General features: G+C 62.1%; 108 protein-coding genes, 1 tRNA gene, 1 other RNA gene and 1 riboswitch (2 of these 111 only partly in view). Of the genes, 65 read left to right on the top strand and 45 right to left on the bottom strand.

Annotation, left to right across the window (positions count from 1 at the left end; genetic code table 11):
• Positions 1–1076 carry the 5' portion of an FtsK/SpoIIIE domain-containing protein gene (locus tag LD110_RS05490; RefSeq protein ID WP_225496943.1) on the bottom strand. It extends 3439 nt beyond the left edge of the window, so 1076 of the gene's 4515 nt are visible here — the first part of the coding sequence; the start codon lies at positions 1074–1076; the stop codon falls past the left edge of the window.
• A gap of 282 nt (positions 1077–1358) precedes the next feature.
• Here LD110_RS05490 and glf point away from each other — a divergent pair, with 282 nt between their 5' ends.
• From glf to LD110_RS05470, 4 genes are read left to right on the top strand one after another with little or no spacing between them, the layout of a single operon-like run.
• Positions 1359–2555 carry a UDP-galactopyranose mutase gene (gene glf / locus LD110_RS05485; protein ID WP_225496941.1) on the top strand — a complete coding sequence of 399 codons (1197 nt, stop codon included), beginning with the start codon at positions 1359–1361 and terminating at the stop codon, positions 2553–2555.
• Positions 2552–4534, top strand: coding sequence for a glycosyltransferase (locus tag LD110_RS05480; protein WP_225496939.1), 1983 nt, complete (start codon positions 2552–2554; stop codon positions 4532–4534). The genes glf and LD110_RS05480 overlap by 4 nt, the downstream gene beginning before the upstream one ends.
• Positions 4535–5404 carry an ABC transporter permease gene (locus LD110_RS05475; protein ID WP_225496937.1) on the top strand — a complete coding sequence of 290 codons (870 nt, stop codon included), beginning with the start codon at positions 4535–4537 and terminating at the stop codon, positions 5402–5404. It abuts the gene before it with no gap.
• Between the two features lies 1 nt (position 5405).
• The gene (locus LD110_RS05470) at positions 5406–6167 is read left to right on the top strand and encodes an ABC transporter ATP-binding protein (protein ID WP_225496936.1); all 762 of its coding nucleotides are present in this window, start codon (positions 5406–5408) and stop codon (positions 6165–6167) included.
• Between the two features lie 259 nt (positions 6168–6426).
• On the opposite strand, the gene LD110_RS23840 is transcribed toward LD110_RS05470, so the two are convergent.
• Positions 6427–6687: a hypothetical protein gene (locus LD110_RS23840; RefSeq protein WP_225496934.1), complete on the bottom strand. Its 261-nt coding sequence runs from the start codon at positions 6685–6687 to the stop codon at positions 6427–6429.
• On the opposite strand from LD110_RS23840, the gene LD110_RS05460 reads away from it, so the two are divergent.
• Together LD110_RS05460 and LD110_RS05455 are read left to right on the top strand one after the other, a co-directional pair.
• On the top strand, positions 6680–8314 hold the full coding sequence (locus LD110_RS05460) for a hypothetical protein (RefSeq protein ID WP_225496933.1): 1635 nt from the start codon (positions 6680–6682) through the stop codon (positions 8312–8314). The two genes, LD110_RS23840 and LD110_RS05460, sit on opposite strands and share 8 nt — an antisense overlap.
• On the top strand, positions 8298–9029 hold the full coding sequence (locus LD110_RS05455; protein WP_225496932.1) for a hypothetical protein: 732 nt from the start codon (positions 8298–8300) through the stop codon (positions 9027–9029). Before LD110_RS05460 ends, LD110_RS05455 begins: the two co-directional genes overlap by 17 nt.
• Positions 9030–9053: 24 nt before the next feature.
• Here the strand turns inward: LD110_RS05455 and LD110_RS05450 are convergent, their stop codons facing one another.
• Together LD110_RS05450 and rfbA are read right to left on the bottom strand one after the other, a co-directional pair.
• Positions 9054–11069 (bottom strand): DUF6541 family protein, encoded by a 2016-nt coding sequence (locus tag LD110_RS05450; RefSeq protein WP_225496931.1) that lies wholly within the window; start codon positions 11067–11069, stop codon positions 9054–9056.
• Positions 11070–11130: 61 nt separating this feature from the next.
• A complete protein-coding gene (gene rfbA / locus LD110_RS05445) occupies positions 11131–12000 on the bottom strand; it encodes a glucose-1-phosphate thymidylyltransferase RfbA (RefSeq protein ID WP_225496929.1) in 870 nt (289 codons plus the stop codon).
• A 209-nt stretch (positions 12001–12209) separates the two neighbouring features.
• Here rfbA and LD110_RS05440 point away from each other — a divergent pair, with 209 nt between their 5' ends.
• Positions 12210–13292 carry an acyltransferase gene (locus LD110_RS05440; RefSeq protein WP_225496927.1) on the top strand — a complete coding sequence of 361 codons (1083 nt, stop codon included), beginning with the start codon at positions 12210–12212 and terminating at the stop codon, positions 13290–13292.
• A 78-nt stretch (positions 13293–13370) separates the two neighbouring features.
• Here the strand turns inward: LD110_RS05440 and LD110_RS05435 are convergent, their stop codons facing one another.
• From LD110_RS05435 to LD110_RS05405, 7 genes are all read right to left on the bottom strand, one after another.
• Positions 13371–14267, bottom strand: coding sequence for a glycosyltransferase (locus tag LD110_RS05435; protein ID WP_225496925.1), 897 nt, complete (start codon positions 14265–14267; stop codon positions 13371–13373).
• A gap of 17 nt (positions 14268–14284) precedes the next feature.
• Entirely contained in the window at positions 14285–15382 is a 1098-nt protein-coding gene (locus tag LD110_RS05430; RefSeq protein ID WP_225496923.1) for an NAD(P)-dependent oxidoreductase, read from the bottom strand.
• Positions 15383–15397: 15 nt separating this feature from the next.
• Positions 15398–16285: a glycosyltransferase gene (locus LD110_RS05425; RefSeq protein WP_225496921.1), complete on the bottom strand. Its 888-nt coding sequence runs from the start codon at positions 16283–16285 to the stop codon at positions 15398–15400.
• A gap of 9 nt (positions 16286–16294) precedes the next feature.
• Positions 16295–16723, bottom strand: coding sequence for a DUF2304 domain-containing protein (locus LD110_RS05420; RefSeq protein WP_225496919.1), 429 nt, complete (start codon positions 16721–16723; stop codon positions 16295–16297).
• Complete coding sequence (locus LD110_RS05415) at positions 16723–17475, bottom strand: glycosyltransferase family 2 protein (RefSeq protein ID WP_225496917.1); 753 nt, start codon at positions 17473–17475, stop codon at positions 16723–16725. Before LD110_RS05415 ends, LD110_RS05420 begins: the two co-directional genes overlap by 1 nt.
• Before the next feature lie 79 nt (positions 17476–17554).
• On the bottom strand, positions 17555–18478 hold the full coding sequence (locus tag LD110_RS05410) for a glycosyltransferase (protein WP_225496915.1): 924 nt from the start codon (positions 18476–18478) through the stop codon (positions 17555–17557).
• On the bottom strand, positions 18465–19697 hold the full coding sequence (locus LD110_RS05405) for a polysaccharide biosynthesis protein (protein WP_225496913.1): 1233 nt from the start codon (positions 19695–19697) through the stop codon (positions 18465–18467). Before LD110_RS05405 ends, LD110_RS05410 begins: the two co-directional genes overlap by 14 nt.
• Positions 19698–19889: 192 nt before the next feature.
• Here LD110_RS05405 and LD110_RS05400 point away from each other — a divergent pair, with 192 nt between their 5' ends.
• Entirely contained in the window at positions 19890–20657 is a 768-nt protein-coding gene (locus LD110_RS05400; protein ID WP_225496911.1) for a glycosyltransferase family 2 protein, read from the top strand.
• On the opposite strand, the gene LD110_RS05395 is transcribed toward LD110_RS05400, so the two are convergent.
• Entirely contained in the window at positions 20654–22501 is a 1848-nt protein-coding gene (locus LD110_RS05395; protein ID WP_225496909.1) for a GH25 family lysozyme, read from the bottom strand. The genes LD110_RS05400 and LD110_RS05395 overlap by 4 nt on opposite strands.
• 165 nt (positions 22502–22666) lie before the next feature.
• On the opposite strand from LD110_RS05395, the gene rfbB reads away from it, so the two are divergent.
• Positions 22667–23665, top strand: a complete 999-nt coding sequence (gene rfbB / locus LD110_RS05390) for a dTDP-glucose 4,6-dehydratase (RefSeq protein WP_225496907.1) — start codon at positions 22667–22669, stop codon at positions 23663–23665.
• A 2-nt stretch (positions 23666–23667) separates the two neighbouring features.
• Positions 23668–25074, top strand: a complete 1407-nt coding sequence (locus tag LD110_RS05385) for a bifunctional dTDP-4-dehydrorhamnose 3,5-epimerase family protein/NAD(P)-dependent oxidoreductase (protein WP_225496905.1) — start codon at positions 23668–23670, stop codon at positions 25072–25074.
• A 57-nt stretch (positions 25075–25131) separates the two neighbouring features.
• Here the strand turns inward: LD110_RS05385 and LD110_RS05380 are convergent, their stop codons facing one another.
• Genes LD110_RS05380 through LD110_RS05370 form a run of 3 tightly spaced genes read right to left on the bottom strand, consistent with a single transcriptional unit; the run spans position 25132 to position 29538 of the window.
• Positions 25132–26811, bottom strand: a complete 1680-nt coding sequence (locus tag LD110_RS05380; RefSeq protein ID WP_225496903.1) for a DUF2142 domain-containing protein — start codon at positions 26809–26811, stop codon at positions 25132–25134.
• A complete protein-coding gene (locus tag LD110_RS05375; protein ID WP_225496901.1) occupies positions 26808–27866 on the bottom strand; it encodes a substrate-binding domain-containing protein in 1059 nt (352 codons plus the stop codon). The genes LD110_RS05380 and LD110_RS05375 overlap by 4 nt, the downstream gene beginning before the upstream one ends.
• Positions 27867–27909: 43 nt before the next feature.
• Complete coding sequence (locus LD110_RS05370; protein WP_225496900.1) at positions 27910–29538, bottom strand: DUF2142 domain-containing protein; 1629 nt, start codon at positions 29536–29538, stop codon at positions 27910–27912.
• 366 nt (positions 29539–29904) lie between these two features.
• Between LD110_RS05370 and LD110_RS05365 the strand changes: the two genes are divergently transcribed.
• From LD110_RS05365 to LD110_RS05295, 15 genes are all read left to right on the top strand, one after another.
• Entirely contained in the window at positions 29905–30345 is a 441-nt protein-coding gene (locus LD110_RS05365) for a GtrA family protein (protein WP_225496899.1), read from the top strand.
• Between the two features lie 157 nt (positions 30346–30502).
• Positions 30503–31726, top strand: a complete 1224-nt coding sequence (locus tag LD110_RS05360; protein WP_225496898.1) for a CpaF family protein — start codon at positions 30503–30505, stop codon at positions 31724–31726.
• Complete coding sequence (locus tag LD110_RS05355; RefSeq protein ID WP_225496897.1) at positions 31726–32577, top strand: type II secretion system F family protein; 852 nt, start codon at positions 31726–31728, stop codon at positions 32575–32577. Before LD110_RS05360 ends, LD110_RS05355 begins: the two co-directional genes overlap by 1 nt.
• Positions 32574–33515 (top strand): type II secretion system F family protein, encoded by a 942-nt coding sequence (locus LD110_RS05350; protein WP_225496895.1) that lies wholly within the window; start codon positions 32574–32576, stop codon positions 33513–33515. Before LD110_RS05355 ends, LD110_RS05350 begins: the two co-directional genes overlap by 4 nt.
• Before the next feature lie 154 nt (positions 33516–33669).
• The gene (locus LD110_RS05345; protein WP_225497332.1) at positions 33670–33873 is read left to right on the top strand and encodes a hypothetical protein; all 204 of its coding nucleotides are present in this window, start codon (positions 33670–33672) and stop codon (positions 33871–33873) included.
• Positions 33874–33876: 3 nt separating this feature from the next.
• Positions 33877–34269: a TadE family protein gene (locus LD110_RS05340; RefSeq protein ID WP_225496893.1), complete on the top strand. Its 393-nt coding sequence runs from the start codon at positions 33877–33879 to the stop codon at positions 34267–34269.
• 7 nt (positions 34270–34276) lie between these two features.
• Complete coding sequence (locus tag LD110_RS05335; protein WP_225496891.1) at positions 34277–34714, top strand: hypothetical protein; 438 nt, start codon at positions 34277–34279, stop codon at positions 34712–34714.
• Positions 34711–35223, top strand: a complete 513-nt coding sequence (locus LD110_RS05330) for a pilus assembly protein TadG-related protein (RefSeq protein WP_308012407.1) — start codon at positions 34711–34713, stop codon at positions 35221–35223. Before LD110_RS05335 ends, LD110_RS05330 begins: the two co-directional genes overlap by 4 nt.
• Positions 35224–35297: 74 nt before the next feature.
• The gene (prfB, locus tag LD110_RS05325) at positions 35298–36413 is read left to right on the top strand and encodes a peptide chain release factor 2 (RefSeq protein WP_225496889.1); all 1116 of its coding nucleotides are present in this window, start codon (positions 35298–35300) and stop codon (positions 36411–36413) included.
• A 385-nt stretch (positions 36414–36798) separates the two neighbouring features.
• Positions 36799–37602, top strand: a complete 804-nt coding sequence (gene ftsE, locus LD110_RS05320; RefSeq protein ID WP_225496887.1) for a cell division ATP-binding protein FtsE — start codon at positions 36799–36801, stop codon at positions 37600–37602.
• A complete protein-coding gene (gene ftsX, locus LD110_RS05315; RefSeq protein ID WP_225496885.1) occupies positions 37599–38513 on the top strand; it encodes a permease-like cell division protein FtsX in 915 nt (304 codons plus the stop codon). The genes ftsE and ftsX overlap by 4 nt, the downstream gene beginning before the upstream one ends.
• Before the next feature lie 50 nt (positions 38514–38563).
• Entirely contained in the window at positions 38564–39922 is a 1359-nt protein-coding gene (locus LD110_RS05310) for a M23 family metallopeptidase (RefSeq protein WP_225496883.1), read from the top strand.
• 90 nt (positions 39923–40012) lie between these two features.
• On the top strand, positions 40013–40483 hold the full coding sequence (gene smpB, locus LD110_RS05305; protein ID WP_225496881.1) for an SsrA-binding protein SmpB: 471 nt from the start codon (positions 40013–40015) through the stop codon (positions 40481–40483).
• 140 nt (positions 40484–40623) lie between these two features.
• Positions 40624–40992: a transfer-messenger RNA gene (gene ssrA / locus LD110_RS05300) on the top strand.
• Between the two features lie 303 nt (positions 40993–41295).
• Positions 41296–42279, top strand: coding sequence for a S1C family serine protease (locus LD110_RS05295; RefSeq protein ID WP_225496879.1), 984 nt, complete (start codon positions 41296–41298; stop codon positions 42277–42279).
• 50 nt (positions 42280–42329) lie between these two features.
• Here the strand turns inward: LD110_RS05295 and LD110_RS23575 are convergent, their stop codons facing one another.
• Positions 42330–42464 (bottom strand): hypothetical protein, encoded by a 135-nt coding sequence (locus LD110_RS23575; RefSeq protein ID WP_263854933.1) that lies wholly within the window; start codon positions 42462–42464, stop codon positions 42330–42332.
• A gap of 96 nt (positions 42465–42560) precedes the next feature.
• Between LD110_RS23575 and LD110_RS05290 the strand changes: the two genes are divergently transcribed.
• Complete coding sequence (locus LD110_RS05290; protein ID WP_225496877.1) at positions 42561–43988, top strand: MFS transporter; 1428 nt, start codon at positions 42561–42563, stop codon at positions 43986–43988.
• Here LD110_RS05290 and LD110_RS05285 read toward each other — a convergent pair.
• The 9 genes from LD110_RS05285 to LD110_RS05245 form a co-directional block, all read right to left on the bottom strand.
• Positions 43972–44361, bottom strand: coding sequence for a CrcB family protein (locus tag LD110_RS05285; RefSeq protein WP_225496875.1), 390 nt, complete (start codon positions 44359–44361; stop codon positions 43972–43974). The two genes, LD110_RS05290 and LD110_RS05285, sit on opposite strands and share 17 nt — an antisense overlap.
• Complete coding sequence (locus LD110_RS05280) at positions 44361–44813, bottom strand: CrcB family protein (RefSeq protein WP_225496874.1); 453 nt, start codon at positions 44811–44813, stop codon at positions 44361–44363. The genes LD110_RS05285 and LD110_RS05280 overlap by 1 nt, the downstream gene beginning before the upstream one ends.
• Positions 44813–45526 carry a metal-dependent transcriptional regulator gene (locus LD110_RS05275; RefSeq protein ID WP_225496872.1) on the bottom strand — a complete coding sequence of 238 codons (714 nt, stop codon included), beginning with the start codon at positions 45524–45526 and terminating at the stop codon, positions 44813–44815. The genes LD110_RS05280 and LD110_RS05275 overlap by 1 nt, the downstream gene beginning before the upstream one ends.
• Before the next feature lie 70 nt (positions 45527–45596).
• The gene (locus tag LD110_RS05270; RefSeq protein ID WP_225496870.1) at positions 45597–46376 is read right to left on the bottom strand and encodes a class I SAM-dependent methyltransferase; all 780 of its coding nucleotides are present in this window, start codon (positions 46374–46376) and stop codon (positions 45597–45599) included.
• A gap of 69 nt (positions 46377–46445) precedes the next feature.
• The gene (locus LD110_RS05265) at positions 46446–47855 is read right to left on the bottom strand and encodes an aminotransferase class V-fold PLP-dependent enzyme (protein ID WP_225496868.1); all 1410 of its coding nucleotides are present in this window, start codon (positions 47853–47855) and stop codon (positions 46446–46448) included.
• Positions 47856–47888: 33 nt separating this feature from the next.
• Positions 47889–48002, bottom strand: a riboswitch (SAM riboswitch).
• A gap of 158 nt (positions 48003–48160) precedes the next feature.
• Positions 48161–48976, bottom strand: a complete 816-nt coding sequence (gene hisN, locus LD110_RS05260) for a histidinol-phosphatase (RefSeq protein ID WP_225496866.1) — start codon at positions 48974–48976, stop codon at positions 48161–48163.
• A gap of 70 nt (positions 48977–49046) precedes the next feature.
• On the bottom strand, positions 49047–50162 hold the full coding sequence (locus LD110_RS05255; RefSeq protein WP_225496864.1) for a ribosome small subunit-dependent GTPase A: 1116 nt from the start codon (positions 50160–50162) through the stop codon (positions 49047–49049).
• Positions 50162–51547, bottom strand: coding sequence for a 3-phosphoshikimate 1-carboxyvinyltransferase (aroA, locus tag LD110_RS05250; protein WP_225496862.1), 1386 nt, complete (start codon positions 51545–51547; stop codon positions 50162–50164). The genes LD110_RS05255 and aroA overlap by 1 nt, the downstream gene beginning before the upstream one ends.
• Positions 51548–51553: 6 nt before the next feature.
• Positions 51554–52069 carry a DoxX family protein gene (locus tag LD110_RS05245; RefSeq protein ID WP_225496860.1) on the bottom strand — a complete coding sequence of 172 codons (516 nt, stop codon included), beginning with the start codon at positions 52067–52069 and terminating at the stop codon, positions 51554–51556.
• Positions 52070–52252: 183 nt separating this feature from the next.
• Here LD110_RS05245 and LD110_RS05240 point away from each other — a divergent pair, with 183 nt between their 5' ends.
• Complete coding sequence (locus LD110_RS05240; RefSeq protein WP_374200302.1) at positions 52253–53095, top strand: sigma-70 family RNA polymerase sigma factor; 843 nt, start codon at positions 52253–52255, stop codon at positions 53093–53095.
• The gene (rsrA, locus tag LD110_RS05235) at positions 53092–53352 is read left to right on the top strand and encodes a mycothiol system anti-sigma-R factor (protein WP_225496856.1); all 261 of its coding nucleotides are present in this window, start codon (positions 53092–53094) and stop codon (positions 53350–53352) included. Before LD110_RS05240 ends, rsrA begins: the two co-directional genes overlap by 4 nt.
• 110 nt (positions 53353–53462) lie before the next feature.
• Here rsrA and LD110_RS24020 read toward each other — a convergent pair whose 3' ends face one another.
• The 5 genes from LD110_RS24020 to LD110_RS05215 all read right to left on the bottom strand — a co-directional run bounded on the left by LD110_RS24020 (position 53463) and on the right by LD110_RS05215 (position 59728).
• A complete protein-coding gene (locus LD110_RS24020; RefSeq protein WP_369299106.1) occupies positions 53463–53537 on the bottom strand; it encodes a 50S ribosomal protein bL37 in 75 nt (24 codons plus the stop codon).
• 89 nt (positions 53538–53626) lie between these two features.
• On the bottom strand, positions 53627–54241 hold the full coding sequence (locus LD110_RS05230; protein ID WP_225496854.1) for a PadR family transcriptional regulator: 615 nt from the start codon (positions 54239–54241) through the stop codon (positions 53627–53629).
• On the bottom strand, positions 54241–55089 hold the full coding sequence (locus LD110_RS05225; protein WP_225496852.1) for a DUF4097 family beta strand repeat-containing protein: 849 nt from the start codon (positions 55087–55089) through the stop codon (positions 54241–54243). The genes LD110_RS05230 and LD110_RS05225 overlap by 1 nt, the downstream gene beginning before the upstream one ends.
• A gap of 97 nt (positions 55090–55186) precedes the next feature.
• The gene (locus tag LD110_RS05220) at positions 55187–55786 is read right to left on the bottom strand and encodes a GDSL-type esterase/lipase family protein (RefSeq protein ID WP_225496850.1); all 600 of its coding nucleotides are present in this window, start codon (positions 55784–55786) and stop codon (positions 55187–55189) included.
• Between the two features lie 132 nt (positions 55787–55918).
• Positions 55919–59728: a multifunctional oxoglutarate decarboxylase/oxoglutarate dehydrogenase thiamine pyrophosphate-binding subunit/dihydrolipoyllysine-residue succinyltransferase subunit gene (locus tag LD110_RS05215; RefSeq protein ID WP_225496849.1), complete on the bottom strand. Its 3810-nt coding sequence runs from the start codon at positions 59726–59728 to the stop codon at positions 55919–55921.
• 525 nt (positions 59729–60253) lie between these two features.
• Between LD110_RS05215 and LD110_RS05210 the strand changes: the two genes are divergently transcribed.
• The 5 genes from LD110_RS05210 to LD110_RS05190 all read left to right on the top strand — a co-directional run bounded on the left by LD110_RS05210 (position 60254) and on the right by LD110_RS05190 (position 65817).
• Entirely contained in the window at positions 60254–61696 is a 1443-nt protein-coding gene (locus LD110_RS05210) for a hemolysin family protein (RefSeq protein WP_225496847.1), read from the top strand.
• Positions 61693–62766, top strand: coding sequence for a hemolysin family protein (locus LD110_RS05205; protein ID WP_225496845.1), 1074 nt, complete (start codon positions 61693–61695; stop codon positions 62764–62766). Before LD110_RS05210 ends, LD110_RS05205 begins: the two co-directional genes overlap by 4 nt.
• Before the next feature lie 145 nt (positions 62767–62911).
• Complete coding sequence (locus LD110_RS05200; RefSeq protein ID WP_225497328.1) at positions 62912–63967, top strand: metal ABC transporter solute-binding protein, Zn/Mn family; 1056 nt, start codon at positions 62912–62914, stop codon at positions 63965–63967.
• A 164-nt stretch (positions 63968–64131) separates the two neighbouring features.
• The gene (locus LD110_RS05195; RefSeq protein WP_225496843.1) at positions 64132–64935 is read left to right on the top strand and encodes a metal ABC transporter ATP-binding protein; all 804 of its coding nucleotides are present in this window, start codon (positions 64132–64134) and stop codon (positions 64933–64935) included.
• The gene (locus LD110_RS05190; RefSeq protein WP_225496841.1) at positions 64936–65817 is read left to right on the top strand and encodes a metal ABC transporter permease; all 882 of its coding nucleotides are present in this window, start codon (positions 64936–64938) and stop codon (positions 65815–65817) included.
• 3 nt (positions 65818–65820) lie between these two features.
• Here the strand turns inward: LD110_RS05190 and LD110_RS05185 are convergent, their stop codons facing one another.
• Positions 65821–66279 carry a Fur family transcriptional regulator gene (locus LD110_RS05185; RefSeq protein WP_225497326.1) on the bottom strand — a complete coding sequence of 153 codons (459 nt, stop codon included), beginning with the start codon at positions 66277–66279 and terminating at the stop codon, positions 65821–65823.
• Positions 66280–66418: 139 nt separating this feature from the next.
• On the opposite strand from LD110_RS05185, the gene LD110_RS05180 reads away from it, so the two are divergent.
• Positions 66419–67090 carry an MBL fold metallo-hydrolase gene (locus LD110_RS05180; protein WP_225496839.1) on the top strand — a complete coding sequence of 224 codons (672 nt, stop codon included), beginning with the start codon at positions 66419–66421 and terminating at the stop codon, positions 67088–67090.
• On the opposite strand, the gene LD110_RS05175 is transcribed toward LD110_RS05180, so the two are convergent.
• A complete protein-coding gene (locus LD110_RS05175) occupies positions 67087–68187 on the bottom strand; it encodes a PLP-dependent cysteine synthase family protein (RefSeq protein WP_225496837.1) in 1101 nt (366 codons plus the stop codon). The two genes, LD110_RS05180 and LD110_RS05175, sit on opposite strands and share 4 nt — an antisense overlap.
• A gap of 90 nt (positions 68188–68277) precedes the next feature.
• Here LD110_RS05175 and LD110_RS05170 point away from each other — a divergent pair, with 90 nt between their 5' ends.
• Genes LD110_RS05170 through LD110_RS05160 form a run of 3 tightly spaced genes read left to right on the top strand, consistent with a single transcriptional unit; the run spans position 68278 to position 70777 of the window.
• Complete coding sequence (locus LD110_RS05170; protein ID WP_225496835.1) at positions 68278–69201, top strand: sulfurtransferase; 924 nt, start codon at positions 68278–68280, stop codon at positions 69199–69201.
• Positions 69198–70352: an NAD(P)-dependent alcohol dehydrogenase gene (locus LD110_RS05165; protein WP_225496833.1), complete on the top strand. Its 1155-nt coding sequence runs from the start codon at positions 69198–69200 to the stop codon at positions 70350–70352. Before LD110_RS05170 ends, LD110_RS05165 begins: the two co-directional genes overlap by 4 nt.
• On the top strand, positions 70349–70777 hold the full coding sequence (locus tag LD110_RS05160) for an HIT family protein (RefSeq protein ID WP_225496832.1): 429 nt from the start codon (positions 70349–70351) through the stop codon (positions 70775–70777). The genes LD110_RS05165 and LD110_RS05160 overlap by 4 nt, the downstream gene beginning before the upstream one ends.
• A gap of 20 nt (positions 70778–70797) precedes the next feature.
• Here LD110_RS05160 and hrpA read toward each other — a convergent pair whose 3' ends face one another.
• A complete protein-coding gene (hrpA, locus tag LD110_RS05155; RefSeq protein WP_225496829.1) occupies positions 70798–74913 on the bottom strand; it encodes an ATP-dependent RNA helicase HrpA in 4116 nt (1371 codons plus the stop codon).
• Between the two features lie 138 nt (positions 74914–75051).
• Complete coding sequence (locus LD110_RS05150; protein ID WP_225496827.1) at positions 75052–75222, bottom strand: hypothetical protein; 171 nt, start codon at positions 75220–75222, stop codon at positions 75052–75054.
• Between the two features lie 81 nt (positions 75223–75303).
• Between LD110_RS05150 and LD110_RS05145 the strand changes: the two genes are divergently transcribed.
• Positions 75304–76272, top strand: coding sequence for a GlxA family transcriptional regulator (locus LD110_RS05145; RefSeq protein WP_225496825.1), 969 nt, complete (start codon positions 75304–75306; stop codon positions 76270–76272).
• A gap of 46 nt (positions 76273–76318) precedes the next feature.
• Here the strand turns inward: LD110_RS05145 and LD110_RS05140 are convergent, their stop codons facing one another.
• From LD110_RS05140 to LD110_RS05115, 6 genes are all read right to left on the bottom strand, one after another.
• Entirely contained in the window at positions 76319–76654 is a 336-nt protein-coding gene (locus LD110_RS05140; protein WP_225496824.1) for a hypothetical protein, read from the bottom strand.
• Between the two features lie 57 nt (positions 76655–76711).
• Entirely contained in the window at positions 76712–77728 is a 1017-nt protein-coding gene (locus LD110_RS05135) for a M4 family metallopeptidase (protein WP_225497324.1), read from the bottom strand.
• A 264-nt stretch (positions 77729–77992) separates the two neighbouring features.
• Positions 77993–78065 (bottom strand) — tRNA-Arg (locus tag LD110_RS05130).
• 74 nt (positions 78066–78139) lie between these two features.
• Complete coding sequence (locus LD110_RS05125) at positions 78140–79645, bottom strand: FAD-dependent oxidoreductase (RefSeq protein WP_225496823.1); 1506 nt, start codon at positions 79643–79645, stop codon at positions 78140–78142.
• Positions 79642–80514: an FAD:protein FMN transferase gene (locus LD110_RS05120; protein ID WP_225496822.1), complete on the bottom strand. Its 873-nt coding sequence runs from the start codon at positions 80512–80514 to the stop codon at positions 79642–79644. The genes LD110_RS05125 and LD110_RS05120 overlap by 4 nt, the downstream gene beginning before the upstream one ends.
• Before the next feature lie 3 nt (positions 80515–80517).
• Positions 80518–81006, bottom strand: a complete 489-nt coding sequence (locus tag LD110_RS05115; RefSeq protein WP_225496821.1) for a hypothetical protein — start codon at positions 81004–81006, stop codon at positions 80518–80520.
• Positions 81007–81205: 199 nt separating this feature from the next.
• On the opposite strand from LD110_RS05115, the gene argS reads away from it, so the two are divergent.
• From argS to LD110_RS05065, 10 genes are all read left to right on the top strand, one after another.
• Positions 81206–82855, top strand: coding sequence for an arginine--tRNA ligase (argS, locus tag LD110_RS05110; RefSeq protein ID WP_225496819.1), 1650 nt, complete (start codon positions 81206–81208; stop codon positions 82853–82855).
• A gap of 5 nt (positions 82856–82860) precedes the next feature.
• The gene (gene lysA, locus LD110_RS05105) at positions 82861–84348 is read left to right on the top strand and encodes a diaminopimelate decarboxylase (RefSeq protein ID WP_225497322.1); all 1488 of its coding nucleotides are present in this window, start codon (positions 82861–82863) and stop codon (positions 84346–84348) included.
• Positions 84341–85666 carry a homoserine dehydrogenase gene (locus tag LD110_RS05100; protein ID WP_225496817.1) on the top strand — a complete coding sequence of 442 codons (1326 nt, stop codon included), beginning with the start codon at positions 84341–84343 and terminating at the stop codon, positions 85664–85666. The genes lysA and LD110_RS05100 overlap by 8 nt, the downstream gene beginning before the upstream one ends.
• The gene (thrC, locus tag LD110_RS05095) at positions 85667–86770 is read left to right on the top strand and encodes a threonine synthase (protein ID WP_225496815.1); all 1104 of its coding nucleotides are present in this window, start codon (positions 85667–85669) and stop codon (positions 86768–86770) included.
• A gap of 2 nt (positions 86771–86772) precedes the next feature.
• Positions 86773–87747: a homoserine kinase gene (gene thrB, locus LD110_RS05090; protein WP_225496813.1), complete on the top strand. Its 975-nt coding sequence runs from the start codon at positions 86773–86775 to the stop codon at positions 87745–87747.
• A gap of 306 nt (positions 87748–88053) precedes the next feature.
• Entirely contained in the window at positions 88054–90138 is a 2085-nt protein-coding gene (gene rho, locus LD110_RS05085; RefSeq protein ID WP_225496811.1) for a transcription termination factor Rho, read from the top strand.
• A gap of 343 nt (positions 90139–90481) precedes the next feature.
• On the top strand, positions 90482–91555 hold the full coding sequence (gene prfA, locus LD110_RS05080; RefSeq protein WP_225496810.1) for a peptide chain release factor 1: 1074 nt from the start codon (positions 90482–90484) through the stop codon (positions 91553–91555).
• 15 nt (positions 91556–91570) lie between these two features.
• Complete coding sequence (prmC, locus tag LD110_RS05075; protein ID WP_225496808.1) at positions 91571–92443, top strand: peptide chain release factor N(5)-glutamine methyltransferase; 873 nt, start codon at positions 91571–91573, stop codon at positions 92441–92443.
• Between the two features lie 12 nt (positions 92444–92455).
• Positions 92456–93250: an L-threonylcarbamoyladenylate synthase gene (locus tag LD110_RS05070; protein WP_225496806.1), complete on the top strand. Its 795-nt coding sequence runs from the start codon at positions 92456–92458 to the stop codon at positions 93248–93250.
• Positions 93247–94020 carry a WecB/TagA/CpsF family glycosyltransferase gene (locus tag LD110_RS05065; RefSeq protein WP_225496804.1) on the top strand — a complete coding sequence of 258 codons (774 nt, stop codon included), beginning with the start codon at positions 93247–93249 and terminating at the stop codon, positions 94018–94020. The genes LD110_RS05070 and LD110_RS05065 overlap by 4 nt, the downstream gene beginning before the upstream one ends.
• A 105-nt stretch (positions 94021–94125) precedes the next feature.
• Here the strand turns inward: LD110_RS05065 and LD110_RS05060 are convergent, their stop codons facing one another.
• Positions 94126–95022, bottom strand: a complete 897-nt coding sequence (locus LD110_RS05060) for a glycosyltransferase (protein ID WP_225496803.1) — start codon at positions 95020–95022, stop codon at positions 94126–94128.
• A gap of 284 nt (positions 95023–95306) precedes the next feature.
• Here LD110_RS05060 and LD110_RS05055 point away from each other — a divergent pair, with 284 nt between their 5' ends.
• The 14 genes from LD110_RS05055 (at position 95307) to LD110_RS04990 (ending at position 108738) form a co-directional block, all read left to right on the top strand.
• Positions 95307–96416: an MraY family glycosyltransferase gene (locus LD110_RS05055; RefSeq protein ID WP_225496801.1), complete on the top strand. Its 1110-nt coding sequence runs from the start codon at positions 95307–95309 to the stop codon at positions 96414–96416.
• A gap of 123 nt (positions 96417–96539) precedes the next feature.
• On the top strand, positions 96540–97031 hold the full coding sequence (locus tag LD110_RS05050) for a hypothetical protein (RefSeq protein WP_225496799.1): 492 nt from the start codon (positions 96540–96542) through the stop codon (positions 97029–97031).
• Between the two features lie 13 nt (positions 97032–97044).
• Positions 97045–97356, top strand: coding sequence for a hypothetical protein (locus LD110_RS05045; protein ID WP_225496798.1), 312 nt, complete (start codon positions 97045–97047; stop codon positions 97354–97356).
• Between the two features lie 81 nt (positions 97357–97437).
• A complete protein-coding gene (gene atpB, locus LD110_RS05040; RefSeq protein ID WP_225496797.1) occupies positions 97438–98238 on the top strand; it encodes a F0F1 ATP synthase subunit A in 801 nt (266 codons plus the stop codon).
• Positions 98239–98319: 81 nt separating this feature from the next.
• Positions 98320–98523, top strand: coding sequence for an ATP synthase F0 subunit C (gene atpE / locus LD110_RS05035; RefSeq protein ID WP_160664848.1), 204 nt, complete (start codon positions 98320–98322; stop codon positions 98521–98523).
• 52 nt (positions 98524–98575) lie between these two features.
• Positions 98576–99133: a F0F1 ATP synthase subunit B gene (locus LD110_RS05030; protein WP_225496796.1), complete on the top strand. Its 558-nt coding sequence runs from the start codon at positions 98576–98578 to the stop codon at positions 99131–99133.
• Positions 99133–99960 carry a F0F1 ATP synthase subunit delta gene (locus tag LD110_RS05025; RefSeq protein ID WP_225496795.1) on the top strand — a complete coding sequence of 276 codons (828 nt, stop codon included), beginning with the start codon at positions 99133–99135 and terminating at the stop codon, positions 99958–99960. Before LD110_RS05030 ends, LD110_RS05025 begins: the two co-directional genes overlap by 1 nt.
• An 81-nt stretch (positions 99961–100041) precedes the next feature.
• A complete protein-coding gene (atpA, locus tag LD110_RS05020; protein WP_225496794.1) occupies positions 100042–101679 on the top strand; it encodes a F0F1 ATP synthase subunit alpha in 1638 nt (545 codons plus the stop codon).
• A 75-nt stretch (positions 101680–101754) separates the two neighbouring features.
• Positions 101755–102645: a F0F1 ATP synthase subunit gamma gene (locus LD110_RS05015; RefSeq protein WP_225496793.1), complete on the top strand. Its 891-nt coding sequence runs from the start codon at positions 101755–101757 to the stop codon at positions 102643–102645.
• A gap of 80 nt (positions 102646–102725) precedes the next feature.
• Positions 102726–104180, top strand: a complete 1455-nt coding sequence (gene atpD, locus LD110_RS05010; RefSeq protein ID WP_225496792.1) for a F0F1 ATP synthase subunit beta — start codon at positions 102726–102728, stop codon at positions 104178–104180.
• A gap of 1 nt (position 104181) precedes the next feature.
• A complete protein-coding gene (locus LD110_RS05005; RefSeq protein ID WP_225496791.1) occupies positions 104182–104466 on the top strand; it encodes a F0F1 ATP synthase subunit epsilon in 285 nt (94 codons plus the stop codon).
• Between the two features lie 10 nt (positions 104467–104476).
• A complete protein-coding gene (locus tag LD110_RS05000; RefSeq protein ID WP_225496790.1) occupies positions 104477–104908 on the top strand; it encodes a DUF2550 domain-containing protein in 432 nt (143 codons plus the stop codon).
• Positions 104909–104914: 6 nt separating this feature from the next.
• Positions 104915–106210 (top strand): alpha/beta hydrolase family protein, encoded by a 1296-nt coding sequence (locus tag LD110_RS04995; protein WP_225496789.1) that lies wholly within the window; start codon positions 104915–104917, stop codon positions 106208–106210.
• On the top strand, positions 106207–108738 hold the full coding sequence (locus LD110_RS04990; RefSeq protein ID WP_225496788.1) for a bifunctional lysylphosphatidylglycerol flippase/synthetase MprF: 2532 nt from the start codon (positions 106207–106209) through the stop codon (positions 108736–108738). The genes LD110_RS04995 and LD110_RS04990 overlap by 4 nt, the downstream gene beginning before the upstream one ends.
• Before the next feature lie 191 nt (positions 108739–108929).
• Here LD110_RS04990 and LD110_RS04985 read toward each other — a convergent pair whose 3' ends face one another.
• The 3 genes from LD110_RS04985 to nucS form a co-directional block, all read right to left on the bottom strand.
• A complete protein-coding gene (locus LD110_RS04985) occupies positions 108930–109133 on the bottom strand; it encodes a cold-shock protein (RefSeq protein WP_225496787.1) in 204 nt (67 codons plus the stop codon).
• Between the two features lie 474 nt (positions 109134–109607).
• Positions 109608–110843, bottom strand: coding sequence for an N-acetylglucosamine-6-phosphate deacetylase (locus LD110_RS04980; protein ID WP_225496786.1), 1236 nt, complete (start codon positions 110841–110843; stop codon positions 109608–109610).
• A 31-nt stretch (positions 110844–110874) separates the two neighbouring features.
• On the bottom strand, positions 110875–111570 hold the full coding sequence (nucS, locus tag LD110_RS04975) for an endonuclease NucS (RefSeq protein WP_225496785.1): 696 nt from the start codon (positions 111568–111570) through the stop codon (positions 110875–110877).
• Positions 111571–111892: 322 nt separating this feature from the next.
• Here nucS and LD110_RS04970 point away from each other — a divergent pair, with 322 nt between their 5' ends.
• Both LD110_RS04970 and LD110_RS04965 read left to right on the top strand, forming a co-directional pair.
• Entirely contained in the window at positions 111893–112222 is a 330-nt protein-coding gene (locus LD110_RS04970) for an ATP/GTP-binding protein (RefSeq protein ID WP_225496784.1), read from the top strand.
• 19 nt (positions 112223–112241) lie between these two features.
• Positions 112242–113039, top strand: coding sequence for an alpha/beta hydrolase (locus tag LD110_RS04965; protein ID WP_225496783.1), 798 nt, complete (start codon positions 112242–112244; stop codon positions 113037–113039).
• 36 nt (positions 113040–113075) lie between these two features.
• Here LD110_RS04965 and LD110_RS04960 read toward each other — a convergent pair whose 3' ends face one another.
• Positions 113076–114350 (bottom strand): AI-2E family transporter, encoded by a 1275-nt coding sequence (locus LD110_RS04960; protein ID WP_374200301.1) that lies wholly within the window; start codon positions 114348–114350, stop codon positions 113076–113078.
• A 193-nt stretch (positions 114351–114543) separates the two neighbouring features.
• Here LD110_RS04960 and LD110_RS04955 point away from each other — a divergent pair, with 193 nt between their 5' ends.
• Positions 114544–115343, top strand: the start of a protein-coding gene (locus LD110_RS04955) for a hypothetical protein (protein WP_225496781.1). It continues 967 nt past the right edge of the window; only the first 800 of its 1767 coding nucleotides appear in the window; it begins with the start codon at positions 114544–114546; its stop codon lies off the right edge, out of view.

The following is a 115343-nucleotide window of genomic DNA, read 5'->3' as shown; positions in this document are numbered from 1 at the left end:
TGGTCCGCGGAACGGGTCACATCACTCGCAGCTGTCCTGCTTGGCATACTGACGGCGTCCGCAAGGCACCGATCTTCCCCGGCATTCGCCAGGAGAGCATGACGATGCCCGAATCCGGAAAATTCCCCGGAGTGCCCCTTCTCGAGATGTTCCAGATGCTCATTGGCGTCGTTCATTGCAATTGCCAACAACTGCGCCGCAGATGGAGCCGCATGCCGCCGTCGGACTTCATCCGCTGAAGCCGCATCGGCGACGGATACTGCAAAAGCCTTTCGTTGCCGGCCTGTAGAGAAGACAGAGACGAGCACAGTCACGGCGGAGACCGCGGTCAAGGCCAGGAACATCCAGGATCCGGTGAGGAGTGCAAGTCCGACGCCCAGGAGCAATGGGACAATGGCGGTCAGTAACAAGGGGACGGTTTTGGGCCCATCGCCTGGCTTCCGAATGACGATCTCCGCATTGATATCGTTCAGACCGTTTGACCGGATAACACGCATGGATTGGGCTGTTGCAAGGGCCTCTCCGAGGAATCCAATGGACATCGCTGAGGAACCGCATCGCAATACAGAATCTGTGGACAGTCGGGCTTTCCGGATCCGCCGATTATCGACGTGGACGCCATTCGCGCTCTGGTCGTCGACAATGGCCACTTCGGTGTCCGAAATGTGGAGGAGAGCATGGGAGCGGGAAAGCCCCGGATCGGGAATGGGGACATCGACGGGTCCGCGCCCGAGTCGGAAAGTGCCTCGGGACAGGGGCACCATCATGCCCGCACCCGGACCAGTGTGGACTGACAACAGCAGCGGAGGTCTATTGTGCTGACGGCGCCTTTTGTCCGGGGCCGCGTCCATGCCGCTGTCCACCAGGACGGCCCCGTCCACCAAAGGAGCTTGCCCAACGATGAGGTCCCCAATTGGATGACCGTGCACAGTGATGTTTCCCGTTGCGTGGCTCTGCTGAAGGGCGTTCTGCAAAACCGTGCCAGGTACTCCCTGCTCAACGTCAACAGTCAGTTCCGCCGGGGAAGTCCGGTTTAAGCTTCCAGGTGCGCGCACGAGTGTACATTCAAAGGTCATGATGCGCGGAAACTCCTCCCAGTGACACACGTGGCTTGGTGGCCGGTGTCCGATTCCGTCCTGACGTGCCAGGTTCCGTCGACGCGGACCTAACGGCGCCGTACCAGCAACGCTAGGAGGCTGCTGCAAGGCTCGTCATCCGCAAGCTGCCCTATGTGGAAAACGCCGGCTTTTGTGTCTCCGTGCCCGGTGGCCGCTGTGACCTGCCCGTGATGACTCGGGTAGGCTAGAGCAGCGGACACGGACGGCTCCGGGCTGCCAGAATTCGAAACAGGAGATTTAGTGAACGCTGACCACGTGGACCTTGTAGTTGTGGGTTCAGGCTTTTTCGGACTGACCATCGCGGAGCAGGCAGCGTCGGAACTCGACCTCAAGGTTGTAGTGCTGGACCGCCGGAAGCACATTGGCGGGAACGCCTACAGCGAAAGGGAAGAACAGACCGGAATTGAAGTACACCGGTACGGGGCCCATCTGTTCCACACCTCGAATGAGAGAGTGTGGGAGTACGTCAACCGCTTCACGACTTTCACGAACTACGTGCACAAGGTTTACGGCGTCCACAAGGGCGAGGTCTACTCCCTGCCGATCAATCTGGCCACGATCAACCAGTTCTTCCGTGCCAACTTAAGCCCAGCACAGGCACGTGAACTCATTCAGGAGCAAGCCGGGGAGTTGGCAGGGACCGACCCCCAAAACCTGAATGACAAGGGAATCCAGCTGATCGGCCGGCCCCTCTATGAGGCTTTCATCAAGCACTACACCGGTAAACAGTGGCAGACGGACCCCAAGGACCTTCCGGCCGGTATCATTTCCCGCCTCCCGGTGCGCTACAACTACGACAACCGCTACTTCAACGACACCTACGAGGGCCTCCCTACCGAAGGCTACACGGCGTGGATCGAAAAAATGGCTGACCATCCCAACATTGAGGTCCGTCTTAACACCGACTTCTTTGACGAGTCCCATGAATTCAGCAAGGGCAAGGTGGTTGGCAGGATTCCGGTGATCTACACAGGCCCAGTTGATCGCTACTTCGACTTCGCCGAGGGCGCTCTGTCCTGGCGCACTATCGACTTCGAGGAGGAAGTCCTTGACGTCGGCGATTTCCAAGGCACCTCCGTTATGAACTACAACGACGACGACGTTCCCTTCACGCGGATCATCGAACCCAGGCACTTCCATCCCGAACGCGACTACCAGAACGACAAGACCGTTATCATGCGCGAATTCTCACGGTTCGCGGAACCCGGGGACGAGCCTTATTACCCCATCAATACGGCGGCCGACAGGGAAAGGCTCCTCAAGTACCGGGATCTCGCTGCCGCCGAGCCCGGGGTTTTGTTTGGAGGAAGGCTCGGTACGTACAAATATCTGGACATGCACATGGCAATCGGCTCAGCTTTGTCCATGTTCGACAACAAGGTCCGCCCGCACTTTGAGGCTGGAGTCGAGCTAGTGAGCGGAGGAGTGGACGCGTGAACCAGAACAACGAATTCCAAATTCTCCAGCGCGTAATCCTTCCCCCGGACGGCGAAGTCGACACCACATCTTTGTATGTCGATGCAGGTCCGGCTAACGGAATTCGGCTCAGGGAAAACGACGAGTTTGCACGAAACCCCAAGTCGCCGGAGGATAAGCTCCACTTCGTTAGTTCAGGCGGCGAGGAAGTCCACTTCGAGGACATCCTTTCGCGGCACTCTGTTCGGCTCCGCGCCGGAGCCCAATTGTCCTTCGGAACGTATTTCAATGCTTTTCCGGCCAGCTATTGGCGCCGCTGGACTGATCTTCAGTCCGTTCGCCTGGTAGTCCGCACCAGTGGGCACGGGACGATCTCCGTCTACAAGTCCAATGCACGCGGCACATTGCAGCGCGTTGACGGTGCACGCGTCAACGGCGAGGCCGTTACCGAATTCGACTTAACGCTGAAGCCCTTCGGTGACGGCGGCTGGTATTGGTTCGACTTGGCGTCCAGCCGTGAGGAACTGCTACTCGAATCCGCGGAGTGGCAGGGCCAGCCACAGGACCGTGAGCCGGGCAAGGTGACTCTTGAGATCACCACGATGAACAAGCCGGAGTTTTGTCTCAATAACGCCCGCATTCTCTCTGAACATCCTGAGGTGCTGGAGCACGTGAGGGAAATCCTGATCGTTGATCAGGGGACACGGAAGGTTGCTGACCAGGCAGGGTTTGCCGACGTCGTGGAGGCGTTGGGCGGCAAATTGCGGGTCATTGACCAGGTCAACTTAGGCGGCTCGGGCGGCTTTGCCAGGGGCATGTATGAGGCCGTCGAAAATGGCAGCGACTACGCACTGTTGCTCGACGACGACGTGGTGGTGGAACCAGAGAGCATCTCACGCCTGCTGACGTTCTCGGAACATTGCCGGAAGCCGACCATTGTGGGCGGTCACATGTTCGACCTCTACAGCCGCACGGTGCTCCACACCTTCGGTGAAGTGGTGGATCCATATCGGTTTGTCCCGGCCATGCCGCACGCGGACATGGAGATGCGCCACGACTTCAGCGTGGCCAACCTGCGGCAGACCCCGTGGCTGCACCGCCGCGTGGATGTGGACTACAACGGCTGGTGGATGTGCATGATCCCCACCGAGATCATCCGGGACATTGGTCTCTCGCTCCCTGTCTTCATCAAGTGGGACGATGCAGAGTATGGGCTGCGTGCCCGCGAGGCCGGCTACGCCACTGTCTCTCTTCCCGGCGCAGCAGTGTGGCATGTGTCCTGGATCGACAAGGACGACCTGGTGGGCTGGCAGGCCTACTTCCATGGCCGGAACCGGCTCATCACTACCCTGATCTACAGTCCCTACAAAAAGGGTGGCAGGGTCATCCGCGAATCGTTCCAGGCCGACGTTAAGCACCTGGTGTCGATGCAATACTTCACGGAACACACTCGACTGGACGCCCTCCACGACCTGTTCCTCGGGCCCGCCCACCTACACAGGAACATCGGCACCAAGCTTGCCGAAATCAACTCCCTGCGGGCCGATTACTCAGACGCCCAGATGCAGGAAAACATTGACGACTTCCCGGCCCCCGCGCTGGGGCGGGGCCCGTCCGGGCTCAAACCCATCGGCCTTCCGCAAAAGAAGGACCTCGTCAAGTGGGGCGTCACCACGGTAGCCCGCCAACTCATCAAGAAGCCGGCTCCTGAATCGGCCGAACGTCCGCAAGGCTTCCTGGCGCACCGTGACAACCGGTGGTTCCGTCTGGCCCACTACGACAGCGTGGTGGTCTCCAACGCCGATGGCACTGCAGCATCCTGGTACCGCCGGGATCCGGAAAAGCTCAAGTCCATGCTCGCTGAGGCTGGAAGGTACCACGCGCGACTCTACCGTGAGTGGGAACGCCTGGCCGATGAGTATCGGAGCGCCCTGCCTGAGATTACGTCCATGGAGGCGTGGAAGAAGACGTTTGGCCTGGAATCTGGAGAAGAGCGCTAGGTGGCAAGTTCTACGGGCGAACTGGTTCAGCCAGGGCGCGGCCGCGGCATCATCGATGTCTACAAGCATCGTTTCCTGCTGCAATTGCTTGTACGCAAAGAGATAAAGATCCGTTACCGCGGGTCAGTCCTGGGGCTGCTGTGGTCCTACGTCAAGCCGCTGATGCAGTTTTCCATCTACTTCGTGGCTCTGGGCATTTTTCTGGACATGCAGCGCGGCACGCCCAATTACGCGATCTACCTCTTTGCCGGAATCGTCTTGGTGAACTTCTTTACCGAGTCACTCGGAAACGCGACACGTTCGATTGTGGATAACCGGGATCTCATCCGGAAGATCTACCTGCCCCGTGAACTCTTCCCGGTCTCCACGGTGTGGGTGTCGGCCGCGCATTTCCTGCCGCAGCTCGTTGTCCTGCTTGGTGCTTGCCTGATCGCGGGCTGGCGGCCGTCAATCTGGCAGTTGCTCGCCGCGGTGGCCGCCTTTATTCTGGTGGCCATTCTCGCGATAGGGCTGGGCCTCCTGTTCGGGGCTGCGAACGTTTACTTCAGGGACTCAGAGAACATCGTGGACATGATCCTGATGGTGGTCACGTGGGCCTCGCCAGTCTTGTATGTCTGGCCAATGGTTGAACGGGTCATGGGACCTTGGTTCTTCCTCTACCAGCTCAACCCGGTGACAGTGGCGGTGGAAGTCTTCCACTGGGCCTTCTGGTTCCCGACGCTTGAGTCGGGTCCGGCTTCAGAGTCGGCCACACCCCCTGACCTCATTGGGCTGTGGCTGCCAGCCGCTTTCGGCGTCGCGTTGGTGATTCTCGTCGTCGGACAGGTTGTCTTCAAGAAGTTGTCCGTCCACTTTGCGCAGGAGCTCTGAGATGACGATGTCGGAGACCGTGACGGACGCGGTGGCCATTACTTGCCGCAACCTTCGCAAGAAGTTTGTGCTTCGCCACACGCGGAGCATGAAGGAAGCCATTGTCTGGCTATTGACCGGGCGCAAGGGAGACCTGTCCAAGAAGTTCGACGCGCTCAAGGATGTCTCTCTGGACGTCGTACAGGGTGAAACTGTGGCCCTCCTCGGACTCAACGGCTCTGGAAAATCCACCCTGCTGAAGCTGATTTCGGGGGTGCTCCAGCCGGATGAGGGAACGGTCCACACTCGTGGCCGGGTGGCTGGCCTCATCGAAGTAGGAGCGGGCTTCCACCACGACCTGAGCGGTCGGGACAACGTCTATCTCAACGGCGCGATCCTGGGCATGACGCAAAGTCAGATCGATGCGATGTTCGATTCGATCGTTGAGTTTTCCGAGATCGGCGAGTTCATCGATACAGAGGTCAAGTTCTACTCATCGGGCATGTACCTGAAGCTGGCCTTCTCGATCGCGGTGCACACCGACCCCGAAGTCTTCCTCATCGACGAAATCCTCGCCGTGGGTGACGAGCCCTTCCAACGCAAATGCATCGCAAAGATCAAGGAACTGGCCGCGGCCGGCAAGACGCTATTTGTGGTGAGCCACGACCTTGACCTTGTCGCCTCGGTCTGTGACCGCGGCATCCTTCTGGAACACGGGCAGATCATCATGGACGGCGAAGTCCACGAGGTTGTACGGGAACTTCGACGCAGGTCTGCCGACTAAGGGATTCCTAGCCCCGGACAGTTCCAACATCCCACATAGTTTCGCGGACACGGCCCTTTCCCGCAGACAGCAGGGGCAGCCTCGGGTTAGCATGGGTCGCGACGCGGAGGGACGCACCTCCGCCTGGGGATGCGGGGGCTCCTATGGCGAAGTTCACGTTCGTGCTGTCCGCACTGGCGACTGCCTCGATTCTGGCTTTGGGTCAGATGCCTGCCGTCGCAAACCAAGAACCGGGCCCTCCGTCACCCCAACCGTCGCTTCAGGGCCCGACGGCGTCAACGGTTCCGTCGCCTGCCTCGCCTGCGACCGCGCCCAGCGTGACGCCGCCTCCTGCTCCGGCCCCGTCCTCGAGTAATAGCCCGACCAAGCCAAGCCCGCCCACCGGAACGCCGACGTCGTCCCTTTCGCCCACGCCGCCTGCGTCGGCGGGCGATACTGGGACGCCCGCCAACCCCGTGTCACCGACGGAACCCAAAGCAACAACATCGGCCCCGGAGGAGCCAACCGGTCCGGTGGCCACGGCAACCATTCCGGTGCCCGGACCCATCGGCGTCGAACACGAACGCCTGGGCGGTGACACAGGCCCCCTCGGCGCGGCCACCGCGGCCCAACAGTGTGGCCTCTCCCAAGACGGTTGCTACCAAAAGTTCACCAACGGTTCAATCGCCTGGACGGCTGCCACGGGCGCGCACGCTGTGATGGGAAGCATCGAGGACCTGTGGCTTGGCCTTGGCGGAGTGGACGGTTATCTCGCCTACCCCGTCAAGAACGCGGTTTGCGGTTCCGGAGCCCAAGGTTGCTCCCAGGCGTTCCAGCGAGGCAGCGTCTACGAGGTCGCCGGGAAGGGCACGTTCCCCGTATGGGGCGGGATCAACGCCACCTACCAGTCTTTGGGAGGACCGGCAGGATACCTCGGGCTCCCCACAGAAGCGGAGAAGTGCGGTACGCCCGCAGGAACCTGTACCCAGCACTTTCAACGCGGCCTGATCTATTACGGCCCGGGGGGAACCTGGCAGATCTGGGGCGCCATTGGCGCAATGTACGACGCCTTGGGCGGCTCTTCCGGCTATTTGGGCTACCCGCGGGGAGCCGAGGTCTGTGGGCTGCCCGGCGGAGCGTGCGTCCAGCAGTTCCAGCGCGGCGCGGCCTACTACGAACCAGGCGCAGGAACATTCCCAGTATGGGGCGCCATCGACGCACGATACGAGTCCCTCGGCGCGAGTCGCGGCTACCTCGGCTATCCGGTGGAGGCCGAACGGTGTGGCCTAAGGGATGGTGGATGTTCGCAAGCATTCCAACGTGGCCGGATCTACTACGCGACCGGGGCCGGCACACAGGCAGTGTGGGGAGGCCTTGGCCAGTTCTATTCAGCGCGTGGGGGGCAGTCCGGGGCCCTCGGATATCCGGTCACCGCTGAAGCCTGCAATGCCGCAGGATACTGCAGCCAGTCCTTCCAATATGGCGTTCTGGAATGGATCCCGGGTGCTGGTGTCCGTTATCGCCTGACCTCGGGAGCCTATTGTCCTGCGCTGAATGTAGGTGCTGTGCGATACAGCGGTGCCGGTGCCCCAAGGGTGTCTTTTGCCATCGCGGACGACTACAGAGCCACGCGCGTTACATTTATTACTTGTGTCAGGCAAGCCGACGGATCGTATGTCAAGGAGTGGGGCGCTTTGGGTTCGGCCGGGGAATCCGGTTTTGCGGGGCCAGGAGTCGCCACTGGACCGACCTGGCAGAAGTTTTCGCCCACCGGCTCCTACACCGTCACTGAGGCCTTCGGCCTCGGAAATCCTGGAACCGCACTGGCATATCGAACGCTGAACCCGTTTTCGAGATGGGGAGGCCAGCTGAACGCGAACTACAACAAGTACTTTGAGTCCAGTGCCGACGTCTTCCCTGACGAAAACATGTGGTACTACGCAACGCGGCCCTCGCACGACTACCGTCAAGGTGTGGTGATCAACTACAACCGTCCGCCTGATTCATCGATTGTCATGAACGCCGGATTCGCGATCTTCCTGCATGAAAACAACGTTCCAACGTGGGGTTGCATTTCACTCAACGATGGCGACCTGATCCAGTACATGCTTACGGCCCAACCGGGAGACCGCTTTATCATGGGGGTGGCCTATGACATCTTCAACTAGTCGCCAGACGGCCGCGAGAATCCAGAGCGCCCGAACGAGTGCAGGACAACCGAGCCTCAAGGTCGGCGCAGTTGGCAGGCAAGGGCGTTTTGCTGAGGCTCGACGGCGGAGCGCGTTCTTGTGGGCCGTGGCGGCAGTATTAGGGCTGGCCGGGTGCATGGGCGGCCCGGCCGCCCCGGTGGGGGGTTCGACGTCGACCGTCCCGTCCTCGTCCGCAGCGTCACCGTCGGAAAGCAGCGTCACCCGCGACGGCCGGACGATCCTTCCTGCCGTCCCGGAAGACTGTTCAACGCCGACGGCGGACGATGTCCGGTCGCGCCTCGGTTCGGTTGCGGCCAGCGTCCAGACCCCCCAGGCTAGTGCATCCACGAAAGATGGGGTTTCTACGGTCACCTGCGTCTATTCGCTGATTCCCGTCCCCGTGGGCCAAATGCCTGACCCTGGCAATGCCTTGGTGCTGACGACGACGAAAGCGCCGGATTCGGCTGGCATTGCTGCACTGGGGCTGCCCCGTCTCATGATGTCTCCGGAACCTGTCGAGGGCGCAGGGGAGCGCGCATGGTTTGGCGTGAACCGGCTTTCAGCCACAACGGAGTACGTCTTCGAATCAGTCCAGGGGCTCACGGCAATCCGTGCCAGCCTTGGTGTGCCATCGTCAACGCCCGAGGTGGGCGACGCCAAACAGCGTCTCCAGGCCCTTCTCAGCGGGTTGTGAGCAACAGCGTCCCGATCGCTTGGTTCAGGACGACTTGCAATCCTTGAGTTTATAGAGCCGGGCAGAGCCTTCCTGCAGGACCAGGCTGAAAGAATCCGACGATTGTGGTTCTTCCAGTCCTGGGAAGCGGTGGTTACCGCCGTGAACCTCTTTGGTGCCGAAGTCCAGCACATACTTCACATGTGTGCGCTGCGCTGCCCGGCACACAGCGGGATCACTGCTGGCATCCCGCAGTTTTGCATTGAGAAGGTCAACATCCTTGGTGTTCGCAGTGAGGATGTGTTTGGCCGTGGTGTCGCGGTCAGCGAGAGCATATGCCAACGCCCCACCGGTCCAGGGGTTCACGGCGATGGTCTCGTCGGCTTTCACGATTGCGGACAGGCGATCAAGGACCTTCTGCTCGTCAGTCGAGACCAGCGGCGAGCCGTCATTCTCGGTGTAGTTGATATTTGCGGTCTCGACGGCGGACGCCATGGGTGGGAAGAGGGCCGCTATGCCTGCACAGCTGGCCAGTATGAGCGCCACCAGGCCCAGAGCGCGTTGGAGGGGGCGTCGGGGACCATCCACACCCGGAGTTCGGTTGAAGAGGGTGCGTCGGGTCCAGGCGGCCACTGAATCCATGCCCGCAGCCGCGAACGGCAGCGCGACCAGAGGCAAGAGCGCGGCCAGGCGGTAGCTGTCGTTGTACCAGACCCCTGTGATGGCACTGCGAATTGCACTCACAGGGATTCCGGAAACGACCAGGAACAGCAGCGCAACTCCCAGGAAGCAGCCAATCATCCAGTAGCGTTCGATGTGCCGCAAGGAAATCATCAAGCCCGTGAGCATCAGGACGCTGACGGTGATCGCCACGGGACGGTTCATCGCCGAGTTCGTCGCAACTTCAAATACCGCTCCGAGCGGAGATTGTGTCGGCCCCCAAAAGGCAGCGTCGCGGGGCGGTCGGATCACAGCCCATAGCCCGAGGAAAACCACGGCGCCAATTGCGAGGCCCCAATTTGCCCGCAACCATGCACGGCGATTCGTTGTACGTCCGCCTCGGATGTAGAACCTGATGACGTGCGCCTGAAGAACCACGGGAATCGTCAGGACAAGTAGGGACATAAAGCCGTTTGGATGGGCCAACGCGAGCCCGGGAACCAGCAAGAACGGCAACACGCGGCGTGGCAGGCAGCCGACCTCCGGCATACGGTGTGGATTTAGGAGCAAAACCACGCTGGCAAGGGTCGCTGGCAACATGCTGATAGACAGGAAATTCGGGTACAGAACACCGAAATCGAGGAGCAGGATGGGGAAAGAGGAGAAAGCCGCGGACAAGAGGGCGGCCGCGGCAATGGCTACGGGCCTCTTCCCCGCCACAACCCGAGTCAGCAGCATGGCACCCAGCGGCCAGATGAAGGCCGCGATGCCCATGTTCAGGGCATTTACCGCAACGGGCAGGCTCATGCCGCCCAACAACACCAACGCTGCCGCGAGGCCGTGCCATGCCGCGGGATAAAAGTACGGAGGCTGGTCGCCGCTGGCCATTCCGGACATCGTCAGCGATGAGGCGCTGCCCGTGTTCAGGATGTACCGGATTCCGTTGAGGTGGAACACGTTATCGAAGGTCTGCGAGAAACTTGCGGGCGTTCCGAACACCAAAGCCAATTGAACTAAGATGAGCGCCGCACCCGCAACGTAAGCGGCCGCAATCCAAACGCGCCGGGCTGAGAAGGCAGGCTGAGTCTCAAGTGACGAGTGGCCGCCGTCGGGGTTTGCCTGCTGGGATGCGGTGGCGGCACGGCGGGCCAGTAATCGGCGCACAGCGAAGACCAACAGTCCGCAAAGCACACCGCCGCCAACGACAAGCCACGGCGACCAGCCCACGGAGACGAATGGCAGTAAGATGGCCAGCACCGCAGACAGCGTGACAGTAAGTACGGGCGCCGTGGCAACCGCTGCCAGGCCCCGCAAACCCAGGGCAAAGCTGACGATGCCTCCCGGAACTGCCAGAAGGGCGAACGCCAGCAGCACCGGGACCACCATGTCGAACCAATTCATTTACCGGGTCCAGTCCATCCCGTGAAGGCAATGGCCCGGCGTGAGCCGGATTCGCGCCACGTCAGATGGACTGATCCAGGAGGCCCAGAAGGTAGGACCCGTATCCGCTCTTCACGAGCGGTTCCGCACGTTCGCGCAGCTCATCGTCATTCAGGAACCCGAGGCGCCACGCGATTTCTTCGGGGGCACCGATCTTGAGGCCCTGACGGTTTTCCACCGTGCGGATGAAGTTTGAGGCGTCGCTCAAGTCGTTGAATGTTCCTGTGTCCAGCCAGGCGGTTCCGCGCGGCAGGATCTCCACCTGAAGCTTGCCTTTGTCCAGGTAGGTCTTGTTGACGTCCGTGATTTCGAGTTCGCCGCGTGCGGACGGGCGCAGGTTGCGGGCGATGTCAATAACGTCGTTGTCGTAGAAGTACAGGCCCGGGACCGCATAGTGGCTGCGGGGCTTGGCCGGCTTCTCCTCCAGCGAGAGCGCCTTGCCGTCGTCGTCGAATTCGACCACGCCGTAGGCCTTGGGGTCCTTGACCCAGTAACCGAAGACCGCGCCGCCGTCGATGTTGGCATGCCGGCGGAGCTGGGTTCCCATACCGGGACCGTAGAAGATGTTGTCACCGAGGACGAGTGCCACAGTGTCGGTGCCGATGTGATCGGCACCGAGGATGAATGCCTGGGCAAGGCCGTCGGGGGATGGCTGCTGAACGTAGGTGAGGTTGACGCCAAACTGCGAGCCGTCACCGAGAAGCCGCTGGAACTGCTCTGCGTCGTGCGGAGTCGTAATGATCAGGATGTCCCGGATGCCCGCCAGAATCAGCGTTGAGAGCGGGTAGTAGATCATGGGCTTGTCGTAGACCGGGACTAGCTGCTTGCTGATGCCGAGGGTGATCGGGTGCAGCCGGGACCCAGTTCCGCCGGCCAGGATAATTCCACGCATGGGCCCAATACTTCCGTACAGCGACCCTGCGCGGCAAACCAGCGTAGGTCTTTCGGAGCCTGACGTCGCGCCCTATGACGCATTGTTTCGGCTGTTCCGCCGTGCGGCGCTATTCATTCGGTTCGTTCGGCACAGCGGGCTCCGCTGGGATGCTGGAGTGGGCCCAAGGTAGAATTGAGGGTCTGCAACGAACCACAAAGGATCTTGGCTTGAGCACAGCCGTACTGAAAACGAGCGCGATACCGGCCCCAACCTTGGGTTCCCCACTCGACCCACGTGGCAACAGCCTCAACCTCATCAGGCTGGTGCTCGCGTTTATGGTGCTCTTCGCCCACAGCTGGCACGTTGCCGGCGCGGGAAATGGCCCGGGTTTCAACGGCGAGAACCTGGGTGGTTGGGCTGTGGCCGGCTTCTTCGGGATCAGCGGTTACCTCATCACGGCGAGCCGGTTCAGCAACCGGATTGGCCCATATTTGGTGCATCGTGTTGCCAGGATTTTCCCCGCATTCATTGTGTGCCTCGTGGTCATGGCATTTGGGTTCGCCCCGATCGCGTACTTTATTCAGCACGGTTCGCTGAGCGGCTTCCTGTCAACCGCGACCACACCACTGAATTCGATCTTCGCCAACCTGTCCCTGAAAATTGTCAGCTACGACATTGCAGGCACGCCCGCCGGGGTTCCTTATCCCGGGGCCTGGAACGGCTCACTGTGGACGCTGTACTTCGAATTCATGTGCTATCTCATGGTGGCCTTCCTCGGCTTCCTGCCGGTGGTGAAGAAGACTCCTTGGCCGATCATCCTCGCGTTCCTCGCCTCGGTTCTCCTGTGGGCCAATATCGGAGCCATCAAGCCGCTGCTGCAGTCCAACCTCGATTTTGAACTTGCTGCGCGCCTCATTCCCTTCTTCCTCGGCGGCGCAGTTGTTCAGGTCCTGAGCCCGGTCCTGGGCATCCACCGCATCGCCGGCCCAGTCTCGGTGCTTCTGGCGACGGTTTGCATGGTGTTTGTTCCGGGGTTTGGCGGCCAGCTCGCAGCCCCGTTCATCGCTTACGGACTGCTGTGGATCTCCACCTGGCTGCCGCAGCCCTCTCTTGTCGCCCGGCACGACATCTCCTACGGCGCTTACATCTACGCCTTCCCTGTGCAGCAAATGCTGGCTGTGTTCGGGGCCCATCACTGGGGCGTCTGGTGGCTTACCGTGGCTGCGACGCTGGCCACAATTCCGCTGGCTGCTGCAAGCTGGCTGTTTGTGGAACGCCCCGTCATGCGCAGGGCGCGAAAGAGCGTCTGAGTCGCGGGCCAGTCCGAAGGCGATAAAGCCACCAGCTGACGGCGGCATGCGGAAGCACGCTTTTGGCAAGTTAGGAAGCTAGGAAGCAGCCTGGCGACGGCCGGTGCGGCCGGCGAAGCCAGCGGCAACACCGGCGAAGGCTTGGGCCAGACGTTCGCGCCTGCCCGGCGCCAGGACGGACACAATCGCCAAGTGCCGGTAGTCCGCCAGGAAGCCCTTGAGGGCCCAAAGGAAATGGCGCCGGCCGTAGTCCTTGGCCAGCAGGATCCGGTTGCGGAATATGTAGTAGTAGCGCCAGGTGGCCGCCGTGCGCACAGCGAGTGGCTTACCGGCAATTGATACGGGCACGCCCAGGATGCGGCCCTGGGTCATGCTTCCTAATGCGTGATCCAATGCGGCGTTGGGCGCTATGACCGCCTTGAGCCCGGCGTCGCGGCAGCGGAGGTAAAACTCAGTGTCAACGCCATCGATAAACAGCTCGCTGCGCAGCAGCCCGACATCCTCCAGTACAGGCACCGGAACCAGGAGTCCTGACTGGATCGGCTCACCCCCGAGCGCGATGCCATGTTCCGTGCCTTCACGCCGGGTTGGAAGTCCACGTATGGTGGCCGGGGCCACCATGCCAACGCGGACGCCAGCCACAGTTGCTGCCTTGGCGGCGTCCACCAAGGCAGCAACATACCCCGGGTCCAGGAGGGAATCCTGGTCCATTGTCAGGATGTAATCCGGCTTTATTTCGCTGCTGAGGGCGTCAGCAATACCCGTGTTCAGTGCTTCGGCGATGCCCGAGTTGGTGGCCAGGCGCTTGACCACGCAGCCCATCGCCTCCAGTTCCGCCAGAATGTCTGACGGATCGTGGGGGCTGCCGTCGTCGACGACAACAACAATGTCCGTTTGGGACAACAGCGCAGCGGCGTTGTCCAGCACGCTGCGGGACGGGTTGAACAGAGAGACGACGGCGGCCGTCACAGCCATGGGATGCGGGCTTTCGTTTAGGCCGGCTGGACGTCAGGCTGCGCGTCGATCCACGTGGCCAGCCGCTCGATGCCCTGTGCCAGGTTGTAACGGGGAGTCCAGCCGAGGACACGCTGTGCGGCTTCGACATCGGCCCATGCGTGGCGCACGTCGCCCTGCCTGTATTGGCCTGTTACGTGCGGCTCGGGAGCGTTGTAATGAGCGGCGATGAGCTTGGCCGCGGTGCCGATGGTTTGGAACTCTCCGGAGCCGATATCCATTGGCTCGCCCTGGACGGTGGGGGAGGTTGCGCCAGCAACGATTGCGGAAGCCACGTCGTCGATCAGGATGAAGTCACGACGGACTTCGCCGTCTTCGTACAGCGGTATCGATTTGCCGCCCATGGCCATGCGGCAGAAGAGGCTCATGATGCCGGTGTACGGGTTGATGAGCGACTGGCCCGGGCCGTAGACGTTCTGCAAGCGAAGGATGACGGTCTCCACGCCGTAGGCCTTCGCCCAGGCCTGAAGCACGTTTTCCTGGGCAAGCTTGGTGGCACCGTACACGCTCACCGGCGCAGGGAAAGTCTCACTTGCCTTCATGGCCACGGGCGTAGAGTCAGGGAAGTCCCACTGGGACTTATCCAGGGTTTCGCTGGTGCGCTGGCCGGGGTAGAAGACGGTGCCGTCTGCCTTCTGCCAGGCACCCTCGCCATAGATGGCGCGGCTGGAGGAAAGGACGATCCTTCGCGGCAGCTTCCCGTGCCGGTTCAGTCCGTCGAGGAGTTGCGATGTACCCACCACGTTGACATGGGTGTGGCGCGTGGATTCCTCGAGGGACTGTCCCGTACCGGTTTCGGCTGCGAGGTGGATGACGACATCCGGCGTCACGTCGGCAAGGACTTTGTCCCATGTGTCTGCCTCGGCAACATCGGCCACGATCAGTTCTGCGGCTTCGTGAAGTTCTGACGGGCGTTCGCCAGACGAGTGGATTTGCGGGTGCAGGTTGTCCACGACGACCACTCGGTCAAATGCTTCGGCAAGGGCCGGCGAAATGGCACAACCGATGAAGCCGGCACCGCCGGTGACGAGCACGGTGCCGCCGGGACGGGTGGGGTTAGCTACAGAAGTCACCATGGACCTTTCGTAAGGTTACTTTCCGAACGTGTGGCGGACCAAGGCCTTGATGGCCTGTCCGTTGCGGCTGGCGGCAGCCTTGGGCAGTAGCGCCACGGCATGGGCGCGGGAAGTTAGTCGCAGCCGGGCGGAGCGTGCAGCGGACTTCCAGCCGAGGGCGTCAGCTTGTGCCGCTGCGACATGGAAGTATTCCCGCTCACCCGCGAACCTGGATCCGTCAACGAGCTTGGTGGAGGAGGCGCTATTGGAGTGGCGGCGGTACTGGAAGCAGACAGTGGGGTCGACCAGGAGCTGGTCTCCGTTGTAGATCATGTCCATGATCAGGGCGAGGTCCTGAATGATGGGGAAGCCGTCCCGGAAGTCTACCCGTCGGATCCTATCCGTCCGGAAGGCCAAAGAAGGCCAATACAGCCAGTCGCCGTGCAACAGGTTCGTTGCTATGGATTCCCCGGACAGCAGTTGCCGCCCGCCTCCGCGTGGTTTGACGATTCGTTGCTTGACGACGTCCACAAGCGTGGCGACCACCTGGCTGGACTCGTCGATCACTTCCACGCCGGGTTGGATGATGGCGGCTTCCGGGAAGGCATCGTGGGCGGAAAGGATGGTGTCCACATAGTTGGGCAGCAGGATGTCATCGCAGCCAAGGATCACCATGACTTCCTGCGTAGCCAGGGAGACGCACGTGCGGTAGTTCTCTGTGATGCCCGCGTTGTTTTCTTTGCGGATGTACTTCACACGGGGATCATCGATTGCCGCCATGAAGTCGCTGATTTCCGTGCCGGGGTAGGCGTCGTCGACAACGGTTAGGAGCCAGTCTTGATTTGTCTGGTCCAGAACGCTGTTGACGGTTTGCTTCATGTACCCTGGGTCGCCCCAGTATGGGATGAAAATGTCGAGGGGCATCGTTGCTGTTTAGCCTTCTGAGTGGTGGTGGGAGGTCGGTGCGGGTCGCGAATCAGCGTCGTCCGGCGGCGTGCCGCTGATGGCCTTCTTGTCCGCCACTCCCGCGGCGATGGCCTCCATTTGGGCACGGAGGATTGCGACCTCCTCGGCCAGGGCTCGCGTCTCGTCTTCGACGACGGATATCTCCCAGGACAGGTGAAGGCAGACTCCCAGCAACATCAGGATGCTCATGGCGAAGAGCAAGTTGGACGGCAGCTGTACGCCGACCATTTCGGCCACAATGTTCAGCAGTCGCGGGAATGCCGCCAAAACCAGGGTGGCCCCGCCAACGAGCAGCCACAGCGCCGCGTATTTTTCACGCAGCTTCTTGCGGCGAAGCATTTCGAAGACCAGCGCGACGATGACCAGTGCCACGAGGAACGCTGCGAGATTACCCATCAGTGGGCTCCTACTGTTTCGGCGGCAGGCGCAGCAACGGTCGAGCGCTTGCGTGTGAGGGCAAAGAGCAGTGCGAAGACGGAGCGGCCCAGGTAGATCGCGGCCTTCGCAGGATTGTGGCTGGGAGTGCCTCCCTGCCGGACGCGCATTTCTACCGGGACCTGCGTCACGGTGAGGCCTGAGCGTATGGCCACAACCAGCGAATCGATCGTGTCACCCAGATACTCGGCGGGGTAGTGATCGAGGTACTGCGTGATGGCGCGGTCGTTGGCGGCACGGAACCCGCTTGTGACGTCCGTAAGCCTTGTCTTGGCGAGGGAGGAAATGACCTTGGCAAGGAATAGCATGGCCCACTTGCGCGGCCCGCTCACTTGGTAGTTCCCGCGGTCGGCAAACCTCGCACCGATTGAGATGTCCGCGTGGCCCAGGCCTGCGAGGACTTCTTCTATGTTCCTGGGATCGTGTTGGCCATCGGAGTCCACCTGGATGACCTGCTGGTAGCCAAAGCGCCGGGCGTACTTGAACCCGGCCCGCATGGCACCGCCCACACCCAAGTTGAAGGGAAGGTTAAGGACCGTTGCTCCCGCTGCCTCCGCGATGGCAGCTGTGCTGTCTGTAGAGCCGTCGTTCACGACCAGGACGTCATACCTGCCGTTGGTGGCGAGGACTTCACGCACCGTGTTGCCGACCGCTTCGGCTTCGTTCCAGGCTGGCATGATGACCAGGACGCGGGCTGTGGGGGTGGGTTCCATGGTGTCCAAACTATATCAATTTCAAACAGGGGCACTGACGACGACGGCGGTCCGCAAGGGCTGCTCGGAAAGGCGGCGGCTACCGGAGTTTCCGCTCCAAGGCCGGGGGAATACGTCCCGTGCGGCCGCGCAAGGCATCCGAGAATCCTGCGGCAGCAGCCCTAAGCAGTTTGCCCCTGCCGGGGCTGAAGGCAAACCGCAATAGATGCGCCTTAGCTTCCTCGACGAGCCGCCGGAGAGCCCACGACGGCGCTTTAAGGCCGTACCTGCGGGTAATCAATGTTCCATTGCGGCAGATGTAGTACACACGGCTGGGGGAATGGTAGTTGTAGGAGATCTCCCGGCCGAGGATCATGATCGGCCGGCCGAACACTTTGCCTGGTTCGCGGCGTCCAAGGTCGTGCTCAATGTCACAGCCCTCGCCGACGAGGACGGCAAGGCCAGCCGTACGGGTTCGCATAGTGAATTCTGTATCAACCCCGTCGATGAACAGTCCAGCGTCGAATGTTCCCACACGGTCGAACGTCTGCTTGGGGATCATGAACCCGGACTGCATGGGGTCGAACGCGATATTGAAGCCGTTGAGGCTCCCCATGATGGGGATCGGGTGCCCGCTGTACGCCGAGGCGCTGACGAAGCCGACGTCCATACCTGCGTCGTTCGCACGCCGGATCGTGCCAAGCGCGTTGGAAACGTACTCCGGGTTGGGCTGCGAGTCCTGGTCCAGCGTCAGGTAGAAGTCGGGATGGAAATTGGTCTTGGCAAACTCCACCCCTGCATTCAGCGCAGCTGCAATTCCTGCGTTTTCCGGTTGGTGGATCACCGTCATACCCGCATTGACGAGCTCCGAAAACACGTCCTGGGAGCCTGACGGGGACCCGTCGTCTACAACAATTACATGTCCGGCCTGGGTGCGAAGGTTTTTCGCAGCTTCGACCAAGGAGGCGTCAGGCTTGTAGGCGGCGATGATGGCTGCAACCGACTGCTGGTCACTTGACGGCATAGCCCACCCTTTCTTTGTTCATGAGCTTGAGGCCGGGAATAAGCAGCGCAACGAAAAGGACGGCTTCGCTCAAAGCCATTCCGAGTGCGATCCCTGGCGCGTTGCCCGTCACACCAGCGGACACCATGGCGGCAACCCCGATGACGGCAGAGACAATCGTCCAGCGCAGGACGACATGCTGTTGCCCGGCGGGCACAAGCAGGTTGCGGATAAAAGGAGTCCCGGCACTGAGGAATATAAAGGCGAGGCCGTAATACAGGCAGAGCTCGATCGTGGCCCGGGCCTCGCCGGCAAAGAGCAGGCTGCTCACGAAGGGACCGGCCACGGTGAGTACGATGGCGCCGACAACCCCCAGTCCGGCGTGGGCGATGATCGCGGCCAGGTGCCGCGACCTCCGATTGCTTACGTCGGGCTCGATCGTCCAGCTCTGGAACGCATTGCCCATCGCTACCACGGTGAAGAGCCCAAAGCGGTAGAGCGTGTCCGCCGTCGACAAGCTGCCCGATGCGCCAGGATCTGTGGTCGCAGTTGCGATGGGCGCTGGCGTGCTGGCGTAGGCATTGCCTGCGAGGTTGATGCCAGCAGTCCGTCCCTGCCCGCCAAGTTCGCGCAGGGTAGCGGGAAGATCTACGGGAAGCCACTGACCACCGGGGGAGTGCCTGCGGTGGAAGATCGCAAGGGACACCACCGTGACCCCCGCCAGAAGAGCCGTGTAGACCCACAACTCACGGGTTAGCAGGAGCAGCGGAACGGACACCGCAGTTGCTATGAACCGCGGAATGGTGTCGTACGTGGCGAGCATGCGCGGTTGGCCGAGCCCGATGCAGAACCAGGCGGGAGAAAGGCCGGCCAGCGATATCGCCCATGCCATAAGCACTGCCTGCCATCGAAAACCGGGCACGGCGACCACGGCTGCCACTCCAGCGGTTAGGGGGACGACGGCCGCAAGCAAGACAAGCCGGCTTCGGATGCTTCGCAGATAGACATCGGCGCGCTCATGGCTGGTGGCAGCCCGAGCAATGGCCACGGGTCCGTCAACATTCCAACCCCACATGAGGATGGTGGCGGCGAAGGTGCCGATGGCTTGGCCAGAGATGACGCTCGAGATACCGTCTCCGCCCACCACTGTGGACAGAACGGGAAGCAGCACCAGCGGCGTAATCAAGGACAAGAGCGGTAGTACCGTGAACCCTGACAGGCGGAGCAGTACGGTCTTCATAACGCGGCGAATGTCCTCGGGTCTCTGGCGGTCTCCATCGATCTTACGGGATGGCAGGGCACAGGCGGCCCGCCGCCATAAGCGGACCCCTGCCGCCAAAGGGAGCCCGACCGTCGCCTAAGATGGTCCAGTCGGCCGGCAGGGCTCAGGAACGCTGCCGGTTCTCCATGCCATCAAGCGGACAGCGAGGCCATGAACACGCGCAACGATCACAGTTCCCGTCCCGTGAGGGCCAGCATCTGCATGGCCACGTACAAGGGCGAGCGATACGTCCGGGAGCAACTGGAATCCATCCTTGCCCAACTGGGCTCGGACGACGAGGTGGTCATTGTGGACGACGCATCGCCCGACGGAACTGTTGATCAGATCGAGGCGATCGACGACCCACGGATCAGGCTGATTCGTGCACAATCCAACCAGGGCTACGTCAAATCCTTTCAGCAGGCGGTGCAGGCCAGTCGGGGGGAGCGGATCTTCCTTTCGGACCAGGACGACGTTTGGACAGAAGGTCGGCTGGATCGAATGCTCCAAGCCCTGGCGAGCTCTGCCGTCGTCGCGAGTAATTTTGCAGTACTGGATGGGGGGCCCCGGCCGTCCATTCCGCTCCTGCGTCCGAAGGACGGACCCAAGCGGCTGGCTAACCTGTTCGGCATCCTGATCGGCTACCGCGCCTACTACGGATGCGGCATGGCCTTTAGGCGTGACGTCGCAGACGTCTTTGTCCCGGTGCCGCGATACCTGCGGGAATCCCATGACCTATGGCTAGCCATTCTAGGCAACCTGGCAGGTTCCATGGCACATCTGGAGGAGCCCACCTTGCTACGCCGAATTCACGAGGAAAACGCCACGCCGCGGGGCTGGCGCTCGCTCCCTACGATCCTCCGAGCCCGCGTTGTGCTGGGGCTCCTGATGATCGAAGGATGGCGCCGCCTCCGCGGGCGTAACCTTCAACAGGCCTAGAAGTAGGAAATGTCCACAGTTCGCCGGGTCATGCTGTTGGACAATTGCCAGTTGTTGCCCCGGACAATGCCCATGGTTGTCGCCCGGTCCCCGTTCCAATCTCCCGTGACCGGGCGGTCGGTGGCTATTCCGTAGCCAAAGACATTGGACACGACGGGGGACTGAATGCGGTTGCTCAACCACCATTCCCCGTTGCGCCATATGCCAATCCCGGTTGTCCCATTCCCATCCCAGTCGCCAACGATGGGTGTATCGGAGGGGTTGCCGAATGTGGTGTATTCGTTGACCACGGGGCGGTCCACCGAGTAGCTGACCTGGAAGCTTGAGTTCCGCCAGATCCCGATGCTGTCCCGGCCGGAGCCATTCCAGTCACCCACAATGGGCGTGTCCGAGCCTATGCCGAAGCCCACAACCTTTGTGATGACCATCGTGTTGATGTCATCCACCAGCCACCAGACTCCGTTCCGCACGATGCCGATTCCGGCGTTGCCGTTGCCGTTCCAGTCACCGACCACCGGCTTGTCGCCGGGGTTTCCATAGCCAAAGCACCTCCGGGGAGCCAGAGGCATCTGGAGGCACCAGAAGCCGTCCTTGAACCACCCAACGTAACTGCGTCCGTCTCCGGCCCACTTGCCGGTAACCAGTGTGGCGCCGGGAATGAGACCGACAGGGTAGATGTCCGGAGTCGACGCCAGTTTCTGCAATTGGCTCATGTCTCCGTTGAAGACATTCTGGTCTCCGGGAAAAGTTGCCTTACGGGTCTGGGCTGCATCGGCGTAGTCGTTGGCGTATTGCCAGACGGTATAGGTGGGCCAGCCGCCCGGTATCGCAGGAGAATCCGTCCAATAGGACGCAAGCCACAGCGGGTTGACCTGGCTGAATTCGCTTGTGTCCGCCAGGCAGTCATGCCAGAACCAGTAACTGGTGTAGATCATGGCTTGCTTGTTGGTCATTTGGTACACGGTGCGTGTGAAGTCCCGGACCCACGTAGCCAGTGCCCCGGGCGACATGCTGTAACAGCGGTCGATGCCCTCGTTGTAGCTGCTGGGATGGTCTTCGATGTCCAGTGCAGGTGGCATGGTGACTCCGTCTGCAGACCAACCTCCGCCATTGTTCACAAAGAACCTGGCCTGGGTTGCCCCGTCGGAGATGTTCGGCCTGGCGAAGTGGTACGCACCGCGGATGAGGCCAACGTAAGCTGCGCCGTTGTACTGGTCGCCAAATGTGCTGCTTGTAAAGCTGGTTCCTTCAGTCACCTTGATATAGGCAAAGCGCGCGCCCTTGTTCTTCACGTCCTGCCAATTAACTGAACCCTGCCAGGAGCTGACGTCGAGGCCGAGCGGCTGGCCCTCCGTGCCGGTGGGCTGTTCCGGAACCGTGGGTTCGCCGTACGCCGCCGCGGAGAGTCGCCGAGGTGCTTGTTGGCCCGGCGCGGTGGCCGGGTTGACACCTGCACGTCCCATGGCGGCGGTCCCGGGCGTTCCGTCGAATCCCTTTCGGTCACCGCCTGCGCCGGATCCGGACGGAGCGGACGACGCCGGCGATGTCGCCGTTGCGGGGGAGCCGTCGGACGGAGCGGAGCCCTTGGAAGCCGTGTCTTGTGGAGATGTCGGGGCGGCGGTCGACGCCGGACCGCTGGCTGGCGCCGGGCTGGTCGGCTTGGGGGCTGGCGCCGTCGTGGTTGCTGCGGTGGGCGCCGCAGTTGGCTGTGTCGCCGTCTGTGGCTGTGCCTGCGGGGCAGGCGGAGCGATTGATTCGGCAAGGGCCGCAGGGCCAGTGCCGAGGGCCAGCGGTACTGCCAGCGCCAACGCGAGCAGTGATTTGTGGGCTGGGTTGGTAGGCAAAAAAACTCCCGGACATCGTGGCAGGCGGAATCGATTAAAAGACCCCCCAATTTGCCACAGAGAGTACCGTAATGTTGCAGGTGGTGCCAGAGTTTCCCAAGTTTCACATGTTGCTTTCCTTAACGCCACAAATTCCGTCAAGGGCCAGCCGGTAAGCTTGGCACCATGCAAAAAATCCTTGTCACCGGCGGTGCCGGCTTCATCGGTTCCAATTTCGTCCACTACTTGGTGGCCAACACGGATGCGAACGTCACTGTCCTGGACAAGCTGACTTACGCAGGAAACCCCGAGTCGATCAGCACGCTGCCCGAAGACAGGGTGAGCCTGGTGAAGGGCGACATCGCGGACGCAGCTCTTGTCGACGGCCTGGTGGCGGAGTCTGACGTAGTGGTCCACTACGCAGCCGAATCGCACAATGACAATTCCCTGCACGACCCACGTCCGTTCCTCGACACCAACATCATCGGCACCTACACGCTGATCGAAGCAGCCCGCAAGCACGACACCCGCTTCCACCACATCTCCACTGATGAGGTGTACGGAGACCTGGAACTGGATGACCCGGAGCGCTTCACCGAGCAGACTCCGTACAACCCGTCCAGCCCGTACTCCTCGACGAAGGCAGGCTCGGACCTCCTCGTTCGTGCATGGGTCCGCTCCTTCGGGCTGCGCGCCACTATCAGCAACTGCTCCAACAACTACGGTCCCTACCAGCACGTCGAAAAGTTCATTCCGCGCCAGATCACCAATGTGATTGATGGCGTGCGCCCGAAGCTCTACGGGAAGGGCGAAAACGTCCGCGACTGGATCCACGCGAACGACCACTCCTCGGCCGTGCTTGCCATTATCGACAAGGGCCGGATCGGCGAAACCTACCTGATCGGCGCCGACGGGGAAAAGAACAACAAGGAAGTCGTGGAGCTCATTCTCGAGCACATGGGCCAGTCGAGCGACGCCTACGACCATGTGATCGACCGCCCAGGCCACGACCTGCGCTACGCGATTGACTCCACCAAGCTCCGCGAGGAACTTGGCTGGCAGCCCTCATTCTCCAATTTCCATGCAGGGATCGAAGACACGATCAAGTGGTACCGCGACAACGAGTCCTGGTGGCGCCCGCAGAAAGCTGCCACTGAGGCGCGCTACAAGGAGCAGGGCCAGTAACCATGAGCATCGAGTTTTCAAAGCAGCTGCAGGCCCAGGAAACGCCGATTCCCGGCGTCGTTCTCTACCAGCTTCCGGTCCACGGCGACAATCGGGGCTGGTTCAAGGAGAACTGGCAGCGGGAGAAAATGGTTGCGCTGGGGCTCCCTGATTTTCGCCCGGTGCAGAACAACATCTCGTTCAACGAGAAGGCCGGAACAACTCGAGGCATCCATGCCGAACCCTGGGATAAATTCATCTCAGTGGCCACTGGCCGGATCTTCGGTGCATGGGTAGACCTCCGTGAGGGACCTTCCTTCGGAACAGTCTTCACGGCCGAACTGGATCCGAGCCAGGCAATCTTCATTCCGCGTGGCGTTGGGAACGCGTTCCAGACACTCGAGGACAACACGGCGTATACGTACCTGGTCAACGACCACTGGAGCGCGGACGCCCAGGGGCAGTACACGTTCCTGAACCTCGCTGACGAAACTGCGGCCATTCAGTGGCCAATCCCGCTGGACCAGGCCGAACTCTCCGACAAGGACAAGGCGCACCCCCGTCTGGCTGACGTCGCGCCGATGCAGCCAAAGAAGACCTTGGTGCTCGGAGCCGACGGACAGCTTGGCAAGGCGCTTCGGGCACTCTACGCCGGCGACTCTTCCGTCGAGTTCGCCGCCCGCGCCGAATTCGACCTCAGCTCCGAGGCAGCGTTCGCTTCCAAGCACTGGAAGAACTACTCCACGGTCATCAACGCGGCGGCCTACACCGCCGTCGACGCCGCAGAAACCACAGAAGGCCGAGCGAAGGCCTGGCAGGTGAATGTCGAAGCCCTGGCCCGCCTGGCCCGCGTTGCGGTCGAGTACGACCTCACCCTGGTCAGCGTGTCATCCGACTACGTGTTCGACGGCGTCAGCGACGCACACGTGGAAGATGAGCACTTGACGCCGCTGGGTGTCTACGGACAGACCAAAGCCGCCGGCGACGCCGTCGTCAGCGTTGTGCCGCGCCACTACATTGTCCGTACAAGTTGGGTGATCGGCGACGGCAACAACTTTGTACGTACCATGGCGTCGCTGGCAGAACGCGGCATCGAACCGTCCGTTGTCAACGACCAGATTGGGCGCCTGAGCTTCACCTCGGATATCGCGGCTGGCATCAAGCACCTGGTGGACACGAAGGCGCCATATGGCACATACAACCTCAGCAACGACGGCGAGCCGCAGTCCTGGGCCGACATTGCCGCTGACGTGTTCGAGCTTTCGGGTGCAAGCCGTGACGCCGTAACCGGAGTCACCACGGAGGAATACTTCCGTGGAAAAACAGTTTCGCCGCGGCCACTCAACAGCGTCCTAAACCTGGACAAGATCAAGGCCGCGGGCTTCTCTCCGGCGAAAGCAACGGACAGGCTTCGCGAATACCTCGCCTAAAGTCCGCTGAAGCGGCAAAAAGAGCGCCGGCCCGTGTGGGCCGGCGCTCTTTTGTCTCTATGCTTTGGCGGGTGCTTTGCCAGAGCGCCGCGTCCGGAACCGGACCAGCTGTTTATGCAGGCGCGGGGCGGCGAAGAGTCTTTCCCCGGGGTGCAGGTATGAGAACAGCATTCCTGCGCCGACCAACAGGATTGCTGTGTAGGCCAGAGTCAGAACTTCCCAGGTGAAAGGTGGCTGCCATCCCGGAACTGTAATCATGGTTTGCCAGTTTGCGTTTCCCGTAAGCCCAACGACGTAGCGTCGTAGGACGTAAATGAATCCGTAGGCGTGGGCGACCACGGCCGCAAAAAGGAACAGGCGGGTCATGGACTGCGCTGAACGTCCGTGCGGGAACCGCCGGAAGCGGAAAGCCATGCCGGCCGCAATCACAGCAACAAGGAAGAGAGGCAGGCTGTAGCGTCCCTGCCATACGAAACCAACTGTTCCGACGAGGGCCGACTGCATCAACGACGGGACGATGAGAAGCATGCCGAGGGCTGCCAGGAACCCGAGCTGCAGGCGGAAGTGCCTGACGAGGAACACGAAGAGCAGCACGAGCATCAGGAGCATGTTCCAGAACATAAAGACGGCTTGGGGGACAGGTGATTCCAGCCAGCCCATGACGCCGATGTACTGGGCCACGAAGTCGAAGGCGCGGTCGATCATCGTTAGGAACGCGTTGTGCGGTTTGATTTCGTAGGTGAGATTGGAGATGCCTGCTGGTGCTTCTCCCGCCGACGGCGGGGCATAGAGCATAAGCACGTTCCACACCATGCCTAGCGCGACGCCGACGGCCGTCAGGGCGACGGTTACAAGAACCAGTTTGTTCCTGAACAGCGCGCCGATGTCCTTCCAGCGGTAGATCAGTGCTGCGACGATAAGGGCGCACAACAGCCACGCCAGCGACACTGTCCTTGTGTTGGCAAGAGCTGCGGTGGCTGCGCCGACTGTGATGACGGCAGGTCTGACAACGCGAAGCTTGCTGGAGTTCTCCAGGACCACCAGGAAGCCGCAGAAGGCAGCCATGGTGGCGGAGACTTCCAGCGAGTTTGGATTGATGCCCGAGGCGAGGAACAAAATCATTGGCGTCATGGCCACGGACGCGGCTACAACGGGCCATTTCGGATGACGAAGCCTGCTGAGGGCTGTGAAGCCCGCCGCATACATAGCGGCCGAGATCAATGCGCTCATGATGCGCATGCCAAAGATGGCGGGTGCTCCCGACATGAACAGCGTCGGCAGGCCAACTATCCAGTAGTACATCGGGTTGTAGAGGCCCGCGGAAGTCACACCGATGGTGAGGTAGTCGTCGTCTGACGCGATACCCGGAGCGCAGCCGGCCGTTTTGTCTGCTGCGAAAGAGAAACAGTTCTGGGCTTGGAGGTTGGCGATGTACGACGGTACTTGGACGTGGACGCCGTGGCCATATGATTCGCCGGGCTGAACGAGGATTTGGCCGCGTGCCACGGCCGCAGCCTTGACCGTGTGGGCAGGCTCGTCCGGGAAGGCCATCAGGGGCGTGGCGAGGGACCAGAGCACCATCAGCCCCGCGAGGAGGGCGAAAATGCGTAGGAAGACTCCAGTAGCTGGTCCGGCCATCTGTCCGGGGCTCGGGAGGACGTCGGCTTTAGCACTTCCTGCGCCCAGGAAAGGCAAACGTGTGCGTAGTTCGCCGGTTGCTGACTGCAGCTTGCTCATGGCCTGACCTCAATCCCGTCGACCAGTTTGCGGGCTTTCTTGAGTGCTTCTTCGCTGGGGGACGAAACCCCTGCAAAGTAGTTGGAATTGCTTTGGCCGGCCCCCAGGACGAAGCCTGCCCAAGACTTGACCAGTGTCTTTAGCGACTCGTTCTTATAGGAACTGCAGAAAGCCTGGTAGCCCACTGCTGCCAGCGGGTAACCGTCGGCGGGCGCGTCATTCATTGTGACCTGGATTCCGCCGGCAGTCTCGGTGACGGTGGAAGCGTCTACGGAGCGGGCAACGGCGTCGTTGGTCATGCGCATGTAGTCCGCCCCAAAAGGCAGCAGTGCGGTGTCGAATCGGGATCCGATGGCTGACTTGTCCAGGAAGGCGATGGACCCCGCTGTGTCATCAACTTTCTTGGGGATGTCCGCGTACTTGGAGACCTGGCTGCTGCGGGTGGATTCCGGCCAAGTGAGTGAGGCTTTTGTGCCCCAGTCCTGGCTTCTGTTGAGGTAACCAGTGGCCGCAGATGTCAGCACCGAGGATTCCTTGGCAGTGACAGGAACGATTTTCTTGTCAGGCAACTCTGCTTTGGGGTTCAGCCTGGCTATCTCCGCGTCGTCCCACCGCGTGATACGGCCGGTGAAGATCCCCGCGAGAATGGCCGGATTCAGGCGGAGGTTCTTAACGCTGGGCAAGTTGAAGGCCACGCCCACGGGGATCAGGGTGACAGGAACGAAAAACGCCCCGTCGGGACCGCACACCTTTTTAGTGGCCTCCACTTGAGAGCTGGTGAGAGGGGTGTCCAGTGGAGCGAAGTAGGCCTGAGCGCTTGCCAGGGCCGAAACACCGACGTCGTTGCCATCCGGTGAAAAGTTCAGGGAAGTGGCAGGGTGTTCCTTAGCCCAGCCCTGGCGCCACGCCTGGATGGCCGCACCCTGTGAGCCGCTGCCTATGGCAGTCAGGGCTCCGCGGACGTCCCCCGGGGACGAACCGCCGGCGCAGCCACTCAGGGCGAGTGTGGACGCCACGGCGCAGGCAATGGCCATCCGAATCGACCGATGGTCCAAACGACGTCCTTTCACTGAAAACTTGGGCATAACCTCTACAACCCTAGCTGTTCCCGGCCTCGGGTCCCGAAACGGCAGGCGACGTGAGCTTGTCCTGCTGCCGGGCCCGCACTGGTTTCCCCTCGCCCCGCCTGCCATCAATGGCGCGCTCTTCGGGAAGGCTGGCATCGCCTATAAAGCGCGCGTCATCGAGGAGACGAGTGTCGCCGTCGGCCCCTGCGAATACAGCCCGATGGAGGACGACGGCGGCCGCCGCCAGGACGGCAAGGTACAGCAGCGCGAGGGCGACCCAGCCCAATGGTGGCTGCCATTGGGCTTTGTCCACCATGTCGCTCCAATTGGACGATTCCTGCAGCCCGATCGTGTAGCGGCGCAGGCCAAAGACGAAACTGTAGAAGTGGCCGAAGACTGCCAAACCGACAGTAATCCCCACTGATCGCCGAACTGCTGTCCCTCGCGGAAGGGAAACATGCCTCAAAGCAACCGCGCAGGCGGCAGTCATGACAACAAGGAGCGCCAGGATATAGCGGCCCTGCCAGATGTAGCCCACGTCCTTGGCCAGGGGAATCTGAAGGAGCGGCGGAAGGGCAACCATGGCCAGAAGCAACCCTCCGACCGCGAATCGGGAAGACCGCCGGGAGAACGACAGCGCCGCGATCAAGGTGGCGCCGATGAGGACAGACCAGATGACAAGGACACCGGATGGACCCCGGGTGTCCAGCCATCCGAGATAAGACACGTATCCGGCCGCAAACTCGAATGTTCTGTCCAGCATGACCGCCACGATCTGGATAGGAGTCGCGTCGATGCCCTCACCCAGAAGGCTCTGGAAACTGTCGGCAGTCTTCAGCCAGAGGATCGAGAGGCCGCAGCCAGCCGCAACAATGGCAGCCATGAGCCACACGAAACGTTGCCTGACCGCCAGCTGAAGCGGACGGCGCCCAAAAATCAGCAGGGCCGCCGCCACAGCCAAAGCCAGCCAAAGCAGGGAGGCTGCACGGGTGTTGGCAAGTATGGCGGCAGACACAGCCATGGCGGCCAGGGGCCTCTTCCACGTGGCGGAGCTTCCCATGCGCTCCAACGCCAGGCACAAGGTCGCGAAAACTGCCATGGAGGCGCCGATTTCCAAGGCATTGGGGTTGATGGCTCCGCCAAGGTAAAAAACCATGGGTGTCAGGCTCACAGCCCCGATGAGGAGGGGCAGCCGCCCTCGGCGGAGGGATGCCAGGGAAGCGAGCGCCAGAGCCAGGAATGCGGAGACAATCAACGCACTCGCAATCCGCATGGCATAGATTGCCTTTGCTCCGCTGAAAACAAGGCTGGGCAGGCCAGTGACTGCGTAGTACATCGGGTTGTAATTCCCGGCGCTGGTACGTGCCTCTTCGGGGTTGGTGTCGCTTGCCGGGACCTGTGGCGCGCAGCCAGCGGCTACTAGTGGTTTCCATGCGAAACATGCCGGCAGGCCCTCGACAGAAGCTATGTAGGCCGGAACGGTCACAACGGTGCGTTCGCCCTGTGCTGCCCCGTTCTTGCCTTGCAGCTGTCCCCGCACCACGGCAGCAGCCTTGATTGTGTGGGCAGGCTCGTCCGGTGATGACATGAGGGGGCTGGCCAGCGCCCACAGGGACGAGAGCATTCCCAGAACTATAAACGCGGTGATGAAGGTCCGCACGCCTGACGGGATTCCTCTAAGTTTCACTGGTCTGCTGCCGAATCTTTCCGTCTTGGGGCCCAATTGCTTGGTTCTGGGCCCTGCGCTAGTTGCCAAGGGTGCACCTTCCACTGTAGTGCGTGCGGGCGAATCCACCTTTGATATTCACAGCGCTTTGATATTCACAGCGCAGGTGGGCTCGCCTCCGAGGGGGGGGAGGACGACTCCACCCTGTGCTTTGCGTCAGTGGCTTCCTTGCGGCCAAGTATGACCAGCAGTTGTTCTGCGTTAGACTGCTTGGGTTTTTGGACCTGTCCGCACAGATGCGGGCAAGTGAAGGCCAAATGTTCACCAGCCAGCCGGAATTTGGGGGTTTACCGCATGCGAATGTTGCGCCGCATTCGCGAGTGGGTGATGGCGAGCCACCTCTTGAAATTCCTCATCGTTGGCGGCCTGTCATTTGCCCTTGACCTCGGTTTGCTGGTGGTGCTCCACGAGCTTTTTCTTGTTGACCTGTGGATCGCCACGCCCATTGCGTTCCTAGTGAGCTTGGCTTTCAACTTCCTTCTGCAGAGGTCGTTCACATTTCAATCGGACTCGAAGGCCCACATCAGCCTTGTGAAGTACGGGGCCTTGGTTGTCTTTAATCTCGTGGCAACTGATGTCATTGTGAATTTCTTTGACCATGTCGGGGCGGGGTACGGGATTGGCAAGGCTGTCGCAACCATCTCCACTACCGTCTGGAACTTCTTCCTCTACAAGCACTGGATCTTTAGGCAGGCGGAACCGACTCCCGAACCATTGGACGTCAGCTCCAACGGAGACTAGCCGACCGTAGGAGATATGGCCTGACCGGATCCTCCCACGTTTTCCACAACCGTCGGCTGCTGGCTTTGAAGCGGTGTTTTTGCCTGCGTAGCCTTGGTTCCATTGGCGGATTCCTGCCCCCGAAGACCGAGGGTGGGAACAAATTTCGGGGGGCCAAATGGAAGCAGCGCGCATTGTCGAGGACGAAGTTCGGGAACTGATAAGACGGAGAGGACTAGACCCTCTCACGCAGTCAGGCGAGGTTCTCAGGCTAGTGGAGGCCGCCGTCACCGACTACGACGAGCGCGCGCTACTGGGGCCGCTGCCTCCTCTCGGTTCCCTGGATTCAGCACGCAAACACATTTTTGATGCGGTGGCTGGCTATGGTCCGCTCCAGCCTCTCCTGGATGATCCACTGGTCGAAGAGATTTGGATCAACGCACCCCACGAGGTCTATGTGGCCCGCGAAGGGGAGTCGGAGCTGACGGCAGTGACATTGACTGACCAACAGGTTCGGGACCTCGTCGAGCGGATGCTAAAGACGTCGGGTCGCCGGCTGGACCTATCCTCACCGTTCGTGGATGCTTCCCTGCCGGACGGCTCCCGTCTCCATGTAGTCATTCCGGACATCACTAGACGCCATTGGGCTGTTAACATCCGGAAATTCATCGCCCGGGCAAGTCGCCTTGACCACCTCGTGGAACTCGGGTCACTCACGCCGCAAGCCGCCAGATTCCTCGGCGCAGCTGTGGCGAGCGGCTTGAACATACTGGTTTCCGGCGCCACCCAGGCTGGCAAGACCACAATGTTGAACTGCCTCGCGGCGAGCATTGGTTCTCGGGAACGCATTATTACGGTCGAGGAGATTTTCGAGCTGCAGTTTCCGCTCCGGGATGTCGTCAGCCTTCAATGCCGGCAACCGAACCTTGAAGGCTACGGTGAAGTACCGTTGCGGCGGCTGGTGAAGGAAGCTCTGCGCATGAGGCCGGACCGCTTGGTGATTGGCGAGGTCCGGGAGGCAGAAAGCCTCGACATGCTGATTGCTTTGAATTCAGGACTTCCCGGAATGTGTACCGTCCATGCCAATTCGGCTCATGACGCCGTGACGAAGATTTGTACGCTGCCGCTCCTCGCGGGTGAAAATATCTCAAGCGCCTTTGTGGTACCCACAGTCGCATCCTGTATCGACCTGGTGGTCCATTGCCGTCGACAGGCAAACGGGCGGCGACAGGTCACGGACATCCTGTCCCTTGGCGGCAGGGTGGAGAACGGTGTCATCGAGTCTTCCATGGTCTTCGCTCTCGATGAGGGCCAGCTCAGGGCAAGACCCAGCGCCATGCCTTCCGTCGAGAAATTCGCACGCGCAGGGTATGACGTTGCTGCACTTCTTGGACGGTACTGATGGCGCTCGTATGCGGCGCGGTCCTCGGCCTGGGTCTCCTGCTGCTCTGGTGGTCTGCCTGGGAACGTCCTCCCGCCAAAGTGAAAGTCAGGAAACGGCGGCTTGACGACATGCTGCGTGCTGCAGGTGTAGAGAAGGTCTCCGCGCAGGGGCTGGTGGCTTCCTGTGCAGGCCTTGGCGTATTCATTGCATTGGCCGCTTTTGCCTTTACTGCTTCGCTTCCAGTCTCCGCCTGCTTTGGGGTTTTTGGTGCTGGGCTTCCCGTGGCAATCGTTCGGTGGCGGGCGCGACGGCGGAGCACGGTTCTGCGGCAACTGTGGCCCGGTGTTGTGGATCACTTGCGATCGGCCATCAGGGCAGGCTTGTCGCTGCCTGAGGCCCTGATCCAATTGGGTGACAGCGGGCCCGAGGAACTCCGATATTTCTTCCGCGACTTTGGTGCCGACTATCGGGCCGGCGGGCGCTTTGACGCTGCACTCACAACCCTCAAAGACAGGCTGTCGGATCCGGTGGCCGACCGCATCGTGGAGGCCCTTAGGCTGACGCGTGAAGTAGGCGGCTCTGATCTCGGTCGGCTACTTGGAACCCTGGCCGAGTTTCTCAGGGAGGGAGCCCGGACACGCAGCGAACTCGAGGCGCGCCAGTCCTGGACCGTCAATGCAGCCCGTCTGGCGGTGGCCGCACCCTGGATTGTCTTGGTCCTGTTGGCCACACGCGCTGAGGCAATCCAGGCCTACAACACTCCTGCGGGAGTTGCCGTTCTGCTCGCAGGACTGTTGATTTCGGTTGTTTGTTATGCGGCGATGCTCAGGATTGGAGCCCTTCCGGATGACGAGAGGGTGCTGAGATGAGGGGGGCCACTGCAGTCACTGTCCTATGCGGCGTGGTTCTCGGGGCAGGACTGTGGCTTTCCCTGGTTCGCCTCCCGGCCATGCGGGCCATTCGCTTCGTGGAGAGAATCGAGCCCCAGCTCAGGACGCAGAACGTTCAATCCCGCTTGTTGGCGACAGTAGCCCTGAACGTTACACCGTTCGGTCCGCTGGAAAGGATCCTCCGACCAGTCATCCACGACGTCGTGCGGTCGATATCGAGGATGAACCTTGGAAACGCCGCACTCGCCAGACGCCTTTCCCGTGCAGGGTCTGCGCATTCACCCCTTGACTTCCGGGCGGAACAGCTGTTTTGGGCGGCAGCGGGATTCGTTGTGGCAGTTGTATTAGTGATCGCCAGCGCTTTGGGCGGGAGACTCAGTCCGGTTCTCGCCGTGGTGGCAATTTTCGGAAGCGCTGTAGGAGGCTTCCTTCTGCGGGACTACGTGCTGAGTCAGAAGATCCGGAAACGAGAAGCCCGGATGTTGGCGGAATTTCCAAGCCTCGCCGAACTCATGGCCCTTGCCGTCGGCGCTGGTGAGAGTGCGGCAGGCGCCTTGGAGCGGGTTTGCCGCACAGCGCGGGGCGAGCTTGCGAAGGAATTCGCCCAAGTGCTGGCGGACAGGCGGGCAGGCAAACCTTTGGTGGAAGCACTCCAAGGTTTTGCGGGTCGAACAGACGTGGCACCACTTGCGCGCTTCGTTGATGGAATCGTCGTTGCCGTCGAACGGGGTACCCCGCTGGCCGATGTCTTGAGGGCACAGGCCCAGGACGTCAGGGACGTCGCCAAACGCGAGCTTATGGAGTCCGCAGGCCGCAAAGAAATCGCGATGATGATTCCGCTGGTGTTTGGCGTATTGCCACTAAGCATCATTTTTGCCGCCTTTCCAGGGGTCGCCGCGCTCCAAATTGGGCTGTAAACAGCCAAAGAAGATGCATTACCCGCGCAAGAACGACTTGCAACCATCCATATTCACAACAAACGCCATTGGGGGACAATTGCGCAGCCAGCCATTCCAAAGTCACAATCGCCTATTCCCTGACAATGTGGATTCTGCCAACACGCGTGGCTTCATGCCGGCCGACAGCATATGCGCGTTCCTGGCGCTCGCCCTTGATAGGGGGCGGGCAGGACAGGAGCATCGCGAACGGGGCGATGTCCCGGGTTGGGTCATGATCACGCTTATGTCTGCCGTTCTCGTGGCGGCATTGCTAGCCCTTGCGACACCTGCACTCGAAGGACTCTTCAATCAGGCCATGGACAAGGTCAGCAAATAGGCCATGGAATCGGGTTCGCGACAGCCGGGAGGAGAGCGCGGCTCAGCTGTGGTCGACTTTGTGCTGGTGGGTGCGTTGCTTACGGCGTTCTTCCTTGCCATTGTGCAACTCACGCTGGTTCAACATGTTCGGAATACGCTCATAGACGCAGCTTCGTCCGGAGCACGCTACGGAACCTTGGCTGACAGGACGGCCGACGATGCACGGGACCGGGCCAAGTCACTGATTGGGACAACCTTGAATGAGGATTACGCAAGGGACGTCACCACGGCACATGTGACGTTCCAAGGGCTCCGCACGCTGGAGGTCACAGTCAGGGCGCCTTTCCCGATTGTTGGTTTGATTGGCCCGGCCGCAATGCTGGAGGTTCGGGGCCATGCTGCAGTCCAGGAATGACCCTTTGATGTTGCTGGGATCGAAGCAAGATTCACACGAGGGCGGAAGTGCCGTTGTAGAGTTCGTGTTTCTCTCGCTGCTGCTGATGGTGCCCGTCGTGTATTTCGTTTTGTCCGTCGGCGCCATCCAGTCCGGTGCCTACGCTGTGGCCGGAGCGGCCGACCAGGCGGCCAAAGTCTACGTTACGTACGGAGAGGAGGCGGCCGCGTCCGAGGCGGCAGGGAACGCAGCCATGATCGCCTTGGCTGACCACGGACATTCAGCGGAGCTTGCTTCCGTGGCTGTCAGTTGTGACCGCCAAAGCTGCATGTCCCCGGGCGCTGCTGTCACCGTGACGGTCAGGCTGCGCGTCCCTCTGCCGTTTACGCCTTTCCCTGAGGAACTACGAATCGATGCCAGCCGGGTGACGGCGTCTGCAACCCAAATTGTGGGGAGGTTCCGATGACACGAGCCCAAGTGGCCCGGAACATCCCGTCACGGGCGTTCTGCCAAGCACACCCCCACCAATTCAGGCCGCACGGGCACGGAGAAGAAGGCCAGATCATGGTGATGGTCTTGGGCTACCTGCTGCTGGGACTGTTGCTTGCCACGGTGGTGATTGCGGTTTCTGCCGTCTACATAGAGCACAAGAAGCTCCTATCCGCTGCGGACAGCGCGGCGGTAGCGGCTGCCGACAGTTACACGTTGGGTCAGGTGACCGGTGCCGGGGGTGCACCGGCTGCTGTCCTGAGCTCGGACAGGGTTCGAGGCAGCACGTATGCGTTCTTGGAGCGGACCGGAGCCTTTCAAGAGTTCGATGGCCTGGCCGTGGCACCCGAAACCGGAAGCTCAGACTCAGCCTCGGCTGAGGTGGTTCTCACTGCTGTGGTCCGTCCCCCGATAGTAAATTTCCTGGTTCCGGAAGGAGTGCCTATTGAAGCTGCTTCGACGGCACGGTCCAGGTTGACCCGCTGAAGGCAGATCAGGTGGAGTGCCTCTTCCTATGCGGCCACTCCGCATACCAGCCAATGGCGTAGGCTTGAACAACCATGGCTGAGATTGATTTTCCCGCAGAGATCCGCGCTCTCCGCGCCACCTACCGCTCCATTGAGGACGTCTCCGACGTTGACGCATTAAGGGCTGAGATTGCCGAATTGAGCGAGCAGGCGGGTGCTCCGGACCTCTGGGACGATCCTGCGAGTGCGCAGAAGGTCACCTCCCGATTGTCCCACCGGCAGTCTGAACTTGAGCGACTCACCAAGCTGTCTGCGCGCATTGATGACTTGGAAGTGCTCGTGGAACTGGCCAAGGACGAAGGAGATGAGGACTCCCTGGGCGAGGCAGCCAAGGAACTGGACTCTATCCGAAATGCGCTCGCAGATCTGGAAGTTGTGACGCTGCTGTCGGGTGAGTACGACGAGCGCGAGGCCGTCGTTACCATCCGCGCTGGGGCAGGCGGCGTCGATGCCGCGGACTTTGCTGAAATGCTCCTCCGCATGTACCTACGCTGGGCAGAACGCCACGGCTTCCCCACCAAGGTCATGGACACGTCCTATGCCGAAGAAGCCGGACTGAAATCCGCGACGTTCGAAGTCAACGCACCATTCGCCTTCGGGACCCTGAGCGTTGAAGCGGGCACACACCGCCTCGTCAGAATCAGCCCATTCGACAATCAAGGCCGCAGGCAGACATCCTTCGCGGCAGTCGAGGTGATCCCCTTGATCGAGCAGACCGACTCCATAGAGATCCCGGACAACGAAATTCGCGTTGACGTCTTCCGCTCCTCCGGTCCCGGCGGCCAGTCCGTCAACACCACTGACTCGGCTGTGCGGCTTACCCACCTGCCCACGGGCATCGTGGTTTCCATGCAGAACGAGAAGTCCCAGCTGCAGAACCGAGCGGCGGCCATGCGCGTGCTGCAGTCGCGACTGCTCCTGCTCAAGAAGGAACAGGAAGACGCGGAGAAGAAAGCTCTTGCTGGAGACGTGAAGGCGTCCTGGGGAGACCAGATGCGTTCCTACGTGCTCAATCCGTACCAGATGGTCAAGGACCTTCGCACCGAACACGAAGTGGGGAACACCGCCGCGGTGCTCGACGGCGACATCGACGATTTCATCGACGCGGGCATCCGCTGGCGCACCGGCAACCGGAACTCAGCGGACTAGCCGAAGTCTCACCGGCCTGATGCTTCCCTGCCGGTAGGGGGCCGACTGTCGCTGCCCGCCTGAACAGGGATGACCGATGGCGGCTGACCGCCCGACGGTTGTCGGCAGCGCTACGGTGGCGACCGTCGTAGGGGTTTCTGGGCGGACTGGCGCCGGGCGCCAGTCATCCTCGACGCTCTGCTGCCTGCCGCCGTCGGGCTTTGGCAGGGTAGCCGCTTCAGTGTTTCCGGAACCGATTGGCGACACGCCCTCGTATGTCCCGCGGCCTTACCCGGACTCCTGCATATAGTCGAGGAGCCGGCGCCCTACTTCCCCCAAAGAAAGCCCCGTGCTCCGGCTGCTGGACAGGGCCTTCATGGCGGGTCCGGTGGGGTTCTGAAGAGTCATGATCCGATTTGAAAACGTCACCAAGGTCTACGACCAGAATGCCCGACCCGCACTGGACTCGGTCAGCCTGGAGATCGAGCGCGGTGAGTTCACCTTCCTCGTTGGTGCCTCGGGCTCCGGCAAGTCGACCTTCCTGCGCCTTGTCCTGAGGGAGGATCGTGCCACCTCAGGCACCGTCTATGTCGCCGGGCAAAACGTCGCGAAGATCTCCAGTTGGCGAGTTCCAAGGCTCCGGCGGGGGATCGGCGTCGTTTTCCAGGACTTCCGGCTGCTGCCGCAGAAGAACGTATTCGCTAACGTTGCGTTTGCCATGCAGGTCATCGGCAAGAGCCGAAGCGTTATCCGCGAGACGGTGCCCGAAATCCTAAAGACTGTGGGACTCGAGGGAAAAGAACGCAGGATGCCGCATGAACTGTCCGGTGGGGAGCAGCAGCGGGTGGCTATCGCGCGGGCTGTGGTGAATCGACCCGGCATCCTGCTTGCCGATGAACCTACCGGTAACCTGGACCCGATCACTTCGATGGGCATCATGGGCGTCCTCGACAAGATCAACCAGAACGGCACCACGGTAGTGATGGCCACGCATGACGACGACATCGTTAATGAGATGCGCAAGCGGGTGGTGGAGCTGAAGAATGGCGTGGTCATTCGCGACGAGGCCCAGGCGCTTTACACGTCGATGATCCCTGTGGTGGGGCAGTCTCGCCGGCTCAAGGACGCCAGCGGGGCCGAGATCAGGCGCGCCGAATCGAAGTTGACTGAGCCGCGAAATGAAAACCCGCGCGAGGGAGGTCAACGATGAGGCTGGCATTCATCCTCGGAGAAATTGGCAGTGGCCTTCGCAGGAACTTGTCGATGGTTGTGTCCGTCATCCTGGTGACGTTCGTCTCGCTCACTTTCGTGGGCGCCGCCGGGCTGCTCCAGATGCAGATAAACCAGATGAAGGGGTACTGGTACGACAAAGTCCAGGTGGCCATCTTCCTGTGTAACGAAACCTCCACAGCACCTGGCTGCGCGGCCGGTTCGGTCACCCCCGAGCAGAAGAACAACCTGGAAAAGCTCCTGGCTTCCCCGGCCGTGAAGCAGTACATCAACGATTTCCAGTTCGAATCGAAGGAAGAAGCCTACGGCCACTTCAAGGAACAGTTCTCCAACTCGCCCATCGTTGATTCGGTGACGCCGGACCAGTTGCCCGCGTCGTTCCGGCTCAGCATGAAGGACCCGGAAAAATACCAGATCATTAGCGAAACCTTTTCGTCGCAACCCGGCGTGGAGTCAGTGACGGACCAGCGAAAACTGCTGGAGCGGTTGTTCTCCTGGATGAACACTGCTTCCTTGGCCGCGGTGGGTATTGCCGCCGTCATGATTGTCTGCGCGGTGCTGCTCATCGCGACCACTATCCGGCTTTCGGCCTTTAGCCGACGGCGGGAAACCGGCATTATGCGCTTGGTCGGCGCGTCCAAGATGGTTATCCAATTGCCGTTCATTATGGAGGGAGTAATCGCCGCCGTGGCTGGCGCTTTGCTGGCGTCGGTGACGCTCTGGTTGGTTGCCCATTTTTGGCTCGGGGAGACGCTCTCGCGGCAGATACCCGATACCCCTTTTATCTCAGGCGCTCAAGCCCTTATCATTGCTCCGTTGCTCATAGCCCTGGGCGGCGGCTTGGCTGGGATGTCGTCGTTGCTGACCCTCCGGCGATACCTCAAGGTATAGACGTGCACGACAGCAAGCGAATATCCACCAACCAGGGAGCAGGAACGGCCATGGGCACGACCACCCCCGCAGCACGCCGGACACGGCGTGCAGCGCACCGCACCAGGCTGATCGGCGGTGCGCTGGTCCTTGTACTCGCCGCCGTTTTGGGGCCTGCGCCCGCGGTGCACGCCGACGAGCTCGACGATAAACGGGCGGCCCTCGAAGCAGAAGCGGCCCGCGTCCAGCAATCCCTGGAGTTCGTGGATGCAAGGATTGCCAAGGCCGCAGGGGACCTGGTCATCTACCAAGGAATGCTGCCGGGCGCACAGCAGGCCCTACTTGAAGCCCAGGGTCGAGTAGCCAGCGCTGTCAAGGAAGTTGAGGCACTGGCGGCCCGCGTGGATCTCGCCCAGCAGAACAAGGCCAAGATCACCCAGCAACTCGAGGCCGACAAGCAGAAGATCGCAGATACCAAGAAACTAATCGGGCAGATTGCCACCCAGGCGTACAAATCCGGGGGCGTTCCTTCGAACCTGACTTTGCTGCTGGGAATCAACGGCAGCGGCAGCCTGACTGAAAGCATGGACCTGGCTGACCAGGCACTGCGCACCCAGAACGCAGCCATGGAAAAGCTGACGCAGCAGAATGCCAGCAACGTCAATTCCCAGGCGAGGTTGGCCGCCGTCGAAGCTGAGATCAAGGACCTCAAGGCCAAAGCGGACGCGGCCCTCGCACGGGAAAAGGCTGCCAGGGACGAAGCGCAGAAGAAGAAGGAAGAAGTCGACAAGCTCATTGCCGACACTACGCGGCTCAACAGCGAGCTCCAGGCGGCTAAGCCAGGCATCCAGACCCAGCTCAACAAGGTCAAGTCCATGCAGGACGAAGTGGCCGCTCAGATCGTTGAACGCGACCGCAAGCTGCGTGAAGCATGGGAAGCAGAGCAGCGGCGCTTGGCTGAACTGGCGGGACAGCAGAACTTCGTACCCCAGATCGGGTCGCCGTCGGCCTTTGGCCTCCGCCACCCGTTCTCCAGTGACATTCCCATCACATCCGGATTTGGTTGGCGTGCGACGCCGCCTGGAACCATCGATTTCTACGGCACCGGCGGATACATGCACACCGGCATCGACTTCGGGGCAGCCTGTGGCACACCGGTGTACGCAGCGGCGTCGGGTACAGTCACCGTGGCTGGGTGGACCAACCTGGGCGGTGGTAACACGGTGATGATCTCCCACGGCGTGGTCCAGGGCAACTCGCTGACCACGGTCTACTACCACAACAGCAGTGTTGTCGTCTCGGCTGGACAACGCGTCAGCCAAGGACAGTTGATTGCCTACTCGGGGTCCACCGGCAACTCCACCGGCTGCCACTCGCACTTTGAAACTTGGCTGAACGGAGCAGCCGTCGACCCCATGACGCTCCTCTAGACCGCTGCGGCCTCGGTGTCCAACAGATACGGGGAACCCTGCGGAAAAGCGTAGAATAGTGGGAATCTTCAACTAACAAGGAGTTCTACCGTGCCCAGAGAAAGTGGCCGAAAGGTAGTGGCCACCAACCGCAAGGCCCGGCACGACTACCACGTCCTGGATACCTATGAAGCTGGCATCGCCCTCATGGGAACCGAGGTCAAGTCCCTTCGCGAGGGACATGCGTCCATGGTGGACGGATTCTGCACCTTCTACAACGACGAGCTGTGGATGGAGGGCATCCACATCCCCGAGTACAACCAGGGGAGCTGGACCAACCATGCTGCTCGCCGCCGTCGTAAGCTCCTGCTACACCGTGAGGAACTGGACAAGATCTCCGGAAAAATCCGCGAGTCGGGTTTCACCGTGGTGCCGTTGCAGCTCTACTTTCTCGACGGCAGGGCCAAAGTGGAGATCGCCCTCGCACGAGGCAAGAAGGACTACGACAAGCGGCAGACACTGCGCGAGCAGCAGGACAAGCGCGAAGCGCTGCGGGAGTTGCGCGAACGTAACCGTCGCTAGGCAGGTCTCGGCACGGGGGAGCCGGGGGCGGCTTGGGCATTGCCCTAAGTGGAATGAACCTGGACCGGGATGCGTTACAATGGATAGTCCGGCAGAGGTAGAAGCGAGACTTCGCGGCTGCCGGGTTGGCAACAAAATACGGGGATGATCGGTTTCGACGATGTTAGTCGCGACAGGTGAAGCGGGCCGAGGATGCAGAATTATCTCGCTAACGCTTTCTGCAAACCAATAAGTGCCGAATCTAAGCGCACTGACTTCGAACTCGCTGCCTAAGCAGTAGTTCAGTCCGTCAGCCCGGGGTCGCTATCGCTCCGGATCCTGGCGTCGACTAGATAGCCACTGCTGTTTGTCTTTGTCATCGGGGCAAACGGGACACTTAGATGACTGGGCCCGGATCAGCCACTTGTTTGCTTGATGGCTGGGGCCGAGAAAATCCGACGCAAACTGCGCCCGGAGAAGCCCTGACAACACGACATCGGACGGGGGTTCAATTCCCCCCATCTCCACTTTGTGTGATGAGTCGAGACATCCTTTACGGATGAGTCGGGTCATCGTTGACACCCTCGGTCTTCGGACCGGGGGTGTTTTTTCGGTTGGTAGGCCTTGGTGGGGTTGATGGCGAATTCGGCGATTTGTCGGCACCCTGCGTCGGGCGCAGGGCCGGTGCGCCCGTTCACTGTCGGCGTAGCCGCGGGAGGATTGGGTGGGGCTGCCCGGGCGTTGTACTAGGCAGGATTTCGCCAGTATGGATGCTTCAGTTGGCGAAGCCAGCAACCGGGCCAAACGGCCGCACCGTTTTCAGGAGGTGTACGGTGACAACGGTTCCCGAGGGCATAGTGCCCGCCAGCGGGGCAGATGACCCCTTGGATTCCTACTCCCAAACCGTCATTCGCGTTGCGGAAACGGTGACCCCCCACGTCGCGGCGCTCGAAATGACCGGACAACGCCGCAATGGCCAGCCGAGGGTGGGCAGCGGTTCGGCGGTGGTCTTCACTGAAGACGGATACATGCTGACCAACGCCCACGTCGTAGCCGGTATCCGTTCAGGTAGGGCGATGTTCGCAGATGGTACCCACACCGACGTCGAACTCGTTGGCGCCGATCCGCTGTCGGACCTGGCGATCGTTCGGGGGAGCAGGCTGACCCCCACCCCGGTTGCCCTTGGTAACGCCGAAACACTGAGGGTGGGCCAATTGGTCATCGCAGTGGGCAACCCGCTGGGTCTGTCTGGCTCCGTCACTGCTGGTGTGGTCAGCGGGCTTGGCCGGTCTATTCCGGTGTGGTCCGGACGTCATCGGCGGGTCATCGAGGACGTCATCCAGACAGATGCCTCGTTGAATCCGGGCAACTCGGGCGGCGCACTGGCCGACACCAGCGGAAGGATCGTGGGAATCAACACCGCCGTGGCAGGACTCGGCTTGGGCCTGGCCGTCCCGATCAATCCCACTACAATGCGCATAGTTTCCTCGCTGCTTTCGGAAGGTCGCGTACGCCGGGCGTATCTTGGCCTCGTCTCCACTCCCACGCCGCTGGATGCCAGCGCTGTGGTCCGCACCGGCCAGAAGGAGTCGCTGAGGGTGGTTGAAGTGATGCAGGATTCGCCGGCCGAACGGGCAGGCCTCCGGGAAGGCGACCTGGTGCTCAGTGCCCATACCCGCCAGGTGTCCAGCGCAGAGAGCCTGCAGAAACTGTTGTTTGCTGACGCTATCGGCGAGCCCTTCCCACTCACCGTCCTGCGCGACGGAAAGGTCCTGGATATCGTGGCCATCCCAGAGGAAATGCTCGAAAATACCTAAAACATGGCCGGTGCCGGGGACGTTCCCCGGCACCGGTCATTGCGCCAATGTCAGCGTTTCTTGATGTGCGCCACAGGATCGATAGCCGAGGCCGCCGTGCCCTTGGCTTTCTTTTCTGCCCGCTTCTCCTTAATCGTTTTGACGCTCTTCTTCGCAGCCTGCTGGTGAGGCGTTTTGTCAGGCATCGCTTGCTCCCTTGCCAGGGACCGGAGTGGCCCCTCTTTGTAAATTACGCTCAATCGCCGCTGAAGTTAACGGGACGGCAGGCGTAGGCTGTGGGGATGAGCGACGCAACTGTCATCGCGCCCAGTACGCCGTTGCAAAAAAGGGTCCTCCTAGTTGCAATCGTCGCCTCATTCATTGCGTTTCTGGACGGGTTCGTCATCAACTTGGCATTGCCCGCCATCAGCCGCGAGATCGGCGGAGGCCTCGTGATCCAGCAGTGGGTGGTGGACGGCTACCTGCTCACGCTGGGTGCACTCATCCTCCTGGCTGGCTCCCTGTCCGACTTGTTCGGACGCGCCCGGGTGATGGAGTGGGGACTTGCCGGCTTTGCAGTGACGTCCGTCATCTGTGGGGCTGCGTGGAGCGGCGAGGTGCTGGTGGTTGCCAGGATCCTGCAAGGAATAGCCGGCGCCTTGGTGGTCCCAAGCTCCCTGGCACTCATTGTCAACCATTTCGAAGGCTCCGCCCAGTCACGCGCCATTGGACAGTGGTCGGGGTGGACCAGTGGCGCGGCAATCGTCGCGCCGCTCATCGGGGGAGTCTCCGTTGACTTCCTTTCCTGGCGCTTCTTTTTCTTTGTGAATGTTGTGCCCATCGCACTCATCTGGCCAGCACTCGTGCACCTGAGGAAAGCGGATACGGACCGCGATCCTTCACGGCGCGTGGATTACGCCGGAGCGGTACTGGCAATGCTGGGGCTGGGCGGAACGGTCTACGGCCTCATCGAACAGGGGAGGCTGGGCTGGCAAAGCCCCCAAGTGTTGCTTCCGTTAGCGATAGGCGTTGTGGCGTTGGCAGCATTTATCGTCTATGAATACCGCGCTCGGGAACCCATGCTGCCGATGGAATTGTTTGCCATCCGCAACTTCGGTTGGGGAAACATCGCCACCTTCGCGATCTACGCGGCCTTCTCCTTCGGTTTCTTCATTTTGGGCATCTACCTGCAGCAAGTGGGCGGGATGAAGGCCACTATCGCTGGAATCGCCCTGCTTCCCGCGACCCTGATTCTGATGTTTGCGTCAAGTTTTATAGGTGATTTGGCTGGTAAATACGGTCCGCGTTGGTTCATGACAGGCGGCCCGGCTCTTTGTGGAGTGGGTTTCCTCCTGCTGCTGAGCGTCCAGTCTCCCATCAACTATTGGATGCAGGTGTTCCCGAGCCAGGTAGTCTTCGGCATCGGCCTCGCCATTACCGTGGCTCCGCTGACCTCTGCGATCCTTGGCGCAGTGCCGCCCGAAAAGGCGGGTATTGGATCCGCCATCAATAACGCAGTGGCGCGCATAGCTGGCTTGGTGTGTATCGCTTTCGCCGGCATCATCGTAGGACCGGTTCTTACTACGCAAGGCCTATATCAGGCAGCCGTTGTCACAGCCGTACTCCTGTTTGTCGGGGCGGCGGCGTCCGCCGTCGGGATCCGGAATCCAGTGCCGGAAACGGGAACGACGACGGCGGGCGGGGCCGGCGCCGTCAGCTCCCAGCCGTGAACCAAGCCCCGGTTATGGCCATTCCGGCGGCCGCGCTGGCGGCGCCAAGCGCGAGGTTTACTGCGATGTTGACCGCCGCGGCGCGGTAACGGTTCTCGGTGATGAGCCGGATGGTAGCCGTGGTCCATGAACTGAACGTCGTCAGGCCACCGGCCAAGCCTGCTGCCATTGCGGTATGCCAATCTGGTGATATTCCCGCGCCACTACCAAATGCCCCCGCGAGGCCGATGACGAAACAGCCCACAACGTTGACGATCAGCGTAGCCCAGGGCCAGTGCCGCGCGGGGACGTTGAAGCGCGCAAACCACGTGTCGATTCCGAACCTCAACAGTGCACCCGCGGTGCCGAAGAAACCCACCAGCAGGGCGGTCATCACCGGCGGGCCCCTACGGATTCATCGTCCGCAGCTACAGGCTTCTGGAGGTCGGCAATGGATTTGCCAGTTCGCCAGCCCACTCCTGCAGCCAACAATCCCGCGATGACGGAAACAGCAAGGTAGGCGAGCGCGATAATCAGCTGACCTTGGACTGCCAGATGCTCGAGGGCGAAAACGACGGCGGAGAACGTGGTGAACGAGCCGAGGATCCCGGGGCCGATGCCTGCGCGCAACCAAAATGCCGTTCGGGTCCGGGCCAGCCAAAGCGTCGTGAGCAACCCTAGTACGAAGCTTCCAGACAGGTTGATTGCCAACGTGGTCCATGGGAAGCCGGCGGGATCCTCGGGAAACAGAAGCCCGAGCACGTAGCGCAGCTCGGTACCGGAGAACCCTCCCACGGCGACCGCTGTCCAGGTCCGCCATCCGTGATCCGGTATTGCCGCAGCCATCAGGAGTCCGCCAGGAGGCAGCCTTCGTGGGTGGCGTCGCTCACCACCCAGAGTGCTGTGGCCACTTCTTCTGCCAAGTCCACATTGCGGGAGTTTCCTGCCTCGCCCAGCCGGACTACCAATGCACCCCCGAAGGGCTTTCTGCCCACGACCTCGACGGGGAGATCGAGTGTGATTCCTTCGGCGGCAAGGTAGCGCAACAGTTCGGGGTTCTCGTCGCTGATCCGCGTGATGCGGCCGGTGTGTCCGGGGTCCAGGTCAGCAATCCGGTGGGCCGTGGGACGCTGGACGTGGCCGTTAGCCGCGGGGATCGGATCGCCATGGGGATCCCTGTCCGGATGCCCGAGCTTTGCGGCCAGTCTTTCGATGAATGTGTCCGAAACGGCGTGTTCCAGCATTTCCGCTTCGTCATGGACCTCGTCCCAGCGATATCCCATCTCCCTGACCAGGAATGTCTCGATCAAACGATGCCGGCGGACCATGGCCAGGGCAAGCTGGATGCCGTCCTGGGTCAGTGTGACAGCGCCGTAGGGCCTATGGTCAACGAGGCCCTGGTCCTTAAGCTTTCGCACCATCTCGGAAACGGACGAATTAGCGACTCCGAGCCGGGTGGCCAGCTGCGAGGAGGTGATGGGCTTGTCCTGCCACTCCGTGAACGAGTAGATGACCTTGACATAGTCCTCGATGGAGGAGGAGGGGGTAAAGGTCTTCACCAGCCAAGCCTACCGGACCGTCCCGTCGCGGCCGGAACTGCCCGGCCAGGACCGTTTTGCTGGTGGGGACTCAGGCAACCTTGATGGCCTTCCAAGTCTGGGTTACATAGGGCAGCTGCACAATCGAGCCGGGGGCGTGGCCCAGGTGTTCGTGCAAATACCAGTCCAAGTTGGCCACTACCTTGTCACGCGTGAGATCGTGCGCCCGAAGGTAGTAGCTGCGGGATTTGGCAAGTTCGATCACGTCCAGGGTGGTCAGCGGGTCGTCCCAATGGGTCAGGTGCCGCTCCAGTCCGGTGAATTCAGGGCCGACGACTGGGCGGAATCCTGGCTTGTGAACGTCTCCCGCGTGCATGATGCGCGACAAGCGGTGCACCCAGGCAACAGAGGTATCCAGCTGGTTCCAGATGAGGGCCAGGGTGCCGCCCGGCACGAGTATCCGTGCAGCTTCGGTGCTCGATGCCAGCGGATCGCACCAGTGCCACGCCTGGGCGACCGTGACGACGTCGAACGCCTTTTCCGGGAGACCCGTCGCCTCTGCGGTGCCCTCCAAGGCGACCACTTCGGGCAGCGTGGCGCGCAGCTGGGTCAGCATGTCAGCGGACGGGTCGATGGCACTGACAGAGAGCCCGCGGGACACCAGCAGGCGGGTGAACTTGCCGGTACCGGCACCCACGTCTGCGGCGGTGCGTGCTCCGGCCGGAAGCAGCCAGGCGACGGAATCCTCCGGATACCCGGGACGGACGCGGTCATAGTGCTCCCCGCCGTCCTGGAAGCTGAGCCCCAGTTCCTCGCGGCGTCGGGCATGGAGTTTGGGTCCGCCGATCCTGGCTGCGGAATGCCGTGACACTGCTAGGCTCCTTTGTGCTGCGTGAGGGCTTCCCTACAGCCTATCCGTGCATGAAGCCTCAGCTGTGAGCTAGTCCGTTGTGCAGGGCGCTGCGCCGGCGGTGCCGGGCGTGTTCGGCGCCCACTCCGGGTAGCTGCGGTGATCGTTGGCGGGAACCCAACGGCCCGCGTCCACAACGTAGTCCCATCCGAGGCCGTCCCGCTGGAGTGCCTCGATACCCGCCACAAGCCGTTGGGCGTCCTCGAGCCGTGAGCCAACGCCGAAACTCGCTCGAAGGGAGCCAGCCGGCAAACCCAGGCGCTTGAGCAACGGGTGGGCACAGAAGCGTCCGTCCCGCAGGCCGATTCCGTGCTCGGCGGCAAGGTAGGCCGCTACGAGGCCCGCATCGTAACCTTCAAGCGAGAAGTTCACCACGCCAATGGTGTCCTTGTCCTGGTCCGTGTCACTGAAGATCTGGTGTATCGTGACGCCGTCGATCGCCTGGAGCCCTTGCACCAAGTGTGAGCGAATGGCGGCCTCGTGGGCGTGCCAGGCATCCTGGTCAAGCCCGGCGAGCACCTGAGTTGCCCGGGCAAGCGTAGCCGCGCCAAGCACGTTGGGGGAGCCGCCTTCGTGTCGGGCCGGTCCGGTGGCCCAGCTGACGCTGTCAAGACGGGCTTCGCGCACAGCGCCGCCTCCCGCGAGGTGAGGCCGTCCGGCGTCGAGCCAGTCCTGCCTTCCGACCAGCACACCGGCACCAAACGGTGCGTACAGCTTGTGCCCGGAGAACGCCACGTAGTCTATGCCGGATTCGGCCACGTTGATGCGACGGTGCGGAGCCAACTGTGCTGCATCCACCAGGATCCGTGCGCCGAACTCGTGCGCCAGCGATGCCAGCTCGGCAATAGGCAGAACTTCGCCCGTGACGTTGGAGGCCCCGGTGACGGCTAGGAGTGATACACCGCCCTGGGAAAGCGCCGTGCGCACATTGGCGACGGTTTCGGCGAGCGTGGATGCAGCCACGATGCTGCGGTGCGGCAGACCCTGCCACGGCAGGAGGTTGGCGTGGTGCTCGATATCGAGGTATAGGACCTCGCCCACCGGGACACCGTCGATGGAGGGCAGGCAACCGGCCAACAGGTTGAGGGCGTCCGTAGTATTGCGGGTGAAAATCACCGCGTCATCAGGGCGCCCGCCTACGAAGTCACGGACGATGTCCCTGGCGTTTTCATACACCGAGGTGCTGATCTGCGACGCGTACCCGGCCCCGCGGTGAACGCTCGCATAAAACGGCAGGATCTCGTTCAAGTAAGCAGACACGATCGTCAGGGCCGGTGCCGAAGCGCCATAGTCAAGGTTCGCGTAGCGGACGTGGCCGCCCTGAATCAGGGGTGCCTGCAGTTCAGCGCCTGTGACCGCTGCCAGCGGGCGGTTCCCCGGGCGGGTAAGTCCAGCGACATGTGCATCGGAAACGGTGGGATTGACGGTGGCAGTGCTCATGGGACCTCGCTTCAGTAGGACCCCGCATGCAGGGATCCGCGCTTGCCGTATCCGCTCCGGACCGGCCTGGTCGTCACCCGGGGCACCCCACCGCGAATGGAGGGTTGCCGGCCAGCAAACCGGGGTTTAGCGCTGGCACTCGTGACCTCTTTCGAGACTAGGCCATCGCCGCGGACGCTTTCAAAGCCGCCGGGATTGTTAAGCCTTGTGTTACGTGAGGATGGAAATTGTGGCTTCTGTCGAATAATGCGCCGGTGGAGGCCCGTCAGAGGGGAGTCCGCCGGCGCATTGTTCTGTCGATTGGCTTACTGCAGGAGATCGTCCAAATTCGGGTTGAGCTGTTTGAGGACCTCGGAGTGCAGGATGGAGTTTGTGGCCAGGGCATTGCCCCCAAAGGGACCGTCTACACCTTCCAGCGACGTGAACCTGCCGCCGGCTTCTGTGACGATAGGCACAAGGGCGGCCATGTCATACAGATTCAGTTCCGGCTCGCAGGCGATGTCGACGGCGCCTTCCGCCACCAGGCAGTATGACCAGAAGTCTCCGTAGGCGCGGGTCCGCCAAACTGACTCGGTCAGGCCCAGGAACTCATCCAGGTTGCCGCGCTCCTTCCATCCGCTGAGGCTCGAGTAGGAAAGGGAGGCGTCAGAGAGTTTGGAGACATCGGATACGCGGAGCCGGCTGGCCGACGCGAGGGAGCGCCCGGTGTAGGCACCGGCATTCTTAGCTGCCCACCATCGTTTGCCAAGGGCGGGAGCGCTGACCACGCCGACCACCGGCTCACCCTCATCGACGAGGGCGATCAGGGTGGCCCACACGGGAACCCCGCGGACAAAGTTCTTGGTTCCGTCGATAGGATCGATGATCCACCGGCGCGAGCCGTGTCCGGTGCTGCCAAATTCCTCGCCCAGGACCGCATCCCTTGGGCGCGAACGCGACAATTGGCCTCGGATTGCTTCCTCCGCGGCCTTGTCCGCATCCGTGACCGGCGTCAAGTCTGGCTTGGTTTCAACCCGGAGGTCCAGGGCCTTGAACCGGTCCATGGTTTGGGCGTCCACGGAATCGGCCAGGACATGGGCGAGGCGCAGGTCGTCGTTATAGTTCGCGGGGTCTTGGGTCATGCCTCCAAGCTATCGCGAAAAGGGCGCGTCATGGCGGAGGCGGCGGCCTCGAAGAATGGTGCTCCAGCGACTAGGTGACGTTGCCGAGTTCCTTGGCCTCTTTGGCTTCCTGGCGCGGGTCGGCGCCCAGCAACCGGCGGAGTGATGCCAATCGGGCGGGTCCGGCTTCTCCTGCGTGGCCCTCGGTGACCCATGGGTCCAGACCGCAACCCACTGCATTGGCGTCGTGCTTGCACCCTTTGTCGCAATCTTCCGTACCTGGCTCCAGGTCCGGGAAGGCGTGCAGGATCCGGTCCGGGTCGACGTGCGCCAGACCAAAGGACCGGATGCCAGGGGTGTCGATGATCCAGCTTCCGGCGGGAGCGTTGTCGAGTTTGAGCGCCAGGGCCGACGACGAAGTGTGCCGGCCGCGGCCGGTCACCGCGTTGACTCCTCCAGTCGCCCGTTCGGCGCCGGTGAGGGCGTTGACCATAGTGGACTTTCCGACCCCCGAATGTCCCAGGAGGACCGTCACCTTCCCATCGAGGAAACCTCGGAGGCGCCCGACGGCGTCGCTGTCCAACCGTGCGGACAGCCCGCCGTCGGACCGTGCATCAACGCCGGACGCAGCGGCGTCCGCGGTGCGGCTGATGACCACGGGCAGTTCCAGGCTGGTGTAGTTGGACAGCAATTCGCTCGGGTCCTTGACGTCTGCCTTGGTCACAAGCAGGACCGGTTCGATGCCGGCGTCGTAGGCTGCCACCAGCGCTCGGTCGATAAATCCGGTCCGTGGCTCCGGGTTTGCCGCTGCCACAACTACCACCAATTGGTCCGCATTGGCGACCACGACGCGTTCGATCGGATCAGTGTCATCCGCGCTGCGCCGCAGCAGCGTCTTGCGTTCCTCTACCCGGACCAGGCGGGCCAGGGAGTCAGGAGCGCCGGAGACATCCCCAACCAAGGCCACAAAATCGCCGGGGACAACGGGGGAGCGGCGCAATTCCCTCGCCCGCGCGGCGATGACAATTCGCTCATTCTCGGTAGCTTCATCGACGACGGCGGTGTAGCGTCCCCGGTCTACGGTAACGATGCGTCCAATCACCGCGTCGTCGTGGCTGGGACGGTCCTTGGTCCTTGGACGGGTCCCCTTCTTGTTGGGGCGGATCCTGACATCCGACTCGTCCCAGGAACGCGTGCTCCGTGCCATCAGTTGTTGGTGTCTCCGGCCTCGCTGGACCGCTGTTCCAGCATCGCTGCCCAGATCTGCGGGAATTCAGGCATGGTTTTCGAGGTGGTAGCGATGTCCTCCACCTGCACGCCTTCCACCGCCAAGCCGAGGATCGCTCCTGCGGTTGCCATGCGGTGGTCTGCGTAGCTGTGCACGACTCCGCCATGCAGGGGTGCCGGGCGGATGATGAGTCCGTCCGAGGTTTCCTCCGCGTCACCACCGAGGCCGTTGATCTCTGCCACCAAGGCAGCCAGCCTGTCCGTTTCGTGGCCGCGCAGATGGGCGATGCCCGTTAGTCGAGAGGGTCCGCTGGCCAACGCACACAATGCCGCCACCGTCGGAGCGAGTTCGCTGGTGTCGGCGAGTTCTGCCCCCATGATTTCCTGGCCACCTGTCACGGTGAGTACGCCGCCGTCGAGCGTGACCGTGGCGCCCATCGTGGCAAGGATGCTGCGCCACGAATCCCCCACCTGGGTGGTGCCGCTGGGCCAGTTGGGAATCCGGACCGTGCCACCGGTGGCCAGGGCCGCCGCGAGAAAGGGTCCGGCGTTTGATAGATCCTGCTCGATCCGTTGATCGAACGCGCGGATAGGGCCCGGCGCCACTACCCAATGGTTGGGCACCGAATCGTCCACCGAAACGCCTACACCTCGGAGCACGGCAACTGTCATGGCGATGTGATCGAGGCTTGGCACAGGCTTGCCGACATGCTCCAAGTGCAGGCCCTCGGTGAAACGGGCACCGACCAGCAAAAGAGCGGAGACGAACTGGGACGAGGCGCTGGCGTCGATGATCAGGTGGCCACCCCGGACAGCACCGTTGCCGCGGACAGCGAAAGGCAATGACGACGCCGTGCCGCCTTTGGGCGACCGGACGTCCACGCCGAGGGCGCTGATTGCCTCGATGATGGTGCCCATAGGGCGCTTGCGGGCGTGGGGGTCGCCGTCGAAGACTGCTGTGCCGTTTCGCAGGGCCGCGATCGGGGGTACAAATCGCATGACGGTGCCAGCGAGCCCGCAATCGATAGCGGTGTCAGACTCCGCGGCAGACGCGTCGAGGGGCGTTACCAGCAGATCGGGGCCGTAGTCGCCGTCGCCCGAAACCTCTGTGATGGTTGCCCCAAGCTGGCGCAGTGCCTGGATCATCAGCGCCGAATCCCTGGAATGCAGTGGCGCCCGAAGGCGTGAGGGCCCGTCGGCGAGGGCTGCGAGAACCAGGAAGCGGTTGGTCAGCGACTTGGATCCGGGCACCGTTACCGTAGCGTCGACAGGGCGTCGGGCGAAGGGCGCGGGCCACAAAGGAAGCTCAGGAGAGCCGCCGGGTCCTGCCTGTGCGTGCGAAGGTGCGGGGATGGATCCTGTCATGCTTCCTTATGCTCCAACTGCGGTATCAACGGCCTTGCGGACCGCCTTGTCTGCTCTCTTCAACTGCATCCCCGTGGCTTTCCTGGCGTCCATCGCCAGGTGCTCGGCCCGCCATGCGAGGCTGGGCTTTCCCGCGGTATCGACGGCGGCCAGCAGGACGCCGCCGGTCAGCGTGACGTTCTTCAGCAGGTGCGAGCGGCGCTTTTCACGGCCTTCCTTGGTGCTGATGTCGGCCGAACGCCACTCGACGAAGGTGTTCAGCGCCGACGTCAGCGTCAGGACAGTCGCGGCCAATCGTGAAAACTTGCCGAACGCGAGGCTGGCCCCTGCGCCGATCTGCGCCGCTCCGATGATCCGGGCAACAAGTTTGTCGTCAGCAGGGAAAGGGAGGGACGATGTGGCCCGCCGGAGCAGCGGCGACAATTGAGTCGCCGTGTCGTCGACATTCTTGAGCTTATCCAGGCCAGCCACAACAAAGCTGGAGGCGAGCATTGGACGGGCGAGAAAACGGACGACGGACATGTCTTTCCTCCTGAATGGCTAGCCACAAAGTTCCGGGGGTGCAGTCGGATCTAGTCTTGCATCTTTGCGGAATATTTGCCCGTCGAGTGCCGTTGTGATCTAGGTCGGGTGGTGCGCATGTGCCCACTCCAAGTGAATCTTGTGTGCCAGCCCTGAACGTGGAGAACGAGCGGAGAATTGATTGTGGCTTTGGTGAAAGACGGCGCGGAGCTGCTGGATGCTCCCAGCGCCGATCCTCCGGCTGCCCGGACCGTGACAGTAGACTTGAACGCAATGAGCAGCATTGATCCGGCCATTGCGGCCATGTACGAGGCAGCCGGCGACGAGGACTCCCACGACCGGGAGGACCTGGCCGCGGCAGAGTCGGTGTCGGGCACTGGGACAGAGGAAACGGCCTCAGTGGACCTATCCACTGAGACGACGGAACAGCGCCGTCAACGCTTCGAGCGTGATGCGATGCAATACGTCGACCAGCTCTATTCGGCTGCGATGCGGATGGCCAGGAACCCGTCGGATGCCGAAGACCTGGTCCAGGAGGCCTACACCAAGGCTTTCTCCGCCTTCCACCAGTACAAGCCGGGTACCAACCTGAAGGCGTGGCTCTACCGGATCCTAACCAATACCTACATCAACCTGTACCGGAAGCGGCAGCGGGAGCCCCTGCAGTCCAACTCGGACACCATCGAAGACTGGCAGCTGGCGCGAGCCGAGTCCCACACCTCCAGCGGACTGCGGTCCGCCGAGGCGGAGGCCCTCGACCACCTGCCGGATTCAGATGTGAAGCGGGCATTGCAGGACATTCCGGAAGAGTTCAGGCTGGCGGTTTACTTCGCCGACGTCGAGGGCTTCGCGTACAAGGAAATCTCGGACATTATGAATACGCCGATTGGGACGGTCATGTCCCGGCTGCACCGCGGCAGAAGAATGCTGCGCGACCTGCTCGCGGACTACGCCGCTGAGCGAGGATTCGGTGCATCCAGGACGGAACAGCCCGTTGGCAGCAACAACCAGGAGAACAGGAAATGAGCAACTGCCAGGGACTGGGCGATTGCGATGAAACACGGATGCAACGCATCTACGAGTACCTCGATGGCGCCCTGACTATTGAGGATATCGAGGACATTAAGAACCACCTCGCCGACTGCCCAGAGTGCACTGTGGAATACGACCTTGAGTGCCTCATCAGGACAATGGTCAAGCGTTCATGCGTTGAGGCGGCACCGGAGAACCTCAAAACTTCGATTCTTGACAAGATCCACTCGATCAATGCGGTGGAGGCCTGACGGTCACCGTAACCGCAGACGGTGTCATCTCAAAAGCTGGCGAGCTGAGACGTTGAAGGACCCGGAACCTTGTGGTTCCGGGTCCTTCAGCGTCTAGCCGTTGCGCTGGCTTAGGTGTTGGGGCGCTTACCGTGGTTTGCGCCGCCGCGCTTACGGTCACGACGCTTACGTGCACGCTTGCTCATAGCCGGCCTCCTTAATATTCATTACTCGTCAGAGCTGCCCTCCAGTCTCCCACATCCGGGTGGGAACCTGCGAACCGGGGCCGTCCAGGTCAGGCCCCGAGCGAGTTCCTGATGGAAATCCGGGCTTGCTCCAAGACGGTACGGATGGTTTCCAGCGTCACAGGCGTCACGGCGGACTTGGTCGCGTGTACTCGCAGTTCGACGCGTACATCGTCCCGAAACGCCTGGACAAGCATCTCTGCCTCCTTGAGGATCCGCTGCCCCTCAGGGGAGTATCCCGCAGTCCGGGCGCGGAATGCGGCGGTCGAGGCGCTTGCGCGGGCAGCCTCAGCCGTCGCTGCAAGGTCTGCCCGGAGTCCTTTCATGTTGGCGCGGATGTCCGCCCGAAGGTCGTCTGCGAGCCTCCGCACCGACGCAGAGATCGTATCCTCGACATCGGCCAATTCGTTGCGCCGGCTGTCGAGTTCTGCGCGGCCCGCGGTTGTGATGGAATACGTTGTACGCCGCCCCTCACTGCGCGTAGCCACCAACCCCTCTTCTTCCAGCTTTCCAAGGCGTGGGTAGATCGTGCCGGCGCTGGGGGAATAAGTTCCGCCGAAACGGTCGGAAAGGGCCTTGATGATTTCGTAGCCGTGCTTCGGACCTGACTCCAGCAAGGAAAGCAGGTAAAGCCGAAGGGCTCCGTGGGCGAATACTGGTGGCATTAGCGACCTGCCTGATCGGGCACGGGCCGGTCGCCCGAATCGGCAGCTGGCCCAGCATGGACCACCGCAGTTTTCCCCGATACGGAGTTCGTGCGAACCACCATGAGCTTGTCGCCCGAACCCCTCAGCGTCTCAACCCTGCCCCCGGGTTGGGCAAACAGGCGGTCGTCAACCACAATCGTTCCGGCCGCGGATTTCGCCACGATATTGACGCTGACGTCCTGCGGAACCCGGACAGTGATGTCTGCGGACACCGAGTTGGCTGCCAGGTCATGCGGAGAGCCCTGCAGGTCAAAGCTCATGTCGCCGCTCACAGTGTTGGCACGCACGTTGGAGATAGTTCCCGACGCCGTGACTTCTCCGGAGACGCTTTTGGCGGTCAGGACGCCGTTGTGGTTCCGGGCAATGACTTCTCCGCTGACAGTGTTGACGTGAAGTCTCCCGCGTGTTCCGTCTGCCATAACCGACCCTGACACGGTGTTGAGCCTCGTATTGCCGGAAACGCCTGAGACAAGGCCGTCACCACTGACAGTGCCGGCCTCGATTTCAATTCCCGCCGGAACGGCGATACCGACGACCACGGAATTTGGACTGGTGTTGTTGACCGTTTCCATGAGGTTCCGGAACCACCCCTGTGGGCCGTGGAGCTGGTGGCGGATCTCCAAGCGTCCGTTGATCACGTTTACCGCCAGCGGGTCGCCGGAGATTTCCGTGACCTCGATCCGCACAAATGGTTCATCGTGCACCACCACGTCGAAGCGGCCCCTCACGATGCCCAGCTTCAGTGAATTGACGTCATCGACGTCGATGGTCCGCGCGCTTGTGACACTCCAGGATTGCTCTGACATGGCCCCTCCAAAGAGACGATATATCGCGTTTGTGAAATCAAGATATATCGTGTTTGGTGCAAAAGCAATGGCCCATCCGCGGAGGACGGGCCATTGACTATTCTGGTTGGGCGATCCTGAGCCATTGGAACCAACCGCGATGCAGTACCAGCCAGGCCATCAGGCCGTACCCGGCCTGTCCAGGGGTTCCACCATTGGCCGCCAGATCGGTTCGCCACTGCTCATGGTTGAGCAGGGGTGAAAAAGTATCTACGTAATGATGGTTGCGTCGGGTGGTGACGTCCGCAAAGGCGGTGTTTATTTCGGCGAGGCGTCGGTTCCGGGCCGGGTCGAGGGTTGGCGGCGGACCAACAACGAATACTTCGATGCCACTTTGGGACGCGCCGTCCAGGATGTTGGCCAGATTAAGCCGGCTGCGCGCCGTCGAAAGCCCGAACTCGATGTCCCGTCCGGAGAGGCCGATGACCAAGCGGTTCTCGTGGGAGCTGCTGAAGCGCCTCCCGGCTTCCTCCTGCCATCGGGTCGCCAGGCCCTCGGTGCCTTCCTCGGGGCAGGGAAGCGAGTAGCTTTCCAGGGAAATCCCATCCTGGGGTGTCCGGGCAAGCACCCGTCCCAACCAGCCCAGCGCCCGCGGATCACCCAGTCCGGCCAAGAGTTCGTCTCCAACAGCTGCGATGCGCAGCTTCCTGTCTTCCACAAGGACCTCGTAACTTCGGTGTTGATCTCGCAGCGGCCAGCACGCCTGTGGCGGCGGCAACACTGACTCCATTAAACAGAATCGCCCGGGCGGAGGCGTGCATGACGCCTCCGCCCGGGCATTCCGGGACTGCTAGCGGGCGAAGGCCTGCTTGATCAGGATTTCCTGCTCGACCGCATGGCGCTTCATGGAGCCGGCGGCAGTGGAAGCCGACGCCGGGCGTGACACCAGGCGGATCTGGCGATCGAGCTTCGGCGCCAGGTTGAGGCCAACGAATGGCCACGGACCCTGGTTTGCAGGCTCGTCCTGGGCCCAGATGACATCAGCATTCGGGTACTTGGCCAGTTCCGCTTCGATCTCGGCCTGGGGCAACGGGTAAAGCTGCTCGACGCGGACGATTGCGGTGGACTTGTCTCCGGCCTTCTGGCGTGCGGACAGGAGGTCGTAGTACAGACGGCCGGAAACCAGCAGGACGCGGTCCACGCTCTCCGACGGGAGGCTTTCATGTTCGCCGATGACAGGCCTGAAGCCTCCCGACGTGAAGTCCTCGACGGCGGATGCCGCAGCCTTGAGGCGCAGCAGTTGCTTCGGCGTGAAGATGATCAGCGGCTTGCGCGGGCGGCTGTAGGCCTGGCGTCGCAGCAGGTGGAAGTGCGAAGCAGCCGTGGTGGGGTTGGCCACCACCATGTTGTCCTCGGCACACATCTGGAGGAAACGCTCAATGCGGGCGGAGGAGTGGTCCGGACCCTGGCCTTCATAGCCGTGCGGCAGCATAAGCACCAGCGAGGAGCGCTGGCCCCACTTTTGCTCGGCAGAGGAGATGAACTCGTCGATGATGGTCTGGGCACCGTTGACGAAGTCGCCGAACTGCGCCTCCCACAGCACCAGCGCATCCGGGCGCTCCACCGAGTAACCGTATTCGAAGCCCATAGCCGCGTACTCGGACAGCAGGGAGTCGTAGATCCAGAGCTTTGCCTGGTCCGGGGAGAGGTTCCCCAGCGGCATCCACTCATGTCCGTTGGCGCGGTCGTGGAAAACGGCATGTCGCTGGACGAAAGTGCCGCGGCGGGAATCCTGGCCAGCCAGGCGGACAGGCACACCTTCCATGATGAGCGAGCCAAATGCTGCAATTTCACCGAAGCCCCAGTCGATGCCGCCTTCGCGGGACATCTGCTCGCGCTTCTCGAGGAGTTGCTTGAGCTTGGAGTGGACCGCGAAGCCCTCAGGGATATCCAGGTGTGCCTTGCCGATCCGGGTCAAAGTGTCCACGGAAATCGCCGTAGTAGCCGGGGCATTGGTGCCGAAGTCGGATTGCTGGGCGATGGGACGCTCGATGCCGGACACGGCAGCGGAGTCCGCGGTCACGATCGGAATCGGGGAAGTCTGGGCAGCGTGTGTTTCCGCGAAGACGCGCTCCAGGCGTTCCTGGTAGTCGCGGAGCAGTTGCTCAGCTTCGTCTTCCGTGATGTCACCGCGACCGATCAGCGACTCTGTGTACAGCTTGCGCACGGAGCGCTTCGCCTCAATGAGGTTGTACATCAGCGGCTGGGTCATCGACGGGTCGTCGCCCTCGTTGTGGCCACGGCGGCGGTAGCACACCATGTCGATCACAACGTCCTTGTGGAACTTCTGGCGGAACTCGAACGCAAGCTGGCCCACGCGGACGACGGCTTCAGGGTCGTCACCGTTTACGTGGAACACCGGTGCCTGGATCATCTTGGCCACGTCCGTGGAGTACGTCGAAGACCGTGACGACGACGGTGCGGTGGTGAAACCTACCTGGTTGTTCACGATGACGTGGACGGTACCGCCGGTGCGGTAGCCGCGCAGCTGGGACAGGTTAAGGGTTTCCGCTACAACACCCTGGCCGGCGAAGGCGGCGTCACCGTGGATCATGATCGGCAGGACGGGGAACGATTCGCCCTGGTCCAGCCTGTCCTGCTTGGCACGGACGATGCCTTCGAGGACCGAGTCCACTGCCTCGAGGTGGGAAGGGTTCGCTGCGAGGTAGACCTTGGTCTCCTTGCCGCTGTCCGAGGTGAATGTGCCTTCGGTACCCAAGTGGTATTTGACGTCGCCGGAGCCCTGGACCGAGCGCGGATCCTGCGTGCCCTCGAACTCGCGGAAGACCTGGGCATAGGTCTTGCCGGCGATGTTGGTGAGAACGTTCAGGCGGCCGCGGTGGGCCATGCCGATGGCGACTTCGTCCAGTTCCTGGTCCGCCGCGTCCGAGATAATGGCGTCAAGCAACGGGATGAGGGACTCGCCGCCCTCCAGCGAGAAGCGCTTCTGCCCTACGAACTTGGTCTGCAGGAAGGTCTCGAAGGCTTCTGCGGCGTTGAGCTTGGAAACGATTCGGAGCTGTTCGTCGCGGCTGGGCTTGGAGTAGGGGTGCTCCAGCTGGTCCTGGAACCACTTGCGCTCGGCCGGTTCCTGGATGTGCATGTATTCGATGCCGGTGGTGCGGCAGTAGGCGTCGCGGAGAACGCCCAGGATGTCACGGAACTTCAGCTGCGACTTGCCGCCGAAACCACCGGTGGGCCATTCGCGGTCCAGGTCCCACAGGGTGAGGCCGTAGGTGAGGACGTCCAGGTCCGGGTGCTTCCGCTGGACGTACTCCAGCGGATTCGTGTCCGCCATAAGGTGGCCACGCACGCGGTAGGAGTGGATGAGCTGCTGGATACGGGCGACTTTGTTGATCTGGTCCGACGGATCCACCTGGATGTCCGGGCTCCAACGCACCGGCTCGTAGGGGATGCGGAGTGCCTCGAAGATGTCGTCGTAGAAATTCTGTGCGCCAAGCAGCAGCTGGTGCACGAGCTTCAGGAACTCGCCGCTGCCAGCACCCTGGATCACGCGGTGGTCGTAGGTGGACGTCAGCGTGAGGATCTTGCTGATGGCGTTCTGGGCAATGATCTTCTCGCTGGCGCCCTGCCATTCAGCTGGGTATTCGAGCGCACCGACGCCAATGATTGCCGCCTGGCCCTTGGAGAGGCGCGGCACTGAATGCACGGTTCCGATGCCGCCGGGGTTGGTCAGGGAGACGGTGGTGCCTGCGTGGTCGTCGGCTGTCAGCTTACCGTTGCGGGCACGCTTGATGAGGTCCTCGTAGGTGTGCCAGAACTCGGCGAAGTTCATGGTCTCCGCCTTCTTGATGTTCGGAACCATGAGGAGTCGCGTGCCATCTGGCTTGGGCATGTCGATGGCGATGCCGAAGTTGACGTGCGCAGGCTGGACTGCCACGGGCTTGCCGTCCACCTCGTCGTAGTAGACGTTCATCGAGGGGAACTGGGACAGGGCCCGAACCACTGCGTAGCCGATGAGGTGCGTGAAGGAGACCTTGCCGCCGCGAGCCCGGGCGAGGTTTGAGTTGATGACCACGCGGTTGTCGATGAGCAGCTTGGCGGGGACTGCACGAACGCTGGTGGCCGTAGGGACCTCGAGGCTTGTGACCATGTTGGCGGCAATGGCCTTGGCAGGTCCGCGCAGGACAGAAACGACGTCCTCTTCAGGTGCCGTGGGTGCCTTGGTATTGCGGGGGAGCTGCGCCGGGATCGGCTGGGCTGCTCCGGGAGCCAGCTTTTGCGCGCCGTCTTTGGCGACAATGGCCGGTGCCTTCTTGACCACCGCAGGCGCTTCGTTTGCAGGCGCAGGAGCGGCGGGGGCTGCCGGGGCGGCTGCGGGCTGCGCCGGCGCCGGTGCCGGTGCAGCCGCTGCCTGCGAGACGGCAGGAATTTCACGAGTGGGGGGATTGGTTGCGGTTACTGCCGCGGAGGTTCCGTTGGAAGAAGTGCCGTCAGCGGTCTTGAAGGATTCAAAGAGGGGCCACCACTTGGCGTCCACCGAGTTCTTGTCCTGCTGGTACCGCTCGTACAGTTCGTCAACGAGCCACTCGTTTCCGCCAAATTCCTCCGGTAGACGGTGGCTGGGCTGCTCTGGCACTTGAAATACGCCTCTTCCATGAGTTTGATTTCCAGCTGGCATCAAAAAAGTTGCCTTGGCACAACTATGATCCAGGGTCCGGTTCCGCGAACTTAGACCCTTGCCAGTCTAGTGACGATGGTCTGTTAACTGCCAATAGTGGTGACGCAAATCATGCCTATACCTACATATCCGCAGGCACCGTTTTTCGAGTGCCTCGATGGACTTCGCTTTCCTGCCGAGCGATTCAACTCCCTGTAGACTGGCATCCTTATGGACAGTAAATCTAGGTGCCGGCCTGGACGCTGTCTCCGGAGCAGATACGGCAGCTCCGGACAGTCCGTCCACCGAGCCGGCAAACCCCGTTCACATGCCCATCACGCGCCGGTTAATACCGGCGCCTCCACTGCGAAGGAGTCGGCTTCTGCTGACCACCCTCCGCCGGGTCGCCGTCCTCAAGGGATCGGCAACGTCCCCGCAGCCCAAGTCCTGGTTTCGATCGGGTTGGGCAACCTCCAAGGATTCGGAACGGGGGTCCGGACCTAGATGGAGTGGCTCCTACTGGCCGCAGGCCTCCTCCTGATTCTCGGCACCGGGTTTTTTGTCGCCGTCGAGTTTTCGCTCGTTGCACTTGACCAGGCTTCCGTGCAGCGCGCCGTTAATGACGGCGATCATGCCGCAGTTCCGTTGCTCAAATGCCTCAAGTCGCTCTCTACCCAGCTATCCAGCTGCCAGTTGGGTATCACAATGACCACGTTGCTCACCGGTTACGTGATGGAGCCGTCCGTAGGTGTCCTGTTGGAAGGCCCGCTCGAGGCCGTCGGCATCCCTGCAGCCGCAGCCGCCTCGACATCCTTGGTTATAGCGATGGCATTTGCAACTCTGCTTTCCATGCTGATAGGCGAGCTCGTCCCCAAGAACATGGCCATAGCTTTGGCGTTCCCGCTGGGTCGCGCCCTTGCCAGGCCGCAGCTTGTCTTCACTACTGTCTTCAAGCCGGCCATTGTTGTCCTCAATGGGTTCTCAAACAGGGTCCTGAACATTTTTGGCCTTGAAGCCAAGGAAGAGATCTCAGGTGCCCGAACTCCGGCGGAGCTCGCTTCACTGGTGAGGCGTTCGGCTGAAATGGGAACACTCGACCCAGGGACTGCCAACTTCGTGGCCAGGACGCTGAGCTTCTCCCACAGGACGGCTGCCGACGTGATGACACCCCGAATCAGGGTGGAGACCATAGAGGCCGAACAACCGGTGTCCGAAATCATCGACGCTGCCCGCCGTACCGGCTACTCGCGTTTTCCGGTGATCGGAGATTCCGCCGACGACATCCGGGGCGTGGTGCATGTCAAGAAGGCCGTGGCTGTCCCGGCCAAGCGTCGCGAAAAGCTGGAAGCCGGGGCCATCATGACGGATGTTCTTCGTGTCCCGGAGACGATCCACCTCGATGCCCTCCTCGCCGAGCTCCGCGAAGGGAACCTCCAGCTGGCTGTCGTACTGGACGAATATGGCGGCACAGCCGGCATCGCTACGCTCGAAGACCTGGTCGAAGAGATCGTCGGCGAAGTGGCGGACGAGCATGACAGGGTCCGCCCCGGTTTGCTGCAGAGTGCGTCCGGTGATTGGTATTTCCCCGGCCTCCTGCGGCCTGACGAAGTCTCAGAACAGATTCCGGGGCTTGTGGTACCGGATGACGCTGCATACGAGACCGTCGGAGGTTTCGTCATGAGCCAGCTGGGACGGATTGCCGCCGTCGGTGACGTTGTGGAAGCCGTAGGAGGCACGCTGTCCGTTACCCGTATGGACGGTCGGCGGATCGACCGGATCTGCTTCCGCCCCGCCAAGGCCGGCCAGTCCACTGAACCCCCAGCCGATAGCAGTGAAGGCCGCGACCGCAGGGAGCAGCGGCATGTGGGCCGCGATGCGGCCGCCGAACGAAAGGCGCCAGTCCGTCGTCGGGCAGGCCGTGAGGCTACTGCGGGAGGTGCGGCATGAGCGACTGGCTCGGAATGGTGTGGCTCGTGTTCCTCCTGTTGGGGAATGCCTTCTTCGTTGGCGCCGAGTTTGCGGTGATGTCGGCGCGTCGCAGCCAGATCGAACCGCTGGCTGAAAAGGGGTCCAAGAGGGCGCAAACCACCTTGCGTGCCATGGAGAGCGTCTCCCTGATGCTTGCCTGCGCACAGTTGGGCATCACCGTGTGCTCGCTGTTGATTCTCCAGGTTGCAGAGCCCGCGATCCACCACCTGCTGGCTGAGCCGCTGCATGTGGTTGGACTGCCCATGGAACTGGCCGATGTTGTCGCCTTCATTGCAGCGCTGGCCTTTGTGACGTTCCTGCACGTGACATTCGGTGAGATGGTGCCCAAGAACATTTCGGTGTCCGTGGCAGATAAAGCTGCGTTGCTGCTGGCCCCGCCGCTAATGTTCATAGGCCGGTTGGTGAAACCCGTGATCTGGTCACTGAACTGGTCGGCCAACCACATCCTTCGCCTGATGAGGATTGAACCCAAGGATGAGGTTACGTCGACGTTCACGCTGGAGGAGGTCCAGTCGATCGTCCAGGAGTCAACCCGTCACGGCCTGGTCGACGACGAAGCCGGGCTGATCTCCGGAGCCCTGGAGTTTTCTGAACACACGGCCGCCCACATCATGGTGCCGTTGGACAAGCTGGTGATGCTCCGCTCGTCCACAACACCGGTTGACTTCGAGAAGGCGGTACGCCGCACCGGCTTTTCGCGTTTTCCGATGCTTGACGAGGACGGCGTGCTGTCCGGTTACCTGCACATCAAGGACGTGCTGGCCATCCCCGCCGAAGGCCACACCCATCCAATTGCCGAGAGCCGGATCCGGTCCTTGGCGAACCTGGCTCCGGACGACGAGATTGAGGACGCGCTGTCCGTTATGCAGCGAACCGGATCGCACCTCGCCCGGGTGGTTGGTCCCGACGGCGTGACGCAGGGGGTGCTGTTCCTCGAGGACGTGCTGGAGCAGCTCATCGGGGAAATTCGGGATGCCACTCAGGCCACAGGGATTCGCCGATTGGGCGAGCGCGGATCTACGAACTAGCTGTTGCAGTGGTGCTTCGGGCTCGGCGGCGCCGCCGCCTCGCCAGCCCGGCGAGGTGCCGGCCCCTGCGTGCGGCGGGCCGCCGCGCTAGCACCGCAAATAGGAATCATTCACATTTAGGGCTACACTCGATTGAGCAATTGTGATTGATTCTCATCTGAGCAGAACCGAGGTATCCGTGCGTCATCACGTCGTCCGTCTCGCCACCGCCGCATCAGCGGGCCTGGCGTTGTTCCTTACCGCCTGCGGCGCCCCCGGTTCCGCCAGCAGCACCCCTGCGGCAGGGGGCAAGATTGCCGTCGTCACATCAACCAACGTATATGCCGACATTGTCAGCAGCATCGGGGGTGACAAGGTGGACGTTGCGGCCATCATCACCAAAACCAGCCAGGACCCGCATTCCTACGAAGCTTCTGCCCAGGATAAACTCGCGGTTTCCAAGGCGAAGGTGGTGCTGGAGAACGGCGGGGGCTATGACGGCTTCCTCCACAAGCTGGCGGAAGAATCCAAGGTAGACCAGAGCAACATCATCACAGCCGTTGAGGTGGCTGAGGGCACTGAGCACCAGGGTGGTCATTCCGATGCCCCGTCTTCGGGTTCAGCGGCTGCCACTTCCTCGGAGTCTGCTGATGCGCAGGGCCATGACCACGGCGGTTCCAACGAGCACGTCTGGTACAGCCTCGACGCCATGGGCAAACTTGCCGACGCCGTGGCTGCAAAATTGAGTGCACTGGACTCGGGCGACGCCTCCACGTTCACAGCGAATGCTGCGGCCTTCAAGTCCTCCCTCGCCGGCCTGGCGACTAAGGTCAAGGCGATCAAGGCCGCCAACGACGGTGCCGGAGTGGCCGTTACGGAGCCGGTGCCTCTTTACCTGCTCGAGGCTGCGGGGCTCAGCAACAAGACTCCCGAGGGCTACAGCGAAGCCATCGAGGAAGGCGTAGACGTACCGGCCACCGTCCTGAGGGAGACAGTGAACCTGGTTTCGAGTAAGGGCGTACGCCTTCTGGCATACAACCAGCAGACGGCGGGACCGCAGACTGAATCCGTCCGGACGGCGGCGGCCGGGGCCGGCGTCCCCGTCGTGGAGTTCACCGAGACCCTACCGGAGGGCAAAGGCTACGTTCAGTGGATGTCCTCGAACATAGATTCCATCCAGGCGGCACTGTCAGCTACTGGAGCAACCACAGCAACGAAGTAGCCAGGCTCCCGTGATGGGCAAGCCCCGCAGCAGTCCTATGATGAGGTGGACGGCGCGGGGCTTGATTGTGACATCCACATTGCCCCAAAAAACCGGTCCCGTGCATTCCTCGGCCACAGCGCCATGCAGGCCCCCGCAGAGTGAGGACAGATTTGACACCGCTAGTGAGCCTTCGCTCGGCCTCCCTCCAGTTTGGCAGGCGTACCTTGTGGAGCGGCCTCGATTTGGACATCGCGCCGGGGGAGTTCCTGGCGGTCCTCGGTCCCAACGGCAGTGGAAAAACAAGTTTCCTCAAGGTCCTCCTAGGCTTGCAGGGCCTGCACTCCGGAACGATTACCCTCAACGGTCAGCCTGTTCGCCGAGGCAGCAGGGAGATCGGCTACATTCCCCAGCAGAAGTCTTTTGCCCCGGACACTCCGCTTCGCGCCAGGGACCTCGTGGCGATGGGGATCGACGGCCATCGCTGGGGAATCCGGCTGGGTCCCAGGACGGTCAATCGGCGAGTGGACGAACTGCTAGAGCTGGTAGGCGCCTCCGACTATGCAAAAGTCCCCGTCGGCCAACTATCCGGCGGCGAACAGCAACGACTTCGAGTTGCACAGGCGCTGGCCACCGAACCCGGGGTCCTGCTTTGTGACGAGCCCCTGCTGTCCCTCGACCTCCGCCATCAACAGGCCGTGAGCCACCTGATCAACGAGCAATGCCACGAACGGAACAGCGCCGTCGTTTTCGTGACGCATGAGATCAACCCGATTGCCGACTATGTGGACCGCGTCCTCTACCTCGCCGGAGGGCGATTCCGTGTTGGGACTCCGGAGGAAGTGATGACCACGGAGGTGCTCAGCGAACTCTACGAAAGCCACGTCGAGGTGATCCGGAGCAACGGGCGATTTGTCGTCGTCGGCCTTCCTGACGCCACGACGCACTTTCACGACGATGCCCACACACCGGCGGGGGAGGAACTCTAAGTGGACCTGGGCAGCATCCTGCACACCATCTTCAACTTCCAGAACTATGGCGAATTGCTGGTCCTGGTACAGAACTCCATCTGGGCCGGCGCCGTCCTCGGCCTTCTCGGCGGGCTGGTCGGAACATTCGTTATGAAGCGCGACCTCGCGTTCGCCGTCCACGGCATCTCGGAGCTTTCCTTCGCCGGTGCCGCCTTCGCGCTGCTCATTGGCGCGGACATTATCGCTGGTTCACTGGTGGGTTCCGTGGCGGCTGCCCTCCTCCTGGGTCTCATGGGAGTCAAAGCACGGGAGAAGAACTCCATCATTGGCGTTGTTATGCCGTTTGGCCTGGGCCTGGGCATCCTGTTCCTGTCCCTCTATGAAGGCCGGGCGGCCAACAAGTTCGGCCTCCTCACAGGGCAGATCGTTTCAGTTGACGTCGTGCAGCTGCAGGCTCTGGCCGGGACAGCCGTTGTGGTCATAGCTGCGCTCGCGGCTATCTGGCGTCCTTTGTCCTTTGCGAGCGTGGATCCGGAAATGGCTGAAGCGCGGGGAGTGCCGGTTCGTGGCCTGGCAATCCTGTTTATGGTGCTATTGGGCATCAGTGTTGCGTTGTCGATTCAGATTGTGGGTGCGCTCCTGGTGCTCGCCCTGCTGATCACGCCAGCGGCAGCAGCCTTGCGGGTGACGCATTCGCCCAGGCTCGTTGTGGTCCTGAGTGTTGTATTCGCAGTTGCCGCAACTGTAGGCGGAATTCTGCTGGCGCTTGGGAGCCGGATTCCGATCAGCCCGTACGTGACCACGCTGTCGTTCCTGATCTACGTTGCTTGCCGGATCATCGGCGCTGTGCGGACCCGGCAGGGCATCAACGGCCGTGTGGTCAGGACCGCGGCAGCGTAAAGGTCAGAGCTCGCCCGCGGCCTTCTTGGCCGTGCACTCCGGACAAAGACCGAAAATCTCTACGGTGTGTGCAACCTCGGAGTAGCCGTGCTCGGCCGCCGTCCGCGCCGCCCAAGTCTCCACTGCCGGAGCTTCGACTTCAACGGCTTTGCCGCAGTTGCGGCAAAGCAAGTGATGGTGATGGCCGGTCACTGCGCAACGCCGGTACACGGCTTCGCCGTCGCTGTTGCGAAGTACGTCGATGAGTCCGTCATCGGCAAGCTGTTGGAGGATGCGATAGGCCGTAGCAAGGGAAACGGACACTCCACGGCCATGCAGGATCCGGTAGAGCTCCTGGGTACTGACGAAATCGTCCAATTCATCGAGGGCGGCGCTGACAGCCAGCCGTTGCTTGGTGACACGTTGTTCCCTGCCGCCCGGTGCCGCCGCCGGTGCCGCGGCTGCGTTGGTGCCGTTTGGCATGGTGAAACTCGCTTCCATCGGTACAGTTCAAAGGCCAATCGCTGACTGTGGCAAACTACAAGATTACCAGCACGGGCCGCCCGAATTCGGTCAGGGCGCTTCGTGGACACTGTCAGGGTGGCCCCCTAGGCTGGGCGTCATGAAGCTCACCAAGTTCACGCACGCCTGTGTCCGCCTTGAGAAGAATGGTCGCGTCCTGGTCATTGATCCCGGCACATTTTCCGAAACAGAAGAGGCACTGAGCGGTGCGGAGGCCATCCTGGTGACACATGAACACAGCGACCACATCGACGTGGCCGCAGTGGTCATGGCTCTTCGCGGAGACGCAGCCCTACACGTGCACGCGCCAGCCGGGGTAGCTGCCCAATTGAAGGAAAAGGCTGAAAGCGGCGGGCATGCAGGGGTGGCTGATCGCGTCAGTGCGGTGGGACCTGGTGAATCCTTTGAAGCTGCCGGATTCTCAATCCGGACGTACGGCGGACAGCACGCGCTGATCCACCCCCAGATTCCGGTAGTGGCCAACATCGGCTACTTGGTGGACGAGAACGTCTACCACCCCGGAGACTCCTTCGTGATCCCTGACGGCGTCTCCGTAAAAACGCTATTGGTTCCCATCCATGCGCCCTGGTCCAAGGTGGGCGAGGTAGTGGATTTCGTGGTTGGTGTTCGCGCACCCAAAGCCCATCCTGTGCATGACGGCCTGCTGAACGAGTTGGGCCGCGGCATCGTCGAGGGACACGTCACTCGGATCGGGGCTAAGTACGGCACCACGTACGAACGACTCTCCGCCCGGGAATCAGTGGAAGTCTAGGTATCGGACCCGGGAAGGGCCGGCCACACCCCGCTGTCGAAGAATTCTTGCAGCATGGCTTCGTAGGGTGCGGGGTCCAGGCCCTGCCGGGCGAGCCAGCCGTCGTCGTAATAGCTGCCGGCGTAACGCTCCCCGCCATCGCACATCAGGGACACAACACTGCACCGCGCGCCTTGCGCGATCATGGCGGCGATAAGCTGCCAAGTCCCCCACAGGTTAGTGCCGGTGGAGGGGCCCGCGTGGAGGCCGGTCCGTTCCCTCAGGTGCTTCATCGCTGCCACGGACGCCGCATCGGGGACCTGGATCATGTGGTCGATAACCGACGGGATGAAGCTCGGTTCCATCCGGGGCCTGCCAATGCCTTCGATCCTTGATGCCGCTCCGGTAGTGAATCCGTTGATCCCATTACGCCAGCCGGGGTAGAAGGCACTGTTCTCGGGATCAACAACAGCCAGGCCCGTGTCGTAGCGGTGGTACCTGATGTACCGGCCTATGGTTGCGCTGGTACCGCCGGTACCGGCCCCGACGACGATCCAGCGCGGCACGGGGTGTTCCTCCAGCGAAAGCTGGCCGAAAATGGATTCCGCGATGTTGTTGTTGCCCCGCCAGTCTGTTGCACGCTCGGCGTAGGTGAACTGGTCCATGTAGTGCCCTCCGGTTGAGCGGGCAAGTTCCTCGGCTGCCGCGTAGACCTCGGATGCGTGGTCCACAAGCATGCAGGAACCTCCAAACTGCTCAATCAGGGCGATTTTCTCCGGGCTTGTGGTCCGTGTCATGACGGCTATGAAAGGAAGCCCGATCAGCCGGGCGAAATAGGCCTCGGAAACTGCCGTGCTTCCACTGGAGGCCTCAACAATGGTGGTGCCTTCCGTGATCCACCCGTTGACTAGGCCGAACAAGAACAGGGACCGCGCTAGGCGATGCTTTAGGCTGCCGGATCGGTGGGTGGACTCGTCTTTGAGGTAAAGCTGAACGCCCCACTCGGCGGGTAGGGGGACCGAGTACAAATGGGTGTCCGCTGAGCGGTTGTTCTCCGCTTCGATGGTCCGAATTGCGGCATCCGCCCATGCCCTGTTGTGCCTCTTCGCGCTATTCACCGGTCCAGCCTATTTCACCGCTTCAGCCTATTTGGATGGCGCCGGGGTAGGGTGGAGCAAACCGCGGATTGGAGAGGGAAGGAAAGGCCTTTGTCGACCATCATCGACGTCGCCTCGCTGGGGCAGTTGCTGGACTCAGGGCGCTCCACAGTGCTGCTCGACGTCAGGTGGGCCCTGGGCGACCCCCACGGACACGCGCACTTTCGGCACGGACACATCCCCGGGGCTGTCTATGTGGACCTTCCCACGGAGCTCGCTGATCCAGCGGAGCCCGCCCGCGGCCGGCACCCGCTGCCTTCCCCGTCCCAGCTCCAGTCCCGGGCCCGGGCCTGGGGCGTCAACGACGGCGACGCGGTGGTGGTCTACGACGATGCCGGAGGGACTTCAGCCGCGAGGTTGTGGTGGATGCTTCGGGATGCCGGCTTGCGTTCGGTTTTCCTGCTCGACGGCGGTCTGGCCGCTTGGAGGGCAGCCGCCCTGCCTCTTGCACAGGACGAACAGAGTCCCGCACCTGGGAGTGTTGTACTTGGCCACGGTCACATGCCTGCCATCAGCGCCGAAGAAGCAGCGGCCTGGCCCGCCGAAGGAATACTGCTCGATGCTCGGGCGGGTGAACGGTATCGGGGCGAGGTGGAGCCTGTGGACCCGCGGCCAGGCCACCTCCCGGGGGCCGTGAGCGCGCCGACATGGGACAACATCAGTGCGCAGGGGAGCTTCCTGCCCGCCGAAACGCTGCGGAAGCACTTTGCTGCGCTTGGCGTTGCCCCCGGAGCACGCGTGGCTGTTTACTGCGGCTCGGGTGTGACGGCAACCCACCAAATTGCTGCGCTGGAAATTGCCGGGATCTCCGCCGCCCTGTACCCGGGCTCCTACTCGCAATGGTCATCGAATCCAGCAAACCTAGTGGCCGTTGGTCCCGAACCCTACGGTGAGCCGGACGGCCAGGACGCCGTGGGCCAAGTGCGTGCCCAAAGTGGCACGGGTCTGGGCGCCGGGGGTAGCGTCGAGGCATGAGTCCTGGACGCCCGGTGCCACCGCCCCTTGCCAAGCCGTTGCCCGATCTTTCCAGCCCCGCTCCCGCGGCTGTTGGCCGGCTCGCCGCAGCCTACGGCGCAACGTCGACGCACAGCGGTTTGGTGCCACTCACCATTGCCCGGCGTGCGCCCAAGGAAGACGACGTCGAAATCGCCATCGAGTTCTGCGGCCTTTGCCATTCGGATGTCCATGCCACGCGCGGAGAGTGGAGGCTGCCCGAGTATCCTCTGGTACCCGGCCACGAAATCGTGGGGCGCGTAAGCCGTGTGGGCACAGCTGTGAGCGAATTCGCCCCAGGCGACCGGGTGGGCGTCGGTTGCATGGTGGACTCTTGCCGGGAATGCGCCAGCTGCCGCGACGGCTTGGAGCAATACTGCGAGCGCGGCAATGTTGGCACGTACGGAGTCCGTGACCCACGCAACGGGGGAGAGCTAACCCAGGGCGGCTACTCTACGTCGATAGTTGTGGACAAGCGCTTTGTACTTCGCATTCCCGAAGCCCTGGACCCTGCGGCGGCCGCACCTTTGCTGTGCGCCGGGATTACCACTTATTCGCCCCTCCGCCACTTCCACGTGAAGCCTGGCAATGCGGTTGGCGTTATGGGACTTGGGGGCCTGGGGCATATGGCCGTCAAGATTGCCAAGGCAATGGGCGCGGTGGTCACTGTTTTCACGACGTCGGCAAGCAAGGTCGGTGCCGCCGTCGAACTTGGCGCGGAACGCGTTGTCCTTTCCAAGGATGATGACGCGATGGACGCTGCCGCCCGCAGCCTTGATGTCATCATCGACACCGTGGCTGCGCCGCACGACCTCAATCCCTACTTGCGCACCCTTCGCCGCGACGGGGCGCTGTACCAGCTCGGCCTGCCGCCTGAGGACATGCCGCCCGTCCAACCTGGCCTGTTGATCCGCAGGCGGCTGACGTACTCCGGTTCGCTGATTGGCGGCATCGCAGAGACACAGGAAATGCTTGACTTCTGCTCAGCCCACGGTGTGGCCAGCGACATTGAAATCGTGCGCGCCGGGCAACTCAACGAGGCATATGACCGGATGGTGGCCGGTGACGTGAAGTACCGCTTTGTCCTGGATACCGCCACACTGCACGAACCATCAACGGAGGCTGACGCATGAGCACGCTGTTCACCAAGATCATCGAGGGCGACATCCCCGGGCGCTTTGTCTGGAAGGACCAGGACATTGTCGCCTTCCTGACCATCGCCCCGATCACCCAGGGGCACGTCCTCGTGGTCCCCCGTGAAGAAGTGGACTCATGGACCGACGCAAGCCCTGAACTGCTGCACAAGGTCATGGATGTGGCTCAGAAGATCGGCAAGGTTCAGGAACAGGTTTTCGGGGCCAAGCGTGTTGGCGTGCTGATGGAGGGCTTCGAAGTCCGCCACCTCCACGTGCACGTGTGGCCAGCCTACTCACTGGAGGACTTCGAGGTGCACCACGTGGACCACAACCCGGACGCTGCGGTCATGGACCAAAGCCAAGGCAGGCTCCGTGAGGCGCTGCGGGCCGCCGGCTACCAGGAATTCGTGCCGGAGGACTGAACTGAACCAGGCGCTTGCTGCTACGCCGGCGCAAGCGCCTGGTTCAGCACGGTGCGAATCCTCTTCTCGGATACGGAGTAGGCCGTTCCCAGCTCCACTGCGAATAGGCTCACGCGCAGTTCCTCGATCATCCAGCGGACACGCTCGAGTTCCGTCCCGGGTCTCCGCCCTGGAAGCAGTGCCGCGACGGCGTCGTCATAGTCGTCCTCCAGGGCCTGGACCACTCCCATGTTCGCCGCATCACGTTGTACGTTGCTGGGCAGCTTCTCCAACCGCCGTTCCATGGCAGCCAGGTACCGGGGCAGCTGGCTGAGCTGGGCATAACCCGTGCGGGCCACGAATCCCGGATAGACCAGATGCTCCAGTTGGCTCTTGATGTCGTTGAGTGCGCTGATGAGGTGGAGGCTGGTTGATCCTTTCAGCTGCTTTTCGATCCGACGAGTGCTCGCCAGGATGCGCTCAACAACGGCCGCGACGCTAAAGACGGTGTCGATGAGCTCCGCCCGCACAGCCTCATACAACGCGTCGAAGGCTGCGCGGTCCCACGGCAGCTCGGCCGGAACCAGCTTGTCGATCGCCGCCAGTGCACAGTCGGCGATGAGTGCGCTGACCGAGCCATGCGGATTTTGGGAGAACGTGAGTTTTTCGGTGTTGCTCAGGTGCTCCTGGACGTAGCGGTCCGGGGAAGGAACACGAAGGGCAAGCAGCCGGATGACGCCGCCGCGCATTGCGGCCTGTTGCTCACTCCTCGTCTGGAAGACTTTGAGGCCCACTGACTGGCCTTCGTCGACGACGGCGGGGAACCCCGTGACCTGGTGGCCCTGGACTACCCGGCTCACCTGGCGCTCAATGGTGCCGAACGACCAGTCCTTGAGCCCGGTCTGTTCGGCGAAGCCTCCCGCAGCTCCGGACGAGGCGCGTCCAGGTGGGGCTGGTGTGGTGCCTGCAACCGGTACAACCGGTATAACCGGCGCAGCGGCACCGGACGGGGCTTTACCTGGCGCGCCGCCGGTGATTTTGGCTCCCCGTCCTTGACGTGCCGCCGTTGACGGCGTTGCACCAAGCGACGCTGCGATAGCCCGCCGCGTTGCCGGTGCCAACTGCTCCTGCAGGGCGGCAAGGTCCTTGCCCTCACCGAGGGCCTTGCCCTTGCTGTCCACTACCCTAAACGTGATCCTCAGGTGCGGTGGAACCGAGTCCCAGTTCCAGGATCCCGGTGGGATGATGTGGCCGCGAAGACGGCGCAGGACAAGTTCCAGCGAGGGTTCCAGTTCGTCCTCGTTGGGATCGAAATCGGCGTCGAGCGCCGCAACCGCCTGCCTTGCAACATCCGGCGCCGGTACGAAGTTCTTCCGGACGGCCTTCGGAAGGGATTTGATGAGGGCCGTGACCAGTTCTATGCGCTGTCCCGGGATTTGCCATTGGAAAGGGGCTTCGTTCAACTGGTTCAGGAACAGTACCGGCACTTCCGCCGTGACACCATCCGAAGGATCCGGAACGCTTCCGGGCGCCACGGGATGGAACTCGTAGCTCAGCGGGAGCTCGAAGCCCTTGTGTTCCCAGGATTTGGGGTATGCCGAATCATCCAGGGAGTCCGCGTCTTCATTGATCAGCAGTTCCTTTTCGAAGTCCAGCAGCGTCGGATCGTGTCGGCGTGCGTCTTTCCACCATTTATCGAAGTGGCGCTCGGAGATTACGTCGTCGCCTACCCGGGCGTCGTAGAACTCAAACAGCGTCTGGTCGTCCACCAGGATGTCGCGGCGGCGCATCCTGGTCTCCAATTCCTCAACTTCGCGCAACAAAGCCCGGTTGCGGTGGAAGAACTTGTGTTGGGTGCGCCACTCACCATCAACCAAGGCATGGCGAATGAACAGCTCCCGCGAGAGCTCCGGATCGATCTTTCCGTAGTTGACGCGTCGGTTCGGGATGATGGGAACGCCGTAAAGCGTGACCTTCTCGTGGGCCATGACGGCCCCAGACCGGCTGGACCAGTGAGGTTCGCTGTACGAGCGTTTAACCAGTTCAGGGGCCAGTTGCTCCACCCAGAGCGGATCGAACTTGGCAGCCACCCGCGCCCAGAGCCGGCTTGTCTCCACCAACTCGGCGGCCATGACGAAAGCCGGGGACTTCTTGAAGAGCGCGGACCCCGGGAAGATCGCAAAACGGGTTCCGCGTGCACCTGCGTATTCCCGTTTCCGCTCATCGTAGAGGCCGACGTGGCTCAAGAGACCGGAAAGAAGGGAGATGTGGATTCCGTCATGGTTGCCCACAGGGTCGGCGAGCCGTTTGTTGTCCAGGGTGATACCCAGCGGCTTGGCGAGTTGGCGCAACTGGGTGAAGAGGTCCTGCCACTCCCGCACACGCAGGTAATTGATGAATTCGCTCCGGCAAAGGCGCCGGAATTGTGTGGAGGACAACTCCCGCTGATTTTCCTGGATATAGTTCCAGAGGTTCAGGTATCCCGTGAAATCAGAGTTCTCATCGCGGAAGCGGGCATGTTTCTCCGCGGCGAGCTGCTGCTTGCCGGAGCCGTCCGCTTGGGGACGTTCCCGCGGATCCTGAATAGTCAGTGCCGCCGCCAGGATCATTACTTCCCGCACGCAGCCGCGCCTGCCTGCCTCCACGATCATGCGGCCGAGCCGCGGATCGACGGGGAGCTGGGCAAGTTTATGTCCGACGGCGGTCAGCCCGCCACCGTTGCGGCCGCCCCTCCTTCGGTCGCGTCCGTCGTCGGCCGCTGTGCCTTCTCCCCGCCTACCGGAATCCAGCGCACCGGGCTTGCTGGCGCTTTGCTTTGCAGGGCCCGACGGCGCCGGAGCGCTGAGGGCGCCGAGCTCCCGCAGGAGCGTGACGCCGTCGTTGATGGCACGAGAGTCCGGCGGTTCGACAAACGGAAAATTCTCCACGTCCTTGGGTCCGCGGGCAACGCCCATCGCGGTCATCTGCAGGATGACCGCGGCGAGGTTTGTGCGAAGGATTTCCGGGTCGGTGAACTGCGGCCTGGATTCGAAGTCTTCTTCCGAATACAGGCGGACGGCGATACCTTCCGAGACACGGCCGCATCGCCCAGACCGCTGATTGGCAGACGCCTGTGAAATGCGTTCAATGGGCAGGCGTTGGACCTTGGTCCTGTGGGAGTACCGGGAAATACGCGCCGTACCCGTGTCCACAACGTATTTGATCCCTGGAACGGTCAGGGACGTTTCCGCGACGTTGGTGGCAAGGATGATGCGGCGCCTGCCGCCGGGGTTGAAGACCCGGTGCTGTTCCTCCAGGCTGAGCCGTGCGAAGAGCGGGAGTACCTCGGCTCCCGCCAAGCGGCGGTTCGACTGGATACGGGACTGAAGCGCGTCGGAGGCGTCGCGGATCTCCCGCTCACCTGAGAAGAAGATAAGGATGTCTCCCGGGGCTTCCTGGGCCAGCTCGTCCACGGCGTCGCAAACGGCGTCCAGGGGGTCGCGGTCCTCCTCGAGCTCGTCGTCTGACGCGTCCGCCGAGTCGGGGTCGACTCCGGCGCCCCAGGCTGGCTGCGACAGTGGCCTGTAGCGGACCTCAACCGGATAGGTACGTCCGGAAACTTCGATAATCGGGGCGGGAGAATCGTCTGATCCAAAGTGTCGGGCGAAGCGTTCGGGATCGATCGTGGCCGAAGTGATAATGACCTTGAGGTCCGGGCGTTGCGGCAGGATCCGCTTGAGGTAGCCAAGGATGAAGTCGATGTTCAGGCTGCGCTCGTGGGCTTCATCGACGATGATTACGCTGTACTTCTTTAGCAGCTTGTCCCGTTGGATCTCTGCCAACAGGATGCCATCCGTCATGAGCTTGATTTTGGTGGACGGACTGACCTCGCCAGTGAAGCGGACCTGGAAGCCCACTTCCTCGCCGAGGTCGACACCGAGTTCAAAGGCGATGCGTTCGGCTACCGTCCTTGCAGCGAGCCGTCGCGGCTGCGTGTGGCCGATCAGTCCCTTGTCTCCCAGGCCGAGCTCAAGGCACATCTTGGGGATCTGGGTGGTCTTGCCTGAGCCGGTCTCGCCCGCGATGATCGTCACCTGGTTGGCCGCGATGGCCGCCATCAGGTCCTCGCGGCGCTCGGAAACGGGCAGCTCTGCGGGGTAGGAAATGTGAAGTGTCATGACTGCAGAACAGTCTACTGTGGGCTGCCCTGCTGCAAGAGGAGAGCGGGCGCCGCCAACAGTGGCGACGCCCGCTCCAAGCTTCAAGACCATTGGCCGGGAAGACCGCAGGCCTGTGGGTGAAGACCGCCGGCTCCCTTAGAAGATGCGGTGGACCGAGTAGGCCGTGCTTGGCAGGTCCAATGCCGACCACGGACGCTCGGACACCTCAGGCGGTGTGTGGCCGCGGCCGTCCCCACGAAGGGCTGCGGCGGTTGCAGATACCACGGCGATAACCAGGACGATGACTGCGATTCCGAAGATTTCCATGTCTCAATGCTCTGCCTGGTAGCTTCCAGGAAACAGTGGCAGAAATGCCCCTTTTGGATAATTTTCTGCCACAATAGAAACATGCTCAGGAAAGTGGCAGTCATAGTGGTTCGGGACTTCTCCATCTTCGAGTTCGGCACCGCTTTTGAGGTGTTTGGGATCGACCGTTCTCACAGGGGAACCGGTGTTCCGGCGTTTGAATTCACGGTGTGCACGCCCATACCCGGCCAGGTGGCCATGAAATCTGGCCTGTCCATGAATATTGCCAACGGCCTGGACGCTGCTGAAGACGCGGACCTGGTGATAATGGCGCCGTACGGCCGCGACCAGGACATCAGCGACGACGTTCTGGCCGCCCTTCGTTCCGCGCACGCCAGGGGTGCGTGGGTCATGTCGATCTGCTCGGGAGCCTTCGCCCTGGCCCGTGCGGGACTCTTGGATGGACGCCGGGCCACAACCCACTGGCACTATTCCGGCGAGTTGGCTGCACGCTATCCTGCCGTCATCGTGGATGAAAATGTGCTGTACGTCCAGGATGGAAACCTCATCACCAGTGCCGGTACAGCAGCCGGAATTGATGCGTGCCTCCACTTGGTCCGGATTGAGTTGGGCGCCGCCGTCGCAACGGCGATAGCCCGGGATATGGTGGTTCCTCCCCATCGTGATGGCGGCCAGGCGCAGTACATTGACCGTCCGCTGCCGAGTTGCGGGTTCAAGCCGATGGACGACCTGCTGCGCTGGATGGTGGAGAACCTGCAGCTTGAGCACAGCGTCAACGACCTGGCCGCCAGGGTGCACATGTCGCCGCGCACCTTCGCCCGGCGTTTCCGCGCCGAGACGGGTGCGACGCCGGCCGCGTGGCTTAACTCGCAGCGGGTGCTCAGGGCCCAGGAGCTTCTGGAAGGTACAGAGCTGAACATCGACGAGATCGCCCGGGAAGCCGGGTTCGGCCATTCCGTGCTGCTCCGACACCACTTCGCGAAAGTCCTGGACACCAGCCCCCAGTCGTATCGCCGTACGTTCAGAGGTCAATTCGCCGAGGCCATATAGGCTGCCCGGTTCCTGCGTGCCCGCGGGCACCGGTATCCGGTGGGCATCAGCGGCCCCGCTGTTGCTCACCCTCGGTTTTGGCGCTCTCCACCAGGACACGCCACGGTCCCGTGACATCCTGTTCAGGCAGCGTGGCTCGCCGTTGCCCTGCGCGGATCGAGTACACAAAGCGATCGGCAGGCATAGATCGGGGTGCACCGTTGGTACGCACGGAATCTGCGCCGACACGCCGCGTTGATGTCGCCTTGTTCGACACCTCATCCCATGGACAGGCATCCACGATGGGCAACCACCGTTCTTTGGCTGCCTGGGTCACCGCCTGGACTGTCCAGACACGGTTGACCGCCGCTACGCCTCCGCTGCGTTGGACTGTGATCTTCATGGTCCGGCTTTCGGGTCCTTGGGTTCACTGCCGGTGCCGGTCCGGCGGCGCCTGCCGCTAGGCCTTCACCTTCACAGTTTCCCACGCGGCCCGCACGGCGTCATGCTCATGCGAATCGTCGCCAAACAGTTCCTTAGCCGACGCAATGGTGGCCTTGGCAAAGCGGCTGAAGGTGCACGCGGGAGGCAAGGAACCCCCGCTTAGCGCATCGAACCAGATTTGTCCCGGGGCTTCCCAGGCCTTGCCGCCAATCGCTGTGGCCACGAGGCAGAACGCGCGGTTCGGAATACCGGAATTGATGTGCACCCCGCCATTGTCTGCGGTGGTCCGCACGTAGGCGTCCATAGAATCCGGCTGCGGGTCCTTGCCAAGGACATCGTCGTCGTAGGCCGTGCCCGGCGCTTTCATTGAGCGGAGGGCAACGCCCTGCACCTTGTCCGTGAACAAGCCTTCGCCGATCAGCCAGCTGGCCTCTTCAGTGGACTGCCCGCGGGCATACTGCTCAACCAGTGCGCCAAATACATCGGACATGGACTCGTTGATTGCCCCAGCCTGGTTCCTGTAGTTCAGGCCGGCCGTGTACTGCGTGACGCCATGCGCCAGTTCATGGCCGATGACGCTCAGGGACTTGGTGAAGCGGCCGAACACCTCGCCGTCGCCGTCGCCGAAGACCATTTGCTTGCCATCCCAGAACGCGTTGTCGTAGAGGTGGCCGAAGTGAACCGTGGCATCAAGGGGAAGTCCGGCACCGTCGATGGAGTCACGGCCAAATGCCGCGGCGTAGAAGGCGTGGGTGCTACCGAGGCCGTCGTAAGCCTCGTCAGCAGCAGGGTCGCCGGTTGGCGGCTCAGACTCCTTCCGCACCAGGCGTCCGGGCAGGACTTCCGCGGACTCAGCATCGTAGATAGTGCGCATCGGCTCACCTGTCCTGGCTGGCCGCGCACCTGCCTTGACGGCGGGTGGAGGCGCCGTCCTTGCCGCCTGCAGGCTTCGAACATGGACCAACGCTTCCTTGGCCGCTCGTGCCACCACGAGGAGACGAGGCTCTTTTTGGGCAGCGAGCCTGCGAAGCATGTAGGGGGGCACGATCGAGCAGCTTGGGTGGGTAGACGTCGCGACAGACTTCGTCGCGTGCTCGGCGTCAACGGCGGACTGTCCGGATCGAATGGCCATGGCTGGGGCCTCCCTGCTCGGTGCCGGGACCGGCGGTCCCGTGACGACAGCACCTAGCTTAGGAGGACACCCTGACAATCCTTGGTGTCCAGGCGGCGAGTCCCCAACAGGCCTGCCCCTCCAAACAGAAACACCCCGGTCTTGCGACCAGGGTGTAATCTTCTGTGCCCTCGATAGGATTCGAACCTACGGCCTTCTGCTCCGGAGGCAGACGCTCTATCCCCTGAGCTACGAGGGCATCAAGGGTGCCCACCTTGTCGGTGGGACGTCCTAGAGCTTAGCAGGTACGCGCCCTCGAATGTAAAACCGGGCTCAATAGCCAGCGAAGGCGTCCACATGAACCCGCCGGGCGCCCGCCTTCCGAGCCGCACCGCGAAGGTTTTCGACGCTGGCGGGGGAGCCGGAAACATACACGTGCCTTGAGCCGATGTCCGGAACCAATTCCTTGAGACGGTCGGCGTCGATCCGGCCACGCCCGGCATCCTCCATAAAGGTCGGGGGAGTGGACCCATCGCCAAGACGCGCGATTACCCGGACGCCGGAGGCTTCCAGTCGCTGCACGTAGGCCAGTTCCTCCCGGCTCTTGGCGAGATACAGCAGCACAGTGTTGCGCTTGCCGTTGGAGGACGACGCAACATGCGCCAGGAACGGCGTAATGCCGATTCCCGCAGCGATGAGCAATACGGGAACCCCCTCGTCCCGCGGCGGAACGAAGTCGCCGCCCACGGAGGTGGCCCGTACTTTGTCCCCAGGCTTCAGCGACAGCAGCGTCTTTTTGGCGGTTGAGATCGGTTCGGCTGTGCCGACGCCCAGCGTCAGTTCTTCCGACGATGGCGGGCTGGTAATGCTGAAGACACGACGACGGCCCTTGCCGTCGGAACGGGAGTGCGGCAAGTTCAGTTCGATGAACTGCCCCGGCTCGTAACGGACCGGACGCGCAGGACGGAAGCGGAATTCAGTGGTTCCAGGCGTCAGTGGCTGGGAACCCGTGTACTCAAGTTGCACTCCGCCGCGCTGCCCGACGAGGAAGGCGAGAAGGTTCCCCACCAGGAGGGCCAGTTCCGGGGAGTTCGCCACGAGCCCCAGGTTGTATGGAACGGCGAAGGCGACGGCTACCACGGCCGCTTCCGCGAGCTGCTGCCAACGGCGCGGCGGTAGGGTCAGTGGCTCGGACAACATGAATCCCGCAAAGAACAACAGGGGACGTTGCGCCAGCGCCTGCCACACAGCTTCGCCAAGCCCCATTTCCGTTCGCAGCAGCTCCATGGACACGATCGCAGTTGTCACCAGCAGGAAGACTGAGGCCATCAGGAGCTTCCGGGTGCGGTAAAGAACCAGAAAAACTCCAGGTACGACCAGCCACATCATTGCCGGCGTAGCGGCCCACCACGTGGCGATGTTCAGGCCTGTCAATGATGTGATGAACGCGCCTGCCGCAGCTGGGTTAAAAACATGTCGCCCACGGAAGGCCAAGGCATACTTGGACGCCGCAGCAACGATGCACGCCAGCGCTACTCCCGCAATGTCAGTGCCGCTGAAGCTGGGCCAGAACAGGAAATACAGCAGGAGGCCGGTAATAAGGGACGACTCCGAGTGGGGCCGGACACGTATAAAAGCTGCGAGCAGGCGGTTCGCGCCGTACGTCAGTCCAACACACAGAGCCAGATGAACCAGCATTTGTGGAACGCCGAATGTCAGCCATCCCAAGACATTCAACACCATGCTGTAAACCGCCAGGATTGCCAGGATCCACAGGATGAGGCGGTACATGGTGAACCTGCCCAGCACTGTGTCAAGGCGGGCCTTCGCTGCGTTCATGTGAACAGTCTCCCCTCAAATCCACGTGAAAATGCGGCGCTGCCGTTGGAAAACACTTGGAGCCATTCAAAGTCGAACTCCTCGGCCAGCCGGGACGGCTCAGCCAGGAACAATGCTGTGGCCAGGGCATCGGCAGTCATGCAATTGTCTGCAATGGTCCAGGTGGCGACAACCGTTTCCACTGGTCGGCCCGTTGCACCGTCCAGCACATGGTGTAGTCCATCGCCCCAGGCTCGTCGGTTGGCCGCGGAAGCGCACAGCGCGGCATTTTCCAGGAGCACCGTTCCGATGGCCTGTGTCCGGTCGTACGGATGCTCTAGGGCCACTTCGACGGGTCCGCGCCCGGAGTGGAGCATGTCCCCGCTTCCGTCCACAATGAAGCGATCGATACTTGCGGTCCCCAGGGCGTCCCCCAGCAGGTCGACCAACTGGCCCTTGCCGGCAGCGCCAATATCAAAGACCACTGGCCGAGTGGTGCGAAGGGAACGGCCGTTCCATTCCAAAACGTCCTCCCAATGAGGAGGCGCCACTGGATCCGCAATCGTCTTGAGCCCATAGCCCGGCCCGTAGCCGAGTTTCTCCAGGCTGGATCCGATGAGCGGTGTCATTGTGCCCGAGGTTAGCCGATAGAGCACGGAATAGATGCGGGCAAGCCCTTCCGCTCCAGGAGGGAGCGTCAATGTTTGGGGGCCTGACGTAAGCCCGGCCACGAGTGAATCCCGGCGGAAGCGGGAATAGGTGCGGTCATACTCCTCGACGACGTCCAGCAGGTGCTGGCGAACCCGCTGGTGGAGAGGTGCCGGCGTCGAAATCTCCCATGAGGTGCCTATTCCCTCAAAACGGAAGCCGGACCATTCCGCGCCGGACATGGATCACGCAGCCTGTGACTTGATGGCCTCAACGGCCTGGTTGAAGCCGCCGCTGGTGAGGGATGAGCCGGACACCTTGGACACCTTGATGTCATCTAGCTTCTTGCCGACAACTTGGTCTGCGATGCCGCCCGCGAACTCCGTTTGGAACTTCTTGGTGTTTGGATTGGAGGGATGGACAGTGATGTTCACAGCAGATACGGTCCCGCCGCTAAGCGTCAGTTGGACACCCACCGTTTCCTGTCCGTTCGGGGACGTATACGTACCGTCGGCGTTGTAGGTTCCGTCCTTGTATCCGGACGTCTGGGCGATCTGGGTACCGGTTGACGGAGCCGCAGAACTCGAACTGGACTGGTTGGTTGCGGCCGGCGACGGCGTCGACGGGCTCGAGGTGCCTGATTGGGCGGACGGCGCGCAGCCAGCGGCGGCCCCGGCGATGGACAGGCCGGCTATGCCGACGAAAACGCCTTTGCGGATCGACGTAGTAGTCATGTTTTACTCATTTCAGTCACTGTTCGCTAGGGAGGGTCGTACCGCTTACGGTCATCACAACGTTGATTTCAGCGTATCGGTTCAGCCTGTGTGCGAAGCGATATAAGCTGTGAGCCGCCTGTGTGTGTACTGGGCGTTTTCTTTCCACATACGGGTCTGGAATTCCACTGCTTGCAACCCCCACCGGTACGCTAGATGGGTGACTCCCGAAGAACTCTCCGCCGCAATATCCTCCTGCCTGAAAGATGCCATCGCAGCCGGTGACATCGCCCTGGACCCCTCTGCTGTGCCCGGGGATGTTCGGGTGGAGCGGCCCAAGAACCGGGAGCACGGGGACTGGGCCACCAACATCGCCATGCAGCTTGCCAAGAAGGCAGGCATGAATCCCCGGGAGTTCGCAGGGATCCTCAGTTCACGACTGCAGGAAATCAACGGAGTCACTGGTGTGGACATCGCTGGCCCGGGCTTCCTAAACATAACAGTCGACGCTGCCGCCGCAGGGGCACTCGCCAAGGCCATTGTGGAGGCTGGCAGCACCTACGGCACCAACCAGGCGCTGGACGGCCACGTGATCAACATGGAGTTCGTCTCGGCCAACCCCACAGGTCCGCTACATATCGGCCACACGCGCTGGGCTGCGCTTGGCGACTCGATCGCGCGGGTGCTGCGTGCGTCCGGCGCGGACGTCACCGCGGAGTACTACATCAACGACGCCGGCAACCAAATGAACGTGTTCGCCAACTCGGTACTGTCCAGGCTTCACGGCAGGGATGTTCCTGAAGGCGGTTACCCGGGGCAGTACATCGCGGACCTTGGCGAGGAAGTACTCAAGGCACACCCGGACGTTCGCGAGCTGACGGATGAGGCTGCCTTGCCGGTTATCCGCCACGCCGCCTACCAGGCCCAGATGGCCGACATTAAAACCACCCTGGCAGAGTTTGACGTCACGTTCGACGTCTATTTCTCGGAGCAAGACCTCCACGAGGGGGGCGCCATCGAGGCCGCCGTCGCCCGCCTCCGTGAGCAGGGCCATGTGTTCGACGACGGCGGTGCGGTTTGGCTTCGCACCACGGACTTTGGCGATGACAAAGACCGCGTCATGATCCGCGCCAACGGCGAGCCGACATACTTTGCCGCCGACGCAGCCTATTACCTGTCCAAGAAGGATCGCGGCTTTGTCGAGAAGATCTACCTCCTTGGTGCGGACCACCACGGATACATCAACCGGCTTAAGGCAATTGCTGCCTGCGCAGGTGATGATCCGGAGAAGAACATCGAGGTGCTCATCGGCCAGCTTGTGTCTGTGAACGGTGCAAAGCTCTCCAAGCGCGCGGGAAACATCATTGAGCTGAAGGATCTCATTGAATGGCTCGGCAAGGATGCTGTCCGGTATTCGCTGGCGCGTTTCCCGGCTGACTCCCCGTTGACCCTGGATCCTGAGCTCCTGAAAAAGAACAGCAATGAGAACCCGGTGTTTTACGTCCAATACGCACACGCACGTTCGCGGGGCGCAGCCCGCAACGCGGCGGAGGCGGGCGTCGACCGCAGCGCCTTCGATGGTTCGCTCCTGGAACACGCAACCGAAAATGAGCTTTTGTCCTATCTGGGGAGCTACCCGTCGATCGTTGCCAAGGCCGCGGAGTTCCGCGAGCCGCACCGCGTGGCACGCCATCTGGAAACCATTGCGGGCGCATACCACCGCTGGTACGACGCTTGCCGGGTCTCGCCCCAAGGCGACGACCCCGTGACTGACACCAACCGCACGCGGCTTTGGCTGAACGATGCAACCAGCCAGGTGCTCGCGAACGGTCTGGACCTACTGGGCGTCTCTGCGCCGGAGCGGATGTGAGCGGCATGGAAGCGCAAGTGCACACAGCGTCCCCCCTGGCCCCGGCCTGGCTCGACGTTCCTGCGGACCTGAATGCCCTGAGCAGCGCTATTTGGGCCGGGGACGTCCAACGCGGCAGTTCCGGCGAGTTGACCATCGACGGCATCCCAGTCAGCGAGCTTAAGAAGCAATTCGGCACGCCGCTCTTTGTGATGAGTGAGCCGGACTTCCGGAACCGGGCAAGGGCGTTCAAAGATGCTTTCGACGAGGCATTCAAGGACATTTGCGGGGGAGTGGACGTCTACTATGCGGGAAAGTCCTTCCTGTGTACTGCCGTCGCCGCCTGGGTCGCGGACGAAGGACTGCGCCTTGATACCTGTTCCGGTGGTGAGCTCGCAGTGGCTGCGCGTGCAGGCATTCCGGGCCGCGACCTGAGCCTCCACGGCAACAACAAGTCTGACGCGGAGATCAATCGGGCCCTTGATATGGGTGTCGGCCGAATTGTCGTGGACAGCGTGGACGAGCTGGACCGTGTTGCAGCCATTGCCAGCCAGCGGGGCGACGCCGCGAAGGTTATGCTCCGGCTGACCCCCGGTGTTCATGCCCACACCCACGAGTTCATCGCCACAGCCCATGAGGACCAGAAGTTCGGGCTGTCGATGGCCGAGGACTCCACAGACCAGGCAGGCCTCTCTGCGGCCGAGCAGGCGGTTGCCGCCGCCACTGCCCACAAAGGCATCGAACTGCTGGGGCTGCACTGCCACATCGGCTCGCAGATCTTCGAGCCCGACGGCTTCGCCCTTGCCGCAGAGAAACTCCTGGTCTTTCTTGCCGCAATGCAGGAGAAGTACGGCATTGCGCTCCCGGAACTGGATTTAGGGGGCGGATATGGGATTGCCTACACCCCGGTGGACACTCCGAGGCCGCCTGCTGAGATTGCCGCCGCAATGGCCAGCGTCGTTCGCTCCACCTGTACACGCCTCGGCATAACCGCGCCGCGGATCTCCATCGAACCGGGACGCGCGATTGTGGGCAGCACCACTTTTACCCTTTACGAGGTGGGCACGCTGAAGACAGTTCGGGTGGACGCGCCTGCCGGGGATGGAGCCGGCAATGACGCTGGCGCGGCAAACGTTACGTATCCGCGACGGTATGTGTCGGTGGACGGCGGCATGAGCGACAACGCCCGTCCGGTGCTGTATGACGCCGATTATTCGGCAGTTTTGGCCTCCAGAAGTTCCGTGGCGGCGCCGCAGCTGTCCCGAGTGGTGGGCAAACATTGCGAGAGCGGCGACATAGTTGTTAGAGATGTATATCTGCCCGAGGACGTGGCAGCCGGTGATCTGCTCGCCGTACCCGGGACCGGCGCGTACTGTTGGGCGCTCTCGAGCAATTACAACTACTTGGCCCGACCGGGCATTGTTGCCGTGCGCAACGGAGCGGCCCGGCTGATCGTCCGCGGGGAAACCGAAGAAGATCTCTTGAACCGCGACATGGGAGTGGCGAATGACTGAAGTGCGAACCCTGAAGGTGGCCCTGCTGGGCTGTGGCAACGTGGGGGCACAGGTCGCTCGAATTCTCATTGACGACGCCGAAGCGCTAGCCGCCCGGACTGGAGCCCAGCTCTTGCTCAGCGGAATCGCAGTGCGCAATATCGATTCTCCCCGCGACGTCGAGCTGCCCAGGGAGCTCTTCACGACCGACGCCGAGACCCTCGTTAAGGACGCCGACCTCGTCATTGAGCTCATGGGCGGAATCGAGCCGGCCCGGTCGCTGATTGTCACCGCTATCCAGAATGGGGCTGGCGTTGTAACGGGAAACAAGGCCCTTCTGGCTCAGGATGGTCCCCGTCTTTACGAAGAAGCTGATAAGGCCGGTGTCCAGCTTTCCTACGAGGCGGCTGTGGCTGGTGCCATCCCGATCATCCGTCCTATTCGGGACAGCCTTTCTGGGGACCGCATCACCCGTGTCCTCGGCATAGTCAATGGCACCACCAACTACATCCTCGACCAGATGGATTCCACCGGGGCACAGTTTGCCGACGCACTCGCAGAAGCACAGCGCCTGGGCTACGCCGAAGCCGACCCTACTGCCGACATTGAGGGCCACGACGCGGCCGCGAAGGCCGCAATCCTCGCCTCCCTGGCTTTCCACACGCGGTTTGCGCTGGAGAACGTCTATTGCGAGGGCATCACCAAGGTCAGTGCCGCAGACATCGCCGCAGCGAAGGACGCTGGTTTTGTCATCAAACTGCTTGCTATCGCCGAAAAGGTCCAGAATTCCGTCCACGGCAATGGCGGCGAAGGCATCTCCGTGCGGGTCCACCCGACGCTTCTCCCGCGGGAACACCCCTTGGCGGCGGTCCGTGGCGCTTTCAATGCTGTCTTCGTAGAGGCCGAGAACGCCGGCGAACTGATGTTCTATGGCCAAGGTGCAGGCGGAACTCCCACCGCCTCTGCAGTGCTCGGCGACCTCGTCTCGGCTGCACGCCGACTCGTGCTTGGGGGCCCGGCTCGAACCGAGACAACCACTGGCCACGTTCCCGCCCTGCCAATTGCCGCATCCAGCACCAGCTACTACATCGGCCTCGATGTTGCTGACCAGCCCGGTGTCTTGGCCAAAATTGCCCACATTTTTGCAGAGCACGGGGTCTCAATTGAGATCATGCGCCAAACGATCCACCGTGACGCTGAATCCCAGGCGGAGTCAGCGGAACTGAGGATCATTACGCACCGTGCCAGCGAGGCAGCCCTCGCTGCAACCGTCGAGGCAGTCAAGGGCCTCGAAATCATCAATTCTGTGACATCCGTACTGCGGGTAGAAGGGGTCTAAGTGGCTCACCAATGGCGCGGGGTAATCCGCGAATACGCTGATCGTTTGCCGGTAACGGAAGCCACCAAGGTCATCACGCTCGGCGAAGGCGGCACCCCGCTGGTCCATGCACAAAAGCTTTCCGAGCTCACTGGATCCACGGTCTACCTGAAGGTGGAGGGCATGAACCCCACCGGTTCGTTCAAGGACCGCGGCATGACCATGGCAATGACTGCAGCCGTCGAGGCAGGAGCCAAGGCAGTTGTATGCGCCTCCACCGGCAACACATCGGCATCGGCGGCGGCTTACGCCACCGCTGCGGGCCTGAAGTGTGCGGTGCTTGTTCCCGAGGGCAAGATTTCCATGGGCAAGCTCAGCCAGGCCATCGCCCACGGTGCAACCCTCCTACAGGTGGACGGCAACTTTGACAACTGCCTGGACATTGCCCGCAAGCTCAACGAGTCTTACCCGGTATTCCTGGTCAACTCTGTCAACCCTGCCCGTATCGAGGGCCAGAAGACGGGCGCGTTCGAGGTAGTCGACTCCCTCGGCGACGCACCGGACATCCATGTCCTGCCTGTCGGAAACGCTGGAAACATCAGCGCCTACTGGAAGGGCTACAAGGAGTACGCAGCCCCCTACGAGACAGCCAAGGGTATATTGCCGGCTGTTTCCACGAAGACGCCGATTATGTGGGGCTTCCAGGCTGCCGGTGCCGCGCCATTCGTGGCTGGCCACCCGATCACCGAGCCGGACACCATCGCCACGGCCATTCGCATCGGAAACCCGGCGTCGTGGGACACCGCCGTTGCTGCGCGTGACGAGTCCGGCGGACTTATCGACGCCGTTACGGACGAAGAGATTCTGGCAGCCCACCGCTGGCTCTCTTCCAAGGAAGGTGTGTTCGTTGAGCCAGGCTCGGCTGCAGGTGTTGCCGGGCTGATCAAGAAGCACGCCGCAGGCGAAGTGCCTTCCGGCAAGACAATTGTCATCACGGTCACCGGCCATGGACTCAAGGACCCACAGTGGGCGCTCCGCACCGAAGACGGTAGCGACGTCGAGCCCGTCAAGGTTGCCAACGACGTCGTTACAGTGGCAGCAGAACTGGGACTGGAAGACAAATAACAGTGGATTCATCGCAGCCCACCGCGACCGCGCTGCAGACGATCGCCGCAGGCCAGCGCGTCACGGTACGGGTTCCTGGAACAAGCGCGAATCTGGGGCCTGGATACGACAGCCTCGGCCTCGCTCTGTCTCTTTACGACACCTTGACTGTGGACACCCTGGACACCGGAGAGCTCGAATTCGAGCTCTCCGGTGAGGGGGCTGACACCCTGCCCCGTGACGCCAGCCACTTGGTGGTCCGCGCCATAAATTCCGCCTTGGAACGCCTCGGCTACAGGCATGGGGGTCTTCGAATAACTGCCGACAACGTGAGCCCACATGGCCGCGGCCTGGGGTCTTCGGCATCAGCCGTGGTTGCGGCGGTCACGGCCGCAAACCAGCTAGTGCCGGCCGAATCGCAACGGGACCGGAACTGGATTCTGCAGGTCACCAGCGAGATGGAAGGGCACCCGGACAACGTCGCTCCTGCGATTTTCGGCGGATTGGCGCTGTCATGGCAGGACAGCGAACAGTACAGCAGCACTCGAGCCGACGTGTCGCCGTCGGTTGTTCCCGTGGTTGCTGTTCCCGATTTCGAACTGTCCACCGAAGCAGCTCGTGCTTTGTTGCCTGCCTCAATCGGCCATCATGCCGCCGCCATGAATGCTGGCCGGGCCGCGCTGCTGGTACATGCTTTGACACAGCACCCGGAACTCCTGCTTCCCGGCACGGAAGATTACTTGCACCAGAGTTACAGGGCAGAGGCCATGCGCCCAAGCGCCGACCTCATCTACGGTCTCCGCAGGGCAGGCCACGCAGCCGTTGTTTCGGGCGCCGGACCCACCGTCCTTGCGCTGGCGAATGGCGATGAAGAGGCCGATCGGGTCGTTTCGTTCATCACCGACTTCACTGCGGACAACAGCCCGGAAATCACGTGGCGGGTGTTGAAGCTGGCAGTGGACGTTGAAGGTGCTAAAGTGGAGGTGCACCGGCGGTAATGCCGCGGGCAGTTCCCCGACAATGGATCAGGACCTAGTTGTCCGTTCCGTCCTCGACTGTGCCGTAGTCTCCGGTGCCGTCTCCTCTTGGCCTGTCACAGGTACCCGCAGATAATGCTCCGTATCCTGTATCGACAGCCCGTAGTCCCGCCACGTATGGGACATCTGAAGGCGAATCAGTACCGGTCCTGCTGGCCGACATCGTCGGCAAGGCCGAAACATCGGCTACAGATCTGAACTGCAGCCCAGAACAAATCATCGCGTCCAGCATCTGGTCCGGACGCCGTCGAGGGGGAAGGATCCTTCGTGACAGAAACCACTGAGCTGGCACCAGCTGTGGACACATCAACTTCCGCGGACGCTTCGTCAACGACCGCACCCGCCAAGAGCAGCGGTCTTGCAGGCCTGAAGCTCGCCCAGCTTCAGGCTCTCGCCAGCCAGCTCGGGATTTCCGGCGGTTCGCGCATGCGCAAGGGTGACCTCGTGGCCGCAATTTCGGCCCATCGTGCAGGCACTCCGACAACCAAGACATCCCGCACGGCCGGGAAGGCCCCGGCTGCAGCGCAGGCCGAGGCTGCTCCTGCCGAAGCCGTTCCCGCGGCCAAAGTCGGCGAAGCACCTGCCGCTGAAGCGCCACAGGCCGAAGGCACACGTGCCCGTGGCCGTGGCCGCAGCCGCCGGGCAAGCAGCGACGGCGTTGTAGCGGCGCCAGCTGAGCCCGCCGTCGAGACGGCGGCACCTGCTGAAACTGCGGCGCCTGCCCGTGGCGCAGCGCCAGCAGAAGCTGCAGCACCGGCGGAAGCCACGGCCCCCGAAGCCGCTGCTCCGGCAACCGCGCCTGCCGCTGAGGCGACTGAACGTCGCCAGCCGCGCACGCGCAACCGCCGCCGAGGCGAAGCTGCACCTGCCCAGGGCGGGGAGGCCGGAGAAGCACAGGCAGCGGAAGCGCCTGCTGCGGAAGCCCGCCCCGCTGAGGCTGAGGCACGCACAGAGGCACCCGCCGTCGAACAGCCCCAGCGCACGGAACGCCGTGAACGTCCCCGCCGTGAGGAGACCGAAGGCGAAGAGGGTGGTAGCCGCCGCAGCCGCCGTAACCGCCGCGACCGCAACGAACGCCAGGGTCAGGAAACCCGCGAAAGCGGTCCCCGCGAACGCTTCCGTGACCGCAATGACCGTCGTCGCGGGCGGAATCAGGGCCCTGATGTCGACGAAATCGAGATCAGCGAAGACGACGTGCTGTTGCCGGTTGCCGGCATCCTCGACGTCCTGGAGAACTACGCGTTCATCCGGACTTCCGGTTACCTCCCCGGTCCGAACGACGTTTACGTCTCGCTTGCACAGGTCAAGAAGCACAACCTGCGCAAGGGCGACGCCGTCGTCGGTGCCATCCGCGCGCCCCGCGATAACGAGGACCGTGGACAGTCCAACCGCCAGAAGTTCAACGCCCTGGTCCGAGTCACCTCCGTCAATGGCAAGTCGCCGGAAGAGCTGAAGGACCGCGTTGAGTTCGCCAAGCTGGTTCCGCTGTACCCCTCCGAGCGCCTGCGCCTGGAAACGGATCCAAAGAAGATTGGCCCCCGTGTCATCGACCTCGTGGCTCCCATCGGTAAGGGCCAGCGCGGCTTGATCGTCTCGCCGCCCAAGGCTGGCAAGACGCTCATCCTGCAGTCCATTGCCAATGCGATCACCATCAACAACCCTGAGGTTCACCTCATGATGGTCCTGGTGGATGAGCGCCCCGAAGAAGTCACCGACATGCAGCGGACGGTCAAGGGTGAGGTCATCGCCTCCACGTTCGACCGCCCTGCCGACGACCACACCACGGTGGCCGAGCTGTCCATCGAGCGCGCCAAGCGCCTGGTGGAAATGGGCATGGACGTCGTTGTCCTCTTGGACTCGATGACCCGACTGGGACGCGCCTACAACCTCGCTGCCCCCGCCTCGGGCCGCATCCTGTCCGGTGGTGTCGACTCCGCAGCGCTGTACCCGCCCAAGCGGTTCTTCGGTGCTGCCCGCAACATCGAGAACGGCGGCTCGCTCACCATCCTGGCCACCGCGCTTGTGGAGACTGGCTCCAAGATGGATGAAGTCATCTTCGAGGAGTTCAAAGGCACGGGCAACATGGAATTGCGCCTGTCCCGCCAGTTGGCAGACAAGCGTATCTTCCCTGCCGTGGACGTCAACGCGTCCGGCACGCGCCGTGAGGAGAACCTGCTCTCGTCCGAGGAAGTTAAGATCATGTGGAAGCTGCGCCGCGTCCTCTCGGGACTGGAACAGCAGCAGAGCCTCGAGCTCCTAACCAACAAGATCCGGGACACGCAAAGCAACGTTGAGTTCCTTATGCAGGTGCAGAAGACGACGCTTGGAGCCAAGTCGGACAACGACAAATAGCTGCCTAAGGGGCGGGGTGACGGAACCTTCGCGTGGTGCGCCGCGCGGATTTTCCGCCCCCGCCCCTTCGCATTGTGGCTAACAGGCGGCGTGCATGAGCCACAATGCACCGGACAGTGAACAGTGAACAGTGAACAGTGAACAGTGAACAGTGGACAGTGGACAGTGGACAGGGCCCGCGCACGCAAGTTCGCGTCGAGCCCCTGCCCGGTCCCCTTATGCCGCTCCCGGGCCGAAAAATGCACGTGACACCATGTTTTCGGCCCGTCTCCCAGCCCCAATTCTGGCGGAAGTGTTCTTTGCGCCTGACTAAACTAGGTGCAGAACGAAAGAGAGTTTGAAAATGTTTGAGTCCGTTCAGGGACTGCTGGATGAGCATGCGGATATCCAGAAGCAGTTAAGTGACCCTGCCGTTTATGCCGATCAGTCGTTGGCCCGGAAGCTGGGGCGGCGGTCAGCGCAGCTTCAGGGGATCGTCGAGGCGTACAACCGGTGGCGCGGCTTGACGGACGACCTTGACGCAGCCAAGGAGATGGCCGGAGAGGACCCCGATTTTGCAGCCGAGGTGGAGGAGATCGAGGAACAGCTCCCCTCTGCCCAGGAAAAACTTCGCCGTTTGCTCATTCCGCGTGACCCCGACGACGCCCGCAACGTGATTATTGAGGTTAAGGGCGGTGAAGGCGGCGAGGAAGCTGCACTTTTTGCCGGCGACCTGCTGCGGATGTACAGCCGCTACGCGGAGGCTCGCGGCTGGAAGACCGAGCTCATTTCCTACACGGAATCGGACCTTGGTGGCTACAAGGACGCGCAAATGGCCATTAAGGGTTCCTCGAACGACCCCGCCGAAGGTGTTTGGGCGCGCCTCAAGTTTGAAGGCGGCGTACACCGCGTACAGCGCGTGCCGGCCACGGAGTCCCAAGGCCGCATCCACACTTCTGCGGCGGGTGTGCTGGTCTTCCCCGAGGTTGACGAGCCCGAAGAGATCGAAATCAACCAGAACGACCTCAAGATTGACGTGTACCGCTCGTCCGGGCCGGGTGGACAGTCGGTCAACACCACCGACTCCGCCGTTCGGATCACCCACCTGCCCACAGGGATCGTGGTGGCGATGCAGAATGAGAAGTCCCAGCTCCAGAACCGCGAAGCGGCCATGCGCGTCCTGCGCGCCCGCCTCCTTGCACACCAGCAGGAACAGATCGACGCTGAAAACGCTGAGGCACGCAAGTCCCAGATCCGGACGATGGACCGCTCGGAACGTATCCGGACCTACAACTTCCCGGAAAACCGCATCGCGGACCACCGCACCGGATACAAGGCGTACAACCTTGACGCCGTTATGAACGGCGACCTCGAGCCGGTTATCCAGTCGGCCATCGACATGGACGAACAGGCTCGGCTGGACGCCATTGGCGAATAACCCGCGGCCGCTCGCATGACACGCGCCTCCAATCCGCGGCTATCTGACGCTGTCCGGGAAGCAACGCGGATACTGGCAGATGCCGGCGTGCCCACTCCGCGAGTGGACGCCGAACTCCTTGCAGAGCATCTTCTGGGTGTTGGTCTCGGGCGGCTGCGGGCGATGCTCCTCACCGACGCCCCTGCGCCCGAGGGCTATGCGGAATTGGTGGCTGAACGTGCGGCCAGGGTGCCGCTGCAGCACATAACCGGCGTCGCCTATTTCCGGCACCTGGAACTGGCGGTGGGGCCCGGCGTGTTCATCCCGCGCCCAGAGACTGAATCCGTGGTGCAGTTGGTCATTGACCGACTTATCGGTCATCCCGGACCCAAAGTGGTGGACCTGGGCACAGGATCGGGCGCCATAGCAGGTTCCCTGGCAATCGAACTGCCCGATGCCCACGTCTTCGCCGTCGAGTTCAGCCACCTCGCCCACGCTTGGGCGGAGCGAAACCTGGCACGCCTTGGTGTGGAACTCTTGCGTGGAGATCTTCGCGACGCCTTGCCGGAGCACAACGGCACGTTCGACGCCGTCGTTTCCAACCCGCCGTACATTCCCGCCGAAGCCGTGCCCAACGAACCTGAGGTGGCCCTTCACGATCCCCCGGAAGCGCTCTACGGCGGGGGAGCGGACGGCATGGAACTCCCGACGGCGGCAGCCGCCTCGGCTGCCCGGCTTCTGAAACCGGGCGGCTACTTCGTGATGGAACACGCCGAGGTGCAGGCCGCGTGGATCGCGGGCATGATGCACCGGATGGGTGTCTGGGACAACATCAGCACCCACCTGGACTTGAACGGCAAAGAGCGGGCAACCAGCGCCGTGCTGTCCGGAGCGTCCAAAGAGAAGTGAAAGAATAACGCTGTGACCACAACCTACGACTGCACATCCCCGGAACCGCTGGCTGAAGGCCTGGAGCACGCTCAGCGTGCCATTAGCGAGAAGAAGTGCATTGTTATGCCAACGGACACGGTCTACGGCATTGCTGCCGATGCCTTCTCGCCGCAGGCGGTCACTCTGTTGTTGGCGTCCAAGGGTCGCAGCAGGCAAATGCCACCGCCCGTTCTCATCCCGCGGCTCAGCGCCCTGGATGGGCTGGCCACGGATATTCCGGATGAAGCCCGCAAGCTTGCCGCCGAATTCTGGCCGGGCGGCTTGACCATCATTCTCCACGCGCAGCCGTCGCTGAGTTGGGACCTCGGCGAAACCAAAGGCACAGTGGCCCTTCGTATCCCCGCTGACGACGTCGCCCAGCAGTTGCTTGATCGCACGGGGCCGCTTGCTGTTTCTTCGGCCAACCGTACGGGCCAGGCCCCGGCGCAAACGGCAGAGGAAGCCCGGCTGCAACTCGCGGAGTCGGTGGAAGTCTACCTGGAGGGCGGCGTTCGCCCGACGGCAGGCGCCGATGCAGTGCCATCCACCATTGTTGACGCCACATCGTTGCCGCTTCGCGTAGTCCGCCAAGGTGCCATAGGCCTTGAACGGCTGCGGGAGGTCGTTCCGGATGTCCTCGGCGAGGGCGAAACAGAGGCCGATCTTGAGGCAGGAGAAGGCGCCGCAGTCGATACGGCCGAAGCGGAACTCGCCGAACACGCAGCCCCGGCAGATACGGACGCAGATACCCACACGGAAAACAGCGGCGGGGCTGCCAAGGCATGATCCCCGTTCGCCAGCGCGTCCCCGTGCTTGACGTGGACGCCACACCCTTGCGCGTCGGGGAACTCGTATCAGTGCTGTCGGAATTCGTGTCACAAGGATCGACACGCTGGATCGTGGGCCACAACTTGCACAGCGTAACGCTGTGCCACTCCAAGCAGTGGTTCCGTGATGTCTACGACCGCAGCGATGTGGTCCTGCTCGACGGCGCTCCCGTCGTGATGCTCTGGGGCCTGAAGCATCGCCGCGTGCTCAATACCCCGGGTGGGGGACCGATGGCCTACCGCCTCGGGTCCACGGACTGGCTGCCCGCCCTGGGCGGGGTCGACGGCCTGGTGCGGGTCGCCGTCGTTGGTGCCGGCCGGGAAGCGAACGACGGCGCTCTGCGGCGTTTGCGGCAAATCCTCCCGGGCGCTGTGGTTGAGGGGCGATCCGGCGAGGGCTGGGACCCTGAGCTGGAGCGTTCAGCCGTGGCCTGGCTTAAGGAATTTCGGCCCCAGCTGGTCTTGCTTGGGCTGGGAATGCCGTTGCAGGAATCGGTCCTGTTGCGGCGGGCGGATGAATTGCCTCCTGCCGTGTACTGCACGGTCGGTGGAGCGATCGAGCAGCTGGCCGGTATCCAAAAACTGGCCCCCCGCTGGCTGGGCCGGTTGGGACTGGAGTGGGCCTGGCGCTTAGTCCTGCATCCCGGAAAAGTTGCCTACAGGGTCTTCGTGGAGCCGTGGGTCCTCCTGGGGCTCCTACTGCGCCGTCGAATTCGCCGCCAGCCGTAACTTGAAGGCCCACTGGTTGAAGGCCCACTGGCCAGCACACCCCCCAGGGCGAATCCACAATGCCCTGCGGCGGTCTTCAAACGACGGCCCTAAAATTCCTGGCTTCTAGAACTTCTGGCTATCCAGAGGGCCGAAGCCCTTCCCACGCAATCCGTCGGAGAAAGCACTGATCCATTCGGCCAGGCCGCGGAAGTCCCGGCGCTGCAAGAAGTAACCGAGGTAGCCGCCGACGTCGGCAACAAAGGACTTGACCCGGAAGTAGCGACGAATGAGGTATCCGCGGTTGCGGTAGTAAAAATGCCGCTTGAAAGCCGAATCCGGGACGATCACATGCCATCGGGCGCCAAAGACATGCTTTGTTTCAGAGAATGCGTGCGGATGGGTGATTGACGCCGTAGTCACAGTGCCAAAACGGATGCCGGCTTTGCGCAGCCGGAGTGTAAAGTCCACCTCGTCGCCGCGAATGAACAGGCGGATGTCAGGAACCCCCACTTTGAAGAAGACCTCGGAGCGGATCAGGGCGCCGTTGAAGAAATGGCCGTTGTTGGAGAGGAAACCGGCTTTCTCCACTTCGGCGCGATCGTGCGTGACTTTCCCGTCGAGCCGGAAGAAGAAGGACAATTTGTCAGGCTGTCCGGGAGCCAGCACCAGGGGGACAACGGCCTCGAGGTCCCGCGCCTCAGCCTCACGCAAAAGCGTTGCGAGGCACTCGGGATCGCTTGGAACGGCGTCATCGTCCATGATCCAGATCCAGTCGGCACCACTGGCCACGGCCTTAAGGATCGCAAGCGCGAATCCCCCCGCCCCTCCGAGGTTGGCCTCGGAACGGACGTAGTCCACATTATGGTGGGCCGCTGCGACATCACTAGCGGGACTCGTGCCGCTGTCAACAAGGCAAATCGTGTCCACAGAGGCGGACTGCCGGTTCACTGAATCAAGCAATACGGACAGTTCCCTGGGTCGGTCAAAGGTTACGGCGGCCAGTGCAACCGTCGGCGTCATGTGGGAATCCTTCCGGGCCCGGGGCGTCATAACGGAGCCTGACCGGGCCGCGTGACACGGATCAACGTGCCATTGGCGCTAGTATCTTGGACAGAGTCCAACTGTAGTACAGCAAAAATCGGCGGTGCGCAGGTGCGCGGGATGGGGGCCCGCCGTCGACCATTCATTGGAAGCCAGATTCACAAGACATTGAGCCACGTCAATCTGCATGGCCGAGCCATGACGCCGTCACCTGCCCGCCACACTCCGTCCAGGGCCCTGTTCAACCCCCGAGGAGCCGCCCTGTGATCATGTACTCCCTCATGATGCTCACGGCAGCCATCGTGTCTTATGCCGCAACATGGGGCGCACGGCTGCTGGGCAATCGGCTCCAGCTGTTTTCGCCTATCCGGAGCCGGGACATGCATTCCAAGCCGATCTCCCGCCTTGGCGGACTGGGAATCTTTGCCGGAACATGCGCCGCCCTCATCGTTGCCAGCAATTCGTTCTTCGTGAAGGACATCTTCCGAGGCAATAACGCGCCATGGGGAATCCTGGCCGGAGCCATCGTCATTGTCATGGTGGGCGTGGCAGATGACCTGCTGGACATCAAATGGTGGCTCAAGCTCCTGGGCCAGGGTTCTGCCGCAACGATCGTGGCAGTTTGGGGTGTTCGGATGTCCATCATCCCGTTCGTTCCCGAGCCGATCCGCATCGAGTCCGAATTACTCAGAATCGTGCTGACCGCGGTGTTGATAGTGACCACCATGAATGCCGTCAACTTCATCGACGGCCTGGACGGGCTTGCAGCTGGTGTGGCAGCCATCGGGGGAGTGGCCTTCTTCCTCACCGCCTATTGGGTGCACCGCAATGCACCCCTTACGGACTTTAGCGATCTGGCAACGCTGCTGATGGCGATCCTGGTGGGTAGTTGCGTGGGATTCCTGCCGCATAACTGGTTCCCCGCCAAGATCTTCATGGGTGATTCCGGGGCAATGCTGATCGGCTTGTTTATGGCCTCGGCCGGTGTTGTTTCCACGGGACAGATCAGCTCCGGACTCTACGACCGGGCCAACGGTATTCCTACGATCATCCCCATCCTTCTGCCATTCGCCGTGCTGTTCCTGCCACTGTTGGACCTTGGGCTTGCCGTAGTGAGGAGGACAGCCCGTGGACGCTCACCATGGTCCGCGGACCGAGGACACCTGCACCATAAGCTCATGGACCTCGGCCACTCGCACCGCACGGCTGTCCTGATGATGTACGTCTGGACCTGCATCCTCGCCTTTGGCGGCGTCGCTTTCGCTGTGTTTCCATGGCAAATTGTGCTCACCGTGGACGTCGTTGCGGTCCTCATCATGGCGGTTGTGACGTCGTGGCCGTATTTCGCACAAAAGGGAACACCGACTGTGTAACACCCCCGTGTCTCTGGGTTAACGTCACAGTTCTATCTCATGTAGAATTTGAGGGCGGACATCACTCGCCCGCTGCACCCACCTTGAGAACTCGGCTTCAAAGCCACGACGATTGGCATCCCCATGACCTCCAACGCCGGCGCCGGACAGCAGTCCGATCCCCGACGCGTTGGCGTTTCATCGGCTACCCGTTCGCTGTGGCTACGCCTCCTCTTCCTGAGTACTGCAGCTGCCGCGCTTGGACTCGCGGCGCTGTCACTGGCGGCTGCCATCGTGAATGGTCCTGAGGGGCTGTGGTCTGCCGCCGGCGGCGGGGCCTTGGTCATCGTGTTCTTTGCGATCAGCCTGTTGATAGGCCACTTTGTTGGCCGCAACAACCCCTCCGGGGCCATCGGCATCATGGTTGCCACCTACTTCGTCAAGGTAGTTGGCTTCGCCGTGGTGCTTTTCGCCATTGGCCGACCCGAGTGGCTGAATGGACGCTGGTTCGTTGCGGGTGCCGTGACGGCCGTGGTCATTTGGCAGACCGCCGAACTCCTTGGCTTCCGCAAGGCGAGGCTGCAGATTTACAACGACCCCTCTTCCACCGAGGACGGCCCCAGTGCCCAAGGTTAGGAAGACGCCCGGAGTGGGCTTCCAGCACCACGCAAAAGGCAGTGGTTCCGCCGATCCTGAAGGCGGGAAAAACGATGGCGGTTACAACGCCGGCATCGCCGTCTTCAGCTATATCATTGGCGGAATCATTGTCTGGAGTTTGATAGGCTGGGGTCTGGATAATCTGTGGGGGACCCGCTGGCTTGTGCTCCTTGGCGCTCTGCTTGGAGCCGCAGGAGGGTTCTATCTCTCCCATATGCATGGCCTCACCAGTCACCAGTCTTCTTCCGCTGGGGGCAACGCAGACAGCGGTCCGTCTGGGGACGGGCACAGTAATGCCACATAACTTAACAGGGGACAAAGCTGCACCGCGTGCCGCCGGCTCCCGACAAACGCCCAATGATGGACACAGCAGAGAGGAAACGCGTTGATCGCGCTTGCGCTCCCGGCCCAGGATTCAGGGACCTTTACCCCTCCCGGAATCGAAGAAATGCACCTTCCGGCCATCCTGCCCTGGGGTGCGCACGACGGATTCTCCAAGCAGATGCTGCTGGTCATTCTGTCTGTCGTCCTCATCGGAACCTTCTTTTTCCTCGCGGCACGCAAGCAGCAGCTGGTCCCCGGCAAACTGCAGTTCGCCGGTGAGATGGCATACGGCTTTGTCCGCAACAGCATCGCCAAGGACATCATCGGCGGCCGCGACTTCATGAAGTACGTGCCGCTGCTGTTCACGCTCTTCTTCTTTATCCTCGTGAACAACATCTACGGCGCCATCCCGGTTCTTCAGCTCCCCAGCTTCTCGCATGTTGGCGGCGCATACGTACTGGCCGGCATCGTCTACGTGACCTGGATCGGCATCGGCGTCCGGAAGAACGGCCTCAAGTACTTCAAGCTGGCTACTGTTCCGTCCGGTGTGCCGTGGTACATCCTCCCGATCGTCGTACCGATCGAAATCATTTCCAACTTCCTGGTTCGTCCGGTCACGCACAGCCTCCGTCTCTTCGCAACCATGCTGGCTGGCCACCTCATTGTGATGCTCGCAGGTTCCGGCATCGAGTACCTGATCATGCAGGAGAACGTGCTCCTCAAGGGAACCTCGATCCTCGTACTGGCCGGCGCAATTGCCATGTACATGCTCGAGGCGCTGATCATGGTGCTGCAGGCCTACGTGTTCACCCTGCTGACCGCCATCTACATTGAAGGCGCACTTCACGCCGACAGCCACTAGTCACAACAGACTTCCCCTCGCGGGGATGAAGCAGCAACCCAAACAACCTGCCATTGAACATGGCATCTTGAAAGGAAAATAATGAACGGCAATCTCAACCTCGTAGGTTACGGTCTGTCCGCAATCGGCGGTGGTATCGGTGTGGGTCTCGTCTTCGCTGCCTACATCAACGGTGTTGCTCGTCAGCCGGAAGCTCAGCGCGTGCTGCAGCCGATCGCATTCCTTGGTCTGGCCCTGACCGAAGCTCTTGCCATCCTCGGTCTTGTTTTCGCTTTCGTTCTCTAAGAAACACCTTTAGAGCAAGCGAAACCACACGAGTAGATAGGACGGGTGAAAAATGAATCAGCTGATCATCTCAGCCGCCACTGAAGGCGGATCATCGCCCAGCCCGCTCATGCCCAATGTCTGGGAAATGGGCGTCGTCCTGGTCGGATTCGCGGTTCTCTTTTTCATCGTGGTCAAGTTCATTGTCCCGATGTTCGAGAGGACCTTCGCGGAGCGTGCCGAGGCGATCGAGGGCGGCATCGCCAAGGCTGAAAAGGCCCAGGCGGAAGCCTCCGCTGCCCTCGAAGAGTACAAGCAGCAGCTCACCGACGCACGCGCGGAAGCCAACCGCATCCGCGAAGAAGCACGTGCCGAAGGTGCCCAAATCCTGGCCGACCTGAAGGCCAAGGCTGCCGCTGAAGCTGGCCGCATCACCGAGCAGGCACATGCACAGATCGAGTCCGAGCGCCAGGCCGCTGTTGCGTCCCTGCGCGCAGAGGTCGGCACCCTGGCCACCACCCTGGCTGAGCGGATTGTTGGCGAGGTACTGACAGACGACGAGCGCGCAGCGCGGGTTGTTGACCGCTTCCTTGCCGATCTGGAAACCCAGAACGCAGGTGCAGCTAAGTAATGGCAGGTATATCGAGCGAATCGCTGAGCGCAGCGCTGGAGCAGTTGGAAGCCAAGCTTCCCACCGCCTCGCTGCAGTTGGCTACGGAACTCTTCGGAATCCTGGGAACGGTGGACAGCTCGGCTGGCTTGCGCCGTGCCCTGACTGACCCTTCCCGCAGCGGAGACGAAAAGTCGGCGCTGGTCCAGCAGCTTTTCGGTGGCAAAGTGTCCGCCGATGCTGTTGAAATCGCGGGCGGATTGGCCAGCATGCGCTGGGCCTCGGCACGAGATATCGGCGATGCACTCGAGACTCTTGCCGCTACGGTGGTCATCGCCGTCGCTGAGAACAAGTCGGCAGTTTCTGCCTCCGGGATTACGGGGCTGGAAGAGCTGGAAAACGATCTGTTTGTTTTCAACCGGAGAGTTGCCTCCAGCCACGAGGTGCAGAGCGCACTGACGGATCCGCACGCCTCCGCAGAAGCGAAGACGGCTCTGGCGAAAAAGCTTGTTCCTGGCGCCAGCGAGGAAGCCAAGCTTCTCATAGCCCAGGCGGTGTCGTCCCCGCGCGGCCTCAAGCCGTCGCGTCTTGTGGACGACTTCGCCAGCCTTGCAGCCAAGCGCCAGCAGCGGTGGATTGCCACCGTCAGCGTTACCCGTCCGTTGACGGTTGAGCAGGCCGACCGCTTGCAGGCTGGGCTGAACGCCCTCTACGGCCGCGAGTTGAAGGTCAACTTCAGTGTTGACCCCGCACTGATCGGCGGAGTCCGGGTCCAGGTGGGAGACGAAGTGCTGGACGCTTCCGTCGTCGCCCGGTTGTCCGTACTCCGCCGCCAGCTCGCCGGCTAGCCGGACCGGCACCACCCAACTGATAGAAAAACCGGTCATCGTGACAACGATGATCACGAAACAGGAGAGCAGGGACTGCAGATGGCCGAATTGACCATCAACGCCGACGACGTCCGTAATGCGTTGAACGAGTTCGCGGCGTCTTACGAACCCGGTAACGCAGAACGCGTAGAGGTTGGTCGCGTGACCGCCGCAAGTGACGGTATCGCCCGTGTTGAGGGTCTTCCCTCGGTCATGGCGAACGAGCTTCTTCGCTTCGAAGACGGTACCCTGGGCCTTGCCCAGAACCTTGACGTTCGCGAAATCGGTGTCATCATCCTCGGTGACTTCACCGGAATCGAAGAAGGCCAGGAAGTTCACCGCACCGGTGAGATCTTGTCCGTTCCCGTAGGCGACGCCTTCCTTGGTCGCGTAGTCGACCCGCTGGGCCAGCCCATCGACGACCTTGGCGAGATCAAGGCCGAGACCACCCGCGCCCTGGAGCTCCAGGCCCCGGGTGTTACGCAGCGCAAGTCGGTTCACGAGCCGCTGCAGACCGGCCTCAAGGCCATCGACGCCATGATCCCTATCGGCCGTGGCCAGCGCCAGCTGATCATCGGTGACCGCCAGACCGGCAAGACCGCTATCGCCGTCGACACGATCATCAACCAGAAGGCCAACTGGGAATCCGGAGACGTCAGCAAGCAGGTCCGCTGCGTGTACGTCGCTATCGGCCAGAAGGCTTCCACGATCGCTGCAGTTCGCCAGACGCTGGAGGACAACGGCGCCCTGGAGTACACCACTATCGTGGCTTCCCCGGCTTCGGACCCTGCCGGCTTCAAGTACCTGGCTCCGTACGCAGGTTCGGCTATCGGCCAGCACTGGATGTACGGCGGCAAGCACGTCCTCATCATCTTCGATGACCTGTCCAAGCAGGCCGAGGCCTACCGTGCCGTGTCGCTGCTGCTCCGCCGCCCGCCGGGACGCGAAGCGTATCCGGGCGACGTCTTCTACTTGCACTCCCGCCTCCTGGAGCGTTGCGCCAAGCTCTCCGACGACCTTGGTGCAGGCTCGATGACCGGTCTGCCGATCATCGAGACCAAGGCCAACGACGTCTCGGCTTACATTCCGACCAACGTCATTTCCATCACCGATGGCCAGATCTTCCTGCAGTCCGACCTATTCAACGCCAACCAGCGACCCGCTGTTGACGTTGGTGTTTCGGTCTCCCGCGTTGGTGGCGCAGCCCAGGTCAAGTCCATGAAGAAGGTCTCCGGTACCTTGAAGCTGGACCTTGCCCAGTACCGCGACATGCAGGCTTTCGCCATGTTCGCCTCGGACCTGGACGCAGCCTCCCGCCAGCAGCTGACTCGTGGCGCCCGCCTTATGGAACTGCTCAAGCAGGGCCAGTACTCGCCGTTCCCGGTTGAGAACCAGGTCGTGTCCATTTGGGCAGGCACCAACGGCTACCTCGACGACGTTCCTGTCGAAGACATCAGCCGCTTTGAGGGCGAGTTCCTTGAGCACCTGAAGCACAAGTCCTCCATCCTGACCACGCTGGCCCAGACCAACGTGCTGGACGATGACACGCTGGAAGCGCTGAAGACCTCGATTGTGGAATTCAAGAAGGGCTTCTTCGGCGTAGGCGACAACCAGCTCGTCGGCGCTGGCCACGAAGAGCACGAAGCGATCTCGGGCAGCGACGTCGACCAGGAAAAGATCGTCAAGCAGAAGCGCTAGTTCCGGTGTCCGGGTGTGCCGGCCGTATTCGGCTGCCGGCACACCCGTCCGTCGGGAACTAAGGAAAGGATAAGAATGGGAGCCCAGATTCGGGTCTACCGCCAGAAGATCAGCTCGACGACGTCGATGCGCAAGATCTTCAAGGCGATGGAACTGATCGCTACCTCGCGCATCGGTAAGGCACGCGCCCGCGTTGCGGCGTCACTGCCCTACGCGAACGCCATCACCCGCGCTGTTTCTGCCGTTGCGACCCAGAGCGAAATCGATCACCCGCTGGTCACCGAACCGGCGCAGATCCGCCGTGCCGCCGTTCTGGTCGTCACCTCTGACCGCGGCCTCGCCGGATCCTACTCCGCAAGTGTGATCAAGCAGGCCGAAGGCCTCATCGAGCTCCTTCGCGGAGAGGGAAAGGAAGTCAAGGCCTACCTTGTGGGTCGCAAAGCCCAGGCTTACTTCGATTTCCGCGGGCGCCCATACGCCCGGGTCTGGACCGGTGGCACGGACGCACCTGCGTTCGAGACCGCCCAGGAAATCGGCAATGCCCTTCTCGAAGAATTCGCCACTGACTTCGCAGAAGACGGCGTGGACGAAATCCATGTTGTGTACACCCGGTTCAAGTCCATGGTGACCCAGGAACCCACCGTCATTCGCTTGCTTCCGCTGGAGGTCGAAGAGCGGGCAGTCTCGGAGTCCGAGCTGCTTCCGCTGTACGAGTTCGAGCCGGAAACCGAGCAGGTGCTTGATGCGCTGCTGCCGCGCTACATCGAATCCCGGATCTTCGCAGCTCTGCTGCAGGCCGCGGCTTCCGAGCTGGCTGCCCGTCAGCGCGCGATGAAGTCCGCAGGCGACAACGCGACGGAACTCATCAAGAAGTACACGCGACTGCGCAACACGGCCCGCCAGGCCGAGATCACGCAGGAACTTTCCGAAATCGTGGCCGGTGCGGACGCCCTGAGCGCATCCTAACCGGAGTACGGCCGGCGAGAGCCACCTGCACCAACAGATAAACTTAACCCCACGCCATCTAACTGAGTGAAGTGAGAGAGATGACTGCCACCGCTACCGAGCACGTAGCCGCAACGGCCGGTGCCACCGGCCGCATTGCCCGTGTCATTGGCCCGGTTGTCGACGTCGAATTCCCGGCCGACGCAATCCCCGAGATCTACAACGCCCTCACCACTGAGGTGACCCTCAGCGGTGTAACCAAGACCATCACGTTCGAGACCTCCCAGCACTTGGGTGACAACCTCGTCCGCGCTATCTCTCTCCAGGCCACCGACGGCCTGGTCCGCGGTACGTCCGTGAAGAACACCGGCGCTCCCATCGCCGTTCCCGTGGGTGACGGCGTCAAGGGCCACATCTTCAACGTGCTGGGCAAGCCGCTGGACGTTGCCGAGTCCGAGATCCAGGCTGACGACCACTGGCCGATCCACCGCAAGGCTCCCTCCTTCGCGCAGCTCGAGGGGTCCACTGAGATGCTCGAGACCGGCATCAAGGTCATCGACCTCCTCACTCCGTACATCAAGGGTGGCAAGATCGGCCTCTTCGGAGGTGCTGGCGTCGGCAAGACCGTGCTCATCCAGGAAATGATCACCCGTGTGGCCCGCAACTTCGGTGGTACTTCCGTATTCGCCGGTGTTGGCGAGCGTACCCGTGAAGGCAACGACCTCTGGGTTGAAATGGAAGAGGCCGGTGTTCTGAAGGACACCGCGCTTGTGTTCGGCCAGATGGACGAACCGCCGGGAACGCGTCTGCGCGTCGCCCTGTCCGCCCTGACCATGGCGGAGTACTTCCGCGATGTGCAGAAGCAGGACGTGCTGCTCTTCATCGACAACATCTTCCGCTTCACCCAGGCAGGTTCTGAGGTGTCCACCCTGCTCGGCCGTATGCCGTCTGCTGTGGGTTACCAGCCGAACCTCGCCGACGAGATGGGTATCCTCCAGGAGCGCATCACGTCCACCAAGGGTCACTCGATTACGTCCATGCAGGCCATTTACGTGCCCGCCGACGACTACACCGACCCGGCCCCGGCCACCACGTTCGCCCACTTGGACGCCACCACGGAACTTTCCCGTGAAATCGCCTCCCGTGGTCTCTACCCGGCCGTGGACCCGCTGACGTCCACGTCCCGTATCCTTGACCCGCAGTACATTGGCAAGGACCACTACACCACGGCGGTTCGGGTCAAGCAGATCCTGCAGAAGAACAAGGAACTTCAGGACATCATCGCCATCCTTGGTGTTGACGAACTGTCCGAAGAAGACAAGATCGTTGTCTCGCGTGCACGCCGCATCCAGCAGTTCCTGTCGCAGAACACCTACACCGCCAAGCAGTTCACCGGTGTGGAGGGTTCCACGGTCTCCATCAAGGACACCGTCGAAGGCTTCACCGCCATCTGCGATGGTGACCTGGACCACGTCGCCGAACAGGCATTCTTCAACGTCGGTGGCCTCGACGACGTCGAGCGCAACTGGGCCAAGATCCAGGAACAGACCAAGTAACATGGCTGAACTCGAGGTCGAAATCGTCGCGGCGGACCACTTCGTGTGGTCCGGCGCGGCCAAGATGGTAAAGGCCCGCACCACTGATGGTGAAATCGGAATCCTGCCGGGTCACTCGCCGCTGCTGGCCATCATGGCCGCTGGCGAGCTGGCGATCCAGCCGGTTTCCGGTGACCGCATTCACGTTGAGGTCGACGGTGGATTCTTCTCCGTAGACAACAACCGTGTGGTCATTGTTGCTGACAACGCCAAATTGGGCGACGCGGCTACAGCAGGGATCCGATAGCAAGACCTTGATGGACGATTCTGCTATTCCGTTCATCGCTTTGGCAACGGCCCTTGCGTTGCTTGTTTTTACACTGTGCCTATTTGGGGTGCGCCGCTTCAATCTGCGGCGCGCCCTAGGCACGGTCGACGCCTCCATTTGCATGGCTGATAACAGCTGGCAGATGGGGGTTTGTCGTTATCAGGACACTGAGCTGGAATGGTTTCGGCTCCTGTCCCTGAGCCCCCGGCCCTTGCATCGCTTTCGGCGCAGCTCCCTGGAGTTGCTGGGCCGGCGAAGGCCAACTGACGAGGAGCTGGTGAAAGTCCAGCCCGACGTTGTAGTGGTCGAACTGCGGCACGAGGGCACTTCCTTCCTGCTCGCCATGAATTTCGATGCTTATGCCGGGTTGTCATCCTGGCTCGAGGCCGGACCGGTTATCGGTGTCGGCACCTGGCGCTAGACAGCCATGGATTTCATTTCAGACATCAGCCTGGTGGATGGACCCGTCCTGTGGCTCGCGATTGCCGCCGGTGTCTCGGGCTCCGCCTATCTCCTCTGGAGGCGGCGCAGAATGTGGCTGGTCGTGATTCTCGCGGCTGCCGCAGCCGCCGTCGGCATTATCTGGCTGGTCCATTGGCTCCTCATCTACGTCTTCTCCACGTTCCCTGAGGAACTTCCCCGCGAAGTTCTTGCATGGTCGGTTCCACCGGTTGCAGCCCTTCTGCTTGCAATCCTGCGCCTTCCGCGTTCGTCATGGCGAGGACGTGTTGCTTCCATCGCGGCCGCAGCGGGAGTGGTACTCCTCAGTGCCGTTCAGATAAACGCCTATTTTGGCCTCAACCACACAGTGGCGGACGTTACCGGGACTGCTGTGGCGCGGATTGGCCCCTTGGAAGACTCCTTGAAACGGCACGGCCCAGGCACTTCCGTGACTGTCCGCCAATGGCAGGCCACGGGTGATATGCCATCGAATGGCACCCTGAGGAAGGCCACGATTCCGGGGACTGAGTCCGGATTTGCAGCCCGGGATGCGTTTGTATACCTGCCTCCCGCATACTTGGCGAACAACAGGCCAAAACTTCCCGTCCTGGTGCTCTTCGCGGGCCAACCCGGGGCTCCGGCCGACTGGCTGACTGGCGGCGCTCTTCGCTCACAGATGGACCGTTTCGCAGCTCGCCACGGGGGAGTAGCTCCCGTTGTTGTGGTGGTGGACCCCAATGGAACTCCAAACGGAAATACTTTGTGCATGGACAGCAAGATTGCCCGTGCCGATACCTACCTGTCCCGGGACGTACCCAGCTGGATCCGGGGCACGCTTGATGTGGATCAGGATCCGAAACAGTGGGCGGTAGGTGGCTTCTCCTTCGGCGGTACGTGCGCCATGCAGATGGGGACCAGGCATCCGGACGTCTACCCGTCAATCCTCGCTTTTTCCAGTGAGAAAGAACCTGCGTTGGCCAAGGAGCGCCGCAAGACCATCGAGGCCTCGTTCGGCGAAGATACCGCGGCTTTCGAGTCGCAGACTCCGCTGGGCGTTATGGAAAAGCAGAAATTCTCCGGCAAGGCCGCGTATTTTGCGGTCGGCTCCCGGGATCCCGAATTTATTGCGTACATGAACTTGCTTGCCGACTCTGCCAGGAAGGCCGGGTTCGACGTCGAAGCCCGGCAAGTGCCCAACGCCGGCCACTCGTGGGAAACACCAGCCAAGGGAATGCAGGCTGCCCTGGATTTCCTCGCCGCTCGCTGGGGAGTGCAGGGATGACGGCAACAACCGACCGCGCGGTATCAGTCTCCGACGTCGTTCGTTCCGCTGTCCAGCGTTCCGGCAGCCACTTCCGTTCGACACCGCTGACGCTTGGGGTACTTGGTGTCTTCCTGCTGGTAGGCGCCGTGACGGGAAGCTTCCTGAGCGGTCCGCCGGAGTCGATCCTCAACCACGCAGGGGTAAGCCTCTCCGGTCTCAAAGCGGGGGAGTGGTGGTCCATCTGGACATCGCTCTTCTTCGCCACGAACCCATTGGCATACCTGTCAGCCGCATTGATGATCCTCTTCCTGCTTGGCCTGGCAGAGCGGCAGCTGGGCACCAGCAAGGCCGCCGTTGCGTTCTTCGGCGGGCAGTTCGTTTGTGTCACGCTATTCCTGCTGATCACACAGCTGGCTCGCTACGGCGACGACGGCTGGCTGGGTGCGATGACTGGCACCAAATTGATTGGCCCATATGCCGCTGTGGTTGCCGCTGGACTGTCGGCCAGCGCATTACTTCCTACTCTGTGGCAGCGTCGCTTACGCGCATTGGTCGTGTCTGTGGCCCTGCTGCTCGTGTTGTATGTGGGCCATGCGGAGACCGTTATGGGAGCCCTTGGGGCTGTGACAGGACTTGCGGCGGGATGGTGGATCCAAAGCGACCAGGGCACGCTGTACCTGCACCACCGATCCACAGGCAGGGAGGTCCGCAACCTCCTGTCGCTTACCGTTGGCATCTTTGCCGTTGGTCCGATCCTGACAACTGTGGCAAAAAGCCCGTCAGGCCCCCTGGCGCTACTGCGCGACGTCGTCGTGAATCCGCTTCCGACGTTGAACCAGCTAGAAGTGAATTGCGGCGGAACGGTTGACGCCAGCTGTCTCGAGCTTGGCAGGCAGGGCTACTCGGGGCCCCTTGGACTTGCCCTGGCTGTTGTTCCGATGGTTCTCCTGTTGATTTGTGCTGACGGCATGCGGCGAGGACGCCGGATGGCGGTACGGATAGCGATTGGCGTTCAGCTTGCGGTGGTGGCACTATCCGCCGTGTACCTGGCGCTCTTTGCGCGCATACCCCATTATCCGAACCGGCCGCATACAGCCGTGCTGAGCTCGGGTTTTGCCCATATCCTCCCATTGGTTCTGGTTCCCCTGGTCCTGGCGGTGCTGTTGTTCATTTTCAGGGGACATTTCCGGGTGGAATCGGCTTCCGTGCTTCGACGAAGGGTGACGCTGGTTGTTGCTGGGTCCTGGCTTTTGCTGGCCGGCAGCTATAGCGCGTCCTGGCTTGCCGCTGGTGGGTTGGCCCGCGACGGCGGCTGGATGGGTCTCGCTGCTGAGCTCGCCCGCCAATACCTGCCGGTTCCGATCCCAGGCACCTATAAGAGAGTGTTTGACGACCGGAATGTGATGGAGTCGTTCCTCTTTGCGTGGAGTGGCATTCTTTTCTGGCTGATCGTCCTGGTTTGCGTCTGGATCCTTTTCCTCCGGCGGCATCATCCGGCCTTGGCAGGTGAGGAAAGCCGCCACGCTGCGCGCGCCCTCGTCAAACAAGGCGGTGATTCACTCTCCTGGATGGCACTTTGGGAACCAAACAAGTATTGGTTTAACCGGACAAAGGACGCAGGAATCGCCTACCAGCAGCACGGTAACGTTGCGCTGACCCTGGGAGGTCCATTCGGGGATCAGAGCCGGCGGCTGTCCGCCACCGAGGAGTTCCTGGAGTACTGTGCCAGCCACGCCCTGGTTCCGTGCCTGTACTCGTGCACGGATGAACTTTGGCCTTTGCTTCGTGGACGGGGTTTCCACAGGCTGCCCGTGGCGCAGGAGACGAGATTGGCCATCCGGAACCTTGAGTTCAAGGGCAAGGAATGGCAGAACGTGCGGACAGCACTCAACCGGGCCGCGAAAATGGGCGTGAAGGCAGTTTGGGCCCGCTATACACACTTACCGCAGCACCTTAAGACGCAGCTCAGTGAAGTCTCCGAGGAATGGGCGGCCCAAAAGGCGGTACCGGAAATGGGTTTCACCCTTGGCGGGCTGGATGAACTGATGGACCCCGATGTGCTGTGCTGCCTGGCAGTGGATGATCATGGGTTCGTTTATGGCGTGACCAGTTGGCTCCCAGTGTTCGACGGCGGCACTGTAGTGAGTTGGACCCTTGACTTCATGCGGCGGCGCGGTGACGCATTCCCCGGAGTGATGGAGTTCCTGATTGCCTCTGCGGTACTGGAACTACGTGTGAATGTGGAGATGATCTCCCTGTCGGGCTCGCCCCTGGCGCAGGAGGACCGCGAGGCAGAGCTGAGTGCTGAGGGGCTGAAGGGCATCCTCAACCTGGTAGGCCACGCCCTGGAGCCCGTCTATGGCTTCCGCTCGCTGGCAAGCTTCAAATCCCGGTTCAAGCCGGACTACCGGACGCTATACCTCTACTATCACGATCCGCTCCAGCTGCCAGCCATGGGTCGTGCGCTTAGCCAGGCCTACCTTCCAGGGCTTTCAGTGCGCCACACCGCCAGGCTATTGCGGAAGCTTGTGGCGCAACCGGAATAATGACGAACTTGTAAACATTCATGACTGGCTGTGAATAAAAGTTTCGACGCAACCTTCCAATAGGCACCGCCTGAACCTATGGCTTTGATTTAGCCAAGGACAAAAGAGGGTCCCGGCTGAGCCGGAACCCTCTTTTGAAGCATGCTGATAATTCGCTAACCGACGATTGACGCCCGGTGTGAATTGGCAGGCTAGATAACGGTGACGCCAGTGGCCTGGGGGCCCTTGGCACCCTGGCCGATTTCGAACTGAACGCGCTGATTCTCGTCAAGCGTCCGGAAGCCGTTGGACTGAATCTCGGAGTAGTGAACGAAGACGTCGCCTTCAGACTCGTCAGGGGTGATGAAGCCGAAGCCCTTTTCAGCGTTGAACCATTTGACGGTTCCGAGTGCCATTCTCTTTATCTCCTCATTGTGGAACTTGCCTGGTCAGGCACACCTCGTACCGACCTCCGTTACTTCGCGAGAAGACATGGCCCCCATCCAGTCCAACTGGCTGGTGTTGCACAAGCTCCACGCTCGCAACACGTCTTGCGAGCATGAAAAACACCTACACAAAGACTGGTACAAGACTTTCATGGGGGATGCATGAGGTCAACGGTCTAAGGAAAAAAAGCCACAAAAATTGTGTAAAGAGGAGGTTAATCCGGCTTGTTCCGCAAAGCGGTCAAATATGACCGTTGTCGCCGGGCTGCGTTCCGCATGGGAAAGCCAAATTCGAAGTTTGATTGAATTAGCCCACGTTCAGCAACATGCCGAATCAAAGCCAAGCCTTGGCAGTTAAAAAGTGATGCAGGAACTCGCCTTCCCTAAAGATGAACGCCTAGCGCAGGCATCGGTGTTGTGCCGCGTTTAGTTAAACTGACCGGTTCACGCGAGCCATTCACCCATTCGCAGGACCGCGGCGAGCTCCAGGTCCTCACTGAGTACTACGGCATCAGCCCTGAGCCCGCGCCGCAACCCGCCGACTTCGTCTTCGAGTCCAAGGACTGCGGCTGGAACGCTGCTGGCCGAGCGAACGGAGTCTGTCAGGTCCACTCCGGCTCGCACGGCGTGGCGGACGACATCGAGCATCGTGGCGGTGCCGCCCGCAATGGCGCCAGTTGAATCGAGCGTGGCCACGCCGTTGGCGACTGTGACCGGCGACGGTCCCAGCATGTAGTTGCCATCGGCAAGGCCTGCGGCGGCCATCGAATCACTGACCAGCACGATGTTGGAAGACCCTACGAGCTGGAACACCGTAGCCACCGTAGCGGGGTCCAAGTGTGTGCCGTCCGCAATGAGTTCAAGCACTGCACGTCCTTGCTGTGCCGCACGCAGGCAAGCGGCAATGGGTCCCGGTGAACGGTGGTGCAGCGGAGGCATTCCATTAAAAAGGTGAGTAACGGTTGGCAGTGAGCTGACGCCGTCGAACCCTGCGGACTCCAGGCCCTCCCGAGCGGCGGCCAGCGAGGCAGCCGCTGTTGCGTCGTCGCAATCCGTGTGGCCGAGCGACGGGGTCACGCCATGGGAAGTCATAAGGTCCACCAAGGCGGCAGTTCCGGGGAGTTCCGGGGCATAAGTCATTGTGGCGAGCTTCCCGGCAGCTGCTGTCACCAGCTCTTCCATGAGGCCAAGGTGCGGGTCCAGGAGGTACGCCGGATTCTGGGCGCCGCACCGCGCATGCGACAGGAACGGTCCCTCGAGGTGGATGCCGGCGACGAGGCCTTCCTCTGCGAGGCGGACGAACAGTTCAATTCCGCGAAGCAGGTCCTCGCGTTGGGCGGTCACCATGCTGGCCAGTAGCGTGGTGGTGCCGGAGGCATGGAGGAAACTCAAGGCTTGCCGAGCGGAATCCTCGTCGCCGCTGGGGAAGTCACCGCCGTTGCCGCCGTGGCAGTGAAGGTCCACCAGTCCGGGAAGGATGTACCGCTTGGCCGGAAGGTCGTGCCGTTCGGTCCCCTCGAAGCCGGATGCGTCGAAGTCCGCGGCAGGGCCAGCGTACGCAATTCGGTCGCCGTCGACCGCCAGGAGCGCATCCTCCACGAGTGCGCCGTCACTCACTATGGTCCCGGTGATAATCCGTCGGACATCGGAAGGGTTAGGGGCCTGGCTGAGGGCAGTCATGAATCGATTTTAGGGGTGCGGCACACGCCGGTCAGAACAGCCGCGACTCGCTGTCGTCCACGCCGCGCATGGCGTCATAGTCAAGGGTGATGCAGTCGATCCCACGGTCCGTGGCCAGGACTTTGGCTTGTGGCTTGATCTGCTGGGCGGCAAAGATGCCCCGCACCGGAGCCAGCAGGGGGTCGCGGTTCAAGAGTTCCAGGTAGCGCGTCAGTTGCTCCACGCCGTCGATGTCGCCCCGCCGCTTAAGTTCGACGGCGACAGTGGCCCCGTTGGCGTCGCGGGCAAGGATGTCCACCGGTCCAATAGCCGTGAAGTACTCCCGTCGAATCAGGCTGTAGCCTTCGCCTAGAGTCTCGATCTGCTCCGCCAGAAGACGCTGGAGGTCGGCTTCAACTCCGTCCTTGATGAGTCCGGGGTCGCTGCCGAGTTCGTGGGACGTGTCGTGGATCTGCTCGTGGATGTTGATAATCAGCCGGTCATCCGACTTTGCCGACTGCACCGTCCACTGTTCAACAACGCCGTCTTCGAGCTCTGCTTCATGGGGCATGGTGACGCGCACTGTGGCAGGGGGACTCATCCAGTTGAGGGGCTTGTACGAGCCTCCGTCAGAGTGAACCAGCACCGAGCCATCTGCCTTAACAAGGAGTAGTCGCTTGGCGAGCGGCAGGTGGGCCTTCAGGCGGCCCACGTAATCAACGGAGCATCGGGCAATGACAAGTCGCACCGGACCTACATTACCGGCATCAAAGGCTTCAAACCGTCATCGACGCGTTGCACGCAGCTGCCGCTGGCCTGTGCCGCGGACAGGGGGAGAGTGCAGACGGAATGTCCGGACGGAGTGGTCGGGGTGCCGTGGCGCGGCCAGGCGGAGTGGTCGGGGTGCCGTGGCGCGGCCAGGCGGAGTGGTCGGGGTGCCGTGGTGCGGCCAGGCGGAGTGGTCGGGGTGCCGTGGTGCGGCCAGGCGGAGTGGTCGGACGGAGTGGTCGGGGTGCAGTGGCGCGGCGGGCTGGACAGCGCTGGCAGCTGACTCGGGGCAGAATGGGAGCATGCCCCGCTCCAATCGACCCCGCCGGCCGTCGTCGGGCCGAAGCTCCAAGTATTACGGCGACGTTCCCGACCTTGACCTGGAACGTGCGCGGGCGGGGATCGCCCGGCGCGAAAGCGCGCCCGACGGAGACTGGATGGTGCGCACCATGACGGCGCGCAACGCCGAGAAGGAGTACATCTGCCCGGGGTGCTCCACGGCCATCCTGCCCGGAATCGCGCATCTTGTTGTCTGGTCCGACGACCACCTGTTCGGTGAGGCTGCAGGCTTGGCGGAGCGGCGGCATTGGCACAGCAACTGCTGGAACGGCCGCAATTACCGGTATCGCTGAGTCCCGTAGGCTTGAAGGCATGACTTTCGACCCCGCCTCGTTTGTGTTTTCCCAGCCCGCGGAGCCCACCCCCATCCGGGCTGCCACTGTCCTTCCGGCCCGCCGTGAGAACGTGGAATTTACGACGGCGGACGGAAAGCGGCTTGTTGGGGAACTTGCCTTGCCGGAGTCGGGTCCTATCACTGCCACTTTGATCACTCTCCACCCGCTGCCGACCCACGGCGGTTTTATGGATTCCCACGTCTATCGCAAGGCGTCCTACCGCTTGCCGGCCCTGGCCGGCGTCGCCGTGCTGAGGTTCAACACCCGTGGTACGCACTCACCGCGCGGAACCAGCGAAGGGCAGTTCGAGGAAGGCATTGGTGAGCGCAACGATGTTGAGGCAGCTGTGCAGTTCGCGGTGGACCGTGGCTTGCCCAACCGCTGGCTGGTTGGATGGTCCTTTGGTACCGAGCTTGCCCTGATGTACGGCGCGGTGGATCCCGTTGCCGCCCAGGTGGAAGGCGCCATCCTGCTCTCCCCGCCGCTGCACCGCGCCACCGATGTCCACCTTAAGGAATGGGGTGCCTCGGGGAAGCCGCTGACAGTTCTGGTCCCTGAGTTTGACGACTATCTCCAGCCCGAGGAAGCTGCCTCCAGATTCAGCCTGGTGCCGCAGGCACGGGTGGTTGGCGTGGCCGGTGCTAAACATCTGTGGATCGGGGAGAAGTACGCCGGACGTGTCCTCAACGAACTTGTCGATGATGTGACGGAAGCCGGCTCAGGGGCATCCGGACTGCCGCAGGTATGGTCCGGTCCCGTGGCCACTGCGGCTTAGCCGACCATCAGGTCCTGCGCGTTTTGGTCCTGATCATCAATGCCGGTCTTGGCGGACGATGTAGACCTCTTTGATAAGGAGCATGATCGCGGCCGCCGTCGGAATGGCGATTAGTGCGCCCAGTACTCCGAGCAAGCTGCCTCCGGCGATGACCGAAATTACCGCGACGGCGCCTGGCACCGCGACGGCCCGCTGCATGATGCGCGGCGAAACGAAATAGGCCTCGAACTGGAGGTAGGCGAAGTAGCAGATGGCATAGATCAGGGCTGTCTGCCAGCCGAGGGTGAGCGCCACAAGGATGACCACCACCCCAGCGATCATTCCGCCTACCAAGGGGATGAACGCCAGCAATGCCACCACAAAGGCCAGGAGGACTGAGAAAGGCACGCGGAGGATGGACATCACAATGAACGCGAACAGCGCGTTCAGCAGGGCAACGCAGGCCTGGCCGATCACATAATTGCCTACCGAGGCGGTAATGGCCTCCGATAGCGCTTCCACACGCGGTCGTCGGGAGCGGGGAGCCAGCCGATAAGCCCATTTCTTCATATTGGGCAAGGCCGCCAGGAAGTACAGGCTGAGGACCAGGACGATCAGGGTTCCGAAAAGGCTGTTGGCCACAGTGGAGCCGAAGCCCACGACTCCGCCAAAGATGCCCCCGACTGCCTCCGGGTTCTTAACGAACTTGTCCAGCTCCTGGGTGATGCGGTCCCTGACCCCGAACTGCTGGTCGACATTGCGGAAGAATTCGGAGTCCAGGAAGCTGCGGATCCACTCCGGCGCTTGCTTCACCAGTTCAGAGACCTGTTCCACGATGGTTGGGATCAGGGTTGCGAAAAAGCCGGTGACGGCAAGGATCAATACAGAGACGCTGACCACGATTCCCACGGACCGTGGCAGGCTGCGTGCTTCGAGCCATCGCACTACGGGATCCAAGCCCAGGGCTATGAATAATGCGGCCACAATCCACAGGAGCAGTTGTGCCGTAGTGGTGCCGATGTAATAGACCAGCAGGGCCACACCAACACCGACGGTGCCCATAAATCCGAGGTAAAGCGGGTGCTGCTTGGACATGCGCGGCCCGGGGGCGCCAAAACGCGTTCCATCGCCTGCCTCGGCGTGATGCTCCGCTGGAGCAGGTTCAACGTCCTCCGGAGGCATTTCGAAGCGAATCCTGGGTTGCGCGCCCGGGAGGGGTTGGCGGAGACGGCGCAGGACCCGTGCAAGGGCCGCTGGAGCGCGGGGTGTCGTTGGGTCAGCCGGGGTTGGATCCTGCTGCTCGGTCACTGCGCTTCTGCCGCCTTTGTCCATTCGATTTCTATGCTGGTACGTGTCGTAATCAGCCGCCAATGTGGCGGGTTGTGACGATCATCGCAAACACTATCAGCAGCCTGTAATCTCGCGGGTAAAGCGGGGGTTGGGCAGGTTCCATAAGGCCTCCCTGGGGGGCCCGGGCTGAGCGATTGGTAACGAAACGGTTACTATTGAGGTTCAACCACCGCTGATGATAGGTATTTCTGTGCGCTTGAAGACTGCAGTTTCGCTGGTCCTGATCGGACTGCTGACACTGCTGGCCGGCATCGGCCAGTTGACCTTCTGGGCCCCGTCCGAGACCGTGACAGCAACGGCCCCCGGAGACACGAAGGCCGCCCCCCTGACCGTGATCGACTCGAAGTTGCGGACCCTGAACGGTGGTCCGGTGAAGTTCACCATCAAGGGTGACGGCAACTTCGTCCTCGCGGCGGGAAGGCCCGACGACGTGGAAGCCTGGGTGGGCAAGACAGCCCGCAACAAGGTCACGGGAGTCTCCGATGACAACAAGGCCCTTAGCGTGGAGCACGCTGACGGCGAGGCGACCGCCCCGTCGCCTGCCGCATCCGATCTCTGGGTCTCCACCGAAAACGCCAGCGGTGAGCTCGAATACACCTGGAACCCGCCGGCCGGCGGCGAGTGGTCGCTCCTTTTGGCCAGCGACGGCACCAAGGCGGCGCCGTCGTCGATCTCCATGACCTTCCCCAATAACGCGACGACGCCTTGGGCCGCACCCCTCATTGTCATTGGCATCCTGATCATTGTTGCCGGAGCGGCCCTGCCGTTCGTCGGTAGGCTGCTGTCGCGCCGCGGCAGCGGTGGGGACGGCCCCGGTGACGCCGGTGGAAGCCCGGTACCTGACGACCACACGGCTGCAATCCCCACCCAGGCCGCGCCCACCGTCCACCACAACCAGGGAGACGCCACCCGTGGCCCTGGCAAGTCCCTTCGCGTGTCCGCCGTGGCTGCCGCCCTTGCGGCCGTCCTGGTAGG

The organism is Arthrobacter sp. M4, from assembly GCF_020251205.1.
Classification (GTDB): domain Bacteria; phylum Actinomycetota; class Actinomycetes; order Actinomycetales; family Micrococcaceae; genus Arthrobacter.
Note: the sequence above shows the minus strand (reverse complement) of the source record. Positions and strands in the feature narration are given on the sequence as shown.

Bases quoted from the DNA above. Each gene is read 5' to 3' on its own strand.
- LD110_RS05210 (WP_225496847.1), top strand. From the start codon at position 60,254: ATGGAGTGGCTCCTACTGGCCGCAGGCCTCCTCCTGATTCTCGGCACC.
- LD110_RS05135 (WP_225497324.1), bottom strand. From the start codon at position 77,728: ATGCTTCGCAGGCTCGCTGCCCAAAAAGAGCCTCGTCTCCTCGTGGTG.
- LD110_RS05355 (WP_225496897.1), top strand. From the start codon at position 31,726: ATGGCGCTCGTATGCGGCGCGGTCCTCGGCCTGGGTCTCCTGCTGCTC.
- LD110_RS05145 (WP_225496825.1), top strand. From the start codon at position 75,304: ATGCTCAGGAAAGTGGCAGTCATAGTGGTTCGGGACTTCTCCATCTTC.
- rfbA (WP_225496929.1), bottom strand. From the start codon at position 12,000: ATGCGTGGAATTATCCTGGCCGGCGGAACTGGGTCCCGGCTGCACCCG.
- LD110_RS05025 (WP_225496795.1), top strand. From the start codon at position 99,133: ATGGCAGGTATATCGAGCGAATCGCTGAGCGCAGCGCTGGAGCAGTTG.
- LD110_RS05120 (WP_225496822.1), bottom strand. From the start codon at position 80,514: ATGTCCGGCGCGGAATGGTCCGGCTTCCGTTTTGAGGGAATAGGCACC.
- LD110_RS05050 (WP_225496799.1), top strand. From the start codon at position 96,540: ATGACCTCCAACGCCGGCGCCGGACAGCAGTCCGATCCCCGACGCGTT.
- LD110_RS05310 (WP_225496883.1), top strand. From the start codon at position 38,564: ATGGGCACGACCACCCCCGCAGCACGCCGGACACGGCGTGCAGCGCAC.
- LD110_RS05005 (WP_225496791.1), top strand. From the start codon at position 104,182: ATGGCTGAACTCGAGGTCGAAATCGTCGCGGCGGACCACTTCGTGTGG.
- LD110_RS04960 (WP_374200301.1), bottom strand. From the start codon at position 114,350: ATGGACAAAGGCGGCAGAAGCGCAGTGACCGAGCAGCAGGATCCAACC.
- LD110_RS04990 (WP_225496788.1), top strand. From the start codon at position 106,207: ATGACGGCAACAACCGACCGCGCGGTATCAGTCTCCGACGTCGTTCGT.
- LD110_RS05285 (WP_225496875.1), bottom strand. From the start codon at position 44,361: ATGACCGCCCTGCTGGTGGGTTTCTTCGGCACCGCGGGTGCACTGTTG.
- ftsX (WP_225496885.1), top strand. From the start codon at position 37,599: ATGAGGCTGGCATTCATCCTCGGAGAAATTGGCAGTGGCCTTCGCAGG.
- LD110_RS05065 (WP_225496804.1), top strand. From the start codon at position 93,247: ATGATCCCCGTTCGCCAGCGCGTCCCCGTGCTTGACGTGGACGCCACA.
- atpE (WP_160664848.1), top strand. From the start codon at position 98,320: ATGAACGGCAATCTCAACCTCGTAGGTTACGGTCTGTCCGCAATCGGC.
- prmC (WP_225496808.1), top strand. From the start codon at position 91,571: ATGACACGCGCCTCCAATCCGCGGCTATCTGACGCTGTCCGGGAAGCA.
- LD110_RS05430 (WP_225496923.1), bottom strand. From the start codon at position 15,382: ATGGTGACTTCTGTAGCTAACCCCACCCGTCCCGGCGGCACCGTGCTC.
- atpD (WP_225496792.1), top strand. From the start codon at position 102,726: ATGACTGCCACCGCTACCGAGCACGTAGCCGCAACGGCCGGTGCCACC.
- LD110_RS04970 (WP_225496784.1), top strand. From the start codon at position 111,893: ATGCCCCGCTCCAATCGACCCCGCCGGCCGTCGTCGGGCCGAAGCTCC.
- LD110_RS05160 (WP_225496832.1), top strand. From the start codon at position 70,349: ATGAGCACGCTGTTCACCAAGATCATCGAGGGCGACATCCCCGGGCGC.
- LD110_RS05380 (WP_225496903.1), bottom strand. From the start codon at position 26,811: ATGAGCAAGCTGCAGTCAGCAACCGGCGAACTACGCACACGTTTGCCT.
- prfB (WP_225496889.1), top strand. From the start codon at position 35,298: ATGGCTGAGATTGATTTTCCCGCAGAGATCCGCGCTCTCCGCGCCACC.
- LD110_RS05350 (WP_225496895.1), top strand. From the start codon at position 32,574: ATGAGGGGGGCCACTGCAGTCACTGTCCTATGCGGCGTGGTTCTCGGG.
- LD110_RS05015 (WP_225496793.1), top strand. From the start codon at position 101,755: ATGGGAGCCCAGATTCGGGTCTACCGCCAGAAGATCAGCTCGACGACG.
- LD110_RS05265 (WP_225496868.1), bottom strand. From the start codon at position 47,855: ATGAGCACTGCCACCGTCAATCCCACCGTTTCCGATGCACATGTCGCT.
- LD110_RS05255 (WP_225496864.1), bottom strand. From the start codon at position 50,162: ATGGCACGGAGCACGCGTTCCTGGGACGAGTCGGATGTCAGGATCCGC.
- LD110_RS05415 (WP_225496917.1), bottom strand. From the start codon at position 17,475: ATGGAACCCACCCCCACAGCCCGCGTCCTGGTCATCATGCCAGCCTGG.
- rsrA (WP_225496856.1), top strand. From the start codon at position 53,092: ATGAGCAACTGCCAGGGACTGGGCGATTGCGATGAAACACGGATGCAA.
- LD110_RS05165 (WP_225496833.1), top strand. From the start codon at position 69,198: ATGAGTCCTGGACGCCCGGTGCCACCGCCCCTTGCCAAGCCGTTGCCC.
- LD110_RS05425 (WP_225496921.1), bottom strand. From the start codon at position 16,285: ATGCCCCTCGACATTTTCATCCCATACTGGGGCGACCCAGGGTACATG.
- LD110_RS05365 (WP_225496899.1), top strand. From the start codon at position 29,905: ATGTTGCGCCGCATTCGCGAGTGGGTGATGGCGAGCCACCTCTTGAAA.
- LD110_RS05205 (WP_225496845.1), top strand. From the start codon at position 61,693: ATGAGCGACTGGCTCGGAATGGTGTGGCTCGTGTTCCTCCTGTTGGGG.
- LD110_RS05345 (WP_225497332.1), top strand. From the start codon at position 33,670: ATGCCGGCCGACAGCATATGCGCGTTCCTGGCGCTCGCCCTTGATAGG.
- LD110_RS05340 (WP_225496893.1), top strand. From the start codon at position 33,877: ATGGAATCGGGTTCGCGACAGCCGGGAGGAGAGCGCGGCTCAGCTGTG.
- LD110_RS05280 (WP_225496874.1), bottom strand. From the start codon at position 44,813: ATGGCTGCGGCAATACCGGATCACGGATGGCGGACCTGGACAGCGGTC.
- lysA (WP_225497322.1), top strand. From the start codon at position 82,861: ATGGAAGCGCAAGTGCACACAGCGTCCCCCCTGGCCCCGGCCTGGCTC.
- LD110_RS04985 (WP_225496787.1), bottom strand. From the start codon at position 109,133: ATGGCACTCGGAACCGTCAAATGGTTCAACGCTGAAAAGGGCTTCGGC.
- LD110_RS23575 (WP_263854933.1), bottom strand. From the start codon at position 42,464: ATGCCTGACAAAACGCCTCACCAGCAGGCTGCGAAGAAGAGCGTCAAA.
- LD110_RS05000 (WP_225496790.1), top strand. From the start codon at position 104,477: ATGGACGATTCTGCTATTCCGTTCATCGCTTTGGCAACGGCCCTTGCG.
- LD110_RS05150 (WP_225496827.1), bottom strand. From the start codon at position 75,222: ATGGAAATCTTCGGAATCGCAGTCATCGTCCTGGTTATCGCCGTGGTA.
- LD110_RS05330 (WP_308012407.1), top strand. From the start codon at position 34,711: ATGACACGAGCCCAAGTGGCCCGGAACATCCCGTCACGGGCGTTCTGC.
- LD110_RS05060 (WP_225496803.1), bottom strand. From the start codon at position 95,022: ATGACGCCGACGGTTGCACTGGCCGCCGTAACCTTTGACCGACCCAGG.
- hrpA (WP_225496829.1), bottom strand. From the start codon at position 74,913: ATGACACTTCACATTTCCTACCCCGCAGAGCTGCCCGTTTCCGAGCGC.
- LD110_RS05100 (WP_225496817.1), top strand. From the start codon at position 84,341: ATGACTGAAGTGCGAACCCTGAAGGTGGCCCTGCTGGGCTGTGGCAAC.
- LD110_RS05290 (WP_225496877.1), top strand. From the start codon at position 42,561: ATGAGCGACGCAACTGTCATCGCGCCCAGTACGCCGTTGCAAAAAAGG.
- LD110_RS05435 (WP_225496925.1), bottom strand. From the start codon at position 14,267: ATGGCTGTGACGGCCGCCGTCGTCTCTCTGTTCAACCCGTCCCGCAGC.
- LD110_RS05185 (WP_225497326.1), bottom strand. From the start codon at position 66,279: ATGCCAAACGGCACCAACGCAGCCGCGGCACCGGCGGCGGCACCGGGC.
- LD110_RS05410 (WP_225496915.1), bottom strand. From the start codon at position 18,478: ATGCCGTCAAGTGACCAGCAGTCGGTTGCAGCCATCATCGCCGCCTAC.
- LD110_RS05455 (WP_225496932.1), top strand. From the start codon at position 8,298: ATGACATCTTCAACTAGTCGCCAGACGGCCGCGAGAATCCAGAGCGCC.
- LD110_RS05225 (WP_225496852.1), bottom strand. From the start codon at position 55,089: ATGTCAGAGCAATCCTGGAGTGTCACAAGCGCGCGGACCATCGACGTC.
- LD110_RS05230 (WP_225496854.1), bottom strand. From the start codon at position 54,241: ATGCCACCAGTATTCGCCCACGGAGCCCTTCGGCTTTACCTGCTTTCC.
- hisN (WP_225496866.1), bottom strand. From the start codon at position 48,976: ATGACCCAAGACCCCGCGAACTATAACGACGACCTGCGCCTCGCCCAT.
- LD110_RS05140 (WP_225496824.1), bottom strand. From the start codon at position 76,654: ATGAAGATCACAGTCCAACGCAGCGGAGGCGTAGCGGCGGTCAACCGT.
- LD110_RS05335 (WP_225496891.1), top strand. From the start codon at position 34,277: ATGTTGCTGGGATCGAAGCAAGATTCACACGAGGGCGGAAGTGCCGTT.
- LD110_RS04965 (WP_225496783.1), top strand. From the start codon at position 112,242: ATGACTTTCGACCCCGCCTCGTTTGTGTTTTCCCAGCCCGCGGAGCCC.
- LD110_RS05115 (WP_225496821.1), bottom strand. From the start codon at position 81,006: ATGACTACTACGTCGATCCGCAAAGGCGTTTTCGTCGGCATAGCCGGC.
- LD110_RS05030 (WP_225496796.1), top strand. From the start codon at position 98,576: ATGAATCAGCTGATCATCTCAGCCGCCACTGAAGGCGGATCATCGCCC.
- LD110_RS05180 (WP_225496839.1), top strand. From the start codon at position 66,419: ATGAAGCTCACCAAGTTCACGCACGCCTGTGTCCGCCTTGAGAAGAAT.
- LD110_RS05360 (WP_225496898.1), top strand. From the start codon at position 30,503: ATGGAAGCAGCGCGCATTGTCGAGGACGAAGTTCGGGAACTGATAAGA.
- LD110_RS05450 (WP_225496931.1), bottom strand. From the start codon at position 11,069: ATGAATTGGTTCGACATGGTGGTCCCGGTGCTGCTGGCGTTCGCCCTT.
- rfbB (WP_225496907.1), top strand. From the start codon at position 22,667: ATGCAAAAAATCCTTGTCACCGGCGGTGCCGGCTTCATCGGTTCCAAT.
- aroA (WP_225496862.1), bottom strand. From the start codon at position 51,547: ATGACAGGATCCATCCCCGCACCTTCGCACGCACAGGCAGGACCCGGC.
- LD110_RS05245 (WP_225496860.1), bottom strand. From the start codon at position 52,069: ATGTCCGTCGTCCGTTTTCTCGCCCGTCCAATGCTCGCCTCCAGCTTT.
- LD110_RS05405 (WP_225496913.1), bottom strand. From the start codon at position 19,697: ATGAAGACCGTACTGCTCCGCCTGTCAGGGTTCACGGTACTACCGCTC.
- LD110_RS05385 (WP_225496905.1), top strand. From the start codon at position 23,668: ATGAGCATCGAGTTTTCAAAGCAGCTGCAGGCCCAGGAAACGCCGATT.
- LD110_RS05400 (WP_225496911.1), top strand. From the start codon at position 19,890: ATGAACACGCGCAACGATCACAGTTCCCGTCCCGTGAGGGCCAGCATC.
- ftsE (WP_225496887.1), top strand. From the start codon at position 36,799: ATGATCCGATTTGAAAACGTCACCAAGGTCTACGACCAGAATGCCCGA.
- LD110_RS05470 (WP_225496936.1), top strand. From the start codon at position 5,406: ATGACGATGTCGGAGACCGTGACGGACGCGGTGGCCATTACTTGCCGC.
- LD110_RS04995 (WP_225496789.1), top strand. From the start codon at position 104,915: ATGGATTTCATTTCAGACATCAGCCTGGTGGATGGACCCGTCCTGTGG.
- LD110_RS04980 (WP_225496786.1), bottom strand. From the start codon at position 110,843: ATGACTGCCCTCAGCCAGGCCCCTAACCCTTCCGATGTCCGACGGATT.
- prfA (WP_225496810.1), top strand. From the start codon at position 90,482: ATGTTTGAGTCCGTTCAGGGACTGCTGGATGAGCATGCGGATATCCAG.
- LD110_RS05420 (WP_225496919.1), bottom strand. From the start codon at position 16,723: ATGGGTAATCTCGCAGCGTTCCTCGTGGCACTGGTCATCGTCGCGCTG.
- atpA (WP_225496794.1), top strand. From the start codon at position 100,042: ATGGCCGAATTGACCATCAACGCCGACGACGTCCGTAATGCGTTGAAC.
- LD110_RS05125 (WP_225496823.1), bottom strand. From the start codon at position 79,645: ATGAACGCAGCGAAGGCCCGCCTTGACACAGTGCTGGGCAGGTTCACC.